The sequence below is a fragment of the Desnuesiella massiliensis genome (assembly GCF_001403615.1).
Lineage (GTDB): Bacteria > Bacillota > Clostridia > Clostridiales > Clostridiaceae > Desnuesiella > Desnuesiella massiliensis.
This window is the reverse complement of the sequence record NZ_LN879456.1, coordinates 920,567-1,035,909: the sequence shown is the minus strand read 5'-3', so window position 1 is coordinate 1,035,909 and position 115,343 is coordinate 920,567. Positions and strand designations below refer to the sequence as shown.

The 115,343-nt window shown below is 31.8% G+C and carries 117 protein-coding genes, 1 other RNA gene and 1 other annotated feature (2 of these 119 running past the window's edge); of the genes, 111 read left to right on the top strand and 7 right to left on the bottom strand.

From position 1 onward, the window contains the following. The 18 genes from dnaJ to ppdK form a co-directional block, all read left to right on the top strand. Positions 1–197: the 3' portion of a molecular chaperone DnaJ gene (gene dnaJ, locus BN2665_RS15800; RefSeq protein WP_055668057.1), read on the top strand. 931 nt of this gene lie to the left of the window's left edge; the window shows 197 of its 1,128 coding nt (coding positions 932–1,128); its start codon lies beyond the left edge, outside the window; the stop codon is at positions 195–197. A 153-nt stretch (positions 198–350) separates the two neighbouring features. Next, positions 351–1,289, top strand: coding sequence for a 50S ribosomal protein L11 methyltransferase (prmA, locus tag BN2665_RS15795; RefSeq protein WP_055668056.1), 939 nt, complete (start codon positions 351–353; stop codon positions 1,287–1,289). Positions 1,290–1,306: 17 nt separating this feature from the next. Further along, positions 1,307–2,059 carry a 16S rRNA (uracil(1498)-N(3))-methyltransferase gene (locus BN2665_RS15790; protein WP_055668055.1) on the top strand — a complete coding sequence of 251 codons (753 nt, stop codon included), beginning with the start codon at positions 1,307–1,309 and terminating at the stop codon, positions 2,057–2,059. After that, complete coding sequence (gene mtaB / locus BN2665_RS15785; protein WP_055668054.1) at positions 2,059–3,366, top strand: tRNA (N(6)-L-threonylcarbamoyladenosine(37)-C(2))-methylthiotransferase MtaB; 1,308 nt, start codon at positions 2,059–2,061, stop codon at positions 3,364–3,366. The genes BN2665_RS15790 and mtaB overlap by 1 nt, the downstream gene beginning before the upstream one ends. Positions 3,367–3,378: 12 nt before the next feature. Further along, positions 3,379–3,723 carry a histidine triad nucleotide-binding protein gene (locus tag BN2665_RS15780; RefSeq protein WP_055668053.1) on the top strand — a complete coding sequence of 115 codons (345 nt, stop codon included), beginning with the start codon at positions 3,379–3,381 and terminating at the stop codon, positions 3,721–3,723. A gap of 166 nt (positions 3,724–3,889) precedes the next feature. Further along, the gene (rpsU, locus tag BN2665_RS15775; protein ID WP_021801013.1) at positions 3,890–4,066 is read left to right on the top strand and encodes a 30S ribosomal protein S21; all 177 of its coding nucleotides are present in this window, start codon (positions 3,890–3,892) and stop codon (positions 4,064–4,066) included. Positions 4,067–4,092: 26 nt separating this feature from the next. Further along, the gene (locus tag BN2665_RS15770) at positions 4,093–4,539 is read left to right on the top strand and encodes a GatB/YqeY domain-containing protein (RefSeq protein ID WP_055668052.1); all 447 of its coding nucleotides are present in this window, start codon (positions 4,093–4,095) and stop codon (positions 4,537–4,539) included. Between the two features lie 113 nt (positions 4,540–4,652). Beyond that, entirely contained in the window at positions 4,653–4,937 is a 285-nt protein-coding gene (gene yqfC / locus BN2665_RS15765; protein WP_055668051.1) for a sporulation protein YqfC, read from the top strand. Continuing rightward, positions 4,930–6,072 (top strand): sporulation protein YqfD, encoded by a 1,143-nt coding sequence (gene yqfD / locus BN2665_RS15760; protein ID WP_195892704.1) that lies wholly within the window; start codon positions 4,930–4,932, stop codon positions 6,070–6,072. Before yqfC ends, yqfD begins: the two co-directional genes overlap by 8 nt. A gap of 19 nt (positions 6,073–6,091) precedes the next feature. Further along, on the top strand, positions 6,092–8,143 hold the full coding sequence (locus BN2665_RS15755) for an HD family phosphohydrolase (RefSeq protein WP_423229860.1): 2,052 nt from the start codon (positions 6,092–6,094) through the stop codon (positions 8,141–8,143). Positions 8,144–8,154: 11 nt separating this feature from the next. Further along, positions 8,155–8,655 (top strand): rRNA maturation RNase YbeY, encoded by a 501-nt coding sequence (ybeY, locus tag BN2665_RS15750; RefSeq protein ID WP_055668049.1) that lies wholly within the window; start codon positions 8,155–8,157, stop codon positions 8,653–8,655. A gap of 166 nt (positions 8,656–8,821) precedes the next feature. Further along, positions 8,822–9,520 carry a diacylglycerol kinase gene (locus BN2665_RS15745; RefSeq protein WP_055668048.1) on the top strand — a complete coding sequence of 233 codons (699 nt, stop codon included), beginning with the start codon at positions 8,822–8,824 and terminating at the stop codon, positions 9,518–9,520. 120 nt (positions 9,521–9,640) lie between these two features. Beyond that, positions 9,641–10,042 carry a cytidine deaminase gene (locus BN2665_RS15740; RefSeq protein WP_055668047.1) on the top strand — a complete coding sequence of 134 codons (402 nt, stop codon included), beginning with the start codon at positions 9,641–9,643 and terminating at the stop codon, positions 10,040–10,042. A gap of 9 nt (positions 10,043–10,051) precedes the next feature. Beyond that, positions 10,052–10,942: a GTPase Era gene (era, locus tag BN2665_RS15735; RefSeq protein WP_055668046.1), complete on the top strand. Its 891-nt coding sequence runs from the start codon at positions 10,052–10,054 to the stop codon at positions 10,940–10,942. A 37-nt stretch (positions 10,943–10,979) separates the two neighbouring features. Beyond that, positions 10,980–11,735: a DNA repair protein RecO gene (recO, locus tag BN2665_RS15730; protein WP_055668045.1), complete on the top strand. Its 756-nt coding sequence runs from the start codon at positions 10,980–10,982 to the stop codon at positions 11,733–11,735. Continuing rightward, complete coding sequence (locus BN2665_RS15725) at positions 11,728–12,333, top strand: DUF4342 domain-containing protein (protein WP_055668044.1); 606 nt, start codon at positions 11,728–11,730, stop codon at positions 12,331–12,333. Before recO ends, BN2665_RS15725 begins: the two co-directional genes overlap by 8 nt. A gap of 152 nt (positions 12,334–12,485) precedes the next feature. After that, positions 12,486–13,127, top strand: a complete 642-nt coding sequence (gene ccpN, locus BN2665_RS15720) for a transcriptional regulator CcpN (protein WP_055668043.1) — start codon at positions 12,486–12,488, stop codon at positions 13,125–13,127. A gap of 74 nt (positions 13,128–13,201) precedes the next feature. After that, complete coding sequence (gene ppdK / locus BN2665_RS15715; RefSeq protein WP_055668042.1) at positions 13,202–15,832, top strand: pyruvate, phosphate dikinase; 2,631 nt, start codon at positions 13,202–13,204, stop codon at positions 15,830–15,832. Between the two features lie 82 nt (positions 15,833–15,914). On the opposite strand, the gene BN2665_RS15710 is transcribed toward ppdK, so the two are convergent. Continuing rightward, the gene (locus BN2665_RS15710) at positions 15,915–16,982 is read right to left on the bottom strand and encodes a CotS family spore coat protein (RefSeq protein ID WP_055668041.1); all 1,068 of its coding nucleotides are present in this window, start codon (positions 16,980–16,982) and stop codon (positions 15,915–15,917) included. A 160-nt stretch (positions 16,983–17,142) separates the two neighbouring features. On the opposite strand from BN2665_RS15710, the gene BN2665_RS15705 reads away from it, so the two are divergent. From BN2665_RS15705 to dcd, 8 genes are all read left to right on the top strand, one after another. Then, positions 17,143–18,171, top strand: coding sequence for a deoxyguanosinetriphosphate triphosphohydrolase (locus BN2665_RS15705; RefSeq protein ID WP_055668040.1), 1,029 nt, complete (start codon positions 17,143–17,145; stop codon positions 18,169–18,171). A gap of 287 nt (positions 18,172–18,458) precedes the next feature. After that, positions 18,459–20,222, top strand: coding sequence for a DNA primase (gene dnaG, locus BN2665_RS15700; protein ID WP_055668039.1), 1,764 nt, complete (start codon positions 18,459–18,461; stop codon positions 20,220–20,222). Positions 20,223–20,227: 5 nt separating this feature from the next. Continuing rightward, positions 20,228–21,316 carry an RNA polymerase sigma factor RpoD gene (gene rpoD / locus BN2665_RS15695; RefSeq protein WP_055668038.1) on the top strand — a complete coding sequence of 363 codons (1,089 nt, stop codon included), beginning with the start codon at positions 20,228–20,230 and terminating at the stop codon, positions 21,314–21,316. 86 nt (positions 21,317–21,402) lie between these two features. Beyond that, positions 21,403–22,290, top strand: a complete 888-nt coding sequence (locus tag BN2665_RS15690) for a PH domain-containing protein (RefSeq protein ID WP_055668037.1) — start codon at positions 21,403–21,405, stop codon at positions 22,288–22,290. Between the two features lie 8 nt (positions 22,291–22,298). Beyond that, positions 22,299–23,003, top strand: a complete 705-nt coding sequence (locus BN2665_RS15685; protein ID WP_055668036.1) for a tRNA (adenine(22)-N(1))-methyltransferase — start codon at positions 22,299–22,301, stop codon at positions 23,001–23,003. Next, on the top strand, positions 22,994–23,806 hold the full coding sequence (locus tag BN2665_RS15680; protein ID WP_055668035.1) for a Nif3-like dinuclear metal center hexameric protein: 813 nt from the start codon (positions 22,994–22,996) through the stop codon (positions 23,804–23,806). The genes BN2665_RS15685 and BN2665_RS15680 overlap by 10 nt, the downstream gene beginning before the upstream one ends. 65 nt (positions 23,807–23,871) lie before the next feature. Continuing rightward, positions 23,872–24,241, top strand: an RNA gene (gene rnpB, locus BN2665_RS17580) — RNase P RNA component class A. 160 nt (positions 24,242–24,401) lie between these two features. Beyond that, positions 24,402–24,920, top strand: a complete 519-nt coding sequence (dcd, locus tag BN2665_RS15675; RefSeq protein ID WP_055668034.1) for a dCTP deaminase — start codon at positions 24,402–24,404, stop codon at positions 24,918–24,920. Between the two features lie 34 nt (positions 24,921–24,954). Here dcd and BN2665_RS15670 read toward each other — a convergent pair whose 3' ends face one another. Beyond that, entirely contained in the window at positions 24,955–27,390 is a 2,436-nt protein-coding gene (locus BN2665_RS15670) for a transglycosylase domain-containing protein (protein WP_055668033.1), read from the bottom strand. A gap of 137 nt (positions 27,391–27,527) precedes the next feature. On the opposite strand from BN2665_RS15670, the gene yunB reads away from it, so the two are divergent. Then, positions 27,528–28,181, top strand: coding sequence for a sporulation protein YunB (yunB, locus tag BN2665_RS15665; protein WP_278335899.1), 654 nt, complete (start codon positions 27,528–27,530; stop codon positions 28,179–28,181). A 58-nt stretch (positions 28,182–28,239) separates the two neighbouring features. Here the strand turns inward: yunB and hpt are convergent, their stop codons facing one another. Further along, entirely contained in the window at positions 28,240–28,764 is a 525-nt protein-coding gene (hpt, locus tag BN2665_RS15660; protein WP_055668031.1) for a hypoxanthine phosphoribosyltransferase, read from the bottom strand. Between the two features lie 131 nt (positions 28,765–28,895). Between hpt and hflX the strand changes: the two genes are divergently transcribed. The 27 genes from hflX to BN2665_RS15525 all read left to right on the top strand — a co-directional run bounded on the left by hflX (position 28,896) and on the right by BN2665_RS15525 (position 55,218). After that, the gene (gene hflX, locus BN2665_RS15655; RefSeq protein ID WP_055668030.1) at positions 28,896–30,680 is read left to right on the top strand and encodes a GTPase HflX; all 1,785 of its coding nucleotides are present in this window, start codon (positions 28,896–28,898) and stop codon (positions 30,678–30,680) included. 212 nt (positions 30,681–30,892) lie between these two features. Continuing rightward, entirely contained in the window at positions 30,893–31,114 is a 222-nt protein-coding gene (locus tag BN2665_RS15650) for a hypothetical protein (RefSeq protein ID WP_055668029.1), read from the top strand. A gap of 168 nt (positions 31,115–31,282) precedes the next feature. Beyond that, the gene (locus BN2665_RS15645) at positions 31,283–32,179 is read left to right on the top strand and encodes a nucleotidyltransferase domain-containing protein (protein WP_055668028.1); all 897 of its coding nucleotides are present in this window, start codon (positions 31,283–31,285) and stop codon (positions 32,177–32,179) included. Positions 32,180–32,227: 48 nt separating this feature from the next. Further along, positions 32,228–33,637 carry a MocR-like pyridoxine biosynthesis transcription factor PdxR gene (gene pdxR / locus BN2665_RS15640; RefSeq protein ID WP_055668027.1) on the top strand — a complete coding sequence of 470 codons (1,410 nt, stop codon included), beginning with the start codon at positions 32,228–32,230 and terminating at the stop codon, positions 33,635–33,637. Positions 33,638–33,665: 28 nt separating this feature from the next. Further along, complete coding sequence (locus BN2665_RS15635) at positions 33,666–34,313, top strand: YigZ family protein (protein ID WP_055668026.1); 648 nt, start codon at positions 33,666–33,668, stop codon at positions 34,311–34,313. Positions 34,314–34,401: 88 nt separating this feature from the next. Next, positions 34,402–35,142: a YebC/PmpR family DNA-binding transcriptional regulator gene (locus tag BN2665_RS15630; protein WP_055668025.1), complete on the top strand. Its 741-nt coding sequence runs from the start codon at positions 34,402–34,404 to the stop codon at positions 35,140–35,142. 212 nt (positions 35,143–35,354) lie between these two features. Then, the gene (locus tag BN2665_RS15625) at positions 35,355–35,660 is read left to right on the top strand and encodes a hypothetical protein (protein ID WP_154674963.1); all 306 of its coding nucleotides are present in this window, start codon (positions 35,355–35,357) and stop codon (positions 35,658–35,660) included. 729 nt (positions 35,661–36,389) lie between these two features. Beyond that, on the top strand, positions 36,390–36,821 hold the full coding sequence (locus tag BN2665_RS15620) for a GNAT family N-acetyltransferase (protein ID WP_055668024.1): 432 nt from the start codon (positions 36,390–36,392) through the stop codon (positions 36,819–36,821). Between the two features lie 308 nt (positions 36,822–37,129). Beyond that, the gene (locus BN2665_RS15615; RefSeq protein WP_055668023.1) at positions 37,130–37,723 is read left to right on the top strand and encodes a hypothetical protein; all 594 of its coding nucleotides are present in this window, start codon (positions 37,130–37,132) and stop codon (positions 37,721–37,723) included. A gap of 139 nt (positions 37,724–37,862) precedes the next feature. After that, on the top strand, positions 37,863–38,462 hold the full coding sequence (gene ruvA / locus BN2665_RS15610; RefSeq protein ID WP_055668022.1) for a Holliday junction branch migration protein RuvA: 600 nt from the start codon (positions 37,863–37,865) through the stop codon (positions 38,460–38,462). A gap of 41 nt (positions 38,463–38,503) precedes the next feature. Next, positions 38,504–39,556 carry a Holliday junction branch migration DNA helicase RuvB gene (gene ruvB, locus BN2665_RS15605; protein ID WP_055668021.1) on the top strand — a complete coding sequence of 351 codons (1,053 nt, stop codon included), beginning with the start codon at positions 38,504–38,506 and terminating at the stop codon, positions 39,554–39,556. 18 nt (positions 39,557–39,574) lie between these two features. Beyond that, positions 39,575–40,600, top strand: coding sequence for a tRNA preQ1(34) S-adenosylmethionine ribosyltransferase-isomerase QueA (queA, locus tag BN2665_RS15600; RefSeq protein ID WP_055668020.1), 1,026 nt, complete (start codon positions 39,575–39,577; stop codon positions 40,598–40,600). 32 nt (positions 40,601–40,632) lie between these two features. Further along, positions 40,633–41,763 carry a tRNA guanosine(34) transglycosylase Tgt gene (tgt, locus tag BN2665_RS15595; protein ID WP_055668019.1) on the top strand — a complete coding sequence of 377 codons (1,131 nt, stop codon included), beginning with the start codon at positions 40,633–40,635 and terminating at the stop codon, positions 41,761–41,763. 21 nt (positions 41,764–41,784) lie between these two features. Next, entirely contained in the window at positions 41,785–42,072 is a 288-nt protein-coding gene (gene yajC / locus BN2665_RS15590; protein ID WP_154674962.1) for a preprotein translocase subunit YajC, read from the top strand. 99 nt (positions 42,073–42,171) lie between these two features. Continuing rightward, the gene (locus BN2665_RS15585; RefSeq protein WP_055668017.1) at positions 42,172–42,543 is read left to right on the top strand and encodes a TIGR04086 family membrane protein; all 372 of its coding nucleotides are present in this window, start codon (positions 42,172–42,174) and stop codon (positions 42,541–42,543) included. 69 nt (positions 42,544–42,612) lie between these two features. Beyond that, the gene (gene scfA, locus BN2665_RS15580; RefSeq protein WP_055668016.1) at positions 42,613–42,750 is read left to right on the top strand and encodes a six-cysteine ranthipeptide SCIFF; all 138 of its coding nucleotides are present in this window, start codon (positions 42,613–42,615) and stop codon (positions 42,748–42,750) included. A 64-nt stretch (positions 42,751–42,814) separates the two neighbouring features. After that, positions 42,815–44,176: a thioether cross-link-forming SCIFF peptide maturase gene (gene scfB, locus BN2665_RS15575; protein ID WP_055668015.1), complete on the top strand. Its 1,362-nt coding sequence runs from the start codon at positions 42,815–42,817 to the stop codon at positions 44,174–44,176. A 79-nt stretch (positions 44,177–44,255) separates the two neighbouring features. Further along, entirely contained in the window at positions 44,256–45,503 is a 1,248-nt protein-coding gene (gene secD / locus BN2665_RS15570; protein ID WP_082435924.1) for a protein translocase subunit SecD, read from the top strand. A gap of 1 nt (position 45,504) precedes the next feature. Continuing rightward, entirely contained in the window at positions 45,505–46,365 is an 861-nt protein-coding gene (gene secF, locus BN2665_RS15565) for a protein translocase subunit SecF (protein WP_055668014.1), read from the top strand. Positions 46,366–46,539: 174 nt separating this feature from the next. Further along, positions 46,540–47,400 (top strand): DHH family phosphoesterase, encoded by an 861-nt coding sequence (locus tag BN2665_RS15560; RefSeq protein ID WP_055668013.1) that lies wholly within the window; start codon positions 46,540–46,542, stop codon positions 47,398–47,400. Between the two features lie 35 nt (positions 47,401–47,435). After that, on the top strand, positions 47,436–47,954 hold the full coding sequence (locus BN2665_RS15555) for an adenine phosphoribosyltransferase (RefSeq protein ID WP_055668012.1): 519 nt from the start codon (positions 47,436–47,438) through the stop codon (positions 47,952–47,954). Between the two features lie 155 nt (positions 47,955–48,109). Next, the gene (locus tag BN2665_RS15550) at positions 48,110–50,281 is read left to right on the top strand and encodes a RelA/SpoT family protein (protein WP_055668011.1); all 2,172 of its coding nucleotides are present in this window, start codon (positions 48,110–48,112) and stop codon (positions 50,279–50,281) included. Between the two features lie 12 nt (positions 50,282–50,293). After that, complete coding sequence (gene dtd, locus BN2665_RS15545; protein ID WP_055668010.1) at positions 50,294–50,743, top strand: D-aminoacyl-tRNA deacylase; 450 nt, start codon at positions 50,294–50,296, stop codon at positions 50,741–50,743. 13 nt (positions 50,744–50,756) lie between these two features. Then, positions 50,757–51,362, top strand: a complete 606-nt coding sequence (locus BN2665_RS15540; RefSeq protein ID WP_055668009.1) for an MBL fold metallo-hydrolase — start codon at positions 50,757–50,759, stop codon at positions 51,360–51,362. 13 nt (positions 51,363–51,375) lie between these two features. Further along, positions 51,376–52,809 carry a coproporphyrinogen III oxidase gene (locus tag BN2665_RS15535; RefSeq protein ID WP_055668008.1) on the top strand — a complete coding sequence of 478 codons (1,434 nt, stop codon included), beginning with the start codon at positions 51,376–51,378 and terminating at the stop codon, positions 52,807–52,809. An 88-nt stretch (positions 52,810–52,897) separates the two neighbouring features. After that, entirely contained in the window at positions 52,898–54,694 is a 1,797-nt protein-coding gene (gene aspS / locus BN2665_RS15530; RefSeq protein ID WP_055668007.1) for an aspartate--tRNA ligase, read from the top strand. A gap of 251 nt (positions 54,695–54,945) precedes the next feature. Next, entirely contained in the window at positions 54,946–55,218 is a 273-nt protein-coding gene (locus BN2665_RS15525; protein WP_055668006.1) for a metal-sensitive transcriptional regulator, read from the top strand. 55 nt (positions 55,219–55,273) lie between these two features. Here BN2665_RS15525 and BN2665_RS15520 read toward each other — a convergent pair whose 3' ends face one another. Together BN2665_RS15520 and BN2665_RS15515 are read right to left on the bottom strand one after the other, a co-directional pair. Continuing rightward, positions 55,274–55,729 (bottom strand): threonine/serine exporter family protein, encoded by a 456-nt coding sequence (locus BN2665_RS15520; RefSeq protein WP_055668005.1) that lies wholly within the window; start codon positions 55,727–55,729, stop codon positions 55,274–55,276. A gap of 1 nt (position 55,730) precedes the next feature. Next, positions 55,731–56,498, bottom strand: a complete 768-nt coding sequence (locus tag BN2665_RS15515; RefSeq protein ID WP_055668004.1) for a threonine/serine exporter family protein — start codon at positions 56,496–56,498, stop codon at positions 55,731–55,733. A gap of 273 nt (positions 56,499–56,771) precedes the next feature. Here BN2665_RS15515 and BN2665_RS15510 point away from each other — a divergent pair, with 273 nt between their 5' ends. From BN2665_RS15510 to BN2665_RS15455, 12 genes are all read left to right on the top strand, one after another. Next, positions 56,772–58,010: a serine hydroxymethyltransferase gene (locus tag BN2665_RS15510; protein WP_055668003.1), complete on the top strand. Its 1,239-nt coding sequence runs from the start codon at positions 56,772–56,774 to the stop codon at positions 58,008–58,010. A 310-nt stretch (positions 58,011–58,320) separates the two neighbouring features. After that, the gene (locus BN2665_RS15505) at positions 58,321–59,697 is read left to right on the top strand and encodes a sigma-54 interaction domain-containing protein (protein WP_055668002.1); all 1,377 of its coding nucleotides are present in this window, start codon (positions 58,321–58,323) and stop codon (positions 59,695–59,697) included. A 280-nt stretch (positions 59,698–59,977) separates the two neighbouring features. Continuing rightward, positions 59,978–61,036, top strand: coding sequence for a 2,4-diaminopentanoate dehydrogenase (gene ord / locus BN2665_RS15500; RefSeq protein WP_055668001.1), 1,059 nt, complete (start codon positions 59,978–59,980; stop codon positions 61,034–61,036). A gap of 12 nt (positions 61,037–61,048) precedes the next feature. Beyond that, positions 61,049–61,345 carry a 2-amino-4-oxopentanoate thiolase subunit OrtA gene (gene ortA / locus BN2665_RS15495; protein WP_055668000.1) on the top strand — a complete coding sequence of 99 codons (297 nt, stop codon included), beginning with the start codon at positions 61,049–61,051 and terminating at the stop codon, positions 61,343–61,345. Positions 61,346–61,354: 9 nt separating this feature from the next. After that, entirely contained in the window at positions 61,355–62,767 is a 1,413-nt protein-coding gene (ortB, locus tag BN2665_RS15490) for a 2-amino-4-oxopentanoate thiolase subunit OrtB (RefSeq protein WP_055667999.1), read from the top strand. Between the two features lie 9 nt (positions 62,768–62,776). Then, positions 62,777–63,139 carry an ornithine aminomutase subunit alpha gene (locus tag BN2665_RS15485; protein ID WP_055667998.1) on the top strand — a complete coding sequence of 121 codons (363 nt, stop codon included), beginning with the start codon at positions 62,777–62,779 and terminating at the stop codon, positions 63,137–63,139. Beyond that, positions 63,136–65,319, top strand: coding sequence for a D-ornithine 4,5-aminomutase subunit OraE (oraE, locus tag BN2665_RS15480; RefSeq protein WP_055667997.1), 2,184 nt, complete (start codon positions 63,136–63,138; stop codon positions 65,317–65,319). The genes BN2665_RS15485 and oraE overlap by 4 nt, the downstream gene beginning before the upstream one ends. Before the next feature lie 12 nt (positions 65,320–65,331). Further along, positions 65,332–66,660: a GlmL-related ornithine degradation protein gene (locus BN2665_RS15475; RefSeq protein WP_055667996.1), complete on the top strand. Its 1,329-nt coding sequence runs from the start codon at positions 65,332–65,334 to the stop codon at positions 66,658–66,660. Between the two features lie 58 nt (positions 66,661–66,718). Further along, a complete protein-coding gene (gene orr / locus BN2665_RS15470) occupies positions 66,719–67,789 on the top strand; it encodes an ornithine racemase Orr (protein WP_055667995.1) in 1,071 nt (356 codons plus the stop codon). Between the two features lie 224 nt (positions 67,790–68,013). Then, positions 68,014–68,415, top strand: a complete 402-nt coding sequence (locus BN2665_RS15465) for a PPC domain-containing DNA-binding protein (RefSeq protein ID WP_055667994.1) — start codon at positions 68,014–68,016, stop codon at positions 68,413–68,415. A gap of 29 nt (positions 68,416–68,444) precedes the next feature. Next, positions 68,445–69,017, top strand: coding sequence for a DNA-3-methyladenine glycosylase I (locus BN2665_RS15460; RefSeq protein ID WP_055667993.1), 573 nt, complete (start codon positions 68,445–68,447; stop codon positions 69,015–69,017). Between the two features lie 73 nt (positions 69,018–69,090). Beyond that, positions 69,091–69,570: a PIN domain-containing protein gene (locus BN2665_RS15455; protein ID WP_055667992.1), complete on the top strand. Its 480-nt coding sequence runs from the start codon at positions 69,091–69,093 to the stop codon at positions 69,568–69,570. A 46-nt stretch (positions 69,571–69,616) separates the two neighbouring features. On the opposite strand, the gene BN2665_RS15450 is transcribed toward BN2665_RS15455, so the two are convergent. Beyond that, a complete protein-coding gene (locus tag BN2665_RS15450) occupies positions 69,617–70,084 on the bottom strand; it encodes a GerW family sporulation protein (RefSeq protein ID WP_055667991.1) in 468 nt (155 codons plus the stop codon). A gap of 52 nt (positions 70,085–70,136) precedes the next feature. Next, positions 70,137–70,619: a hypothetical protein gene (locus tag BN2665_RS15445; protein WP_055667990.1), complete on the bottom strand. Its 483-nt coding sequence runs from the start codon at positions 70,617–70,619 to the stop codon at positions 70,137–70,139. Positions 70,620–70,805: 186 nt separating this feature from the next. On the opposite strand from BN2665_RS15445, the gene BN2665_RS15440 reads away from it, so the two are divergent. From BN2665_RS15440 to sigE, 45 genes are all read left to right on the top strand, one after another. Beyond that, the gene (locus tag BN2665_RS15440) at positions 70,806–71,609 is read left to right on the top strand and encodes a lipid II flippase Amj family protein (RefSeq protein ID WP_055667989.1); all 804 of its coding nucleotides are present in this window, start codon (positions 70,806–70,808) and stop codon (positions 71,607–71,609) included. A gap of 22 nt (positions 71,610–71,631) precedes the next feature. After that, positions 71,632–72,363, top strand: a complete 732-nt coding sequence (locus BN2665_RS15435) for a DUF2161 domain-containing phosphodiesterase (RefSeq protein WP_055667988.1) — start codon at positions 71,632–71,634, stop codon at positions 72,361–72,363. Positions 72,364–72,461: 98 nt separating this feature from the next. Beyond that, positions 72,462–72,968 (top strand): flavin reductase family protein, encoded by a 507-nt coding sequence (locus BN2665_RS15430; protein ID WP_055667987.1) that lies wholly within the window; start codon positions 72,462–72,464, stop codon positions 72,966–72,968. Between the two features lie 358 nt (positions 72,969–73,326). Beyond that, a complete protein-coding gene (locus BN2665_RS15425) occupies positions 73,327–73,788 on the top strand; it encodes a MarR family winged helix-turn-helix transcriptional regulator (RefSeq protein ID WP_055667986.1) in 462 nt (153 codons plus the stop codon). Positions 73,789–73,790: 2 nt separating this feature from the next. Beyond that, the gene (locus tag BN2665_RS15420; RefSeq protein ID WP_055667985.1) at positions 73,791–74,768 is read left to right on the top strand and encodes a beta-ketoacyl-ACP synthase III; all 978 of its coding nucleotides are present in this window, start codon (positions 73,791–73,793) and stop codon (positions 74,766–74,768) included. 78 nt (positions 74,769–74,846) lie between these two features. Then, complete coding sequence (gene acpP / locus BN2665_RS15415; RefSeq protein WP_055667984.1) at positions 74,847–75,068, top strand: acyl carrier protein; 222 nt, start codon at positions 74,847–74,849, stop codon at positions 75,066–75,068. Positions 75,069–75,125: 57 nt separating this feature from the next. Next, positions 75,126–76,067 (top strand): enoyl-[acyl-carrier-protein] reductase FabK, encoded by a 942-nt coding sequence (fabK, locus tag BN2665_RS15410; RefSeq protein ID WP_055667983.1) that lies wholly within the window; start codon positions 75,126–75,128, stop codon positions 76,065–76,067. A gap of 11 nt (positions 76,068–76,078) precedes the next feature. After that, positions 76,079–77,008, top strand: a complete 930-nt coding sequence (gene fabD, locus BN2665_RS15405; RefSeq protein WP_055667982.1) for an ACP S-malonyltransferase — start codon at positions 76,079–76,081, stop codon at positions 77,006–77,008. A 17-nt stretch (positions 77,009–77,025) separates the two neighbouring features. Next, positions 77,026–77,766: a 3-oxoacyl-[acyl-carrier-protein] reductase gene (fabG, locus tag BN2665_RS15400; RefSeq protein WP_055667981.1), complete on the top strand. Its 741-nt coding sequence runs from the start codon at positions 77,026–77,028 to the stop codon at positions 77,764–77,766. Between the two features lie 29 nt (positions 77,767–77,795). Further along, complete coding sequence (fabF, locus tag BN2665_RS15395) at positions 77,796–79,034, top strand: beta-ketoacyl-ACP synthase II (protein ID WP_055667980.1); 1,239 nt, start codon at positions 77,796–77,798, stop codon at positions 79,032–79,034. A 16-nt stretch (positions 79,035–79,050) separates the two neighbouring features. Next, complete coding sequence (gene accB / locus BN2665_RS15390) at positions 79,051–79,530, top strand: acetyl-CoA carboxylase biotin carboxyl carrier protein (RefSeq protein WP_055667979.1); 480 nt, start codon at positions 79,051–79,053, stop codon at positions 79,528–79,530. A gap of 9 nt (positions 79,531–79,539) precedes the next feature. Further along, entirely contained in the window at positions 79,540–79,962 is a 423-nt protein-coding gene (gene fabZ / locus BN2665_RS15385) for a 3-hydroxyacyl-ACP dehydratase FabZ (protein WP_055667978.1), read from the top strand. Positions 79,963–79,973: 11 nt separating this feature from the next. Continuing rightward, positions 79,974–81,326, top strand: a complete 1,353-nt coding sequence (locus tag BN2665_RS15380; protein ID WP_055667977.1) for an acetyl-CoA carboxylase biotin carboxylase subunit — start codon at positions 79,974–79,976, stop codon at positions 81,324–81,326. Beyond that, entirely contained in the window at positions 81,320–82,189 is an 870-nt protein-coding gene (gene accD, locus BN2665_RS15375; RefSeq protein WP_055667976.1) for an acetyl-CoA carboxylase, carboxyltransferase subunit beta, read from the top strand. Before BN2665_RS15380 ends, accD begins: the two co-directional genes overlap by 7 nt. A gap of 2 nt (positions 82,190–82,191) precedes the next feature. Continuing rightward, the gene (locus BN2665_RS15370; protein WP_055667975.1) at positions 82,192–83,010 is read left to right on the top strand and encodes an acetyl-CoA carboxylase carboxyltransferase subunit alpha; all 819 of its coding nucleotides are present in this window, start codon (positions 82,192–82,194) and stop codon (positions 83,008–83,010) included. A gap of 65 nt (positions 83,011–83,075) precedes the next feature. Beyond that, positions 83,076–84,038 carry a 2-hydroxyacid dehydrogenase gene (locus BN2665_RS15365; RefSeq protein WP_055667974.1) on the top strand — a complete coding sequence of 321 codons (963 nt, stop codon included), beginning with the start codon at positions 83,076–83,078 and terminating at the stop codon, positions 84,036–84,038. A gap of 600 nt (positions 84,039–84,638) precedes the next feature. Further along, positions 84,639–85,853 carry an arginine deiminase gene (arcA, locus tag BN2665_RS15360; RefSeq protein ID WP_055668418.1) on the top strand — a complete coding sequence of 405 codons (1,215 nt, stop codon included), beginning with the start codon at positions 84,639–84,641 and terminating at the stop codon, positions 85,851–85,853. A 13-nt stretch (positions 85,854–85,866) separates the two neighbouring features. Next, the gene (argF, locus tag BN2665_RS15355) at positions 85,867–86,850 is read left to right on the top strand and encodes an ornithine carbamoyltransferase (protein WP_055667973.1); all 984 of its coding nucleotides are present in this window, start codon (positions 85,867–85,869) and stop codon (positions 86,848–86,850) included. 19 nt (positions 86,851–86,869) lie between these two features. Further along, positions 86,870–87,817 carry a carbamate kinase gene (gene arcC / locus BN2665_RS15350; protein ID WP_055667972.1) on the top strand — a complete coding sequence of 316 codons (948 nt, stop codon included), beginning with the start codon at positions 86,870–86,872 and terminating at the stop codon, positions 87,815–87,817. Between the two features lie 114 nt (positions 87,818–87,931). Then, the gene (locus BN2665_RS15345; RefSeq protein ID WP_055667971.1) at positions 87,932–89,200 is read left to right on the top strand and encodes a replication-associated recombination protein A; all 1,269 of its coding nucleotides are present in this window, start codon (positions 87,932–87,934) and stop codon (positions 89,198–89,200) included. A gap of 105 nt (positions 89,201–89,305) precedes the next feature. Further along, positions 89,306–89,755, top strand: a complete 450-nt coding sequence (locus BN2665_RS15340) for an RrF2 family transcriptional regulator (RefSeq protein ID WP_055667970.1) — start codon at positions 89,306–89,308, stop codon at positions 89,753–89,755. Between the two features lie 4 nt (positions 89,756–89,759). Continuing rightward, entirely contained in the window at positions 89,760–90,944 is a 1,185-nt protein-coding gene (gene nifS / locus BN2665_RS15335) for a cysteine desulfurase NifS (protein WP_055667969.1), read from the top strand. Continuing rightward, positions 90,944–91,372: a Fe-S cluster assembly scaffold protein NifU gene (gene nifU, locus BN2665_RS15330; protein ID WP_055667968.1), complete on the top strand. Its 429-nt coding sequence runs from the start codon at positions 90,944–90,946 to the stop codon at positions 91,370–91,372. The genes nifS and nifU overlap by 1 nt, the downstream gene beginning before the upstream one ends. 103 nt (positions 91,373–91,475) lie before the next feature. After that, positions 91,476–91,988, top strand: coding sequence for a PRC-barrel domain-containing protein (locus BN2665_RS15325; RefSeq protein ID WP_055667967.1), 513 nt, complete (start codon positions 91,476–91,478; stop codon positions 91,986–91,988). Further along, entirely contained in the window at positions 91,969–92,979 is a 1,011-nt protein-coding gene (locus BN2665_RS15320; RefSeq protein ID WP_055667966.1) for an AI-2E family transporter, read from the top strand. Before BN2665_RS15325 ends, BN2665_RS15320 begins: the two co-directional genes overlap by 20 nt. 54 nt (positions 92,980–93,033) lie before the next feature. Beyond that, positions 93,034–93,203, top strand: a binding site (T-box leader). A gap of 53 nt (positions 93,204–93,256) precedes the next feature. After that, entirely contained in the window at positions 93,257–95,896 is a 2,640-nt protein-coding gene (gene alaS / locus BN2665_RS15315; protein ID WP_055667965.1) for an alanine--tRNA ligase, read from the top strand. Positions 95,897–96,068: 172 nt separating this feature from the next. After that, the gene (locus tag BN2665_RS15310) at positions 96,069–96,326 is read left to right on the top strand and encodes an IreB family regulatory phosphoprotein (protein WP_055667964.1); all 258 of its coding nucleotides are present in this window, start codon (positions 96,069–96,071) and stop codon (positions 96,324–96,326) included. A 64-nt stretch (positions 96,327–96,390) separates the two neighbouring features. Next, entirely contained in the window at positions 96,391–96,804 is a 414-nt protein-coding gene (gene ruvX, locus BN2665_RS15305) for a Holliday junction resolvase RuvX (RefSeq protein ID WP_055667963.1), read from the top strand. 60 nt (positions 96,805–96,864) lie between these two features. Next, on the top strand, positions 96,865–97,128 hold the full coding sequence (locus tag BN2665_RS15300) for a DUF1292 domain-containing protein (protein ID WP_055667962.1): 264 nt from the start codon (positions 96,865–96,867) through the stop codon (positions 97,126–97,128). A 22-nt stretch (positions 97,129–97,150) separates the two neighbouring features. After that, positions 97,151–97,600 carry a Fur family transcriptional regulator gene (locus BN2665_RS15295; protein WP_055667961.1) on the top strand — a complete coding sequence of 150 codons (450 nt, stop codon included), beginning with the start codon at positions 97,151–97,153 and terminating at the stop codon, positions 97,598–97,600. Positions 97,601–97,633: 33 nt separating this feature from the next. Further along, the gene (locus tag BN2665_RS15290; protein ID WP_055667960.1) at positions 97,634–99,301 is read left to right on the top strand and encodes a ribonuclease J; all 1,668 of its coding nucleotides are present in this window, start codon (positions 97,634–97,636) and stop codon (positions 99,299–99,301) included. A gap of 200 nt (positions 99,302–99,501) precedes the next feature. Beyond that, positions 99,502–101,328 (top strand): translational GTPase TypA, encoded by a 1,827-nt coding sequence (typA, locus tag BN2665_RS15285; protein WP_055667959.1) that lies wholly within the window; start codon positions 99,502–99,504, stop codon positions 101,326–101,328. Between the two features lie 57 nt (positions 101,329–101,385). Then, on the top strand, positions 101,386–102,411 hold the full coding sequence (gene mltG / locus BN2665_RS15280) for an endolytic transglycosylase MltG (protein WP_055667958.1): 1,026 nt from the start codon (positions 101,386–101,388) through the stop codon (positions 102,409–102,411). Between the two features lie 14 nt (positions 102,412–102,425). Next, entirely contained in the window at positions 102,426–103,076 is a 651-nt protein-coding gene (locus BN2665_RS15275; protein ID WP_055667957.1) for an O-methyltransferase, read from the top strand. Further along, positions 103,077–104,303 carry a peptidase U32 family protein gene (locus BN2665_RS15270; RefSeq protein WP_055667956.1) on the top strand — a complete coding sequence of 409 codons (1,227 nt, stop codon included), beginning with the start codon at positions 103,077–103,079 and terminating at the stop codon, positions 104,301–104,303. Beyond that, positions 104,303–104,923: a uridine kinase gene (udk, locus tag BN2665_RS15265; RefSeq protein WP_055667955.1), complete on the top strand. Its 621-nt coding sequence runs from the start codon at positions 104,303–104,305 to the stop codon at positions 104,921–104,923. Before BN2665_RS15270 ends, udk begins: the two co-directional genes overlap by 1 nt. Before the next feature lie 163 nt (positions 104,924–105,086). Further along, positions 105,087–106,724 (top strand): penicillin-binding transpeptidase domain-containing protein, encoded by a 1,638-nt coding sequence (locus BN2665_RS15260; RefSeq protein ID WP_055667954.1) that lies wholly within the window; start codon positions 105,087–105,089, stop codon positions 106,722–106,724. A 97-nt stretch (positions 106,725–106,821) separates the two neighbouring features. Beyond that, on the top strand, positions 106,822–107,520 hold the full coding sequence (gene sigK, locus BN2665_RS15255; protein ID WP_423229866.1) for an RNA polymerase sporulation sigma factor SigK: 699 nt from the start codon (positions 106,822–106,824) through the stop codon (positions 107,518–107,520). An 87-nt stretch (positions 107,521–107,607) separates the two neighbouring features. Then, positions 107,608–108,378 (top strand): shikimate dehydrogenase, encoded by a 771-nt coding sequence (aroE, locus tag BN2665_RS15250; protein WP_055667952.1) that lies wholly within the window; start codon positions 107,608–107,610, stop codon positions 108,376–108,378. Between the two features lie 12 nt (positions 108,379–108,390). Continuing rightward, positions 108,391–109,446 carry a type IV pilus twitching motility protein PilT gene (locus BN2665_RS15245; protein WP_055667951.1) on the top strand — a complete coding sequence of 352 codons (1,056 nt, stop codon included), beginning with the start codon at positions 108,391–108,393 and terminating at the stop codon, positions 109,444–109,446. Between the two features lie 559 nt (positions 109,447–110,005). After that, entirely contained in the window at positions 110,006–111,280 is a 1,275-nt protein-coding gene (locus BN2665_RS15240) for a glycosyltransferase family 2 protein (RefSeq protein WP_055667950.1), read from the top strand. A 168-nt stretch (positions 111,281–111,448) separates the two neighbouring features. Next, complete coding sequence (gene ftsA / locus BN2665_RS15235) at positions 111,449–112,666, top strand: cell division protein FtsA (protein WP_055667949.1); 1,218 nt, start codon at positions 111,449–111,451, stop codon at positions 112,664–112,666. Between the two features lie 15 nt (positions 112,667–112,681). Next, complete coding sequence (ftsZ, locus tag BN2665_RS15230) at positions 112,682–113,782, top strand: cell division protein FtsZ (RefSeq protein WP_055667948.1); 1,101 nt, start codon at positions 112,682–112,684, stop codon at positions 113,780–113,782. A gap of 156 nt (positions 113,783–113,938) precedes the next feature. After that, positions 113,939–114,739: a sigma-E processing peptidase SpoIIGA gene (locus BN2665_RS15225; RefSeq protein ID WP_055667947.1), complete on the top strand. Its 801-nt coding sequence runs from the start codon at positions 113,939–113,941 to the stop codon at positions 114,737–114,739. 12 nt (positions 114,740–114,751) lie between these two features. After that, positions 114,752–115,343, top strand: the 5' portion of a protein-coding gene (gene sigE / locus BN2665_RS15220) for an RNA polymerase sporulation sigma factor SigE (RefSeq protein WP_055667946.1). It continues 116 nt past the right edge of the window; the window shows 592 of its 708 coding nt (coding positions 1–592); it begins with the start codon at positions 114,752–114,754; the stop codon falls past the right edge of the window.

Genomic DNA, 115,343 nt, shown 5'->3' with positions numbered 1-115,343 from the left:
TGTTTAGGCTTAAAGGAAAAGGTGTGCCTAGAGTTAATAGTCATGGTAGAGGAGATCAGTATGTTAATGTAATAGTAGACATACCTAAGAATTTAAACGAAAAGCAAAAGGAAGCCTTAAGAATGTTTGCAGAAGCTAGCGGCGAAAAAGGTGACGATAAAAAGAGCTCTATTTTTGACATGTTTAAAAAGAAATAAGTTATTTTAGGTAGGTTCCAATTTTTAATAATAGTTATTAAGATTGGAACCTTTTTATTGAAAAATAAGGGAGATATATTTTGTAATAGACAGATTTTAATGTAAAGTGTAAAATATATAAAAGTACGATAGATTTATGGAAGGATTGATTTTATGCAAGGTACTTGGATAGAGATAAAGATAATAACAAAAAGTGAGGCCATTGAGCCTATTTCTGGTATATTTTATGGATTAGATGTTAAAGGTGTTGCTATAGAAGATCCTAATGATATTTTAAATAGAGAGCAAGGTCCATTAACTTGGGATTTTGCTGATATAAATATTTTAGAACATGGAGCAGAAGCTGCTACGGTAACTGGATATTTTAATAAGGAAGAAGATGTTGAAAGCATTGTTGGATATGTAAATGAAAGGCTTAAGGAATTAAAAGAATTTGGTATAGATATTGGAGAAGCAAAGGTATTATCAAAAGCAGTTAATGAGCAGGACTGGGCCAATAATTGGAAAAAGTATTATAAGCCTACAAAAATTGGAGAAAATATTGTAATAAAACCTATTTGGGAAGAATACAAAGGTAATGAAGAGGAAATTATTGTTGAACTAGATCCTGGTATGGCTTTTGGAACAGGCACTCATGAAACTACAAGAATGTGTGTTCAAGCTTTGGAAAAGTATGTAGATAAGGATAGTATAGTGTTTGATATCGGAACTGGATCGGGAATTTTAGCTATAACTGCTGCTAAATTAGGTGCTTCAAAGGTTATAGGTGTGGATTTAGATCCAGTAGCTGTAGATTCTGCTAAAGAAAATTTAACCTATAATAACTTAAATAATATAGAAATATTACATGGTAACTTAATGGATGTAGTGCAAGGTAAGGCCAATATAGTAGTAGCTAACATAATAGCGGAAATTATAGCTGTTTTAGCTCAGGGTGTTAGAGAATTTATACTACCCGGAGGATATTTTATCACTTCAGGTATTATAAGAGAAAGAAGAGAAATGGTAGAGTCTAAATTGAAGGAATGTGGCTTTAATATAGTAGAAGTTAATGAAGATGGGGAATGGTTATGCATAATTGCTTCTATTTAAGGTGAGGTGAGAGTAAAATGCATAAGTTTTTTGTTGATGAAAATTGTATTTATGAAAATAAAGTTAGGATACAGGGTGAGGATGTTAAACATATCTACAAGGTTTTGAGACTAGAGGTAGAAGACGAAGTAATAATAAATAACTGTTTGGGCAAAGAATTTGTAGCTAAGATAAAAGATATAAATAAAAAGGAAGTACTATTAAGTATCCAAAAGGAGCTTAATAGTAACAATGAAAGTAATGTAAATCTATATCTTTTTCAAGGTTTACCTAAAGCTTCTAAAATGGACTTGATCGTTCAAAAGGCTACAGAGCTTGGGGTAAAAGAAATAGTGCCCATAATAACAGAAAGAGTGATTGTGAAAAATGAAATGGGTGAATTTAAAAAATTAGACAGATGGCAGAGGATCGCTTTGGAAGCATGTAAGCAATGCAAAAGAACTTTTATCCCTGCAATAAAAGAACCTATGGAGTTTGAAGCAATGATTAAGCATTTAAATACCATGGATTTGGTTATTGTGCCTTATGAAAATGCGTCAGGTTATGGTATAAAGAATGTTATGGAGAATATATCAGCACAAGGAATTTTAGACATTGCTATTATAATTGGGCCCGAAGGCGGTTTTGAGGAACAGGAAATAAGTAAGTTAAAAGAGAATAATGCTCATATAGTTACTTTGGGACCAAGAATATTTAGAACTGAGACCGCAGGTTTTGTGTGCACCACCTTGTTACAATATGAACTAGGAGATTTAGGAGGAATAATTTAATGAAGGTTGCATTTGCTACTTTAGGCTGTAGAGTTAATCAATACGAGTCTGAAGCTATGGCTGAAAAGTTTATTAGAGAAGGATATGAAGTTGTTGAATATACAGAGGTGGCAGAGGTTTATGTAATAAATACTTGTACAGTAACAAATATGGGGGACAAGAAATCTAGACAAATTATAGGCAGAGCTAGAAGATTAAATCCAGAGGCAGTAATAGCAGTGGTAGGTTGCTATTCTCAAATTGCACCTAATGAAGTTTCTAATATTGAAGGTGTGGATGTGGTCTTGGGAACAAGAAACAAAGGTGATATAGTATATTGGGTAAATAGAGCTAGAGAAGAAAGAACTCAGTTTGTTAATGTAAATGAAGTATTAAAAAATAATTTGTTTGAGGACTTAAATATAGAAGAATATCAAGATAAAACTAGAGCCTTTTTAAAGATTCAAGATGGTTGCAATAGATTTTGTTCTTATTGCTTGATACCCTATGCAAGAGGAGCAGTTTGCAGCAAGGAACCAGGTAAAGTCCTTGATGAAGTTAAAAAATTAGCTAATCATGGGTTTAAAGAAATCATACTATCTGGTATACATACTGCTTCTTATGGACTAGATTTAAAAGATAAAGTCACATTAGTAGATCTATTAGAGGAAATAGAGAAGGTTAAGGGAATAGAAAGAGTTAGAATTGGATCTATAGACCCAACCTTCTTCACTGAAGATGTGGTAAAAAGAATTATTAATTTGAATAAGCTTTGTGCACATTTCCATTTATCTCTGCAAAGTGGATGCGATGAAACTCTAAAGAGGATGAATAGAAGGTATACTACTAAGGATTATGAAAATATAGTAAATTTATTAAGGAACAATTTTAAAGATGTATCTATAACTACAGATATCATAGTAGGATTTCCAGGAGAAACAGAGGAAGAATTTAATACTACCTATGAGTTTTTAAAGAGTATAAAATTATCTAAAATGCATATATTTAAATTTAGTCCAAGAAAAGGTACCAAAGCTGCTACTATGGAAAATCAAGTAGATGGAAAGATAAAAGAAGAAAGAAGCAATAAAATAATAGAACTCAACAATGCTCTTGAAAAAGAGTTCATGGATAGATTTTTAGGAAAAAACCTTAGGGTACTATATGAAAAAGAAACCTTTGTGAATAGTGGCGAATATGAGGGTTATACAGAAAATTATTTAAGAGTGGTTACAAAGGGGAATGATAACAATATTATAGGAGAGATCTTAGACACAAAAATTATTTGTATTGATAAAGATCAGCTCATAGGAGCGTTTGCTGGATAGGAGGTGAAATTTATGGGAGATTGTATATTTTGTAAAATTATAAGAGGAGAAATACCTTGCAGTAAAGTATATGAGGACGAGAGAATACTAGCTTTTAATGATATTAATCCTGAGGCACCGGTACACGTGCTAATAATTCCCAAAGCTCATATAGATAGTGCTAATTATATTGATGAAGAAAACAGTGAAATTCTAGCGCATATATTTTTAGCTGCTAAAAATATAGCTACACAGTTAGGAGTGGCAGAGTCAGGTTATAGAATAGTAAACAATTGCGGAGAACAGGGTGGTCAAACTGTAAAACATATTCATTTCCATTTGCTTGGAGGTAGAAACCTGAAATGGCCTCCAGGTTAAAAGCCTTGAAGTTTACATGCAAGTTTGTTTGGGAATTAAATTTTATCTCAAATGAAATTCTTGACATTTGAGAAAGTTATATTGTATAATAATCCGTGTGTTGTTTAACCCACAAGCTGCATTTATTCTTAAATTTACATTGTGCTAGCGGAGGGAGGGATATTAGATGTCAGAAATTAGAGTTGGAGAAAATGAAACACTTGAGAGTGCATTAAGAAGATTCAAGAGAAAATGCGCTAGAGCTGGTGTTCTTTCAGAAGTTAGAAAAAGAGAACACTATGAAAAGCCAAGTGTAAAAAGAAAGAAAAAGTCAGAAGCTGCTAGAAAGAGAAAATTTAAATAATATTTCTTTTGAAAGAAGGTACAGTAATGCCAATTAAAGAAAGACTTCAAGAGGACTGGAAGCAAGCTTTGAAAGCCAAAGAAAAATTAAAGGCTGAGACTATAAGCATGGCCAAGTCTGCAATACTTTTAGTTGAAAAAACTGATGGTGTTAAGCTTGAGGATGAACAGATAATAGAAGTGTTAGCAAGAGAAGTAAAGCAAAGAAGAGAAGCTTTGCTTGAATTTGAAAGAGGAAACAGACAAGATCTTATAGATAAGACCAATGCTGAAATTGAGATTTTGTTAGGTTACCTTCCTCAGCAGTTAAGTGAAGAAGAAATTTTACAAATTATTAAAGAAGCAGCATTAGAAGTGGGAGCAAGCAACATAAAGGAAATGGGAAAAATAATGGCATTAGTTAGACCTAGGACCTTAGGTAGAGCAGATGGCAAACTTGTAAGTTCGTTAGTTAAAGATTTCTTAAGTAAATAATCATAAATAAAGAACTCGCTTAGGTGAGTTCTTTTTATTTTTTGTCATTAACCCATATTTTTTTTCATAAAGTATTATATATTTACTATGAAAATATATTAAGAGGTGGTTTAATGAATAATAAAATATATAACACTAAAGAGGTCATAGCTGATAGATTAGACCTGCCTAGAGATATTCTATTAGATATTCCCAAGATAGTTATTACTGGTAATAATGAAATTAACATCGAAAACCATAAAGGAATTATTTTGTTTGAAGATAATCTAGTAAAGATAAACTCTAAGATAGGTTCTATCTCTATATTGGGCAAGGGTTTTGAAATACTTTTTATAGGTGGAAGTACATTAACAATTAGTGGGGTTTTTAAATCGGTGATTTATGAAGGAAATGAATAATAAATTTAGTAAGTATAAAAAAGCAATTATAAAATTACAAATACAGTCCCTAATGCCCGAAAGGTTTATTAATTTGCTATGGAACAGAGGGGTATATGTTCAAAACATATATAGAATAGATATTACCACAGTAAACTTAGAGATAAATTTATCAGATTTTAAAACTGTTGAAGAAGTTGCAAAGATCACAGATTCAAAAATTAAAATTTTACAGAGGAGAGGATTATCTTTTCTTCTGATTAGATTTCGTAAAAAAATAACCTTGATAGGTGGAATCATTATTTTTGCATGTGTTATATATTATTTATCAACTTTTATTTGGAGAATTGAAATAAAAGCTGATAGACATTTATCACCCTATGAAATTAGAGCTCAATTAAGCCTTTTAGGTATAAGCCCAGGTATAAATAAAAGTAAATTAAATGTTTATGCCTTAGAGGAAAAAATAATTAAAAGCAATGACAATGTAATGTGGGTGAGAGCTAGAATTGAGGGATCTAAGCTTAAAGTTAGTATTGCAGAGAGAGTAATCCCCCCAAACTTAGTAACGGATGATAGTATTTGTGATATGGTAGCTAAAATGGATGGTCAAATAGTGAGGGTATATACTATATCAGGTACGCCAGTAGTAAAGGCTGGAGATGTGGTTAAAAAGGGACAAACCTTGATTAAAGGTGAGCAGGGAAAAGAAGGTAACACTTATAAAGTTCACTCAGAGGGGGATGTAATAGCCAAAACCTTTTATGAATTTATTGAAGAGATGCCTCTAAGAGGGGTTAAAAAGGTTAGAACTGGTAAAAGTGCAGAAGCTTTATATATTGAAATACTAGGAGCAAAAATTTATCTAAAAAAACCTAATGTTAATTTTTCTAAATATGATAAAATAGAAGAGAGTGGAAATATAATAAAAAAAGTTATATACTATGAAATAAAAGAAGAAAAATTTCAGGAAAATGAAGAAGTACTAATAAACACTACCTTAAACTCCTTAATTCAAAAGATGGAGCAAGATTTAGAGAAGAAGGCCACCATTATGGATAAAGTAGTTAATAAAGAGTATTCTGGAGATAACATAAAATTAAAGGTAGTATTTATAGTAACTCAAAATATAGCATTAAAGCAGAAAGTAGAATAAAAACAAGAGGTGAAGAGATTTGAGATCTACAAAAGCCTACGGAATTAGAATATATAATTATAAAAAATTTTTTATATTATTAATTACATTTATATTAATCTATTCTATTCTAATTACTTCATTGATTACTAAGAAGTATAATTTATCAGTAGGGGAGATAGCTAGGGTAAATATAAAGGCAAATAAAGAAGTTATAGATAATGTAGCTACTCAAGCAAGGACTAAGCAGGTTTCTGAAGAAGTACCTATTCAATATAATCAAAAACCAGAGGTTAAAAAACAAGCATCAGATAATGTGAAAGGTTTATTTTCAAAGATTGTAACCCTTAAGGATGCTACAGAAGAAGAGAAGGATAAATTACAAAACTTAAAGAATGACTCTCCTATTGCTCTAAGCGATGAAGAATTTTTATTTTTATTAAAGCTTACAAAAGAAGAGTTAAAAAACCTAAATAATTTTACTACAGATTTGCTGGGGCAAATATATGAAGGTATAATTGAAGAGGATAAGCCAGAGGATATAAAAAAAGCACAAGAGACAGCGGGAACTAAATTTAATTCTGCTAAGTTTTCTAAAGCTATAAGAGATATAGGTATTTCTATAACTAATTCTCAAATAAAGCCAAATTTCTTTTATGATAAGGAGAAGACAGAAGAATTAAAGAAGCAGGCTGTAAAAAATGTAGCGCCTGTAGTAATAAAGAAAAATCAAATTGTGGTTAAAGAAGGGGAGCCTGTTACAGAAAATCAACTTGAGATATTAAAAGATTTAGGGCTTTTAAATAATACTGGTTTTGATTGGTATATATACTTAACTATAGGCATTTTGGTTGCATTGATTCTTTTTTTACAGTGGATATATTTATATAAGTTCTATAAGGGTGTATTTAATGATAGCAGTAAGTTATTATTAATAAGCATAATTAATGTGATATCACTTTTGCTTGCTAGAACCTTAACTATAATATCACCGTTTTTAATTCCTTTAGCTTTTGCACCAATGCTTTTAACATTATTAATAAGTTATAAGATATCTGTAACCATGAGTATTATTAATTGTCTTTTAATTAGCAGTATAGTAGGCTTTAATATTGAAGTAACTCTGCTGGCAGTAGTGAATTCTGTGTTAGGAGCTACGCTGCTTAGAAAGATGCAGCAAAGAAATGATATATTATATTCTTCACTATATATGTCAGTGATAAATATGGTATTGACCTTCTGTGTAGGAGTTTTATTAAGTAACAACATAATAGATATTTTAAAGAGAACAGGGTTCACGGGTATAGCAACACTTATTTCTGCGGTGTTAACCATTGGCTTTCTTCCACTATTTGAAAGCACTTTTGATATAGTTACTACAGTGAAGCTTCTAGAGCTTTCTAATCCAAATAATCCGCTACTAAAGAGATTATTAATAGAGGCTCCAGGTACTTACCATCACAGTGTTTTAGTAGCAAACTTAGCAGAAGTGGCAGCAGAACAGGTTGGGGGAAACCCAGTACTGGCAAGGATTGCGGCCTATTATCATGATATAGGAAAAATCAAGAGACCTTATTTTTTCAAGGAGAATCAAATAGGAAAAGAAAACCCTCATGATAAAATTACGCCTAATTTAAGTACATTAATTATAACTTCTCATGTTAAAGATGGACTAGAACTAGCTAGGGAACATAATATTCCAAAGGTAATTCAAGATGTTATTGAACAACATCATGGTAATACCTTAGTAAAATATTTTTATTATACTATGAAAAATAATAGTGATAACCCTGAGGCGGTGAAAGAAGAGGACTTTAGATATCCTGGTCCTATACCGGAATCTAAAGAAGCAGGTATAATAATGCTAGCAGACAGCGTAGAAGCTTCAGTAAGGTCTATAAGTGATCCTACAAAAGGAAAAATTGAAGAGATGGTAAACAATATAATTAAAGATAAGTTGAATGATGGGCAATTAGATCATTGCGATTTAACTTTAAAAGATATAGACACCATTAGAAAATCCTTTTTAAAATCTTTAAGCGGAATATATCATCAAAGAATTGAATATCCAGCAGAAAATAACAAAAGGTAAGGGTGGTAGGTTTGATTTATATAGAAAATATGCAGAGCAAAGTTGAGGCCCCAGAGGAACTAAAAAAGCAAATAGAGGCTGTAATAGATTTTGCATTAAAAGAGGAAGAGGTTAATCAAAGCTATGAGATAAGTGTATTGTTAGTGGATAATGAAGAAATAAAAAGAATAAATAAAGAGCATAGAAATATTGATAAAGAGACGGATGTACTTTCTTTTCCCATGCTAGATTATCCAAAGAGGAATGTTTTTAGAGAAGTTTACAAGGACTTTAGCTTTGGCAAAACCTTTTTAGATGGGGAGAATTTAGTTTTAGGGGATATAGTTTTATCCATGGAAAAAGCCAGAGAGCAAAGTGAGGAATATGGGCATTCTTTCTTTAGAGAAGTCTTCTATCTTATAATTCATTCTGTGTTACATCTTCTAGGTTACGACCATATGACTGAGGAGGAGAAGACTCTAATGAGGCTTAGGGAAGAACAGATATTGGAAAAATTAAATATTATAAGATAATTCAGTTTAGGCATCTTCAAAAAATAACTAGTCAGTATATTAGCTTATTTTCCTAAGACGTCTTAAAATATATTAATTATCAGCATACAAAAGTTTGTGAAAATAAGTCTTTTGTATACTGATTATTTTTTTAAATAGAAAACTAATAACTTAAGGAGGTGCTTCTATGAAGATGAGGAAACTAATCGATAGTTTTAATTATGCCATAGAGGGAATAATATATTCTGTAAGAACCCAAAGAAATATGAAGATACATATGATTGCAACTTTAATAGTGCTAGCAGCTTGCTTTTTCTATGATTTAAGTAAAATTGAATTGCTTATAATAACTATTACTATCACCATGGTTATAGTAGCAGAGCTTATAAATACAGCTATAGAAAGTGCTATTGACGCTACTACAAATTATTATCATCCTTTAGCTAAAATAGCTAAAAATACTGCTGCAGGAGCTGTACTTGTCACTGCTATAAATGCTTTAATAGTAGCCTATATCATCTTTTGGGATAAGCTAACCTCTGCCACCTTTTCCACTATATCAAAAATTAAAAAATCGGATCCTTATATGATATTTATAGTACTTATTATGGTTATAATTGCTACTATAATTGTAAAAGCTATATATGGAGAAGGAACTCCTTTAAAAGGAGGAATGCCTAGTGGTCATAGTGCTATAGCTTTTTCCATAGCTACTACTATTGCGTTAATAACAGAAGAACCTATTTCCATGGTATTAAGCTATTTACTTGCCTTTATAGTGGCACAAAGCAGGGTTGATTCTGAAGTTCATTCAATTTTAGAGGTGATCTTTGGAGGAATATTTGGTACCCTTTTAACTATTTTTATATTTAAAATATTTAGCTGATTTGAATAAGTATTGAAATGCTTATAAATAGTGCTATAATTGTTATACAAGATTTAGGTGTCTTCAAGTTATTTTAGAGAACCTATGCTTGGAATTTTTAGACTTTGGAGGTATATTCCTATGAGTTATGATAAATTAATAGAATGTGCTATTACTGCCAGAGAAAAAGCTTACGTTCCCTATTCTAATTTTAAAGTAGGTGCTGCTGTTTTAACTAAAGAAGGAAAGATTTTTTCAGGATGCAATATTGAAAATGCATCTTTTGGAGCAACAAATTGTGCAGAAAGAACTGCTATATTTAAAGCCGTGTCAGAAGGGCATAATACTATTACTGCTGTAGCAGTGATAGGTGATCCGAGTACACATACTTATCCTTGCGGTATTTGCAGGCAAGTTATTGTAGAATTTGCAGAAGATGAGAATATTGATATAATCTTAATTAAAAACAAAGAAGATTATATAGTTAAGAAATTACATGATATTTTACCTGGCTCTTTCACGAAAAGAGATTTGGGGAAATAAGGAGGATTCATGCATAAATCAGGATTTGTTACAATTATAGGCAGACCTAATGTAGGAAAATCTACGCTTACTAATCATATTATGGGAGAAAAGCTTTCTATAGTATCTAATAAGCCACAGACTACAAGAAATAATATACAAACAATTTTAAATGGAGAAGACTATCAGATAGTTTTCGTGGATACTCCAGGTATGCATAAACCAAGGCATAAGCTGGGAGAATATATGGTAAAGGTAGCTAAGGATTCTATAAGAGATGTAGACTTGATATTATTCCTTACTACTCCAGAGGGAGAGGTAGGAAAAGGAGATGCCTTTATTTTAGAGCAACTTAGAGAGTATGATGTTCCAGTGTTCTTGGTGTTAAATAAAATCGATGAAGTAACAGAAGAGAGAATAGCTAATACTCTTATAAATTATTCAAAACACTTTAATTTTAAGGAGATAATTCCCATATCAGCTTTGAAGGGAAAAAATACTGAAAGACTTATTGATCTTATGATAAATCACATGCCAGAAGGGCCTAAATATTATCCAGAGGATATGATTACAGATGTTCAAGAGAAGTTTATAGTTTCTGAAATAATTCGTGAGAAGGCTTTAAGGACTCTAAGTGAAGAAGTTCCTCATGGAATAGCTGTAGATATAATATTGATGAAAAAAAATGATAACGGCGTTTATAATATAGAAGTAGATATGCTATGTGAAAAAGATTCACATAAAGGCATAATTATCGGCAAAGAAGGAAAAACTTTAAAGAGGATAAATGATTATGCTAAAGCTGACATAGAAAAATTCCTTCAATCCAAAGTCAATTTAAAAATATGGGTAAAGGTTAGGAAAGAATGGAGAGATAATCCATTATTTTTAAAAGAATTAGGATATAAAATAAAAAAGTAAAAGTTTATTAGAGGAATAATATTTAGGGGATGGTCTTCTGTCAACTTTCAAAACTAATGCTGTAGTATTAAAAACTCAAGATTTTAAAGAAAATGATAAACTAGTTTGGCTATATACTGAAAAACTAGGAAAAATAACTACTATTGCTAAAGGTGCTAAGAAAAGTAAGAGTAAGTATCTTTCTATAACTCTTCCTTTATGCTTTGGAGAATATATAGTTTTCAAAGGAAGAAACTTATTTACTTTAAGTGAAGGAAAGATAATAAATTCTCTTCAAGGATTGTTAAATGATTTAGAGAAACTGACTTATTCTACTTATCTTTGTGAATTAATAGATATATGCATACAAGAAGAAGAAAGTAATAGAGAGCTTTTTAAGGATTTTGTTTCTTGTTTATACTTAATGAATACAGATGCAGTAGATTATGAACTTCTTGTAAGAGCCTTTGAATTAAAAGTATTAAGAGCTACTGGTTACGGTTTAGATCTAGATAGCTGCTCTATATGTAAAAAAAGAATAAATACCTCTAACTTTATAAGTTTTAATTATTATGGTGGTATTTGCGATGAATGTGAAAAAAATAGGGGCATTTATATAGATAAAGGTACTTATAACGCCTTGAAGTTTTTAAATTCATTACCTATAGAAAAAGTCTATAGGCTAAATCTTAACCATAGTGTAAAAAGTGAAATGAATAAAATTAATTCATTTATAATAGCTTCTAATTACTCAAGAAAACCTAAAAGTTTGGAAATGCTTGAAATATTTAAAGGAGGAAAAAAAGATGATTGATATTACTCTAGAAAAGGTAGATATCATAAAAGAAAGAACCGGTGTATCTTACGCTAAGGCTAAAGAAGCTTTAGAGGCCTGCGGAGGAGATGTAGTAGATGCTTTGATCTACATTGAGCAGACCTGTGAATGCAGCAAAAAAGGAATTTATACTACTGCAGAGGATTTAATGGGTTGGCTAAAAGAAGTAGTTAAAAAGGGCAATGTAACAAGAATAAGAATAAAGAAAGATGAGAGAGTAATAGTAGATATTCCAGTTAATGCAGGTATTGCTGCTGGAGTGGTTGCTATAGTTTGGCCACCATTAATAGCTTTAGGAATATTAACTGCAGTAGTGACAAGATTAACTATAGAAATAACTAAGAATGACGGTACTGTGGAAGTGGTAAACAAAATTATTAAGAATTCAGTAGAGGTTGCAAAAGACAAATTTGTTGATATCACTAGTGAGATGAAAGAGAAGATAAATGATGTGACCTCGGATGTTAAAAGTAAAATAAAACAAAATGAGATTATAAATAGTGATGAACCTGTTTATAAATATACTGTAAAATTTGACAATATAGACGATGCTTCAGAAGAAAATAAGGAATCTTAAGGAAAGCTGTAATAATAACAAGGAATATTTTATAAAAACAAGCTAATTTTGAATAAATATAGTGTACTAATTTTAAAAATTCGTGTATAATATATTTAGTATTTGGAATGTAAAGTATTCCTTGTACATTTATGCATATATTATGAAAGAGGGTGAGCACGATAAAACTATCACCAAGGCAAGAAGAAATCATACGCTTGGTTAAAGAAGGTCAGCCGATTACTAGTGAAGCATTGGCATCTAAGCTTGGAGTGACTAGGGCAGCCTTAAGACCAGATTTAGCCATTTTGACTATGACAGGAATTTTAGAAGCTAGACCAAAGGTTGGATACATATATTCAAAAAAACCCTCTCACAGTATAGTATATGATTACATTATAGACATTAAAGTAAAGGACATTATGTCAAAGCCCGTAGTAGTAAGTGAAGAGACTACTGTATATGATGCTATTGTGCATCTTTTTTTGAACGATGTAGGAACTCTTTTTGTAGAAAACAAGTCAGTATTAACTGGGGCAGTTTCAAGAAAAGATTTTCTTAAGATTGCAATAGGAGGCACTGATATTCATAAAGTGCCGGTGGGCATAATAATGACTAGAATGCCTAACATTGTTTTTGTTGAAAAGGACGATAGCGCCTATTTAGTAGCTCAAAGAATAATAGACCATGAAGTAGATAGTTTACCTGTAGTTGAAAGAAGTTTTGAAGACAACAAAGAAATATTGAAAATTATAGGGAAAGTATCTAAGACAAACATAACTAAACTATTTGTTGATCTAGGAGAAAACAAATAGGACAAAGTCGCTCTAACCGGGACTTAATTTGTCCCGTTAGCATATACACAAAATACAATCGGAGGAGTGTTAACATGGAGAAGAATAAATATGTATACCTTTTTAGCGAAGGCGATGCATCAATGAAAAACCTTCTTGGTGGAAAAGGCGCTAACCTTGCTGAAATGACAAGTTTAGGTATTCCAGTACCACAAGGTTTTACTGTAACAACAGAAGCTTGCAACAAGTATTATGATGATGGAAAGGTTATAGCTCAAGAAGTTATTGACCAAATATATGGAAAAATGGCTGAATTAGAAACTATTTCAGGCAAAAAATTTGGAAGCACTGAAAGTCCATTATTAGTATCAGTAAGATCAGGTGCTAGAGCTTCTATGCCTGGAATGATGGATACTATATTAAACCTTGGTTTAAATGATGAAACAGTAGAAGCTATGGCTAAGTTAACTGGAAATCCAAGATTTGCTTATGATTCTTATAGAAGATTTATTCAAATGTTTGCTGACGTTGTAATGGACGTTGAAAAGAGAACTTTTGAAGAGATTATGGATAAGATGAAAGAAGAAAAAGGCGTTAAGTTGGATACAGACTTAGATGCTGATGATCTAAAAAAATTAGTTGCTTTATTTAAAGAGCACTATAAAAAGGAAAAGGGAGAAGAATTCCCATCAGATCCAAAGATGCAATTAATCGAATCAGTAACAGCTGTATTTAGATCTTGGGATAATCCAAGAGCTATAGTTTACAGAAGATTAAATGATATACCAAGTAGCTGGGGTACAGCTGTAAATGTTCAAGAAATGGTATTTGGAAATAAAGGAGAAACTTCAGGAACAGGAGTTGCTTTCTCAAGAAATCCTTCTACTGGAGAAAAGAAAATATTTGCTGAATATCTAATGAACGCTCAAGGAGAGGACGTTGTTGCTGGAATAAGAACTCCAGAACCAATAGAAAAACTAGAGCAAGATATGCCGGAAATATACAATCAATTTGTTAATATAGTAAACACATTAGAAAATCATTATAGAGACATGCAAGACATGGAATTTACTATTGAAGAAGGAAAGTTATATTTCTTACAAACAAGAAATGGTAAGAGAACAGCTCAAGCTGCATTAAAAATAGCTGTTAACCTTGTAGAAGAAGAAATGCTTTCAAAAGAAGAAGCAATTTTAAAAGTTGATCCAAAGCAATTAGATTCTTTATTACACCCAGCTTTTGATTCAGCTAAATTAAAAAGTGCTACTCCAATAGCAAAAGGTCTTCCAGCATCTCCAGGAGCCGCATGCGGAAAAATCTGCTTTACTGCTGAAGAAGCTAAAGAAAGACATGAAAAGGGAGAAAAAGTTGTTCTTGTAAGATTAGAAACATCTCCAGAAGATATAGAAGGTATGATAGCTGCTGAAGGAATATTAACAGTTAGAGGCGGAATGACATCTCATGCTGCGGTTGTTGCTAGAGGAATGGGAACTTGCTGCGTAGCTGGTTGTGGAGAATTAAAAGTAAATGAAGAAAAGAAGACAATGGAAGTAGGCGGAAAAGTTTATGGTTCTGAAGACTACATTTCTATCGATGGAACTACTGGTAACATATACGGAGAAGCTATAGGTACAGTAGAACCAGAGATTACTGGATATTTCGGAACATTTATGGCTTGGGCCGATGAAATAAGAGTATTAAAAGTAAGAACAAATGCTGACACACCAAGAGATGCTGCTCAAGCAGTTAAATTTGGTGCTGAAGGTATTGGATTATGCAGAACTGAGCATATGTTCTTTGCTGAAGACAGAATTGCTGCAGTAAGAGAAATGATTCTTGCTAAAAATGAAGAGCAAAGAAGAAAAGCATTAGATAAATTATTACCAATGCAAAGAGAAGACTTTGCTGGTATTTACGAGGCTATGGAAGGTAGACCAGTTACTATAAGATTCTTGGATCCACCACTACATGAGTTCTTACCAACAGAAGTTGAAGATATGGAAGCATTAGCTAAAGAAATGGGATTAACTTTTGAAGAAATAAAAACTACTGTTGAATCTCTACACGAGTTTAACCCAATGATGGGTCATAGAGGATGCCGTCTTGCAGTTTCTTACCCAGAAATAGCAGAAATGCAAACAAGAGCTGTTATCGAAGCTGCTATAGAAGTTAAGCAAAATAAAGGCTTAGATATAGTTCCAGAAATAATGATTCCACTTGTTGGAGAAATAAAAGAGTTAAAATTTGTTAAAGATGTAGTTGTAAAAACTGCAAAAGAAGTAATGGCTGAAAAAGGTGTAGAATTACAATATCAAGTTGGAACAATGATAGAAATTCCAAGAGCAGCTTTAACTGCTGATGAAATAGCTAAAGAAGCTGAATTCTTCTCCTTTGGAACTAACGACTTAACACAAATGACTTTTGGATTCTCAAGAGACGATGCTGCTAAGTTCTTAGCTGACTACTATGAGAAGAAGATTTATGAATTTGATCCATTTGCTAAACTAGACCAAACAGGCGTTGGACAATTAGTAAAAATGGCTGCTGAAAAGGGTAAAGTAACTAGACCAAATATTAAATTAGGTATATGTGGAGAGCATGGTGGAGATCCATCCTCAGTTGAGTTCTGCCATAATGTAGGATTAAACTATGTATCTTGCTCACCATTTAGAGTACCTGTAGCAAGACTTGCAGCTGCTCAAGCTCAAGTAAATAATAAAAGATAATAGCGCTAAATAAAATGAAAGTCACCTTTATGGTGACTTTTATTTTAAATATGCTACCTGGTTAAGCAAGTGACATATTAACTTATAACTGAGCCTTAAACTTATTTTGAATATAGTCTTTAAATGCATTAATAAATTCTTTCTGATAGTCATTTTTTGAAACCGCTTTATCCAAAAGTTTGCAAAAGGAATTCTTATTGCATTTCTTTATGTTGTTATAATAGTCTCTTGAAAGCTTCCAATATTTTTGAGGAAAAGCTAAATAAACTAATATATATTTGTATTCATCTAAAGAAAGTGGATGTATACTATGATATGAATTTAGGGAATTTATAGCGATTTCTAAATCCCATTTTGTATTATCTCTCTTTAACAATCTTCTTAAAAAATAAGAAATATCATGAACGCAGTAATCCATTTTGCATTTATCAAAGTCAATAACCCATAGTTTATTATCTTTTTCAAATATAATATTTTTATTTACATAATCTCCGTGGCAAAGCGACACTTTTAAATTATTCATATTTATGCTAGAAGAAACTTGGAGAGATAGTTTTGCTAAGTATATATTAGTATCAAAATTTTGTAGAAAGGTTTTAGAAAATTTATCTTTGTATATGAAGGCCATATTTGAAGAGGTAAGCAATTGCTCAAAATGCTTTTGCGTTGATGTATGAATATTTTCTAAACCATATCTTTTGGAGCTACCTTCAATAGGAATAAATCTTTTAGTGGAAATATGCATATGGGCTAAGTTAGTAGCAGAATCTATAATATTATTAATATTATCATAATTACATTTTTCTCCATCAATCCAAGGAGTGAGAATAAATAGCATATTATTTATCTCCACAAACCTGCTGCCGCTGACTGTGGGTAGCAATCTTGGTACATTAATATTATTTCTGTATAACCATTCTATGGCAGAATATACAAAGAGCAACTCTTTAGCATTAAAATATACTTTCTTTAAACAAAATGTTCCTTTAGAAGATTCAATCTTATAAACAGCTCTTTGCTTTTCTGTATCTTTAAATTTTATTTGTGTAACACTAGAGTTTTGCAAATTGTAATAGGGTAATATTAATTTTTTTATATTATCTTCTAAAAATAAATCATAATTATCATATTTTTGAGCCACGGAAGGCATAATAACACTCCTTATTAAAGACTTTATTATAGAATATTAAAAATCTTAGATTAATATACATATTTATTGCAAATAATTTAAAAATAAAATGATGTTATTATTGCTCATAGAGGATTTTTTATTATTAATATAGAATTTATATAGCAGAGAGGTGAGTTCCATGAATATAAGAGAGAAGATTGAAAACAATGAAGGTAAAATTCTAATAAGTGGGGCTGCATTATCAAAAAATACTAAGGGAAGAGATAAAGAAGAATTATTAGATGAAGTCAGGACATGTTATATGATTGACAGAGATAGAATAATTCATAGTAAAGCTTTTAGAAGATTAAAGCATAAAACTCAAGTATATATAAAGACTTCTGGAGATCATTATAGAACAAGATTGACTCATACCTTAGAGGTAGCTCAAGTGGCTAAAACCATTGGGAAAGGCATAGGACTCAATGAGGATCTATTAGAAGCTATAGCGCTAGGTCATGATATAGGCCATGTGGCCTTTGCTCATAATGGAGAAGAGGTTTTGAATGAACTCCTACCTGGTGGCTTTAAGCATAATGAACATAGTGTGAGAGTATTAAAATATATAGAAAGAAATGGAGATGGGCTTAATTTAACAAAAGAGGTGTTGGATGGAATACTGCATCATAGTGGTTTTTCTAACAATAATCATAAAGCTATGACCTTAGAAGGTCAAGTGGTTAGATATAGCGATAAAATTGCTTATGTAAATCATGATATTGATGATTCTATAAGGGCAGGATTACTTAGGGAAGAAGATATTCCTATGGAGCTATTATATTCTTTAGGTAAAACTCATGGTGAAAGAATTGATACCTTAGTTAAAGATTGTATATATACAACCTTAGCTAATTTGGAAAAAGGAGTTTTTGAAGTAGCTTTGAGTAAGCATATTGGGGAAGCTATTGGCGATTTAAGAAGTTTTATGTTTAAAAAAATTTATTTAGGGCCTATACTAAGAGTAGAAAGAGACAAGGCTAAATTTGTGCTTTCTCAAGTATATGAATACTTTTTAAAGCATTATGAAGAAATGCCAGATATATATAAGAAAATAGTAGAACAAGAAGGTATTCATAGAGGGGTAACGGATTATATTGCAGGAATGAGTGATGATTATTGTCTTGTTTTATTTAATAAAATATACGTGCCAAAGTTTGTAATATATTAAGATAAAAGGAATAAAACTAAGGGTATTAGGGATAAACTAATACTTGAGAGGCTAAATAAAAAATTAATAAAAATATATTTTATGAAGGAATTTTTCAATTTATAAAGAATATATAGTTTTGAATAGAATTATAGATTTATTTGTTAAAAAATTTTAAAATAAAGAAGGAAAATAATGATTTGTGTCGAATATATTATTTCTTGTTGAAAAAATAACTATAAGTAAGTAAATTTCGATTTTAAACCAAATTTGGATTTATTTATTTAATAGATGGGTGGGAAAGCTCATTGAGAATACCAGAAGAACTAATAGAAAAAATTAAAGATGAAAATGATATAGTTGATGTTATATCAGAAAACATTAAGTTAAAACGTTCTGGGAGAAATTATTTAGGGCTTTGTCCTTTTCACAATGAAAAGTCACCTTCCTTTAGTGTATCAAGCGATAAACAGATATATAAATGCTTTGGATGTGGAGAAACGGGAAATGTAGTAACTTTCATCATGAAGTATAGAAACTTATCCTACATTGAAAGTATTAAGTATCTAGGAGAAAGAATTAATATAAATGTTGATTTAGAAAATAAAGATCCACGAAAAGATAGAAAGAGTCGTCTATATGAAGTCAGTATAGAGAGTGCTCGATATTTCTTTAATAATTTGCAGAAGCAAAAATATGCTAAGGAATATGTTGTTAGAAGAGGCATATCAGAAACTACTATTAGAAAGTTTGGGTTAGGATTTTCTTTAAATAGTTGGGATAGCTTATTAAAATTTCTGAGAATTAGAGGGTATAAAGAGCAAGATATATTTGATGCAGGACTTATAATTAAAAAAGAAAAAGGTGGATTCTATGATAGGTTTAGAAATAGAATTATTTTTCCTGTGTTTGATTATAAAGGCAAGGTAATAGGTTTCGGTGGAAGAGTACTGGATGATTCAAAACCTAAGTATTTAAATTCTCCTGAGACATTGATTTTTTCAAAAGGAACTAATTTATATGGATTAAATTTTGCAATTAAAAACTCAAATACTAGAACTTTTATCATAGTAGAAGGTTATATGGATTGCATATCTCTTCATCAATATGGTATTACTAATGTTGTAGCCTCACTAGGCACAGCACTTACTGTAAACCAAGCAAAGCTTTTAAAGCGATATGCAGATAAGGTCATTATTTCTTATGATGCTGATCTAGCTGGACAAATGGCCACTATAAGAGGATTAGAAATACTTAAAAACACAGGTTTTGATGTGAGAGTTTTAACAGTGCCTCAAGGAAAGGATCCAGATGAATACATAAGAAGCAATGGAAAAGAAGCTTTTATCAATTTAATAGATAAAGCATTACCATTGATTGATTATAGATTAACCAGAGCAAAGCAAGGAATAGACTTTAATAATGGAGAGATGTTAATAAAATATACAAAAGAAGTAACAGAAATACTGAAAAGTTTGGATTCAGTAGAAAAGGATGTTTATATAAAAAAGATATCTGAAGATACAGGGGTAAAAGAACAAGCTCTCTATGATTTGCTAAATAATGAAATTAATAAAATTTCAGTTAATAATGGAATGATAAAAAATGAAGAGAGTTATAATGTGAAATTATATGTGGAACCAGCATATTTGAAATCAGAAAGAAGCATATTAAAATTAATGCTGAGTAAAGAGGATTCTAATCTGGTAAGTAAAAATGTTAATAAAGATGATTTTATATTAGATTCTCATAAGAAAATATATGATTTAATTATAGAATATAGAGATAAGGTCAGTGAAGATATATATAAATATATAGAAGCAAGATGTGATGATGTAGAAAGCTCAAAGGAATGGATTAGTATAATTGAATTAGAACTATTAGATGAAGAAGTTGATAAACAAAAGCTTATAAAGGATTATTTGAATAACATAAAAAAATATAGGTTAGAGGAGTCGAAAAAAGAAATTATGCAGAAAATTAAGGAATATGAAACTAAAGGTATGATTGAAGAATCAGTAAAATGGGCTCAAAGACTAATTGAACTTCAAAAAGAAATAGGGAGGTGTTAAGGGGTATGACAGAAGGAGGAAAGAACATGAAAGATAAGGGAACTAAGATGGCCTTAGTGAAAAGACTTATAGAAAAAGGCAAAAAAAGTGGCACATTGACCTATAAAGAGATAATGGATGAATTAGATGAAATAGATTTGAGTCCAGAGCAGATAGAAAAAATTTATGAAGTATTAGAAACTATGGGCATTGATGTAATTGGTGATATACAAGATGAAATGACTGATGTAGGCGAAGATTTAGATTTATCCATACCTGAAGGAATTGCTATAGATGATCCTGTTAGAATGTATTTAAAGGAAATAGGAAAAGTTCCTCTACTTTCTTCAGATGAAGAAATACAGCTTGCTCAGAAGATAGAAGATGGAGATCAAGCAGCTAAAAAGAAATTAGCAGAAGCCAATTTAAGACTAGTGGTGAGCATAGCCAAAAGATACGTGGGAAGAGGAATGCTATTCTTAGATCTTATTCAAGAAGGTAATCTTGGACTTATTAAAGCTGTAGAAAAATTTGACTACAGGAAGGGATATAAGTTTAGTACCTATGCAACTTGGTGGATTAGGCAGGCAATTACAAGAGCTATTGCAGACCAAGCAAGAACCATAAGAATACCTGTACATATGGTAGAAACCATTAATAAACTAATAAGGGTATCAAGGCAGTTACTTCAAGAACTTGGTAGAGAGCCATTACCAGAAGAAATTGCAAAGATAATGGATATGCCAGAGGATAAGGTAAGAGAGATTATGAAAATAGCTCAAGAACCTGTATCTTTAGAGACTCCTATAGGAGAAGAGGAAGATAGCCATCTTGGAGATTTTATTCCTGATGATGAAGCTCCCGCTCCAGCGGAGGCAGCAGCTTTTACTATGTTAAAAGAGCAATTAATAAATGTACTTGATACATTAACTCCTAGAGAGGAGAAGGTATTAAGGTTAAGATTTGGATTGGATGATGGAAGAGCAAGAACCCTTGAAGAAGTAGGCAAGGAATTTAATGTAACTAGAGAAAGAATAAGACAAATTGAGGCTAAAGCCTTAAGAAAGCTAAGACATCCAAGCAGAAGTAAAAAGTTAAAGGATTATTTAGATTAGCACCTAATCGGTGCTTTTATTTTTAGCATTTCCAATATTTAAAAATTTAAATGGATATGCTATAATTACAGGCAAGAGGTGATTTTATGGAGGTCTATAAGCCAAAGCAGAGTTATGCCTGTTACTACATTTTAGGAGTATTGCTAATAGGAAATTTAACTGCTGCGATTATTGCACCCTTTACTAGTTCCTACATTATAGTAAATTTATTAAGAGTATTTATGATTTGCTATACCATATATTGCGTATACTATTTAATTTTGGCTCTAACAACAAATTACTATATAACAGAAGAGCAAATTAAAATCAAATGTGCTTTAAAATTAAGAAATACAACTATTAATTTTAAAGATATAAAGGCTTATTCAGTAAAACAAGGCATAATCAAAGGTGTAAAGCTTTCAGGTATAGGAAATAACAAGTTTGCCTTTGGGAAAACTATAGTTGATAAGATAGGGCTAACCAGTATGTTTGTAACCAATTCTTCTAGGACATTATATATAAAAACAGAGGAAATTAGCTATGGCATATCCCCTGAGGATTTTGATGCCGTAGAAAATTTACTAAAACAAAAAAATATATCTTTAGGAGACTTTGATTTCAAAATCAATAAAGATATAGAGCTGCATAAAGATAAAAGGTTTTTTATTCCTTTTATTATAGTGACTTTAATAATTTTGTTTATCACTATAAATCCTTTTGCTCTATATTTAACCCAAAAGTTACCTAGCAAGATGCCTTTAAGCTTTAATCAACAATTTTATCCTGTTGAATATGGTACAGGAAGACAATTTGCCTTTAGACAGATGGTTTATGGTGTATTAAATATGGTAATTTTATTTTGCATGTATTATACTTCTTATTTTCATGCTAAATATGATAAGCGATCTGCGTACAAGTATATTTACATTTCATTACTAATTTCTTTTGTTTTTTTACTAATTCAATTTAACATATTAATTCAATTTACATAGGAGATATTATGGAATTAAGTATAAGATTAAGTAAAATTGCAGAACTATTTGACAAATGCGATAAAGCCATAGATGTAGGAACAGATCATGGGTATATTCCTATATATTTAATTAAAAATAATTTATGTAGCTTTGTAATAGCCTCTGACATCAATAAAGGCCCTTTAGATAAAGCTAAACAAAATATACTTTATGAAGGTTTTAAGGACAGGATAGAGTGTAGAAAAGGATCAGGATTATCTGTAGTAAAGTCTAATGAAGTTAATTGTGCTATTATAGCTGGTATGGGAGGGAATTTAATTAGGGATATAATCCTTGATGACAAAGAAATATTTGATAAATTAGAATACTCTATACTGCAGCCAGTGCAAAATCCAGAAGTGCTTAGAAAATTTTTATATGAGCAAGGTTATGCTATTATAGATGAAGAGTTATGTTATGAAGAGGATAAATATTATGAAATAATTAAAGTTAGACATGGCAATTTGAAGCGTGAGGATTTAAAGGAAATAGATAAGGAAATGGATTATGAAATAAGTCCACTGCTTTGCAGAAAAAAACATCCTCTTATTAGAAATTTTATTGAATATAAAATTAATAAATACATGGATATACTGTCCTATATAAAGGAACCTAGTGAGAATGCAAGTATGAGAAAGAGTGAGATAGAAAATAAAATAACTCAGTTAAAGGAGAGATTAAAATGTCTTTAACAGTAAGAGATATAGCTAATTTTATGGAACAATTAGCTCCTTTAGAGTTAAAGGAATCCTATGATAATGTGGGACTTATGGTAGGTAACCCCGAGGATGAAATTAAAGGAATTCTTGTAGCTTTGGATTGTACTTTAGAAGTCATAGAGGAAGCTAAAGATAAGGGATTAAATTTAATTTTAACTCACCATCCTCTGTTATTTAAGAAACCTTCAGTAGTAACTACAGAGAATTTGCAAGGTAAAAAAATAATAGAATTAATAAAAAATAATATTAATTTATATAGTAGCCATACTAATTTAGATTCTGTAGGGGGAGGGATGAATGATACTATATTAAAACTATTGGGCTTTGATAGCTTTAAGATACTAGAGAAAAGCAAATTACCTGCCTTTAAGGAAAATTCAGGTATAGGAAGAATAATAGAATTGGATTATGAGATAAAACTCGAAGAATTATGCCAAAGGATTAAGGAGAAGTTAAATCTTAAGTTTTTAAGAATATCTAAAGGCTCTAAAGAATCTTTTAAAAGTATTGCTATAATTAATGGTAGTGGACAAGATTATTTTGAAATGTGTAAAAAACAAGGAGTAGAATGTGTTATTACAGGAGATACCACTTATCATTATGTCAGCGACTATAGAGAAATGGGAATGACTATTATTGATATAGGGCATTTTAATTCAGAATGGCCAGTATTTAAACTTTTAGCTAGAAATTTAGAAAAGTACTTAGAACAAAAAAAATCTTTAATAAAGCTAGAGTATTCTTTAAAATGTGAGGATCCTTATGAGATAAAGTAAAAATTGGAGTTTATTCCTTAAGTTTTATTTGCATTTAATATATTTATGTGATAATATATATTTTGCGAGTAAGCCAGACAATCGCTGCTGAATTTATTTCAGGAGAGGAAAGTCCGAGCTCCATAGGGCAGGGTGCTGGGTAACCCCCAGTGGAGGTGACTCTAAGGAAAGTGCAACAGAGATATACCGCCAGAAGCTTCTCAGGAAGCTGAGTATAGTTTAACTATCTGGTAAGGATGGAAAGGGGAGGTAAGAGCTCACCAGCGCATTGGCGACTTTGCGGCTATGTAAACCCCACCTGGAGCAAGACCGAATAGGAAGACAAATGGAGCTGCCCGCTCCGTCTTCGGGTGTGTCGCTGGAGTCTATTGGTAACAATAGGCCTAGATAGATGATTGTCAAATACAGAACTCGGCTTACAGACTTGCTCGTACCATAGAATTAAGCACTCACTTTTAGTGGGTGTTTTTTATTTAAAGAATTGTGGCAAAGGGACGTTTCGCTTGCCACATTATTTTTAAAATTTAGTTATAGTTTATTATTAATAGTAGTGATATTATAATTCATATAGAAATCATTATAAGGAGGAGTAGTTATGATATTATCAGGTTTAGAAATAGAAAATAGGTTAGGGAAGGATATATTCATTGAACCTTACAATAAATCTCAGCTAAACCCTAATAGTTATAATTTAAGGTTACACAATGAACTGCTAGTTTACGAAAATACTGAGCTAGACATGAAGAAAGAAAACAAGGCAAGAAAGATTATTATACCTCCTGAAGGAATAGTGTTAGAGCCTAATAAACTGTACTTAGGCAGAACCATGGAATATACTAAGACTGAGAACTTAGTGCCTATGTTAGAAGGACGATCTTCGGTAGGGAGATTAGGGCTTTTTATACATGTTACTGCAGGCTTTGGAGATGTAGGTTTTTCAGGCTATTGGACTCTAGAGATATTTTGTATTCAGCCTATAAGAATTTATGCAGAAGTTGAAATATGCCAAGTATATTATCATAGCATAGAAGGACAGTATGAGAAGTATTCTAGCGGAAAATATCAAAACAATAATGACATTCAACCTAGTCTGTTGTTTAAAGATTTTAAATAATAAAGAGATGTCTCATAAACGAGACATCTCTTTATTATCTTCTTCCAGTAGTATCATTACCGGGATTTTCTAAGTCTTTATCGTCTTCAGGATCTTTATTTCCTCCAGGATTTTTATCGTCTCCAGGTGGTTTGATGTCTGGCTTCTTAACTGGCACTGTATCATCTAAATCCTTAGGTGCTACATATTTTTGATCAGCTAAATTTACGCCAGGAACATAATCCCTTTTAATGAAAACTCTTGTTTCAATAAGCTCTGGAGGAGTATTTTGTGTAGCTATTTTACCATTTGATTTATTTATTTTTACTTCCACATGAGTATCACAAAGCGCTGTAGGAGCAGTGCCATCAATAAACATTTCTTCTCTTACTCTGCTTCCTCTTGGATCCTTAGCACATAATTCCGTAGCTATTTTACCAGAATCTATGCATATAGCGACCTTTTGTATGCCTTGAGGCATAGGAATATCTTTTACAGCTAATCCTTCATGGGCCTTTGCCATAATTTTAGACCATAGTGGGGTAACAGTCATACCACTACCAAGTCTTTCGCCATTTCGTCCTTTTACTTCGGAAGGTAAGTCATTTCCTACCCAAATAGCACAGGATAAATAAGGAGTTAAACCAGAAAACCAAAAATCCTGATTATCATTAGTAGTTCCAGTTTTACCTGCCACAGGCATATCACCAAATTTAGCTGGGGCTGAGCTATACCCAATTACAGGTCCCTTTAAAAGGTCATACATTATATAAGCGCTTTGAGGAGATAATATCTTTTTCTGAGTTACTTTATTTTCAAGAATAACTTTACCAGTTCTATCAACTACCTTGGTATATAGTATAGGATCGGTATACATACCATTATTTCCAAAGGTTCCATAGGCTGCTGCCATATATAAAGGATTTGAACCATCTAAATCCTTTGGATCATTATTGAATTGGCCTAGGGCTAAGGTAGCGATACTAGTTTTGGAATTTTTATTAAACTTTAAACCAAATTTCTCTCCGTAAGCTATGCCGTTTTTTATTCCAATCTGATCTTCAAGCTTTACGGATACAAGGTTTATAGACTTCATTAATGCTTCTCTTAAAGTTACATATCCTTTAAAATCATTAGTCTCATTTTTAGGATTATAACCAGCATACTTTTTAGAAATACCCTCTGGTAGCGGTGAATCTTCTACCACTGTTCCAGCAGTAGCTAATTTTAAGTCTATAGCAGGTCCGTAAACCGTAAGAGGCTTTATAGCAGAACCTGTAGATCTTAAAAAATTGTTTGAGGCAGCTCTATTATAAGAATAGGGCTTTTGATTACCTCTACCTCCTATGATAGCTTTAACTTGTCCTGTATGATAATCCATAACCACTGCAGACATCTGAGGCTGGATTACTCCATCTTTATCTACATATTCTTTAATGTTTATATATTTTGAGGCATTATTTAAAACCTCTTGAGCATTATCTTGCACACTTTTATCCATGGTGGTATATATTTTTAATCCACCATTCATTACTAATCTGGATACTTCACTGTCTGAATATTTATATTGCTTTTTTAAATCCTCCATAACCTTATCTACCACTAGTCTAGAAAACCACTCATAATTATATTTATTGTTTGTCTTCTGAGGTGTAAATTTCAGTTCACCTTTATCTACATCCTCAATAGCCTTATCATATCTGGCCTGATCGATATAGCCATTCTCTAGCATTTTTGATAGAACAGTTTTCGTTCTATTAAGGTAAATGGAAGGATTCTTTTTTGAAATTACAGAATACTGATAATAACTAGATGGACTTTGTGGTGCACCAGCCAAGAAAGCACATTGAATTAAGCTTAACTGCTTTGCTGACACTCCAAAGTACTGATAGGAAGCAGCTTCTACACCGTAGGAATTACCACCTAGGAAAATTGTATTCATATAAGCCTCAAGTATTTGATCCTTATTTAATTTCTTTTCTAATTGCATAGCTAAGTACATCTCTTGAACTTTTCTCTTAATAGAAACTTCCGGAGTAAGCAGTGTATTTTTTAATAATTGCTGAGTTATAGTTGACGCTCCATGGAGTCCATTTTTCTTGGTTATTACATTCTTAACATCTATATATACTGCTCCTAGTATTCTTTTAAAGTCTATACCATTATGGGTAGGGAATCTTTCATCCTCTATGCTTACGAAAGCATTTTGTAAATCCTTTGGTATATCACCATTTTTAATTGAAACAATATATCTTTTTTCTCGAGTTATTACATCGTCTATAAATTCCTTGCTGTCACTGTAAATTGCAGATTGCTGATTAAGGGAAAGTATAGAGTTTACATCTAAATCTGGGGCAGTCTTTATTATAGCTAGTGTAATCCCAGCTAATGTAATCCCTGATATCAAAAATAAAAATAACAAAACAATGAGTATGGTTTTAAAAACCTTAGTTTTCTTCTTCTTTTTACTCTTTTTATTATGTTGAACCATAGATTCCTCCTGTAAGAAAAATAAATATAATAAACAAACTTTTATTTCAAAAGTAATTTAAAAAATATTATATCATATTATAGCATATTATTAAATGATTGCACTATAAATATGTATTTAATGGGGTGAGGAAGATTTTGAGAAAAAAGAACTATAAAAAAAGATTTTTAATAATTCTGGTATTGATCATGATTCTATTAAATATATTTATATATGCTTTTGATAAAATAATTATGCCTACAGTTATAGTGGTTTCTGATGCGGAGATGAGATCGAAGGCTATAGAAATAATTAACCAAAATATAATGGAAATATATTCAAAAGAATTTAATTATGAAGACTTTATAAAGCTTGAGAAGGATGAAGAAGGAAATATAACTTTGCTTAAGGCTGATACTATAAAATTAAACCTTATTGCAGCAAAGGTAGCATTAAAATCTCAACAAGATTTAAAAAATCTGGGTACCATAGGTATAGAAGTTCCCTTAGGCCATATGTTTAAGAATAATATATTAGCAGATATAGGCCCTAGGGTAAAAATTAAAATGCAACCAATTGGACATATTGAAACTATGTATTCATCAGACTTTGAAAGTGCAGGCATAAACCAGATCAGACATAAAATATACATTATGGTAAAGACTAAAATCAGGGTGACTATACCCTTGGATAGTCATGATATTGAGGTTAAAAATGAAATTCCAGTATGCGAGACTATAATAATGGGCAAGGTTCCTAATACTCTAGCAGATTTTAACTTTGATAAAATCAAAAATATAATACCTAATTAAAAATAGTGAAAAATCAAAAAAGGTGCTTGCTAGCACCTTCCTTCAAGTATAAATACTATTAACTTTCCCAATTAAATACATAAGGTATATTTCTGTAATAATCTCCGTAATTCAATCCATATCCTACTACAAATACATCTTCAATTTCAAAACAACAATAATCAGGTTTTAAATCTACTTTTCTTCTTTCAGGTTTATCTAATAATACGCAGGATTTTACTGAATTTGCTCCTAGTTTTTTCACATGATTTATTACAAATTGCATTGTTATTCCGGAATCTACAATATCATCAACTATTAAAACATCATATCCTTTTATATGGTCTGGAATATCATTAATTACTTTAACTATTCCAGAAGTCTCTTCTCCATGACCATAACTTGAAGTTGTCATAAAACCAATTTTTACAGGGGCATCTATTTTTCTAACTAAGTCTGCTGCAAAAATAAAGCTTCCTCTTAAAAGAGATAGCACATATAGATTTTTGCCTTCATAGTCCTTAGAAATCTCAGCACCTACTTTAATTATTCTCTGAACGATTTGTTCTTCACTTATTAGTATATTACGCTTTTTATCCTCCATTGTACGCCTCCAACCTTATTTACAATATTGGTTTTATAGTATAAAATTATATGAAAGTTGTCAAGTATATATAGATAGGGAGTTTAGAATAATAATTAAATATACTTTGATCTTGTAAGGGGTGTATAGATTTGATATATGGTAATATCGAAGGTGTTAAAAAGAACTTTTTAAAGCAATTAGAAGAATTGTATGAAATAAAACTACCTAAGTATTTGATTTTAGATGAAAAAATTCTAGATACTATAGTAAATATAAGCAATTCATTGGAAAGAGAAGTAAGTGTAGCTATAGATAGAAAAGGAAATATAATAAGTGTAGCCATAGGGGATAGTACATCAGTAGAGATGCCAATGGTTGATATTAAAGAAAAGAAACTATCGGGCGTAAGAATTATTCATACTCATCCCAATGGAAATTCAAAGCTTTCAGCTTTAGATAATTCAGCTTTAATTAAATTAAAGCTTGATTGTGTAGTAGCTATAGGGGTGATGGAAGGAAATATTATCGATGTAAGCATGGGTTTTTGTGATATTTATGATAATAACTTAACCTATGAGAACACAAAGCCTATGAATATAGAAGAGATGATGAGCCTTAATTTTTTAGATAAGGTTCATCATATAGAACAGATAATAAGCCAGAACTTTATTGAAGAAGAACAGGGAGAAAAGGCTATTTTAGTTGGAGCAGATACGGAAGAGAGTTTAGATGAGCTAGAAGAGCTTACCAAAGCCTGTGATATTCCCGTATTGTTTAAGGTTTTCCAAAATAGAAACAAAATCGATGCCGCCTATTTTATTGGTAGTGGGAAAGTTGAAGAAATTGCTTCTTTATGTCAAGCCTATAGAGCAGACATAATAATCTTTGATGATGAATTATCTGGTTCTCAGGTAAGAAATTTAGAGGAAGCTACAGGAGTAAAGGTTATAGATAGGACCACATTGATACTTGAAATATTCTCTAGGAGAGCTAAAACTAGAGAAGCTAGGATTCAAGTAGAGTTAGCTCAACTAAAATATAGGCTTAACAGGCTTTCAGGCCTTGGAGCCGTACTTTCAAGAACTGGAGGAGGTATCGGAACGAGAGGGCCAGGAGAAAAGAAATTAGAAACAGACAGAAGGCATATTAAGGAAAGAATATATGATTTGTCAAGTGAGTTAGATAAGATTAAAAGAACCAGAGAAACTCAAAGAGAGAGAAGAACTAAACAAAACATACCTCAAGTATCTTTAGTAGGATATACAAATGCGGGCAAATCAACCTTACGTAACAAGGTATGTGAGGTAGCAGTATCTAGGGATTTAATGCAAAAGGATAAGGTTTTTGAGGCAGATATGCTATTTGCCACCTTAGATACTACCACAAGAGCAGTAACGTTACCGGATAATAGAAATATTACACTTACAGATACTGTAGGGTTTGTTAGGAAGCTCCCTCATGAATTAGTAGAAGCCTTCAAGTCTACTTTAGAAGAGGTTATATATTCTGATATACTTGTTCATGTAGTAGATTCATCTTCACCAAATGTTCACGAACAAATTCAAGCGGTAGAGGAAGTTTTATCTGAACTTGGAGCTAAAGATAAGTATACATTATTGGTATTTAATAAAATAGACAAAATAGATGAGGAAACCTTAAAGAGACTAAATGCAATTTATGAATCAAGCAATATTGTTAATATTTCTGCTAAATTGGGAGAAAATCTAGACGAATTGCTTATGACCATATCAAAAGCACTGCCTAATAAGGTAAGAATTATTGAGGTATTAATACCTTATAATGAACAACAACTAGTAGCTTTCCTCCATAGGAATAGTAATGTTCTAGAAGAGGAATATAGAGATATGGGAACTTTCTTAAAAACAGAAGTAGATGATGAGGTATATAATAAAATTGAAAATTATATATTCTAAGAGGCCTAGTATTTATTTAAAAGGTGTCAATAAATTTTAAAGATATAACTTAAAAAATGCTTAATATAAATTATTAAGCATTTTTTATATACCTGGATAAGTTATTTAAGGCTTTTTAGTTTTCAATAAGAATTATAAGATAAATATATAGAAATAATAAGAAGAAGATCTACTAGCACAGAATAAATATTTTTGAAAGGTGGTAAAAAGCTATGGATAAAGTATGTCCCTTATGCAATGAAATAATTAATAAGGAATTTATTTGTGAAAAATGTCATAGGCACATGGAGGATTTCGGAAGAATTGAGCAATACTTAGATCCTTATAGTGCAGATATGCCCATAGAAAATAGAAATGGGTATTGTTGTCATTTATATAAATGTAGGAATTGCGATTTTACAAAAAAAGTAAATTTTAAAGAGGTTAATATGTAATTTGTAAAGGTTTCCTGTATAATATTTTTAATTAGTCAAAAATATTATTGATTTATGAATAAATTAATAATAATATGTTGTACTAAATGAATATATTATTATATAATATATTTTAAGATTTGTATAAGGCTTATAAATAAATTATTACTTTAGAAGGTGGGGGGTAGAATGGAAAGAACAATTGCTCAATATCAAAAGGCTTTTAATACTATGATTGACAACTTAAAATCTAATGATTCCGTTTTAGCTGTGATGGTTTTTGGAAGTATGGTAACAGGAGATCTCTGGGATGAGTCGGATATAGACCTATTTGTAATAGTAAATAGCAAATCTAATAAAATAAGAAACATATTCACAGAAGAAAAGGATGTACCTGTTCATATAAAACTTATGAATAAGGAGAAATTTCTTCAACTGCACGAAAGCGATTTAAGGGGCGGATTTATACATAGGATTTTTGCTTCTTCGAGATTAGTTTTTTCAAAAGATATGGAAGTGACCAATAGGTATAATAATGGAAGATATTATCCAGATATTGATAAAGAAAGATGGAATATGGTTTATCTTGGAAGCGTTATAAAAAGTATAGGCATATGCAAAAAATATCTATCTAACGACGGTATATACACTGCATATACTATGGTTATTAAAGCACTAGAAGACTATGCAAGACTTTATGTTAATTGCTCTGGTTATATGATAAGTAAGGATGCGGTGCCTATGGCTATGAACTTAAATGATTCCTTTAAAGATGTAGTAGATAACCTATTTTTTGAAAAAGCTAATATAAAGGAAACTATTGAGGCTACTATAGAATTTTTACAAAAGGGCGTTGAGAAACTTATTAAGCTTTCAACTAACGTGCTAATTGAATTTATGAAGGATAAGGATAAATTTCTAAGCGCAGAAGATATAAAAAGCGATAGATTATTTGAAAATTTTGATATAGAAATTGAAGATATATTGAATGAGCTTTGGAAAAGGAATATAATAAAAAAAGAGAGCAGGGAATATAGAATAGAAGAAGGAAAGAGCATAATAAAAGAAAATGTTTATTTTATATAAATAAGATACCCTATTTAGGGTATTTTGTTTTTTAAGGGGTAGTATGCTATGAAAAAATATAGTATAAGTTTTAAAGAAGAAATTCCTAAATATATTCAGCTAGAAAGACATATAAAAAATCTTATTGATGAAGATGTGATTAAGGATGGTGAAAAATTACCTTCTATCAGGGAATTAGCTTCATTTATAGAAGTTAATAATGTTACTATTGTTAATGCATACAAGAAGCTTCAGCAGGAAGGATATGCTTATTTAAAAATGGGCAGCGGTACCTATGCAAAGAGAAAGGAGCCAATAAGAAAGTTTAAAAGAGAATATGCAGATACTTTTAAAAAAGCTTCTGCAGGGAGTTTAAAAGACATAATTGATTTTAGCGGAGAAAGTGCTAGCAGTGTTTATTTCCCTGTAGAACAATTTAAGGCTGTGTTAAATGAAGTCTTGGACAGAGATGGAGCAGAAGCATTAGTATATCAAGATATTCTAGGTTATTCAGGGCTAAGACAATCAATAAATAGTGTATTTTGGAGCGATACCTTAAATGATGAAGATATATTAATAGTTTCTGGGGCACAACAAGGTATTGATATAGTTTCAAAGGCTTTGATAAATGTAAATGATAACGTAATAATAGAAAAACCAACTTATAGCGGAGCTTTAACTGTATTCAATTGGAGAAGAGCAAATATTTTTGAAGTAGAGATGTTAGAAGATGGGGTGGATTTAGAAAAATTTGAAAAAATACTTAAAAAAAATAAAATTAAGTGTTTTTACACTATGAGTTACTTTCAAAACCCTACAGGACTCAGTTACAGTTTAGAAAAAAAAATAAAATTATTAGAACTAGCTAATAAGTATAATTTTTTTATCATAGAAGATGATTATTTATCGGAATTGATTTTTGATGAAAATATAAAATATAGCAGTTTTAGAAGTTTAGATCAAAATAATAGGGTAATCTACATTAAAAGCTTCTCTAAAATATTTTTACCAGGCATAAGAATAGGATATATGATTTACCCTGAAAAATTTAAGGAATCTATCCAAAGTTCTAAAGTAAATACTGATATCTCTACCTCTAGCTTGATGCAAAGAGCTTTAGATCTTTATATTAGAAAAGGCTATTGGGATAAGCATATAGCTCTACTTAATGAGGAATATAAGCACAGATACTTTATTATGGAGAGGTTATTAAAAAACAAATTAAACTATTTTACAAGTTTTAAAAGCCCGGGAGGGGGACTTAATTTTTTTCTAAAGATTAATGATAAGGAAAATTTAAACTGTAGAGAACTTTTTTTAAAGGCTAAAGATAAAAACTTGCTTATAACCCCAGGAACAATTTTTTTCAAGAACCCTTTGGAGGGAGATAAATATTTTAGAATAGGCTTTTCTCAAACTAATGAAATCTATATTGAAAAGGGAATCAAAATATTAGAATCCATATTTATGCATCTTTAAAATTCGTAAGTTTTAGAAAGGAAGAACTATGAGTTACATAACTATTAAAAAAGAAGGAAGAGGAGAATTTGAAGAAAAAAGATCCTTATTCATAGGTAATTGTAAAAGAGTCTCCACAGAGGAGGAGGCAAGAAATTTTATAAATGAAGTTAAATCCATGCATAAAGAAGCTAGGCATAATGTATATGCTTACGTAATAGGAGAAAATTTAGGAATTCAAAGATATAGTGATGATGGGGAACCTCAAGGAACTGGCGGAATTCCAGTATTAGAGGTAATTAAAAAAAATGGCATTACAGATTGTGTGGTAGTGGTAACGAGATATTTTGGAGGCATACTTTTAGGTACAGGTGGCTTAACTAGGGCCTATTCTAAAGGAGCTAGCTTAGCCATAAAAGATGCAGGTATAGTAGAAAAGGTAAAGGGAGTTAAGCTGAAAATAACCCTTGACTATGACTTATTAGGTAAGGTTCAGTATTTGTGTGGACAAAATAATTGGTTCGTTACAGATATGGAATATACTGATAAAGTTACATTATGTATTATCAGTGAAATTTCTATATCACAGGAAGTCATTGCAGAGATTATAGAAAGTACTAACGGTAAAGTGGAATATTTCGTAGAAAAAGAAGGTATTTACTTTAAACAAGGCTATGAGCTTTTTGAAGAGATATAACTATATTGAATATATTTAAATTTGTATGTTATAATATTTTAGAACTTTTTGTAAAGTAAACTTTAATCGAAAGTTAGGAGGAAATTTTATGTCAGGACACTCAAAGTGGCATAATATACAAGCTAAAAAAAGCAAGGTAGATGCTAAAAGAGGAAAGATATTTACTAAAATAGGAAAGGAATTAGCTGTATCAGCAAAAAATGGAGGATCTAATCCAGAAACTAATTCAAAATTAAGAGATGTAATAGCGAAAGCTAAGGCTAATAATATGCCTCAAGATACTATTACGAGAGCTATTAAGAAGGGTGCTGGAGAAATGGACGGAGTAAACTATGAAGAAATAGTTTATGAAGGATATGGTCCAGCAGGAATTGCAGTGATAGTTGAGGTGCTTACAGATAACAAGAACAGAAGCGCAGGTAATGTTAGACATGCGTTTACGAAACATGGTGGAAACATGGGTTCTACAGGTTGCGTTTCTTTTATGTTCCAAGGGAAAGGACAATTAGTAGTAGAAAAAAATGATAACATAGATGAAGATGAATTGATGATGATGGCCCTTGAGTCTGGAGCAGAGGATTTTTTCTCAGAAGATGAAGTTTATGTTATAACTACTTTACCTGAAGATTTTGGTACTGTAAGAGAAGCTTTAGAGTCTAATGGATTGGAATTTCTTGAAGCAGAATTAAAGAGGATACCTGATACATATACTGCAATAGATGAAGAAACAGCTACTAAGTTCCAAAAGATGCTAGATGCCTTAGAAGATGATGACGATGTGCAAGAGGTATACCATAATGCTGAATTCCCAGAAGGTTGGGATGAGTAAGGCGTAGCAACGGTTTAAGAGTTTATGGTTTAGAAATTTATGACGACATTCGTTTTTTGACCATTCCATTACAATATATAACACTTCTAAATGTATGTAAAAATACATTTAGAGGTGTTTTTATTTTATGGAGCTATTTTGCTTGAAACAATGAAACTTGTACTTTATTAAAACAGGACATAAAGGATAGAGTAATTCTATAAAATTAGTATATGGAATACTATCAAATAAGAGAATCGGGTCAAGATATTGATTTTGTTATAGCAGAAGAAGATAATTTTCTAATAATATCATTTGAAAAATTAATGTTTTTAAAGGATAACGGAATAACTATTGATGATTTTGAGTATGTAGGAAAATGTGATTCTGAGTGTCCGGAATGTGATGCGGAAGGATTTAGTGTCTGGCGTAGGGATATAGGATTCATCGAAGATGAAAACATTTTCGCTTTCCACTTGGATGCAGCTGATGAAATATTGGATTTCGCTATATACTGGTGTAATAAATGTGGCAAGTGAACTACTTATATTGAGTAATGCATTATTCATATTAAGTGCCGTAAGTTCAATTTTACGTCGCTTTTGATAATTTTTACGACTTAGCTAAATAAGTTCTAAAGGCGAAATAGAGGAAGGATAAGGCTTTTTTATTTTGCCTAGAATAAAGAAAGTATGTGATACAGTGAAAATATGTTTTTAGAATTAATAAAAATTAGTTCTGTATTATCCTTATTTTGTAGCAGTAAAAGTCTATCTAAGAAATGACAATAAAGGCATATGGATAGAAACACAGTATTTAGATTATGATAAGTGTTTAGAATTAAAGAATAAGTTAGGCAGCTTATCTTGGAGTATTAAGGAAGAGTAGTGAAGGCAGCTTAGGGGCTACCTTCTTTTCTTATTTGTCTTTGGGATACATTCTATTATGCTCATAATCCCTATTATAAACAGAACTAGCATTGCCATAATATCTACCTACCTACCATCATAAATTATTTATTATATTATATGCTGCAGTTAAGGTTTAATTAACTTTAAAGTGTTACATAATATTCTTAGAAAATAAATATAATTCTATCATAAGTAAGAAAGGATATTTTTATCATTATAAGGCAGCTCTTGGGTTAAAACCTAGGGGATGATTTTTTTATTTTTAAGAGGATTTTCACAATAGGTGTTGAATAATTTTGTGGGAATAATTATAAAATATAAAAATAAATAACAAGTTGATTTTGGAGGTAAGTTAATATGCAAGTAAGATTGCTATCAATTGAAGATTATGATGAAGTGTATCAATTATGGACAAACACAAAAGGGATGGGCATGCGTAGTTTAGACGACTCCTATGAGGGAATAGAAAAATTTTTGAGAAGAAATCCTACTACAAATTTCGTTGCTCAAGTTAGAAATAAGATAGTGGGAGTAATATTATGTGGTCATGACGGAAGAAGAGGATATATTTATCATACAGCAGTTAATCCCGATTATCGTAGAAATGGGGTTGGCCAAAATCTAGTAAATGCAGCTTTAAAGGCTTTAAAGGAAGAAGAAATAAATAAAGTTGCACTTGTTGTATTTAGTTCGAATGACTTAGGAAACAAATTTTGGCAGTCACTTAGATTTCAGGAAAGAGATGACTTGATTTATAGAAATTTAAGTATTAATGAAAGCAACGATTAATATATATTAATGTAGAAATTTTTTAAGTTTGAATTACCTCAAATTTGAGGAAGTTGAATTTTTTGAAGTTATTCTAAATGTATTGAAATATAATAATCAATAATGATATATACATTTAGAAAAGTGTTGAAAATACTAGTGGATTTTTACATCATGATATTGAAAATCTTGGGCTCTACGTCCACCATGAGGTATACCATAATGCTGAATTCTCTGAAGGATGAGATGAATAACTCTTATTAATAATTACCTATAATAGGTATAACAGTAAGTTTAAATGGACATAATATCCAATGAGGAGTGATATTATGTTACGTAAAAAAAATATTTTTATATTTATTTGTGGTTTATTATTAGTTTTCAGTACTTTTTTTATTAGCTATAATATTAGTGCTAATTATTTAAATAATTCTCAGAGTAAAGATGAAGAGAAGAACACCTATAATCAGCTTTCTAGTGCTGATATGATAAATGATAATGCAAAGATAGTCTTAAGAACAAAGAATTCTACTAATGGTAAAGTTGAGGAAGTAGGGAAGCTTACTGTTTTTGAGTTGAAGGAAAAGTTAGGTAACAAAATTCAAAAGTCTACCTTAGAGGATTTTTATGCAAAGGAAGGGTATAAGCTTTATTCCTTTGACAAAAATGAAATAATATTTATTAAAGAATCATCTGGTAATTTTGAGGCAAATAAATATTACTTAGGTGTAGAAAATGGATTTATAGCAATTTTTAAGAGCGATAATGATGGTAAGTTGATTATTGAAGATAGAGTTAACGACGTAACTAAAAAATCTATTGAAAGCTTACCTGAGGGAGATAGAAGAATTTTAAGAAACTATGAGTTAAAATTTAATACCAAAGAAGAAGCGGAAGAACAATTAACAGAGTTTCAATCATAAAAAAACCCTTTGAGCTAAGGCTTGAAGGGTTTTTTGCTCTAGTATAGTATACACAAAACTAATGTTCTTGAATTATTTTCTTTTAAATGATAAAGTATTATATAGACTTTTAATATAGATGTGCTGGGGGTGAACTAAAATGTATGAATATATTAAAGGCACTTACGTTGGTATAAATAAAGATTATGTCATAGTGGAGTGCGGTGGAATAGGTTATAGGGTATATACTTCTGGAAGTACTATGTCCGAAATGCCAAAGATTAACGATGGTGTAATTTTGTATTTAGAACAAATAGTAAGAGAAGATTTTATAGGATTATATGGATTTTTAACTAAGGACGAACTTAATATGTTCAAACTCCTTCTCACTATCAATGGAATAGGTGCAAAGGCGGCCCTTTCATTGCTATCTATAGCTACAGCAAATAACCTTAAGTATGCTATACTTCAAGGAGAGGAGAATATTTTAACTAAAGCTCCCGGAGTGGGTAAAAAAACTGCTCAGAGAATAATTTTAGAACTTAAAGACAAGATTAAACCAGAAGAATTGATTAACTTTGCAAATGAGGATGAAAATCCATTAAATAATAGAAGTATTATAAATTTAAATGAGGCTTTGGAAGCTTTAATAGCCTTAGGCTATTCTCCTAAAGAGGCTGAAAAGGCCATAAGTCGTTGTAGTAAAGAAGAATCTTTAGAAGATATAATTAAAGAATCTCTAAAATATTTAATGGGCTAAATTTAAAAATTTTATCTGCATATTTTAAGAGGGGATTTAAGATGGATAATAGAATCATAACAGCTAATGCTGTAGAGGAAGATGTAAATAGCGAATATAGTTTAAGACCACAAAAGCTTGGGGAATATATCGGCCAAGATAAGGTTAAGGAAAGGCTTAATATATTTATCCAAGCCGCTCAAAGTAGAAGAGAAGCTTTAGATCATGTTTTACTTTATGGTCCTCCGGGGCTAGGCAAAACTACTTTAGCTAATATAATTGCAAAGGAAATGAAGGGAAATTTAAAAATCACTTCTGGACCTGCTATAGAAAGAGCTGGGGATTTAGCAGCCATACTTACAAATCTACAGGATAATGATGTTTTATTTATTGATGAAATACATAGATTAAATAGAAGTGTAGAAGAGATACTATATCCTGCTATGGAAGACTATGCTCTAGATATAATAATTGGAAAAGGAGCTTCGGCAAAATCCATAAGATTGGATTTATGCCAATTCACTTTAATAGGTGCAACTACCAGAATTGGACTTCTTACTTCTCCCTTAAGAGATAGATTTGGAGTGCTTTGTTCTATGGAGTTTTATACAGAAGAGCAACTTAAAGAGATTATAGTACGTTCTTCAGATATACTAAATTGTGGTATCAATGAACAGGGTGCCTTAGAAATAGCAAGAAGATCTAGGGGAACCCCTAGAATTGCTAACAGGCTTTTAAAGAGGGTAAGAGATTATTCTCAGGTAAAAGGAAACAATATTATTGATTATGATATAGCTAGATTTGCCTTAGAATTGTTAGAAGTGGATAATGAGGGCTTTGATAGAATAGATAATAAAATTTTAGAAGCCATTATTGATAACTTTAATGGTGGACCTGTAGGTATAGAAACCCTATCCTATTTTATAGGAGAAGAATTAGACACCATAGAAGATGTATACGAACCTTATCTTTTACAAAAAGGCTTTATAATAAGAACTCCAAGAGGAAGAGTAGCTACAGAAAAAGCATATAAGCATTTAAATAGAAAAATAATAAATGTACAGGAAGATAATAAGGATTTAAAACAATATTCAATATTTGATAAAGGATTATAGACGAAGAAGGTGTTATTTTTGAAGGTTCATGATTTTTATTTTGATCTACCAGAAGAGCTTATAGCGCAATATCCTCTTGAGGATAGATCTAATTCTAGGCTGTTAAGATTAAATAAAGATACTGGAGAAATAGATCACGGTGTATTTAAACACATAGTTAAATATTTAGAATCAGGAGATACCATGGTATTGAATGATACTAGAGTGCTACCTGCAAGGTTGATTGGAGAAAAAGAAGGCAGTGGTGGAAAAATAGAGTTTTTGCTATTGAAAAGAATAGAGGGGGATATTTGGGAGACTCTAGCTAAGCCAGGTAAAAAGGCCATACCTGGAAAGCGATTTTCTTTTGGTCACGGAAAACTCACTGCAGAGATACTAGAAGTAAAGGAAGATGGAAACAGAATAATTAAGTTTTATTATGATGGGATTTTTGAACAGGTTCTAGGAGAGCTTGGACAAATGCCTTTACCTCCTTACATAAAAGCTGCCTTAGAGGACAAGGAGAGATATCAAACGGTGTATTCGAAAGAAAGCGGGTCTGCGGCAGCTCCCACAGCAGGACTACATTTTACTAAAGAGTTATTAAAAGAAATAGAGGATAAAGGTGTAAATATAGTGTATTTAACTCTTCATGTAGGACTAGGTACTTTTAGACCAGTAAAGGTAGAAAATATAGAGCAGCATAATATGCATGCTGAGCACTATGAATTAAGTGAGGAAAGCGCAAGAATAATTAATGAAACAAAGAAAAAAGGAGGAAGGATTATTGCTGTAGGAACAACCTCCTGTAGAACTTTAGAGACCATAGGTAATAATGAAGGAGAAGTAAAAGCACAAAGTGGATGGACGGATATTTTCATATATCCTGGATATAAATTTAAGATTGTTGATGCTCTTATTACAAATTTTCATTTGCCTGAATCCACGCTGATAATGCTTGTTAGTGCCTTAGCGGGACAAGAAAATATAATGAAAGCTTATAATATGGCTGTAAAAGAGAAATATAGATTCTTTAGTTTTGGGGATGCTATGTTTATAAACTAGGGAATGAGTTAAGAATTAAAGGAAGTGAATATATGTATAAATTATTGAAAAAAACAGGTAAAGTAAGAAGAGGAGAATTTCATACTCCTCATGGAGTAATACAAACTCCTGTTTTTATGAATGTGGGGACTTTGGCTGCTATTAAAGGAGCTGTTTCCTCTATGGATCTTAAGGATATTGGATGTCAAGTAGAGCTATCTAATACCTATCATTTGCATTTGAGACCAGGGGATAAAGTAGTAAAGCAAATGGGGGGATTACATAAGTTTATGAACTGGGATAGACCCATATTAACAGATTCAGGTGGGTTCCAGGTTTTTTCTCTTTCTGCCATGAGAAAGATTCAAGAAGAGGGAGTCTACTTTAACTCTCATATTGATGGTAAAAGAATATTTATGGGACCTGAGGAAAGCATGCAAATTCAAAGTAATTTAGGGTCTACTATAGCCATGGCTTTCGATGAATGTATACCAAACCCTTCTTCTAGGGATTATGTAGAAAAGTCAGTAGCAAGAACTACAAGATGGTTAGAAAGATGTAAAATTGAGATGGATAGGCTTAATTCCCTAGATGACACTGTTAATAAGAAGCAGATGCTTTTTGGTATAAATCAGGGTGGGGTTTATGAAGATATAAGAATAGAGCATGCTAAGACTATCTCTAAAATGGATTTAGAGGGCTATGCCATAGGAGGATTAGCAGTAGGTGAAACCCATGAGGAGATGTATAGAATAATTGATGCGGTGGTACCATTTCTTCCTCAAGATAAGCCTATATATTTGATGGGAGTAGGACTTCCAAGTAATATACTTGAAGCAGTTTCAAGAGGAGTAGACTTTTTTGATTGTGTTCTGCCTGCGAGAAATGGAAGACATGGTCATGTGTTTACTAAAGAAGGAAAGATAAATTTAATGAATGCTAAGTACGAGCTTGATGGAAGCCCTATTGATGAAGGCTGTGAATGCCCTGCCTGTAAGCACTATACAAGAGCTTATATAAGACATCTTTTTAAAGCAAAAGAAATGCTTGCTATGAGACTTTGTGTATTGCACAATTTATATTTTTATAATAAACTAATGGAAGAAATAAGAAGCGCTATAGATGGCGATTATTTCGAAGATTTTAAGAATGAAAAGCTTTCCCAATGGAATGGAAGAGCTTAAATTATAGGAAGGAGGATAAATATGCAAAATATACTAGTTAATATTCTACCAATAATATTAATGCTTGGACTTTTCTATGCTATTATTTTTATACCAGAAAGCAAGAGAAGAAAGAAGTATAATCAGATGCTTGAAGATTTAAAGGTAAATGATGAAATTCTAACTAGGGGAGGCATAATCGGGAAGGTCATAACTATTAAAGATGATTATGTAATCCTAGAATCTGGTCCAGATAGGGCTAGAGTAAAGCTATCTAAACAAGGAATATCAAATGTTATGGCTCAAAGTACTGATACTGAGTCAAAGTAAGCAATATAAATTTATAACATTGGAAATAGAAATATTATCTGAATAAAGTAATAAAACACTCCCTAGCTACATAAATAATTAAACATAGGGGGTGTTTTTATGAACAATATTGAAAATATTACTAAAATAAGCAAGGGGATTCTTAGAGCAGTAATATTAACTATAATAATGTTAGTGATCTATGCAATCTTTATGAGTTTTGTAGATACTAGTGAGAAAACAAATTCTGTAGTATATCTAGTGATAAGTTGTTTAAGTATCGTATATGGCGCCATGTTTGCTTCTAAATCCATAGGCAAGCGAGGCTATATAGTAGGGATTATTGTGGCCTTTATTTATATGATCATAGTTACTCTCATATTTTTAATTGGAAATGGTAGCAATTCAATACTCAACATGGTTACACTATACAAATTTATGATAGCAATGGCCATAGGTGCTTTATCTGGAATGCTTGGAATTAATATATAGAAACTCTTTATTTGCATAAAATTATATGTTATAATTTAGTAGGAAAAATATGAATGGAGGAATGTAGCAATGAAACATATCAGAACAATAAACAAAACAAATATAAAGAATAGCCTAAGCAAGCCAGGATGCAAAGAGTGTGCTAACTCCTGTCAATCAGCATGTAAGACTTCATGTACAGTAGCTAACTTAGCTTGTGAAAACTAGTTTTAACTATTTGGCAGTAACTTTATAGTTACTGCCTTGTATTTAGTTGGGAGGAAAATAAAAAATGTCATTAATTCATAAATTTATACAAGATAATGAATATTATGTTATAGATGTAAATAGTGGAAGTGTCCACATGGTAGACGAGCTAGTCTATGATCTTTTAGATGAAAATAAATTAAGAGAAGAACAAGAGTTAATAGAAGTTTTTAAAGGTAAATATAAAGAAGAAGAAATAAAAGAGGCTCTTCAAGACGTAAAAGAACTTATTTCTGAAGGTATGCTATATTCCTTAGATTTATATGAAAGTATTGCTATGAATGATAATTCTCCTTCATATATTAAGGCACTATGTTTGAACATAATTCATGACTGCAATTTAAAGTGTAAGTACTGTTTTGCAGAAGAAGGGGAATATAAAGGAAAGAGAAAAATGATGTCTGTGGAGGTTGGTAAGAAAGCCATAGATTTTGTTATAAAGAAATCTGGACCAAGAAGAAATATTGAGGTGGATTTATTTGGAGGAGAGCCAATTATGGCCTTCGAAAATATAAAGGAAATAGTTGACTACGCTAGAGAGCAAGAAAAGCTATTTAATAAAAATATCAGATTTACCATGACTACCAATGCCACTTTATTAAATGATGAAATTATGGAATATATTGATAAAAATATGGGTAATATAGTGTTGTCTATTGATGGTAGAAAGGATGTAAATGACAGCGTTAGAATAAGATATGATGGCAGCGGAACCTATGACTCAATAATGCCTAAAATCAAAAAAATGGTAGATAAGAGAGATAAGTCAAAACAATACTATGTAAGAGGAACCTTCACTAGAAATAACATGGATTTTTTTGAAGACGTTATGGCTCTAGCCAATGAAAATTTTGATGAAATATCAGTAGAACCTGTAGTATTACCAGAGGATCATGAGCTCAGTTTAAGAGAAGAGGATTTACCTACTATTTTTCTTCAATATGATAAGTTATACAGTGAAATGTTGAAGAGGCATAAAGAAGGAGAAGAATTCAAATTCTATCATTTTAATATTGATTTACAAGGTGGACCTTGTGTTTATAAGAGAATAAGCGGTTGTGGTGCAGGTCATGAATATGTAGCTATAACTCCAGATGGCGAAATATATCCTTGTCATCAATTTGTTGGAAATAAAGATTTTCTTTTAGGAAATATTTATGACGAAACTGTAGATGAAAAGCTATCTAAGGAATTTAGAAGCGCTCATATCTATAATAAACCTCTTTGTAAAGAATGCTGGGCGAGATTCTACTGCAGTGGTGGCTGCCAAGCAAACAATTTTAACTTTAATGGAGATATTCATATACCTTATGAAATAGGATGTAAGATGCAGAAAAAGAGAATTGAATGTGCTATTGCCCTAAAGTCTAAAATCATGGAAAAGTAGATAAATTTACCTATTATTGACTATTAATATTTAAAGTAATATAATAAAACCTATCAGTATGTTGCAGAGGGGGATAAAGATGAAAACAAAAGGTAAAAGCACATTAATATTTGTGCTATTATTATCAGCTATTATATTTATAGCTTATGCCGGTGCCTATGGATTAAGGATAGGTGGATATGAAATAAAGTCTTTTGATAGAGTTATAAGTAAAGGTCTAGATCTTCAAGGTGGAGTATCTGTGCTTCAAGAGATTGTATCTGAAGGAAAAGTAAAGAATGAGGATTTAGTAAAAACTAAAGAATTGCTTTCATTAAGGGTTAATAAAATTGGGGTAAGCGAAACTGTGGTAACCACTGAAGGTGATAGGAGAATAAGAGTAGATATTCCAGGAAAGTTTGATTCTAAATCTATAATCGATACTCTTGGAAAAACAGGGGAGTTAAAGTTCGTAGGTCCAGATAATCAAACTATTTTAACTGGTAAGGATGTAAAAAACGCTACAGCTTATTTAAATGAAAAAGCTCAACCTATTATTGGTTTAGAATTGAACGATGAAGGCGCTAAAAAGTTTTCGGAGGCTACAAGTAAGTTTCTGAATCAAAGCATTGCTATCTATATGGATGATGAAATGCTTACAAACCCAGTAGTGAGATCTGTGATTACAGATGGAAAGGCTACTATAGAGGGAAGCAAAAGTTTAGAAGAAGCAAAAAGACAAGCAGGTATAATTCAATCTGGAGCCCTACCTGTTACTATAAAAACTGTTTCTGTAAAAACAGTTGGTCCAACATTAGGAGCTGATGCTATACCAAACAGCTTAAAAGCGGCTAAAGTAGGAATTTTATTAATATTCTTATTTATGATTATATACTATAGAGTACCTGGTATATTAGCTGATATAGCTTTAGTGTTATATATAATACTTGTGCTATTAACTTTTACCTCTGTTAATGTGGTATTAACTTTACCAGGTATAGCCGGATTCTTATTAACTATAGGTATGGCCGTAGACGCTAACGTATTGATCTTTGAAAGAATAAAAGAAGAGTTAAAGACAGGAAAATCTGTTAAGTCAGCTGTAGATTCTGGATTCCATAGAGCTCTTTCCTCCATACTTGATTCTAATATAACTACTATAATAGCAGCTATAGTGCTATATTTCTTAGGTTCTGGGGCAGTAAAAGGCTTTGCTATGACTTTGATGATCGGTATCATCGTAAGTATGTTTACTGCTATTACTGTAACTAGACTTTTAGTTAAGTTAGGTATTAACATGGGAATACTAAGTAAACCATCACTTTTTGGGGTCAAGAGGGGGGAATAATATGCTAAAGATAATTGAAAAAACAAAATTATGGTTTGGAATCTCCTTATTAATCATTGTGATAGGATTAGGATTTCTGGTAACTAAGGGACTTAATTTTGGAATAGATTTTAGAGGCGGTACCCAATTAGTTATAGATATGGGCAAAGACTTTGAAAAAGCAGAAATAGATAGCATTGTTACTAAATATGCTAATGATGCTGTTACTAATAAAGTTGAAAATACTCAGTTAGAGATAAAAAGCAATAATCTTGATAGTGAAAAAATAAGTTCAATGTTTAAAGAGATAAAAGAAAAATATAATCTGGAAGATAAGGCTTTAGTTTCTCAAGATGAAATTGGGCAATCTGTTGGAAGAGATCTCACTAATAAAGCTATTATAGCTCTATTAGTTGCTAATGTGGCAATGCTTATATATGTAGCCATAAGATTTGAATTTAAATTTGGATTAGCTGCAATTTTGGCATTAGTCCATGACATATTAATAACTATTAGTATTTATGCTATATTTAATGTACCAGTTAACTCTCCTTTTATAGCAGCTATATTAACTATAGTAGGATATTCTATTAATGATACCATAGTTATTTTTGATAGAATAAGAGAAAATGGAAAGACTATGAGAAGGGTTAATGTTACTGAATTAGCTAACATCAGTATAACACAGACTATGTCAAGATCTATAAATACTGTACTTACTACACTTATCACTATAACTGCGGTTTATGTTTTTGTTCCTACAGTTAGAGAATTTGCCTTTCCATTGATAATTGGTATATTATCAGGAGCTTATTCCTCCATATTCATAGCGAGCCCATTATGGGTAATATTTAAGAATAGAACAAGTAAGTCTAGAGCTTAAAATTTAAATAATTTTAGTAACATAAATCTTCAGAAAATAAGCGGATTTTACGATGATTAGTATATCTACTACAAAAATATGAAGATTTATGTTATTTTTATTGAAAAATATTTGTCAAATTAGGGATTTTCAATTATAATATAGTTGTTTTCTATAAAGTTGGAGGAGTTAATTATGCATAAGTTTTGGGAGAATATATATCGCCCTAAAGGTTTAACAGAATATAATCCCTTTTTGTTAAAGAACATGGAAAATGCTCTAGATAGAATGGTAAAGGCCATAAATGAAAGAGAAAAAATAGTGGTATATGGATGCTGCAATGTGGATGGAATTTGCGGCATTTCATTGCTTTTGCTTGTTCTTAAATATTTAAATGCTGATGTGGAATATTATATTTCTGATAATATAAATGATGGAGATAAATTAAATACAGAAGCCATTAGAAATCATATTAAATTTCTTGGCGCAAATTTAATAATAACTGTAGGCTGTGAATTTGAGTCTTTGGAGCAGAAAAATTTATGTGCTGATTTAGGTATAGATGTACTTATTACTCATAACAAAGAGCATATATTAAGTTATGGTTCCATTGCTATAAGTCCTAGGAATAAAAAGGATGATTACAATGATAAATACCTTTCTTATACGGGAGTGGTCTTTAAACTGACCCAAGCTATAGCTACATATTATAACATGAAGAGCATAAATAAATATATAGATTTGGTTATGCTAGGAACCTTTGCTTCAGAGCTACCTGTGGAGGGGGAAAATGAAGTTATCTTTAAGGAAGGCATGAGATTTTTACCTTGCACTAATAATTATGGATTAAGAGCATTAATGCGTCATATTAATGCTTTAGAGATAACTGAAATGGATATTAAAAATATAGTGTTGACTATAACACCTACCATTAATGCTATAGGAAGAATGGATAATGCTAGGATCGCTGTAGAGTTATTAACCACTACCAATGAATATAGGGCAGAGCAGATTGCGAAATACTTAGATAAAGAAGTAAAAAACAGCATGCTTTAAAAGTTATAAAATAAATTTTCGATGGAGGAATTAAAATGGATTTAAAGGATAAAATAAGGATAATTGAAAACTTTCCAAAAGACGGAATAAGCTTTAAGGATGTTACAACTTTAGTTCAAGATGGAGAGGGCTTGAAAATAGCAGTAGATAAAATAGTGCAGCATTTAAAAGATAAAAATATTGATGTTATAGTAGGGCCGGAAGCTAGAGGTTTTATATTTGGAGTACCAGTAGCTTACGCTTTAGGGGTAGGATTCGTACCTGTTAGAAAAAAGGGAAAGTTACCTTATGATACCATTGCAGTAGAATATGATTTAGAATATGGTAGCGATATTTTAGAAATTCATAAGGATGCAATAAAACCAGGGCAGAGAGTTGCCATAATAGATGATTTATTAGCCACCGGTGGGACTATTGCATCTGTAGCTAAATTAGTTGAGACAGTAGGTGGAAATGTATCTGCTATGGATTTTGTAATTGAGCTAACTGAATTAAATGGAAGAGATAAGCTTCAAGGATATGAAATTCTCTCTTTAGTTCAATATGATATATAGTTTTCATAACAATTTACGTATTTTTTATATAGATAAAACATGAATTTGCAATTGCAAAATTCTACAAAATAATATATAATTAAAAAAAAGATGGCTGGTTGAATAACCAGCCTTTGACTTTAAAAAAGTAATTTAATTAAGGAGAGTAATTCCACATGCTTCAGAAACTTATAGAGAAAATAGAAAATAACTGTTCTAATTTTAATAAAGAGTTGATACAAAAAGCATATAATTTAGCTGACCAAGCTCATAAGCAACAAAGGAGAGAGTCTGGTGAGCCTTATATTATTCATCCCATTGAGGTTGCTTGTATTTTAGCAGAAATGGGAATGGATACAAACACTATTATTGCGGGATTACTCCATGATGTTATAGAAGATACGGATTATAATTACGAAGATATTAAAAGAGAGTTCAATGAAGAAGTGGCTAATTTAGTAGAGGGTGTAACTAAGTTAGGAAAAATTCAATATAAAACAAAGGAAGAACAGCAAGCAGATAATGTAAGAAAAATGCTATTAGCTATGACCAAAGATATAAGAGTAATTCTTATTAAGCTTGCAGATAGACTACATAACATGAGAACGTTAAAATATATGCCTGTAGAGAAGCAGAAGGAAAAAGCTAAAGAAACCTTTGATATTTATGCTCCTTTAGCACACCGTTTAGGAATGTCAAAGATAAAATGGGAATTAGAAGATCTAGCTTTTAGATATATGAATCCCAATGAATACTATGATTTGGTACAAAAGATTGCAGAAAAAAGAGCAGAGAGAGAGGTTTATATATCTGAAATAATAACAGATTTGCATAGAAGGTTATTAAATTCTACTATAGATTCTGATATAGAGGGAAGGCCAAAGCACTTTTATAGCATATATAGAAAAATGTTAAATAAAAGTAAAAGTATTGATCAAATTTTTGATCTAACTGCTATAAGAATTTTAGTTAATACCATAAAGGATTGCTATGCAGCTTTAGGCATAGTGCATACAGTTTATAAACCTATCCCAGGCAGATTTAAAGATTATATAGCTATGCCTAAGCCTAATATGTATCAATCTCTTCACACCACTGTTATTGGACCTCAAGGAAAGACCTTTGAAATACAGATAAGAACCTTCGAAATGCATAAAACCGCTGAGTATGGTATCGCTGCTCACTGGAAATATAAGGAAGGTGAAGGCGGGGGAAATGATTTTGATGCAAAGCTATCTTGGTTAAGAGATATGCTTGAGTGGCAAAGGGAAACCTCTGATGCAGAGGAATTCATGGAGGCTTTCAAAATAGACTTATTCTCTGATGAAGTTTTTGTTTTTACACCAAAGGGAGTTGTAATAAATTTGCCTCATGATGCTACACCTATCGACTTTGCCTATAGAATACACACAGATGTAGGAAATAGATGTATTGGTGCAAAAGTGAATGGAAAGATGGTAACCTTAGATTATCATCTAAAGACCGGAGAAATAGTGGAAATATTAACCTCTTCTACACCTAAAGGACCAAGTATAGATTGGCTTAATATTGCAAAGAGCAATCAAGCTAAGAGCAAAATCAGGGCATGGTTTAAAAAGGTTAAAAGAGATGAAAATATATCAAAAGGTAAAGAACTTTTAGAAAAGGAAGCTAAGAGACAAGGTGGAAACTTTGGAGAGATTGCTAAAGGTGAGCCCATAGAAAAATTATTAAAGAAATATAATATGAATACTATTGATGATTTATATTCCTCTGTGGGAATGGGAATGCCAATGGCTTCAATTGTAGTAAGTAAGTTAAGAGAAGCTCATGGATTAGATAAGGCTAATGAAGAAAGTGTAAGGAATTCTCTAGAAGAGCAGATGAATAAAAATTCTAAGATAAATAAGAGGGACGGAAGTTTTGGAATATCAGTAAAGGGGCTAAATAACGTCTTAGTTAGGTTTGCCAAATGTTGTAATCCTGTGCCAGGAGATGATATAATAGGATTTATTACTAAGGGTAGAGGGATTTCCATTCATAGAAAAGATTGCAGTAATATTCATAGTATAAGAGTCGATGAGGACAACAAGTTTGTAGAAGTAGATTGGGGAAATGCTAAAGGCTCTGGCTACGTTACTGAGATTCAAGTTAAAGCTGAGGATAGGAGCGGATTATTATCTGAAATAATGATAGTTATAACAGAATTGAAGATAAATCTGCATGCCTTAAATGCTAAGACGGCTAAAGGCAATACTGCTACCATTAATATAAAAATAAGAATCAATGATATTGAAGAATTAAAAGAATTGATGAAGAAGATTAAGAAGCTAAAGGGTGTCATGGAAGTATTTAGAATGAAATATTAGAGAGGTAACAAAATGAGAGCTGTAGTACAAAGAGTAAATGCATCCTCTGTTATAGTAGAGGATAAGATAGTTGGAAGCATTAATAAAGGGTTAAATGTTTTATTGGGTATATCCAAAGATGATACTATGGAGGATTTAAAATACTTAAAGGATAAGATTTTAAACCTTAGAATATTTGAGGACGAAGAAGAAAAAATGAACCATTCTTTATTGGATGTAAAGGGGGAACTTCTCATAGTTTCCCAATTTACTTTGTATGGAGATTGTAGAAAGGGTAGAAGACCTAATTTTATGGATGCACTCTCTGGAGAACAGGCAAAAGAATTATATGAAACTTTTGTAGATATGTGCAAAGAAGAAGGAATAAAAGTAGAAACTGGAGTCTTTGGAGCTAATATGAAAGTAAATATTGAAAATGATGGGCCTGTAACACTGATGCTAGACAGTAAAAAGATATTTTAAAGGAGGTAATTGTATGGAACTAAAAAGGATTCCTGCAGGAGTATATGCTGCTAACTGTTATATAGTTATGGATGAAGAAACAAAGGAAGCTCTTATTATGGATCCAGGTGGAGACGAAGAGGATATTATAGAGGCTGCTGATAATTTAGGGGCAAGAGTAAAATATATTGTTTTGACTCATGGTCATATAGATCATACTGGAGCGGTAATAACTCTAAAAAAGAGATATAATGTACCTGTGTACATTCATGCTAAAGATGAAGAGCTTATATTAAAAAGAACCTTTATGTTTGGTGTACTAGATAGCTCTAAAGGTGCTGACGGCAATTTAAAGGATGGAGATATTTTAACCTTAGGAAACATGGAAGTGAAATGCATTGAAACTCCGGGGCATACTCCAGGAGGGGTATGCTTTTTAGTGGAGAATAATCTATTCACTGGTGATACTCTGTTTAGTGGTTCCATAGGAAGAACAGATTTAACCGGAGGAGATTTTGAAACCATTATAAGGAGTATAAAAGAAAAGCTTATGGTATTAGACAGTGGTGTAGTGGTATACCCAGGACATGGACCAAGTAGCACCATTGGCAGAGAAAAACAAAGTAATCCATTCTTATAAATTAGGAGTAATCATGGAAATAAAGATTAAGTTAAATGACATGAAATATAGATATGAAATTTTTCAAATTGCAAATCTATTTTTTTCATTTAAAGATATTAAATTTATAGAAGAAGAGTATGATTTTAAGATAGACGTAAAAAATTATGCTATTGTAATATGTTCTTCAAATAATAAAAATTTAAAAGAATTTTGTATAGAGGATGAGATTTCTATAAAAGAACAGATAAAAAAATATTTTTATTTATACTTGTCTGAAACTACTAGTACTATTCATCCTTGGGGAACTCTTCTAGGTATAAGACCAAGTAAAATAGCATTAAATCTTATTGAAAAGGGATTTACAGAGGAATATATAACTGATTACTTTAAAACTCATTTTCTTACCAGCAGTGAAAAGGCAAAGCTTTGTATTGACGTAGCAAGATATGAGAAGGCTTTTGTTAATAACGAAAAACATAATATAAGCTTATACATAGGTATGCCTTTTTGCCCAACTAGATGCTTGTATTGTTCTTTTGCGTCAAATCCTATTAAAGCCAATAAAAAGCTAGTAGAGCCTTATTTGAATGCTTTAAAGAAGGAAATAGAGGAACTTTCAAAATATATAAAGGGAAAAGATATTAATGTTGAAAATATATATTTTGGCGGTGGAACACCTACAGCTATTGAGGATGAAGACTTTAAAGCTTTGATGGAAGTTATAAATGATAACTTTGTAAAGCGTAGCAATTTTAAAGAATTTACGGTAGAATGCGGAAGGCCAGATAGCATTACAGAAGGTAAATTACTTGCCATGAAGGAAGCTGGTGTTACTAGAATAAGTATAAATCCACAAACTATGAATGAGGATACGCTTTTATCTATAGGAAGAATGCACAAGGTGCAAGAGGTAGTAGAAAAATTTAATTTGGCAAGATCCTTAGGTTTTGATAATATTAATATGGATATAATTGTGGGACTACCAGGAGAAAATACAAGTTATTTAGAAAATACCTGTAATGAGATTTCAGCTTTAAAGCCAGACAGCCTTACTGTACATGGGCTTTCCATAAAAAGAGCCTCTAGGCTTTATGAAGATATATGCTTAGAAAAAAAATATTCTATGCCTAATCAGATAGTTTTAAATTCAATGTATGAAAAAACTAAGGAATTAGCTAAGGAATTAGATATGGTACCATATTATATGTATAGACAAAAAAATATGGTAGGTAATATGGAGAATGTAGGATATGCTAAAGTAGGTAAGGAATGTATCTATAATATACAAATAATAGAGGAGAAACAAACTATAGTAGCTTTAGGTGCTGATGCTATATCGAAGGTGGTTTTCTTAGAAGAGAATAGGATTGAAAGATATGCTAATGTTAAGGATGTAAGAGAGTATATTAATAGAATTGATGAAATGATTTATAAAAAAATTCAGCTGTTAAATACTTTATATTAGTATTTTATATTTATAAAATAGGGATATCTTATTTATTAATGACACCATAGATATTCCTTGAAATTATTATGATCAGGAGGAAAGATTAATGGGTGAATCACTAAGTGGTTTAAAAAGAACAATAAAATGTGGCGATTTGCGTGAAGAACACATTGGAATGCAATTTACCGTTATGGGTTGGGTTCAAAGAAAGAGAAATCTAGGTGGATTGATTTTTGTGGATTTAAGAGACTTAAACGGAATTTTACAGGTAGTTTTTGGAGAAGAAATTAATAAAGAAGCCTTTGAAAAGGCAGATGGTGTTAGATCAGAGTATTGTATTGCAGTAACAGGGGAATTAGTAAAAAGAGAAGCAGTAAATCCTAATATGCCAACAGGTATGGTAGAGCTAAAAGGAATCAGTATAAAAATACTTTCAGAATCAGAGACTCCACCTATATACATAAAGGAAAATTTAGATGCTGCAGAAGCCATCAGATTAAAATATAGATATTTGGATTTAAGAAGACCTGATATGCAGAATATATTTAAAATAAGGCACAAGGCTGCAAAGGCACTAAGAGACTTTTTGGATAAGGAAAGTTTCCTAGAGGTTGAAACACCCATGCTTACAAAAAGTACTCCAGAGGGAGCAAGGGATTATTTAGTTCCTAGTAGAAATTATCCAGGAATGTTCTACGCCTTGCCACAATCTCCACAATTATTTAAGCAATTATTGATGGTGTCTGGATTTGATAGGTACTTCCAAATTGTAAAGTGCTTTAGAGATGAAGATTTAAGAGCAAATAGACAGCCAGAATTTACTCAAGTGGATTTAGAAATGTCTTTCGTAGAAGCTGATGATGTAATAAGTTTAAATGAAAGATTAATATCCTATGTTTTTAAACAAGTTTTAGATGTAGATGTGGAAATACCTTTTAGAAGAATGCCCTATAAAGAAGCTATGGAGAAGTATGGTAGCGATAAACCAGACATAAGATTTGGTATGGAAATAATCGATTTAACTGAAAGTGTTAAAAATGTAGATTTTAAAGTTTTTGCAGATGCCCTAAATATAGGAGGTTCTGTTAGAGCTATCTGTGTAAAAAACGGAGCTTCTATGGGAAGAAAAGATATTGACCGCTTAGGCGAATTTGTTAAAACCTATAAGGCTAAGGGTCTTGCATGGATTGCTTATAAAGAGGATGAAGTTAAATCTCCAATTTCTAAATTCTTAAAAGAGCATGAACTTAAAGAGATTTTAAATAAATGTGATGCTAGTGTCGGAGACTTAATACTAATAGTAGCTGATAAAAATAGTGTAGTTTTTCAATCCTTAGGAGCGTTAAGACTTGAATTAGCAAAGAAACTAGAGCTTTTAAAGGACAATAAAAAATTTAAATTCTTATGGGTTACAGAATTCCCACTAGTAGAGTTTAATGAAGAGGAAAATAGGTACCAAGCAGCTCACCATCCATTTACAAGTCCAATGGATGAAGATATTCAGTATTTAGAAACAGATCCAGGAAGAGTTAGAGCTAAAGCCTATGATATGGTGCTGAATGGAGAAGAACTTGGAGGAGGAAGTATAAGAATACATGATTCTAGCCTTCAAGAAAAGATGTTTAATGTGCTAGGGTTCACTAAGGAAAAAGCTTGGGAAAGGTTCGGATTCTTGCTAGAAGCCTTTAAATATGGACCACCACCACATGGAGGATTAGCCTTTGGATTTGATAGAATGGTAATGTTCCTTTCTGGTACAGATAATATAAAGGATGTAATTGCATTCCCTAAAAATCAAAATGCTTTCTGTCCAATGACAGAAGCACCAAATACTGTAGATGAAGCTCAGTTAACTGAGCTAGGCATAGGAATACTTGAGCCTAAGGAACAAAAGGAAAATTAATATAAAAAAATATAGCAATGCATCTTCCGTTATCTAAGTATTTAGCAGGTAGTAGAAAATGCATTATCTAAAGGGAAATAAGGGTAAGGCTTAACTTAGTGCATGTTCCTAAATGGTATCTTTAAGCCATTATGGTGCATGTATGAGTTAACCATTGAACTTATTTCCCTGTATTATTTGTTGAAATACGCATAGAAAGATGTTATAATGGGTATAATACATACGGGGTATAGGTATAAGGAGTGAAATTCATGGATGAAAAAAGTGAAGCCTTAAAAAAGGATATGTTAGTTAGGCTAAGAAGGATAGAAGGACAAGTAAAAGGCATTCAAAATATGGTTGATAAAGAAGTGTGCTGTAAGGATATGCTAGTCCAGATTGCTGCAGTGAGAGCAGCAATAAATAAAGTAGGAGGACTAATGCTAGAGAACTATGCCAGAAATTGCATGGGCATTGAGGATACGGATGAAAATAATAAAAAAATTGAACAGCTTGTAGATACTTTGCTTATGTTTCTAAAATAGTTAAGAGGAATAAGGCATGGGACTATATATAAAAGCATAAAAACACATTATAGAATTATAATGTGTTTTTATTTTCTCTAAATTTGTAATTCTTAGCTACGCTTATCAGTCTTGAAATAGAAGAAACAAAGATGATTCCCACAGCTAAGGAACCAGCACTGCTTAAAGTATTTAAGCCTGTATCCATAGCTTTAGCAGGATTTCCTTGAATGATTTCTAGCATAGTATAGTACATTCCACCTCCTGGCACTAAGGGTATTAAGGCACAAATAACAAAAGTAGTCACAGGAGTCTTTAACACTCTAGCCATTATTTCAGAGTAACTGCTAAAGGCTACGGAGGAAAGAAATAATGCAGTAACTTCAGAGCAATTTAACTTTAGAAATAAGGCATAGAAAAACCAACCAATAGATCCTCCAATAGATGCAAAAATTAAATTTCGACCTTTTATATTAAACAAAATTCCAAATCCTAAAGTAGCAAAAAAGGCATAAAGAGAATTAAGTATCATTTTACATACCTCCAGAGTAGCTTATCCATAACCTTAATATAATACCTGTACCAATTGCAATGCCACTAGCGATTAAAAAAGCCTCAAGGGTTCTAGCTAAACCTGCTACTAAGTCTCCAGAGATTGTATCTCTTATAGCATTAGTTATAGCAATACCAGGAACTAGTAGCATTATAGAGCCTATAATTATCTTGTCAATGCTATGAGATAAACCTAATCTAACAGATAATATAGCAAGGGAAGCTGCAATTATTCCGCCTAGTATATTTACAAAAAAGTCGTTAATATCAAATTTGGATGCATAAATAGTCATGAGTTTTATTATACCGCCTATAAAAAAGGAAGAAATAAAATCTGGCCAAGAACCACCAAATAAAACAGTAAAAAAGGAGGCTACTATAGATGCAAAGAAAAGTGTAGTCTTAATATCATATCTTTCAGCACTACTAATAACTCTTAACTCTTCAATAACTTCATCAGTAGTTAATCCTTTTGTTTTTATGCTTCTTGATAAATCATTTACTTTAGATATTTTTTCTAAGTCTACGGTTCTTTTTCTCACCCTTTTAACTAAAGAAATAGTGTTACCGTAAACATCTGATACAGAAACCATAATTCCTGTGGTAGTTACATAACTTTCAGCAGCCTTAATATTGTAAGCGGAGCAAATTCTTAAAATAGTTTCCTCAACCCTATAAGTTTCTCCGCCATTTTCCAGTATAATTTTACCTGCCTCTGTGGCCATATGAAGAACCTTATTAATATCCATTTTTAACCTCACTATATTTTATAAAAAAATTAATATATAACCATAGTAAATTTAAACACTATGGATTTTATATGAAAGTTTTAGTATTTTGTATTTCATAGGGTATTATATCATATATTTTATTCTCAAATATCCATTCTGAAAATTAAAATAATTTTGATTTTTTATCTAATTTTGTTGATTATAAATTATAAGGTATTTATAATTTATAGTGTATGTTATAATTTATATTATAACAACATAGGATTAATTTTAATTTAGGAGGGGTATTTTATGAATTTTGATCATATTAAAAAGGTTGATCATCAGGTATTAGATATAATTAATGAAGAGATTAATAGGCAAGAGTATAATATAGAGTTAATCGCTTCAGAAAACTTTACCAGTATAGCTGTAATGGAGGCTATGGGTTCACCACTAACAAATAAATATGCTGAAGGATACCCTCATAAGAGATATTATGGCGGTTGTGAGGTAGTAGATAAAGTTGAGGATTTAGCTAGAGAAAGACTAAAAAAACTATTTAATGCAGAGCATGCTAATGTACAACCTCACTCTGGTTCACAAGCTAATATGGGAGTTTACTTTGCAGTGCTTAATCCAGGGGATACTGTGTTAGGAATGAATTTGAGTCATGGAGGACATTTGACTCATGGAAGTCCAGTAAACTTCTCAGGAAAATTATTCAACTTTGTATCTTATGGAGTAGATGAAAGCACTGAGACTATTGATTATGAAGAAGTTAGAAGATTAGCTTTAGAACATAAGCCAAGAATGATTGTAGCTGGTGCTAGTGCTTATTCAAGAGTAATAGACTTTAAAAAGTTTAAGGATATAGCAGAAGAGGTAGGAGCTTATTTCATGGTAGACATGGCTCACATTGCTGGATTAGTAGCTGCAGGAGTTCATCCATCTCCAGTACCTTATGCTGATTTTGTAACTACAACTACTCATAAAACCCTAAGAGGGCCAAGAGGCGGGGCAATATTATGCAAAGAAAAATATGCAAAGGATATTGATAAGACAATATTCCCTGGAATGCAAGGAGGACCTTTAATGCATGTTATTGCGGCTAAGGCAGTATGTTTTGAAGAAGCACTTCAAGAAAACTACAAAGAATACATGCATGCAGTGGTAAACAATGCAAGAGTATTAGGTGAGGAATTACAAAAGTATGGATTTAAATTAGTTTCTGGCGGTACTGATAATCACTTAATATTAGTTGATTTATCAAATAAAAATATAACTGGAAAGGATGCTGAAAAATTACTTGATAGTGTAGGAATTACTGTTAATAAAAATACAGTTCCTTTCGAAAAATTAAGTCCTTTTGTAACCAGTGGAATAAGAATAGGAACACCAGCTGTTACTACCAGGGGCTTTAATGAAGAGGACATGAAGGAAGTTGCTTCTTTAATTAATTATGTTATTGAGAATAGAGAAAGTGATTTATCCTCAGTAAGAGCTAAGGTAATAGAAATATGTAAGAAGTATCCTTTGTATAATAAATAAAAATTACGAAGATAATTTTTATTAAAAGGCTATAGGCATTCTGTAGACTTTTTAAATGAACAATGCACATAGCATAATTCACAATGAAGGAAATTTTTTCTCAGCTGGCGCTATGAAAAAATTAGGAATTTATAAAGCGTGGCTAAATGCTTAGCCACGACTTTTTTATGGTTAAAGCCATTAAAATTATAAATTTAGATTTTTCGTAGAGTAAGGTAGAAAAATCCTCCTCAATTGTGCATTGTGCATTGTGAACTGTGAATTCAAAAAAAGCGACGGAAGTCGCTTTTTTCTTATAGGGGGTAAGTTTATGAGCGGAGAAGAGGAGATTTTAAAGCAACTAATCAATCATTTAGAAGTGGGTATTCATGTAGTAGACAAGGATGGAAAAACCATATATTATAATGAGGCTATGGGACGTATTGAGGGATTAAAACCTGAAAAAGTACTGGGGAAAAAGGTAGTTGATGTGGTGAAAGGGCTAGATGAAAATAATTCTACTTTGATGAATGCCTTAAAAAATAAAAAAAGTTATGAGGATGTTATTCAAAAATATAAAGGTGAAATTAGGAAAGACATCATCACCATAAATACCACAGTACCAGTAATGGTTAGGGATAGCATTGTGGCCGCCATTGAGATTTCCAAGGATATGACTCAATTAAAAGAACTTAGTGAGAAAATATGTAAATTAGAAAATTTAAATAAAACTAAAAAAGAGCATTATAGATTTAAGGATATAATAACTGAAAATGACAGTATGAAAAAAGAAATAAATAAAGCTATGAAAGCAGCATTAACTAATTCCTCTGTGTTGATTTATGGAGAAACAGGCTGTGGCAAGGAGCTTTTTGCACAAAGTATGCATTACAATGGTACAAGAAGCAAAGGGCCTTTTATAGCTATTAATTGCGCCGCAATACCCAGTGAGCTGCTAGAAGGTATACTTTTTGGAACTGTAAAGGGGAGTTTTACTGGAGCAGAAAATAGAAAAGGACTATTTGAAGAGGCTCATAGAGGCACTATATTGTTAGATGAAATAAATTCTATGAACCCCTCTCTGCAATCAAAACTTTTAAGAGTTTTACAGGAAGGGTATATAAGACCCTTAGGAAGTAATAAGGATATAGAAATAGATGTAAGAGTAATAGCTACCTTAAATGAAAGGCCAGATAAGCTTATAAAAGAAGGAAATTTAAGAAAAGATTTTTATTATAGACTTAGCGTAGTAAAAATAAATATTCCTCCTTTAAGAGATAGAAAAGATGATATATCAGTGCTTATAAGTCATTTTATTGACTATTATAATAGAATATTAGGAAAAAATATTCTTAATATTGATGAAGGGGTTTTAAAGCAATTTATAGATTATAATTGGCCTGGAAATGTAAGGGAGCTTAAAAATATGATAGAGTCAGCCATAAACATGGTGGATGATAATATACCCATGTTAAAGAAAGAACATTTTGAAATTCATATACTAAAAAAAGAAGAAAAATTATATGTGCAAGACAGGGGGTTTCTAGAAAGCAGGCTAGCTTTGCAGGATTATTTAGAAAATGTAGAATACAAAATAATTAAAGAAGTACTGAAGAACACAAAGGGAAATATAACTAAAGCTTCTGAAATATTAAAAATATCAAGACAAAATCTTCAGTATAAAATTAAAAAATACAAACTGCTATAAATTAGGCTGTAGATGCAAAAAAATTTGCACATAAAATATAGATGCAATATTAAGAATATTCTAAAATAGATAATAAGAAGAATTTTAGTTAAAGCTTACCGCAAAAAAATTTGCAGTAAGCTTTTTTACTTTTTTTGTATGAAAATATTTGTATAGATATAAGTAATACTCAACTATTCTGCATAATAATAAATGTTCTCTTTGGCATGGTAGTTGCTATATATATTTTCAAGAAAATGTAAATAATTTCATCTATGATTTATATAAAAGGGGGATATTTATGAAAAATATTAAGGTTATTTTATGTGGATTAGGAGCTATGGGAAGCGGTATGGCTAGGATGCTACTAGAAAAAAAGGGAGTAGAAATTGTAGCCGCTATTGACAGTAATAATGAAAAAGTAGGTAAGGATTTAGGGGAGGTTATCAGTTTTAATGAAGGCACTGGAATTATAGTAACATCAGATTTTAAGAATACAATAAAAGAAAAAGAAGCCGATATAGTACTCCTAGCTATAGATTCCTTTGTGAGAAATGTTTACCCTTACATTAAAACTATAGTAGAGAGTGGTAAAAATTGTATTACTATAGCCGAGGAGATGGCTTATCCATATATTATAGAAAAAGAGTTATCTGAAGAAATGGAAAAAATAGCAAAGGAAAATGAAGTAACAATTTTAGGCACAGGGGTAAATCCAGGCTTTGTATTAGATACTTTAGTGGTGGTCTTGTCAGCGGCTTGTAGGAGGATTAAAAGCATTAAAGCTACAAGAATAAATGATTTGTCACCTTTTGGAGCTACCGTTATGAGAACTCAGGGGGTAGGAACTACTGTAGAGGAATTTAATAGAGGATTAGAAGAAGGAACTATTGTAGGGCATGTGGGATTCCAACAATCTATTCCTATGGTAGCTAAAGCTTTAGGTATTGAAATAGATGAAGTGGTAGAAACACGAGAACCTATTATTTCAAAAACTCATAGAGAGACTTCTTGTGTAATAGTAGAACCAGGTATGGTAGCTGGTTGTAAGCATATAGGTTATGGAATGAAGGATGGAAAAGCAGTAATAACCATGGAACATCCTCAACAAATCCATCCTCAGCTAGAAAGTGTAAACACTGGTGATTATATAGAGATTGAAGGAGAACCAAATTTGAGTCTATGCATTAAGCCTGAAACTCCAGGAGGTATAGGCACCATGGCTTTAGCTGTAAATATGATACCTCAGGTTATTGCTAGTAGTCCAGGATTAAAGACTATGGTAGATTTACCACTTCCTCATGCTATAGAAAATAGTTTCCAGGAGCAGGTTGAATATTATAAGAACTTATTAAAATAGGAGATGATTTAATTGATTACTAAAGGTAGTTGGGTTGAAATTGTTACCACTGTGCTTGAGGCAGAAGATAGAGCAGTTAATATTCCTGAAGAAACAAAAAAAACTCCTCTTAAGATGTGGGCGAAAGGCTTTGCTTTGAAGGGTTGCGATGTTGGAGATGAAATAGAAATAGAAACCATAGTAGGAAGAAAAATCATTGGAGTTGTTACAGAACTAAATCCTAAATACTCTCATGACTTTGGAGATTTCATTCCAGAGCTTTTGTATATAGGTAAACAGGCTAAGGAAATTCTCAGAAGAGTGGACTAGGGGGATAGTATGAATAAATATGAAGAGCTAATGGATAGAAAAAGAGAGATAATCTTAAAATCTGTAGGCATTGATTATGATAAATATGAAAGAGGAAAATTATCCTTTGATTATGAACAGATGATGAGAGATACAGGATATAGCTTAAATGACGTAAGAGAGATACAAAGGGAGGTTGGGGTAGGAAATACACCTTTACTTGAACTAAAAAATTTGACTAATTTAGCTAGAAAGCTATCTAATACTGGTAAGGCTGCTAGGATAATAGTTAAGGATGAGAGCTGCAATCCATCAGGAAGTTTTAAAGATAGAAGAGCCTCTGTATCTTTATTTCATGCAAAAGAGAGTGGATTTAAGGGAGTAGCCTCTGCTACCTCAGGAAATTATGGTGCTGCGGTAGCTTCTCAAGCGGCTATTAGAGGATTAGATTGCATCATAGTTCAGGAATGTTATGATTCTAAGAAGATTGGCCAACCGGAGATACTAGAAAAAAATAGAAAGTGTGAGAATTTAGGAGCAGAAGTTTTAAGATTAACCTTGGGACCAGAGTTGTTTTATGCTTTCTTAAAAATATTAGAAGACACAGGATATTATAATGCTTCATTATATTCAATATATGGTATAGCTGGAGTAGAAACTTTGGGTTATGAGATTGCTGAACAATGTAGAGAGATTTTTGGAAAAGATCCTGCAGCTGTAATCAGTACCCATGCTGGAGGAGGTAATACTACAGGGACTGCAAGAGGACTAAGGAAGGCTGGAGCTAAGGATACCCAGATAATAGCTGCTTCAGTAGATTTAACAGGGCTTCATATGGCCTCAGATATTGATTTTAATAGAAAATCCTTTACTACTGGACATACAGGTTTCGGCATTCCATTTATGACAATGCCAGACCGGTCTGATGTTCCAAGAAGCGCTGCTAGACCTTTAAGGTATTTGGACAGATATGTTACAGTAAGTCAAGGTGAGGTATTTTATATGACGGAACTATTAGCTCAAATAGAAGGCTTAGAAAGAGGACCAGCAGGAAATACTTCCTTAGCGGCAGCTTTTGTTTTAGCACAGCAGCTAGAGGATGAGGATATTATAGTGGTTCAGGAAACAGAATATACTGGTGCAGGAAAACATGTGCTTCCTCAGCTTAGTTTTGCTAGGAAGAATAATATAGAAATAAAGATAGGAGATCCTAGGGAGGAAGTGCCAGGTAAAAATATAATATTGCCTTCACATCCTTCAAAACTCTTTGTGAAAGAAATGGATTTAGATCATTACAGAAAATCCTATATAGTAAATGCATTAAAATCATTGAAAACAAGTATTATAGAGCATAAGGATGTGGATTTTTTATGTGAAGAAACTAAATTAGATAAACAGAAGATTCTGGCTATATTATCAGAATTAAAAATATTAGTAGAGTAGGGGTATAATATGAAAAGAATTGATGATTTTGAAAAAAGAAGAGAACACTTAGCTAATTTAAGTGATGAAGAATTATTTAATGAGTTTTGGAGTCTTACAGAAGAAATAGTAAAACCTTTAGTAGAACTAGCAGAAACTCATACTTCTCCTTCTATTGAGCGATCTGTGTTATTAAGAATGGGGTTCTCTAGTATGGAAGCCGAAAGTATAGTTAAAGAAGGGATTAAATGGGGGCTGATGGGTAAAGGCATGGGCAATGTAGTGATTACCTATGCTAACATGGAAAATTTACATTATTTAAAAGCTGGTGAGGCTTTGGCTAATGGTGATGGTTGGGGAAAAGTAAAGGGGAAGATGAGAGGTGAAATATGATGCTAGAGCAAAACAAAAAACTTGATATAAGAGAAATACTAAAGGATTTAGATAAATATTCACCAAAAAGAAGAGGATGGCATTGGAGAGAGCCTTATAGTGGTGAATTAGGGGAATTTCAATATAGTGAATTATCCGCACCATTATTAAAAAGTGAATCACTGCCAGCAGCTCGTAGCTTTAATAAAATAGATCCTCAACCTGTTCCGGTGATAACCACAGAGATAGCCTCAGGAAGGTTTGAAGATGATATAAGAAGAATGAGAATGGCTGCCTGGCATGGTGCAGACCATATAATGGTCATAAGAACTGCAGGGCAGAGTCATTTCGATGGACTTATTGAAGGCACCCCAGAGGGAGTAGGAGGGGTTCCTATTACAAGAAAGCAAGTTAGAGCCTCAAGAAAAGCCTTAGACTTAATTGAAGAGGAAGTAGGAAGGCCTATAAATTTTCATTCCTATGTGTCTGGGGTAGCAGGTCCTGATATAGCTGTTATGTTTGCAGAAGAAGGAGTTAATGGTGCACATCAAGACCCCCAATATAATGTGCTTTATAGAAATATAAATATGATAAGATCCTTTGTGGATGCCGCTGTTGCAAAAAAAATAATGGCTTCAGCGGATATGCTACAAATAGATGGAGCTCATAATGCCAATGCCACTGCTATGAAAGGCTATAAAGTAATGCCAGAACTTATGGTACAACATGCTATAAACTCTAAATTCTCAGAGAAGGTAGGAATGAGAAAGGAAAATATAGCTTTATCTACTGTGCCACCAACCTCTTCACCAGCACCGTGCCTAAAAATAGATTTACCTTATGCAGTGGCCTTAAGAGAGCTTTTTAAAGATTATAAAATGAGAGCTCAGATGAATACAAAGTATATTGAATCTTGTACAAGAGAGGCAACAGTAGGACATACCTTGAATCTACTAATATCAAAATTGACCTCTGCAGATATTCAAAGTACTATAACACCAGACGAGGGGAGAAATGTACCTTGGCATTATAACAACATTCATGCTATAAACACAGCTAAGCAAGCGTTAATAGGCATGGATGGATTAATGGACATGATAGAGTTAAAGGAAGAAGGATATTTAAGGGATAAAGTTAGAGAGTTAAAAGAAAGGGCAGTTTTGTTTTTAGAGGAAATATTAGAGGCTGGAGGGTATTTTAAAGCAGTGGAGTCTGGATTTTTTGTGGACTCTGGGGAATATCCTGAAAGAAATGGAGATGGAATTGCAAGGAAGATAAATGGAGGAATTGCTTCAGATTCAATATTTGAGAGAGAAGAAGATTATTTTGCTCCAGTATGTGCTCATTTTGGATATAATAATCTTCCAAAAGGAGTTGAAAAAGCCTGTGATGCTATAAACGGATGTACCTTGTGTCATCATGAAAAGGTAAAATATATTAATGAACTTGATGAAGAAGATAATGTAAATGTAAGAATGGAGAAAGTAAAGGAAGAAGATGCTATATTACCAGAAGTACAGTGGAAGAAGGATGGCTTTGTTTCTGTTACTTTGTTCATACCTGAAAATCAATATATAAGCGAGGCAGCGGCCCTAGAAATAGGCAAAAACATGAACTTGAAGGATGTGGAAGTAATCCATAAGCAAGTTATGCAGGAAAGCGAGGGCACTTTAATAGAAATAAAAGGAAGAATAGATTTTCCTGTAGATAAAACCTCCTTAAAAATTCCAGAGCCTAAAAAGGTGATTAAAGATGAGGTCATTAAAGAGTTTATAAATAATAATCCTGTAAAAGTGGTAGCAGCCACTGTAGGAGAAGATGAGCATTCAGTAGGCTTAAGAGAAACTATAGATATAAAGCACGGAGGTATAGAAAAGTATGGTATAGAGTGTATTTATTTAGGAACCTCTTGTCCTGTAGAAAAATTAATAGACGCTGCTATTGAAACTAAAGCTCAGGCTATATTAGCAAGTACTATAATAACTCATAATGATATTCATATCAAAAATATGAAAAAGTTGAGCGAATTGTGTATTGAAAAGGGTGTAAGGGATAAATTAATACTCATAAGCGGGGGAACGCAGGTTACTGATGAAATAGCTAAAGCAAATGGTATGGATGCAGGTTTTGGTAGAGGTTCTAAAGGACATCATGTAGCTACCTTTATAGTGGAAGAACTTGAAAAAAGAATGAATATATAATAGGTGATTATGATGAAAGTAGATTACTTAATTGCTGAAATTGGCAGTACTACTACAGTAGTCACAGCCTTTAATATAGATGAAAACCCATCCATTGTGGCGCAAGGGAAACATTGCACTACTGTATCAGAGGGAGATGTAAATATAGGACTTAAAGGAGCTATAGACGAAATAGAAAATAATTTAGGGGAAAGCATAACCTGGGATAAAATGCTTGCCACCAGTAGTGCCGCAGGAGGACTTAGAATTACTGTACATGGATTAGTGGAGTCCATGACAGTTAAGGCTGCCAAGGAAGCTGCTCTAGGAGCAGGTGGAATAATTAAGATGGTGACAGCAGGACGACTAAGGGAAAGTGATGTTAAAAAAATAAAGGAAATAGATCCAAACCTCATAATGATATCTGGAGGTACAGACTACGGCGAAAGAGATACAGCTTTATTTAATGCTAAGCTTTTAAGAGATGAAAAGCTTAAAAAGCCCTTTGTTTACTGCGGTAATATTGCTAATGTAGAAGAAATAAGAGAAATACTAAAAGAAGAACAACTATATATTATTGATAATGTATATCCAAGAGTAGATGAACTAAATGTGGAGCCAGCTAGAAAGGTCATTCAAGAAGCTTTTGAGGTAAACATTGTGAAAGCTCCTGGAATGTCAAAAATAAAAAGCTTAGTAAAAGGGGCTATAATGACTACACCAGGAGCTGTAATGGAGGCTACAAAGCTTATTTATGAAATCCTAGGAGATGTAGTGACCTTGGATGTAGGTGGGGCCACTACAGATGTACATTCTGTCACAGAAGGCAATAGTGAAATCTTGGACATACTAGTAAGCCCTGAGCCTAAGGCAAAACGTACAGTAGAAGGTGATTTAGGGGTATATATAAACTATGAGAATATTCTTAAAATAATACCAGACTGGGAGCTTAAAGAAATAACTAAGGATGAAATAAAAGACAATATAAAGGCCATACCTTTAAGCGAAAAGGAGTTTAAGTGCAGCAATATACTTACAGAAAAAGCAGTAAACCTAGCTATAAACAGACATATAGGCTATATAAAAAGAATTTATGGAGGTACAAATAAGTTCATTGCCTATGGAAAGGATCTTTCAAAGGTTAAATATATCATAGGAACTGGAGGAGCATTAACCAGACTAGGTTCTGGGGAAGAGATTCTAAAGGGTATCAGGTATATGAAAGAAGATATTTCTATGCTTCCCCCAAAAGGAGCTAAAGTACTTTTAGATGGTATGTATATAATGGCTTGTGCTGGAGTGCTAAGCCGAGAAAATAAAGAAGCAGCTATTTCTTTATTAAAGAAGAGTTTAGGAATCTAGGGAAAGATAATTAGCCCAAAGATGCCTAAAATATTAGATGCTATAAAGGGGAATTGAAATGAAAAGAGATTATCCTTGTATAGAAATAAACTTAGGTAAAATTAAACATAATACAGAAGAAATAGTTAAGCTTTGTAATGAAAAAGGAATTCATGTGGTGGGAGTATCAAAGGTTTTCTGTGCTAAGAAACCCATAGTAAGAGTTATGCTAGAAGGTGGAGTAGCTATGATCGGGGATTCTAGGTTAGAAAATTTAAAAAGATTAGAGGACATAAATTGTAAAAAAATGCTTTTAAGAATTCCTATGGGCAGCCATGCTAAAGATGTGGTTAAATACTCTGACATCAGCTTAAATTCTGAGCTTGAAACCATTAAACGGCTTTCATTAGCTGCAAGAAGATTAAGAAAAGTTCATAGCATAATTCTTATGGTAGATGTAGGGGATCTAAGAGAAGGCGTCTTAGAGAAGGATGTAATAGAGACTGTAAAAGAGATAATAAAATTAAATAATATTAGGCTAGAAGGACTAGGTACTAACCTTACTTGTTATGGCGGAGTTATTCCAGATGAGAATAATTTAGGCAAGCTTATAATGTTAAGGGATACTATAAAAGAGCTTATAGGCTTAGAACTTCCTATAATTTCAGGAGGAAATTCCAGCAGTATTCATTTAATCCTTGACCATATTATACCTAAGGGTATTAATGAATTAAGGATAGGGGAGGCTATAGTACTAGGAAGAGAAACTGCCTATGGGAATCCAATTCCTAATTGTCATAAGGACTGTTTCATATTAAAAGGAGAAATAATAGAAATAAAATCAAAACCATCTATCCCCACAGGAAATATAGGTATGGATGCTTTTGGTCAGAAACCTATTTTTCAAGATAGAGGAATCATAAAAAGAGCTATAGTAGCTATGGGGAAACAGGACGTGAGTATAAGTGGATTGCAGCCTGTAGATAAGTGCATCAGTATACTTGGGGGAAGCAGTGATCATTTAATATTAGATATTACACAATGCAAAAATAAGTACGAAGTGGGAGATATCATTGATTTCAATATGGATTATGGCTGTCTATTGATGTCTATGACTTCGCCTTATGTGAAAAAATATTATGTAGATTAGTATAAGATATGCTCAAGAAATAACTAGTTAGTTTTTTTGATAAACTGACTAGTTATTTCTCATGATATACCTTAAAATGTTATAACTTACATATGTGCCAGGTTAAAAAGGATAAAGAATTTTTATAGCAATATTATTACAAAAGTATGAAAATATATTGTATAATGCTTAGAGATAGGTAATTATAACTTAAAAATATTTTTATTAGAAAAGGACTAGTTAATATGAAGTACTACGCTTTTAGACTTAAGCCAGGACGGGATTTGAAAAAAGAAAAAATGGACTTTACATTAAAAAATGATATTAAGGCTGGAGTTATTATTACATGTGTAGGAAGCTTAAAATGCGCTAATATAAGGTTAGCAGAGGAAAGCATTACAAAAAGGCTGAAGGGAAAATTTGAAATTGTATCTTTAGTAGGAACCTTATCGCAAGAAGGGTGCCATTTGCATATATCCATAGCTGATTCCGAAGGTAGGGTGGTGGGTGGACACTTGCAAGAAGAAAGCTATATTTATACCACCGCAGAGGTAGTTATAGGTGAAGTCTGCAGTTTAGCTTTTACTAGAGTATACAGTGATGAAACAGGTTTTAAAGAGCTTTGCATAAGTGATAGAGATACTTAAACATTAAAAGGGTTAAGGAGGAATAATAGTTGATAAGATGTAGTTGGTGTGGAAAAGATGAACTATATGTAAAATACCATGATGAAGAGTGGGGAGTGCCGGTTTTTGATGATAAAAAGCATTTTGAGTTCATGGTTTTAGAATCTGCTCAGGCAGGACTAAGCTGGATAACTATTTTGAGAAAGAGAGAAGGTTATAGAAAAGCCTATGAAAACTTTGACGTTAATTTAGTGGCTGAATTTGATGAAGAAAAAGTAAAAGAGTTGATGAGTTTTGACGGTATTATTAAAAATGAGAAAAAGATTAGAGCTTCTATAAATAATGCTAAAAGATTTATTGAGGTTCAAAAGGAATTTGGAAGTTTTACTAAATATATTTGGAGCTTTGTAAACTTTGAACCAGTAGTGAATAAATGGAACAGTGAAGCAGAAGCACCAGCTAAAAGTGAGCTATCAGAAAGGATAAGCAAGGATTTAAAAAAGAGAGGGTTTAAATTCTTAGGTCCTGTAATAATTTATTCACATCTGCAAGCTACAGGACTCATTAATGATCATATAATGGATTGTTTTAGATATACACAAATTGAAAAAAAGTCAATATAGAGGAATAGATATCCCTATTAATAAGGAAAAATATAAGCATAAACTTTAAGTATAATATAAAGGGAGAAAACTTATGCTTATTAAAGAATATTTACTTGATGCAAATATAGTTATTAGAATATGGGATACTTATCCTAAATTATTTGACTCTATGGAAAAAACTAAAGAAGTTGATTTTAAAATTACTCGAAATATAGCCATAGAAGTCTCTAAGAAAGAATTTAAAGATTATAATGGCGTTCCTGTATTATCAAATAGATTTTTAAAACTATTAGAACATATAGTTGATGATATAGAGATTAACTTAGAAGAAAAAACCAATAATTCTTCTATCAAATACGACTCTATTAAAAACTTATATTATATAAATGAGAATAAGATTTCAGCAAATGATTATAACCTTATTTGTTTCTGCAAAAGCAATGACAAATATTTATTAGTAACAGAAGATAAATTCCTATTGCAAAGTGCAAGGATAGTTATTGAATCCTCTAGAATATTAAGTTTTAAAGAGTTTATAGAGCAATTAGAAAAGTTAAATATCCCATATTAAGAATGTATAAAAGAAAAGCTGGTTTATCAATAACCAGCTTTTTGAATTATTTTTTAGGTTGTTGATTTGGAGTCTGGGGCTGATTATTACTAGCTCCTTGCTGCGCGTTTTGTTGGTTTTGCATTTGATTCTGTTGTTGTCCTTGATTGGCGCCTTGAGACATCATATTTTGACCTAAGCTAGTCAAGGCTTGAGGAAGTTTATCCATTAATTGACCCATATTATTTTTTCCGTTAACTGGAAGCATAGATACGGAGTCTTTATCTATTACTACTACTGCACTTGTAGAGATTTTAGCTCCTAGTCCAACACCATTTGAGGCATTAGTATTATCACTTTGTTGTTTTTTAGCCATTCCTGTGCTTCCATAACCTAAGGTAACGGACATAACAGGAACTAGGGTTTTATCACCAACAGTTACAGGGGAACCAATAACACTATCAGTTTTTACAAAATTTTGAAGATCTGAAAACAATGTATCCATGTTTTGTGTAAAATTTGTATTTTCGTTCATGATTAAATCCTCCTCTATTTCTTGAATCTAAATAGGAAATAAAATGTGTTTTTTACTTTAATAAATTTATAAGTGAAGATAGTGCATTAAAATCAGCCAGTGCATTAATATGGATATAGTCATAATCTGAAGAGAAATTTGCATTGTTATAAAGCTGTTCTACCTGAAAATACTCAGTTAATAGATTTAAAGCCCCGCAAAAAACTCCTGTAACAGATGGATCTTGAAATCCATATGAAGTATTCAGCTTTATATTATAGGGCTTTAGCTTTTTTATATTACTGAGATTGTTAATCTTATCTGATTTAATAGCGAGCTCTCTTGAAAAAATCTTTTTGTCAAATAGATATGTTTTAAGAGTTACATTTCTTTCTGTTTTTATTGCATCTATTTTAACTATAGAGCTCAGCCAAGTAATAATTACATGAAAACTCTCTATGTTGTCAGTATTGTAGTTTATAGCAGCTTTTATAGGAACAATATATAGGGCTATAACCAGTGCTAATAAAAATATAAAAATAATTGATAGAATCATATTAATGCATCTCCACTTTCTAAAATATTAAGCACAATCTTTCAATATTAGTCTACCAATTAATATATTCAAATATTAGATGAAAATAATAGAATTTTCACCATAAAACATCAAGTCTTTTCTTGTGCTCACTTATTGTTTATAATAAATTATAATGTAATAGAATTTGTAGATGGGGGAATAAGGATGACAAATGAAGTGTTACTAGTGCTTTTCCTGACTTTTATAATTTATGTAATAGGTACTTTGGCTTATTCTGTAAGAGTTGTAGGAGTTAAGACAGGAAGAATAGCAGTTTCTTTCGCAGTTTTTAATGTATTTGTTTTAATATCTAGAACTGCTAATTCTATACAAGCTCCTTTCTTAAGTAAAACTGTAGAATTAGCAATTAATGATGGAACCTCTAAGGAATTAATTTATGTATTTAGATGGATTCTATTTTCTGTTACTTTGGCTAGTATTGTGGGAGCACTATTAATGCCCACCTTTATTAAGCTATTTAGTAAGGCAGTAGAGTCTTTTAGCGTTCATAGATCCATACCTAGATTATTAATGCACGGATTCTCCAAGGCCGGAATTAAGCAGTTTAAAAGTAGTGTTACTAAACCCAATAAGGAGAATCTGTCTTATTTAAAGAATTTTAAAAAGTTGCCTAAAAAAATATTATTATTAAATACAGTGGCTTTTTCAATAAGTACTGTAGGAATACTTTCATCAATTTATGCAGGTTGTTTAATGCCAGAACTAAGATCCACTTGTAACAGCTTATCCTCGGTAATTAATGGATTAGCTACCATACTTATGTTTGTTTTTATAGATCCATTTATATCCATGTTAACAGATGATGTATTAAATGGAGAGTGTGACATAGTATATTTCAATAAATGCATAACTTTTATAGTGGCTAGTTTAATTTTAGGAAGTATCCTAGCTCAATTTATACTAGTACCTGCTTCTAATATAATAGCTTTTATAGCCCAAGTTATTTAGATTATTTTAAGGGGGCTTAAGGATGAAGAAAATTGAGAAAAATATTAAAGAAGTAGATCTATGGAAACCAGTAAATGATTATTTAATTAATGAAGGTTATAAGGTTCGTAGTGAAGTTAATTATTGCGATATATCAGCAATAAAAGAGGATGAGTTAGTTATTGTAGAACTTAAGAAAAATCTTAGTGTAGACTTATTGCTGCAGGGAGTAAAACGTCAGAAACTAGCAGATTCTGTATATATAGCCATTCCTAAACCTAAAAAATTGACTTTTACTTCAAAATGGAAGGATATTTGTTACCTAATAAGACGATTAGAACTAGGGTTAATATTGGTATCCTTTAAAGGAGAGAAAAGTTTTATTGAAATACCTATTCATCCAAAGGAGTTTGACATATCAAAGAGTAAAGCCATGAATAAAAAGAAACGGGCAAATTTGATAAAAGAAGTAAATAGTAGACAATATGATTTAAATGTAGGAGGAAGTACAGGGAAAAAATTAGTTACCTCCTATAGAGAAAGTGCAATTTTTATAGCTTGCTGTTTAAATAAATATGGGGCTATGTCACCTAAAAACCTAAGGGCCTATGGAACTGATGAAAAGAAAACCTTATCTATACTTTCTGATAATTACTATGGATGGTTTAATAAAGTGAGTAGAGGAGTTTATGATTTAAGTGATGAGGGAAGAAAAATTTTAGGAGAATATATTGAATTAGTAAAATACTACGATAATTTGCTTTCTCAAAAATAATAAAGATATTGGATTCATCATTTTATGAGTTATGATTAGAATTCTAATATTTACATATGATATAATAGAATAAAAATAGCGAACATGGAGGATTTTATATGGGTGCTGAATACATTAAATATTTAGATAAAACTATGAAATATCTACACAAGCAAGGGGCTTTTCTTACTACAAAGGATGGAGAAAGAGTTAATACTATGACCATCAGTTGGGGAAATATGGGATTTGAATGGGGAAGACCTACTTTTACTATATTTGTGAGAAAGTCAAGATATACTCACGAAATATTAAGAAATAGTAACGAATTTACCATAAGCATACCTTTAGACCCAAGAATGAAAAAGGCTCTAGGTATATGCGGCTCAAAATCTGGACGAGATTTAGATAAATTTAAGTTAGCAGGTATAGAAACAAAGAAAAGTAATTCTATTGAAACTCCTGTGATAGATGGTTGTCAAATATTTTATGAATGCAAAATTATATATAAGCATGATTTAACTACAGATATGCTTAATGAAGATATAAAAAAATCTACTTATATTGAAGGAGATTACCATACAGTTTATTATGGAGAAATAGTAGATTGCTATATGGAAGAAAAATAGTAGATATATTAATTTACATATTAACTTTTTTATAGGAATCAATTAATTTAAAGGTGTAGGTAAAATTCTATGTTATAATGAGTTTTATTTACACCTTAATATATGAGTAACTTATAAATAACTATAGTACAGGAAGTTTTTTAAAAAAATTCAAGTTGTGAATTAAGTATCTATATAAAGGTACACTAAGAATTTTTTAAATATTTTAGTGTAATTTTGCATAAAACGATAATATAACGGATTTTAGATTTATTTTAGACTGTTGACAGTTCTTTTTAATTATAATATACTTTGACTATCAAAATATTTGACAGTCAAAAATAAACCTTATAAATATATTAAGAGGTGTATAAATTTCATGAGTAAAGCAGTTAATGTATTAAATGAGCTTTTAGTTAATTTATTTAATGATATTCTTCAGATTGAACAAAATGCTTTACAGAGCGGAGACTTTAAAGATCTTTCAGTTACGGAAATCCACACTATTGAAGCTATTGGTATGTATGAACCAAGAAGCATGTCAGAGGTAGCTGGAGATTTAGGAATAACAGTAGGAACCTTAACCACAGCTATAAATAAGCTTATCAAAAAAGGTTATGTGGAGAGAAAAAGAATCGAAGAGGATAGAAGAGTTGTTCTCATCCAATTGACTAAGAGAGGTAAGTTAGCTTATAGAATACATGAAAAGTTTCACTCTGATATGATAAAAGCAACTATTGGAGGATTATCTAAAGAAGAGGAAGAAGTGCTTACTAATTCTTTAGAAAAACTAAATATCTTCTTTAAAGATAAATATAACTTGAAGCATAAAGGAGAATAAAAATGATTAACTCTAAAATAATTGCCACAGGCAATTACACGCCTTCCTTTATATTGACCAATGAAGATATATCAAAATTTGTGGACACAAATGATGAATGGATAGTTTCTAGAACTGGTATTAAAGAGAGAAGGATAGCTACAGATGAGGACACTTCAGACATAGGAACAAAAGCAGCTCTTGAGGCATTAAAAAGCTCCGGGTTAGAAGCTGAGGATATAGATTTAATAATTTTTGCTTCAATTACGGGAGAAATGCTTACTCCTTCTATGGCGTGTATTGTTCAAAAGAATATAGGCGCTATTAATGCTACCGCTTTTGATATTAATGCAGCTTGTTCAGGATTTATTTATGGATTAACCATAGCTCATAGCTTAATCAGTATAAAACAAGCGAAGAACGCATTGGTTATTGGAGCGGAGGTTTTATCTAAGATTGTAAATTGGGAGGATAGAAACACCTGCGTCTTGTTCGGAGATGGAGCTGGAGCAGCCCTGTTATCTGCCTCGGAAGAAAAGGGAATAATATCTCTATATACAAAGTCAGTGGGTGAAAAAGGAGATAGCTTAGAATGTGGAGCTCTTTCCCTTAGAAATCCCTTTGCTAAGAAAGAAGAAATACAATCAAAAGATAATCATGTGATAATGGATGGGAGAGAAGTATTTAAGTTTGCAACCAGCGCTATTATAGAAGCTATAGAGAAAGTCATAAGTGATGGCAATTGTAGCTTAGAAGAGGTGAAATACATAATACCTCATCAGGCTAATTATAGAATAATAGATTTTGCAAGCAGAAAATTAAATATACCCCTAAATAAGTTTTACATCAATGTAGATAAATATGGAAATACTTCAGCAGCTAGTATTCCTATAGCCTTACATGAAATGAACAATAATGCAATGCTTCAAAAGGGAGATAAGGTTATAATAGTAGGTTTTGGCGGAGGCCTAACCTATGGTGCTGCTCTTATTGAATGGTAATAATTAGAATATAATATATAAACTTCATATAACTTGGCAACAATTAAAATATAATATATAAATTTGGAGGTTTAAATCATGATATTTGAAAAAATTAAGGAAATTATAGTTAATCAATTAGGTGTAGAAGAAGAAGAAGTAAAATTAGAAACATCTTTTCAAGATTTAGGAGTGGATTCTTTAGATTTATTCCAAATAATAATTGAATTAGAAGAAGCTTTTAATATCCAAATAGAAGATGCAGAAAGCATAAAAACTGTTGAAGATGCAGTAAAGTATATTGAACAAAAGACAGCATAATAAATTTATTATAGGTCAGATATGTATATATCTGACCTATTAAATAGGAGGATTAATATGTTTGATTGTAAATTATCAAGTATGCTTAATATAGAGTATCCTATAATTCAAGGTGGCATGGCTTGGATAGCTGATAGTTCATTAGCTGCAGCAGTTAGTAATGCAGGAGGCTTAGGACTTATTGCAGGTGCTAATGCGCCAGTGGAATGGGTAAGAGAACAAATAAGGAAAACAAAGGAACTTACAGACAAGCCTTTTGGAGTGAATATAATGCTTTTAAGCAGCAATGCCGATGAGCTAGCTAAATTAGTCTGTGAAGAGGGAGTTAAAGTAGTTACTACAGGGGCTGGAAATCCTGGTAAGTATATTGATATGTGGAAATCCCATGGTATTAAAGTCATACCAGTAGTACCTTCTGTAGCTCTAGCTATTAGAATGGAGAGATGCGGTGCAGACGCTGTAGTAGTGGAGGGCTGTGAAGCTGGAGGACATATAGGGGAGTTAACCACCATGGCTTTAGTACCTCAGGTAGTGGATGCGGTGAATATACCTGTTATTGCTGCAGGAGGTATAGGAGATGGAAGAGGAGTGGCTGCGGCCCTTATGCTTGGAGCAGAAGGAATTCAAGTAGGTACAAGATTTTTGGTGGCAAAAGAATGTACTGTTCACCAAAATTATAAGGATAAGGTAATAAAATCTAAGGATATAGATTCAGTAGTTACAGGTAGAGCCACAGGCCATCCTGTAAGAGTCATTAGGAACAAATTAGCAAGACAATTTCAACTTTTAGAAAAAGAAAATGCACCAGCAGAAAAATACGAAGAATTAGGAAAAGGTGCTTTACCTAAGGCAGTGGTAAATGGAGATGTAGAATATGGCTCTGTGATGGCTGGGCAAATAGCGGGTTTAATAAATAAAGAACAAAGCTGTAAAGATATAATAGAAGAAATGTTTACAGAAGCTCAAGCAATCATAAAGAATTTCCAAAACAGGATTTAATGGAGGAATAAATGAGTAAAATAGCTTTTATATTCCCGGGTCAAGGATCGCAATATGTGGGTATGGGATTAGACTTATACAATAATTTAGAGGAAGCTAAGTCAGTATTTGAAGAGGCCAATGAGGCTTTAGGATTTAGCCTTTCAACTTTGTGCTTTGAAGGATTAAAAGAGGATTTAGATAAGACTGAGAATACTCAGCCCGCCATATTAACTACTAGTATAGCAGCTTTAAAGGCATTAGATAAATATAATATAAAACCAGAAGTAGTAGCTGGTCTAAGTTTAGGTGAATATGGCGCTTTAGTATGCAGCGGTGCCATAAGCTTTAAAGAGGCTGTGAAGTTGGTGAAAAAGAGAGGCAGATTTATGCAAGAGGCTGTACCACAAGGTATTGGAGGTATGGTGGCTGTACTAGGTCTTAAAGAAGATAAAGTGAGGGAGTTATGTGAAGCTTCCGCTAAAAAAGGAATATTAGAAGTAGCAAATTATAATTGCCCAGGTCAAATAGTAATAGCTGGCGACACCTCTGCATTAGACTTTGCTATGGAAATAGCTAAGGACATGGGAGCTTTAAAAACTATAAAATTATCAGTGAGCGCTCCTTTCCATAGCTCTATGTTAAAACCTGCAGCTTTAAATTTAGCAGAACAATTAAAGAAAATAACCTTTAATAAAATCAGTATACCTGTTATTTCTAATGTAACTGCAGAGTATATAGAAGAGGAAAATTTAAAGGATTTAATGAAACTTCAAGTAATGTCTTCTGTTCAATGGGAGAAAACCATAATAAATATGCTCAATAAAGGCGTTGATACCTTTATTGAAATAGGTCCTGGAAAGACTTTAAGCACTTTCGTTAAAAAGATTGATAGAAAAGCAAAAACTTATAATGTAGAAGATATGAAAAGCTTAGAAAAGACCTTAGAGATTATATCGTAAAATTAAGGAGGTATTTCATGTTAAAAAATAAATGTGCTATTGTCACTGGAAGTGCTAAAGGCATTGGTAAAGCCATTGCTTTAAAACTGGCAAGTCTTGGTGCAAATATAGTATTAAATTATAGAAGCAATGAAGAAGAAGCTTTAAAGACTTTGGAAGAGTTAAACGCCTTTGGTGGAGATCATATGCTATTTAAAGCAGATGTAAGTAAATTTGATGAAGCTCAGAGACTTATGGAAGCAACTGTTAATAAATACGCTTCCATTGATATACTTGTAAATAATGCAGGAGTTACTAGGGATACTCTTTTATTAAGAATGAAGGAAGAAGATTTTGATAAGGTAATAGAAATAAATTTAAAAGGCACTTTTAATTGCATAAAACATGTTACACCTGTTATGTTAAAACAAAAATGTGGAAAAATAATAAATATATCTTCTGTTATTGGCTTGGTAGGTAATGCTGGCCAATTGAATTATGCAGCTTCTAAAGCTGGGATTATAGGTATCACTAAATCTCTGGCTAAGGAGTTAGGTTCAAGAGGCATAAATGTAAATGCAGTAGCCCCTGGCTTTATCCAAACGGATATGACAGAGGTATTATCAGATAAAGTTAAAGAAGAATTAAAAGGATCAATTCCGCTAAAAAGATTAGGAACTCCTGAGGATGTAGCTAAGTTAGTAGCATTTCTATCCAGTGATGAGGCTAGCTATATAACAGGGCAGGTTATAAATGTAGATGGCGGTATGGTAATGTAAATATAAAAAATGATAAGGTGGTAAATTCTATGAAAAATAGAGTAGTAATAACAGGTATGGGAGCTATAACTCCTATAGGAAATGATGTAAATAGTTTTTGGAACAACTCCAAACAAGGAAAATGCGGTATAGACTTTATAAAAGCTTTTAATACTGATGATTATAAAGTTAAAATAGCAGCAGAAGTAAAAGATTTTGTTCCAGAAAACTATATTGACAAAAGAGACGCAAGAAGAATGGATAGATTTTGTCAATTTGCAATGGCTGCATGCCATCAAGCTATGGAAGATTCAGCCATAGATGTAAACTCTTTAGAGGAAGATAGATTTGGGGTATTAGTAGGTTCAGGTATAGGTGGCTTTAGTACTATCGAAAAAGAGCACCAAAAACTCCTTGAAAAAGGTCCTAGTAGAGTTTCACCCTTATTAATACCAATGATAATAGGAAATATGGCTTCAGGAAACATAGCTATAAAATATGGAGCCAAGGGTATGTGCACTTCTGTGGTAACAGCTTGTGCTACAGGGACTAATGCTATAGGAGATGCCTTTAAGCTTATTAAAAATGGTGAACTAGATGTGATTATTGCTGGAGGTACAGAAGCGTCTATAACACCTTTAAGCTTAGCAGGCTTTGCCTCATTAACAGCTCTAAGTACCAGTGAAAATATAAAAAGAGCTTCTATTCCTTTTGACAAGGAAAGAGATGGTTTTGTTATGGGAGAGGGAGCAGGGATACTAATTCTAGAAAGTTTAGAACACGCTTTAAAAAGAGGGGCAAAAATTTATGCTGAAATAGTAGGATATGGTGCTACCTGTGATGCTTATCATATGACTTCACCAGACCCTGAAGGCTTAGGAGCAAGCAAAGCTATGACTATGGCTATAAAGGAAGCTGGCATTGAAGCTAATGAGATGAGTTATATAAATGCTCATGGTACATCAACCCCTTACAATGATAAGTTTGAGACTATTGCAATAAAAAATGTATTTGGAAAAGATGCTTATAATATACCAGTAAGCTCCACAAAATCTATGACAGGGCATTTATTAGGTGCTGCAGGAGCTATAGAAGCCATTATATGTGTAAAGGCTTTGCAAGAAAACTTTGTACCTCCAACTATTGGATACGAGGTTAAGGATGAAGAGTGCGATTTAGATTATGTACCTAATGTGGGTAGAGAAATTTCAATGAAGTATGCACTAACTAATTCCCTAGGCTTTGGTGGACACAATGCTACTTTAATAATTAAAAAGTGGAATGAATAAGGAGAAGGAGTAGATTATGGACTGTAAAGAAATTTATGAGCTTATTAAGCTTATTGATAGCTCACAGTTAGCTTATTTTGAATTAAAAGATAAGGATTTTTATGTTAAGATGGATAAATCCTACCATCGAGAAAATGTTGAAAGGGTTGAGAAGGAGCATAAGGCTTATGTTACAGAAAACAATTCAAAGCCTTGTGATGTTAAGCTAGAGGAAGCTTTGGATCTTAATCAAAAGGCTTCTGATTCAGAGCAAGGAAACTTTGAATGCATAGTGTCTCCAATGGTTGGAACCTTCTATATCACGCCAGGTCCAGATAAGGAACCTTTTGTTAGTATTGGTGATAAAGTAAAAAAAGGTAAGGTTATATGCATAATAGAAGCTATGAAATTGATGAATGAAATAGAGAGCGAAGTTGATGGTGAAATTATAGAAATACTTGTGCAAAACGGCAATATGGTAGAGTATGGTGAGCCTCTATTTAAAATAAGAAAGTAGGTTATATATATGGATATAAAAGAAATTCAAAGTATTATACCTCACAGATACCCATTTCTTTTAGTGGATAAAATAGAAGAGATGGAGCCAGGGAAGAGAGCAGTAGGTTATAAAAATGTTACGATCAATGAACCCTTCTTTCAAGGTCACTTTCCCGAAGAGCCAGTGATGCCTGGAGTTTTAATCATAGAAGCTCTAGCTCAGGTTGGCGCTGTAGCTATGCTTTGTCTAGAAGAGAATAAAGGTAAAATAGGCTATTTAGCTGGTATGGATAAGGTTAGAATTAAAAGAAAAGTAGTGCCAGGGGATGTTTTAAAATTAGAGGTGGAAATAATAAAGACAAAAGGAAAAATTGGTATAGGTAAAGCTGTGGCAACTGTAGAAGGAGTCAAAGCTTGTGAAGCAGAAATAATATTTGCCATTGGTAGTTAGGGGAGAATAATATGCTTAGAAAAATCTTAATTGCTAATAGAGGTGAAATTGCAGTAAGAATAATCAGAGCTTGCAGAGAGATGGGCATTGCTACAGTAGCTGTATACTCAGAAGCCGATAAGGAAGCCCTTCACACTCAATTGGCGGATGAAGCAGTGTGCATAGGGCCTGCTTTAGGGAAAGATTCTTACTTAAATATGCAGAATATATTAAGTGCTACCATATTAACCGGAGCAGAAGCAATACATCCTGGATTTGGATTCCTATCTGAGAATAGCAAATTTGCGAAGATATGCAAAGAATGCAATGTAAAATTTATAGGTCCAGATAGCGAAAGTATAGATATGATGGGGAACAAAGCCAAAGCAAGAGAAGTGATGAAGGCTGCAGGAGTACCTGTAGTGCCGGGCTATGAAGGCATTATAAAGGATGAGCAGGAAGCCTTAATCATCGCTAAGGAAATTGGTTATCCGATCATGATCAAGGCTGCTGCAGGTGGCGGTGGAAGAGGTATTAGAATTGTCACTAAGGATGAGGAATTTATTTCAGCTTATAATACTGCCAAGGCGGAGGCAAAAGCTTGCTTTAATGATGATACTTTATATATTGAAAAGTTTATTGAGAATCCTCATCATATTGAGTTTCAGATATTAGCCGATGAGTTTGGCAATGTGATACATTTAGGTGAAAGAGATTGTTCCATTCAGAGGAAAAATCAAAAGGTATTAGAAGAGGCACCTTCTGTTCTTTTAAGTAAAAGCTTAAGACAAGAAATGGGAGAAGTGGCTGTAAGAGCTGCAAAGGCAGTAAATTATAAAAATGCTGGAACCATAGAATTTTTAGTTGATAGCAAGGGTAATTATTATTTTATGGAAATGAACACTAGAATTCAAGTGGAGCATCCTATTACTGAAATGATAACTGGTATTGATCTTATAAAAGAACAGATATATGTAGCTTCAGGAATCCCTTTAAAGTATAAACAGCAGGATATTAAAATTAGTGGGCATGCTATAGAATGCAGAATAAATGCTGAAAATCCTGATTTAAACTTTAAGCCTTGTCCAGGAAAAATTGAGCAGCTTAATATCCCAGGAGGGCCAGGGGTAAGGCTAGACAGTGCTGTTTATCAAGGATATACTATTCCCCCTTATTATGATTCCATGATAGCTAAATTGATTGTTCATGGGAAGACTAGAGAAGAGGCTATAATGAAAATGAGGAGAGCTCTAGGGGAATTTATAATTGAAGGTATAGATAATAATATCGATTTTCAGTTTAACATAATATGTAATGAGAATTTTGAGAAAGGTATTTATGACACTGGATTCTTAAAAGATAAGTTGGTGAAGGATAAATGTTAAAAGATTTTTTTAAGAAAAATAAGTACATTACAGTTAGCACCACAAACCTGCAAAATAAAGATGAGGAAGGTGATAAGCCCTTTATCCCTGATAATCTTTGGAAAAAATGCGATGGATGTGGAAGGATACTTTATAATGAAGATATTGAAAGCAATTTAAAGGTATGTACCTATTGCCATCATCATTTTAGACTATCTTCTAAAGAAAGAATTAATATGATATTAGATGAAGGTACCTTTAAGGAATTTAATGCAAATATGAAGAGTGTGAATCCTCTTCACTTTGATGGTTACGAAGAGAAAGTATATAGCAGTATGGAGAAAATGGGTATTAATGAGGCTGTAATTACGGTTGAAGGCAAGATTTATGGAGAAAAAGCCATAGTATGTGTTATGGATAGTTATTTTATGATGGGAAGTATGGGAAGTGTAGTGGGTGAAAAAATAACTAGAGCTATTGAGAGAGCTATAGAAAAAAAGTTACCTATAATCATATTTACTACTTCTGGTGGAGCGAGAATGCAAGAGGGAATTTTATCTTTAATGCAAATGGCTAAGGTTAGTGGAGCTTTGACTAAATTGTCAGAAGCTGGTCAGTTATATATTACAGTACTCACAGACCCCACCACTGGTGGTGTTACTGCAAGCTTTGCAATGTTAGGAGATATAATACTTAGTGAGCCTGGAGCTTTAGTGGGTTTTGCAGGAAGAAGAGTTATCGAAAAGACCATCGGAGAGGCGCTACCAGAAGATTTTCAAAAGGCAGAATTCTTACTTCAAAAAGGATTTATAGATAAAATTGTCCATAGAAAAGAATTAAAAAATACCTTAAGTAAGATAATTTTACTTCATAAGGAGATTTAATTATGAGCAATAATAGTAGTAATTTATCTGCATGGGATAGAGTGAATTTGGCCAGAGCAAGCGATAGACCTAATGCACAAAGATATATAAAAGATATTTTTGAAGATTTTATAGAATTGCATGGAGATAGACTATATGGTGACGATCCTTCTATAATAGGAGGAATAGCACTTTTTGACGGAAGACCTGTCACCGTAATAGCTCAGGCTAAGGGAGAAAATACAAAAGAGAATATAAGGAGAAACTTTGGTATGCCTCATCCTGAGGGCTATAGAAAAGCCTTAAGGCTTATGAAGCAGGCTGAAAAGTTTAAAAGACCAGTGATATGTTTCGTGGATACTCAAGGGGCCTTTTGTGGTAAGGCTGCAGAAGAACGAGGTCAAGGGGAAGCTATTGCCAAAAATCTTTATGAGATGATGACTTTAAGGGTGCCAGTGCTATCTATAGTTATAAGTGAGGGCGGAAGTGGTGGAGCCTTGGCTTTAGCTGTAGCTAATGAAGTTTGGATGCTGGAGAATGCAATTTACTCTATTTTATCTCCAGAGGGTTTTGCAAGTATATTATGGAAGGATGCAACAAAAGCTAAAGAAGCTTCTGAAGTTATGAAAATAACAGCTCTTGATTTAAAAGAGTTTAAAATTATAGATGAAATAATCAATGAACCTGAAGGTGGGGCTCAGAAGTCACCAGATAGGGTAACTAAGGAATTAAAGTATAAAATTAAAGAATTTATTCAAAAATATAATTCTTTTAAGGATGAAGCATTAATAGAACATAGATATAATAGGTTTAGAAAAATTGGTAGATATTTAGAGATATAACAATGAGAATCCTTTTAATTAAAGGATTCTTTTTTATGCTATAATAAAAATAGGGGGCGATTACTTTGAGAAAAAAGATATTTGTAACCAGAGAAATTCCAGGAGATGCTATAAACTTTTTAAGCAAACATTTTGATGTAAAAGTTAATGCAGAAGATAGAGTTTTATTAAGAGAAGAATTAATAGAAAATATTAAAGATATGGATGCTGTATTATGCTTATTACAGGATATTATTGATGAGGAGATAATAGATAATGCAAACAAGGCAAAAATCTTTGCTAACTATGCTGTAGGCTATAACAATATAGATGTTAAATATGCAAAGGAAAAGGGGATAATTGTAACTAACACCCCTGGAGTTTTAACAGATACTACTGCAGAGTTAGCTTGGGCATTACTATTAAGTGTTGCTAGAAGAGTTGTGGAATCAGATAAGTATGTAAGGGAAGGCAAATTTACAGAATGGAAGCCAAATTTATATCTAGGTCAGGATATAACGGGTAAAACCTTAGGTATAATTGGAGCTGGAAGTATAGGAAAAGCCTTTGCCAAAAGAAGTCGAGGCTATGATATGAAAATAATTTACCATAATAGAAAACGAGACTTAGCTTTTGAAGAGGAATTTAAGGCTCATTGGGTGGATAAAGAAACTCTATGCAAAGATAGTGATATAATATCAATTCACGTACCATTGACCGAAGAGACAAGATATTTAATTACCAAAAAAGAATTAGATATTATGAAAGAAACCACTATAATAATAAATACGGCAAGAGGACCAGTCATAGAGGAAAAAGCTTTATATGAAGCGTTAAAGAATAAAAAAATATGGGGAGCTGGATTGGATGTTTACGAAAAAGAGCCAGAAATTTACCCAGGGCTTAAAGAATTAGATAACGTAGTTTTAGCACCTCATATTGGAAGTGCTACTGTAGAAACAAGAGAGAGAATGGCCATGATGGCTGCTATGAATATTGAAGCAGTGCTCAATGGAAGGGAACCCATTACTCCTGTAAAACTAAAGTGACCATAAATGCATATAATTTATAATATGGATTTTATATTTAAGAGCAAAGCTGCATAGAAAGCTTTGCTCTTAATTTTTAACATAATAATAACTTTCTGTTAATTAAATGTAACAAAAAGAATAAAGTATAAAAAAATATGTATAAAAAGTATTGGTGTTTTTTTAACTTACATAAATATAAATTTGTTTTCTTTTTATTTTAACCTTTCGCGGTTGGTATTTAAGCAATTTCTAGAAAATATAACTTTTTTATAAACTATTTACTAAATATTATACAATTGCTCATTTGAGCCTAATGAATAAGTATTCAAAGTAAATAAAAATACTATATATATTCAATATATAGTATTTTTATTTATAAGCCTAGCAAGTTCTAGTGATATTATGCATTAATATTTAACAATATACATTTTTTAACTGTATTGAAAGCAAAATACTAAGCATACTAGAGTATACTAGAAGCATTGAAAGTATAAAAGAGCAAAGTTCAAAATTTACTGAAAATTAGATCAATTCAAGCAAATATTAAATTTTAGCAATATTTACATATAAAGGTATAATGGGGTTATAAAATATAAGGGGGTGAGATAATTGTGCTCTATGATTAATATTACTTCTGAAATAGGAGTGCTTAAAAAAGTTCTCTTGCATAGACCAGGAAAAGAAATAGAAAATTTAATTCCAGAATACCTGGGAAGACTATTATTTGACGATATCCCTTATCTTGAAGCGGCTAGGATAGAGCATGATGGGTTTGCCAATATTTTAAAGGAAAATGGCGTTGAGGTTCTTTACCTACAAGATTTATTAGTTCAATCTTTAAGTCATAAGAATATAACAGAAGGGTTTTTAGAAAAGTTTATTAGAGAGAGCCATATTACATCAAAATCCCTAACCTATTCCTTAATGGATTACCTTTTGAGTATGGATGTCCAAGCCATGATAGAGCAGCTTATGGCAGGAGTTAGGAGAGATGAAATTCATGTTAAAGAGCCTTCCTCTCTCATAGACATATTGGATAATAAGTATCCTTTTTACCTTGATCCTATGCCAAATCTATATTTTACAAGAGATCCTGCGGCGGCTATAGGTAATGGATTAAGCATTAATTCTATGCATAGAACTGCAAGAAAAAGAGAGACCCTTTTTATAGAGTGTATATACAATAATCATGATCTGTTTAGTAGTGAAGAAATACCTCTATGGTACAGAAGAGACATACCCTATAGTGTAGAAGGTGGGGATCAATTAGTTTTATCAAATGATGTGGTGGCTATAGGATGTAGCGAAAGAACCTCCGCAGAGGCTATAGAAATTATGACTCAAAAGCTATTTAAATATAATGAAAATTTTAACAGAGTGTTGGTATTTGCTATACCTTCTTGTAGAGCCTTTATGCACTTAGACACTGTATTTACTATGGTAGACTATGATAAGTTCACAATACATCCAGGAATTGAGGGACCTCTTAATGTGTATGAAATTGCTCGAGGGGCTAGAGAAAAATTAATCTTTAAAAGTCATACAGAAACATTGCACAATATACTAAAGAATGCATTAAATTTGGATTACGTAGAGCTAATAAGATGTGGCGGGGGAGATGCTATAACTGCTGGAAGAGAGCAATGGAATGATGGCTCAAATACTTTAGCTATAGCACCTGGAGTAGTGGTAACCTACAACAGAAATTATGTAACTAATGAGATATTATCAAAGCATGGGATAAAAGTCTTAGCTATTCCTAGCTCAGAACTATCTAGAGGTAGGGGTGGACCAAGATGTATGAGTATGCCGCTATATAGAAAAGATATATAAAGGGGGAGTATTTATGTCTGTTAATTTAAAAGGAAGAAGTTTTTTAACATTGTTGGATTTTACTCCAGAAGAAATTAGGTATTTATTAGATTTATCTCATAATTTGAAAGCTAAAAAAAGACTAGGTATTAAAGAAAAAGCATTAGAGGGAAAAAATATTGTGCTTTTATTTGAAAAAACTTCTACTAGGACTAGATGTGCCTTTGAGGTGGCTGCTTTTGATGAAGGTGCTCATGTTACCTATTTAAGTAATTCACAGATGGGAAAAAAGGAATCTTTAGAAGATACTGCTAAAGTTTTAGGAAGATATTATGATGGAATAGAATTTAGAGGCTATGAGCAAGAAACTGTAGACCAATTATCAAAATATTCAGGAGTTCCTGTATGGAATGGACTGACAGATGTAGACCATCCTACTCAAGTATTAGCAGATTTAATGACTATAGAGGAACATGTAAAAAAACCTTTAAATAAAATAAAGCTAGTTTTTGTAGGAGATGCTAGAAATAATATGGGATACGCCCTTATGTATGGCTGTGCTAAGATGGGCATGAGCTTTATGGCTTTAGCTCCAAAGGAATTATGGCCACAGGAAACAGTAATTGAAAAAACTAATAAAATTGCAGAGAAAACTGGAGCAATTATAGAAGTTACAGACAATATAGAACATGTTAAAGGAGCAGATGTTATTTATACAGATATCTGGGCTTCCATGGGAGAAGAAGATAAATTACCAGAAAGAGTTAAGTTATTGAACCCATATAGGGTAAACATGGATATGATGGAAAGGACAGAAAATAAAGATGTTATATTCATGCATTGTTTGCCTTCCTTCCACGATTTTGAAACCTCTAATGCCAGAGAGGCTAAAAATAATTTGAATTTAGATATTAGAGAGGTTACTGATGAGGTTTTTAGAAGTAGGCATTCTGTAGTTTTTGATGAAGCCGAAAATAGGATGCACACCATAAAAGCAGTAATGATAGCTACACTTTAATTATTAGGAGGAAACAAGTATGTCTAGAATCGTCATCGCTTTAGGGGGAAATGCACTTCAAGCTAATCCAAAAGATATATCTTCAGAAGCACAGTTATTAACTGCCCATAATACTTCTAAGGCCATAGTAGATTTAATCGAAGAAGGTCATGAGGTTATAGTGGCTCATGGCAATGGTCCTCAGGTGGGACAAATTGTAGCTACTTATGAAGGGGCAGCTTCAATTAACAATAGTAATTTCATTATGCCCTTTCCAGAATGTGGAGCTATGAGCCAAGGATATATAGGATACCATCTTCAGCAGGTAATAAGAGAGGAACTGAAAAAGAGAGCATTAGAAAAGGATGTAGCCACAATTATAACCCAAGTAGTAGTAGATAAAGAGGATATAGGTTTTAAAAATCCTACAAAACCTGTGGGTTCTTTTTATACAGAGGAACAAGCAAAGGTATTAATGAAAGAAAAGGGTTATTCAATGAAGGAAGATTCAAATAGGGGTTGGAGAAGAGTGATAGCTTCCCCAATGCCCATAGCGGTAGTAGAAGAGAATATTATTAAAACCTTAGTTGAAGCAGGACATATAGTTATAACTGTAGGTGGCGGCGGTATACCTGTCATAGATAAAGGCCAAGGCAAGCTTCAAGGTGTGGCTGCTGTTATTGATAAAGATTTTGCTTCTGAAAAAATTGCTGAAATCTTGGATGCAGATAGGTTAATAATATTAACTGCCGTAGACAAGGTATCTATAAATTATGGTAAAGAAGATCAAAAGGATTTAGATAAGCTAACTATTCAGGAAGCAATAAAATATATAGAAGAAGGACACTTTGCGCCAGGCTCTATGCTTCCTAAGGTTAAAGCTGCCATTAAATTTGTTCAATCAAAGCAGGGGAGAAAAACTATAATTACCTCCTTAGAAAAAGCTAAAGAAGCTTTAAAAGGGGAAAATGGAACTCTAATAGAGTAAGCTATATTTAAAATTTGCATATAATATAAAAAATAAGTTATCTTTATCTATAAAGGTAACTTATTTTTTGGTAAAATAGGTTAAGACTCTTAAGTATTACAAGGAGGTGTTTATATGAGAAAACCTTTAGCAGATAGGATTAGGCCTACAGCCATTGATGAGGTTATAGGACAAGAACATATTTTAGGAAGTAATAAAATTTTAAATAGAATTATAAAAAGTGGAAGTCTAAGCAACATGATTTTTTATGGTCCGCCAGGAGTTGGTAAAACCACTGTAGCTAATATAATTGCTAAGGAGTCAAATAAAAAATTTTATAAGCTTAATGCTACCAATTGCAGTATTAAGGATATTCAGGATATAATAGATAATCTTAACACCTTTGAAGGGATAAATGGTGTAGTACTATATTTAGACGAGATTCAGAATTTTAATAAAAAGCAGCAGCAATCTCTATTAGAATTTATTGAGGATGGCAGGATAATTCTCATCTCTAGTACTACAGAAAATCCTTATCACTACATATTCAAGGCTATATTAAGCAGATCTACTATATTTGAATTTAAACTTCTTGCAAAGGATAACATAAAAGATGGCATAAATAGAGCCTTAGACATACTTAAAAAGGATAATAATGAGACAGAAATAATAATGCAGGAAGAGGCTTTAGGTTATATTTGTGAAGTGGCAAACGGAGATTTAAGAAAGGCTTTAAATACCTTAGAAATAGCTTATTATTCTACTATGCCAAATAAAGAAAATAAAATAGTAATAGATCTAGAGGTAGCTAAAGACTCTTCACAATCAAAAATATTGAATTATGACATCAGTGGAGATAGTCATTATGACATATTAAGCGCTTTTCAAAAGTCTATAAGAGGAAGTGATGCTGATGCCTCTATACATTATTTAGCAAGACTTATTAAGGCAGGAGATTTAATTTCTATTTGCAGAAGACTTTTGGTCATAGCTGCAGAGGACATAGGACTTGCTTATCCTAATGCCATAAGTATTGTAAAAAGTTGTGTAGATGCGGCTATGCAATTAGGACTGCCTGAGGGGAGAATTCCTTTAGCGGAGGCAACTATTTTACTAGCTACTTCTCCAAAATCTAACTCTGTAATTAAAGCTATTGATAAGGCCTTAATTGAGATAGATACTAAGGACGTTGGGGATATACCACTTCATTTAAAAGATGCTCATTACTCCGGTGCAAAGAATCTAGGAAGAGGGATAGAGTATAAATATCCTCATAACTATAAAAATAATTTTATCAAACAACAGTATCTTCCAGATAATATAAAGAGCTCAAAATACTATGAATTTGGTGAAAATAAGTTAGAGCAAGCTAGTTTTGAATATTGGAATAAAATAAAACAATAGTGTTTTATTATAGCTTTGTCTAATTGTTGACAATTATAGTCGGGTTTGATACAATTAGCATGAAAACATAGTAAAACACTCAACATTATATAGGAGTGAAAGAAAATGAAATTATCAACAAAAGGAAGATACGGTGTGAAGGCTATGCTGGACTTAGCTATTAATTATGGAGGTACACCAGTATCTATAAAAAGCATATCAGAAAGGCAGATTATATCTGAATATTATTTAGAGCAATTATTTGCCCCTTTAAGGAAGGCAAATTTAATTAAGAGTGTTCGTGGTGCTCAGGGAGGATATGTTTTAAACAGGTCACCAAAAGAAATTACCGTAAAAGATATTATGGAAGTTTTAGAAGGACCTATAGAAATCTCTGAATGTGTTGAAGGCACACCTTGTAATAACATGGATTGTTGTGCTACTAGATTACTATGGGCAAAAATAAAAAATAGCATTGACAGTGTCATGGAGTCTGTAACGCTCCAAGATATGCTAGATGACTATAATAGAATAAATTTATCATCAAAAATCATTAAAGGTATAGATAAGGAGTGATAACATGGAAAAAAGAGTATATATGGATTATGCAGCAACTACCTATACAAAGCCTGAGGTGTTAGAAGAGATGCTTCCTTATTTCACTGAGCATTTTGGAAACCCCTCTTCAATATATTCTTTATCAAGAGAAACGAGAAAAGCTATTGATATCAGCAGAGATAGAGTAGCTAAAGCTCTTAACTGTGACAGAAGTGAGGTGTTCTTTACGGGGGGAGGCTCCGAAGCAGATAACTGGGCAATTAAAGGTATTGCTTTCTCACATATAAGTAAGGGAAATCATATTATAACTACTAAAATCGAACATCACGCTGTATTACATGCCTGTGAGTATTTAGAAAAGCACGGTTTTGAAGTTACATATTTACCTGTAAATGAGGAAGGATTTATAAACTTAGAAGACTTAAGAAGCGCTATTACAGATAAAACTATATTAGTTTCCATAATGTTTGCTAACAATGAAATTGGAACTATACAACCCATAAAAGAAATTGGGGCTATATGCAAGGAAAGAGGAGTACTTTTCCATACTGACGCAGTTCAAGCTCTTGGAAACGTTTGTATAGACGTGAAGGATATGAATATAGATTTGTTATCCTTGGCAGCACATAAGATATATGGACCAAAAGGCGTGGGAGCTCTTTACATAAGAAGAGGGGTAAAAATAGATAATCTAGTACATGGCGGAGCTCAAGAGAGAGCAAAAAGAGCAGGTACTGAAAATGTAGCAGGTATAGTGGGTTTAGGAAAAGCTGTAGAATTAGCTCTTACGAATATGGAAGATCATAATAACAGATTAGTAAGTTTTAGAGAAAAGCTAATAGAGGGTTTAATGAAAATACCTTATACCAGGTTAAATGGCCCTAAGGGAGAAAAGAGGCTTTCTGGAAACATAAATGTATGTTTTAGGTTTATTGAGGGAGAAGGAATACTTTTATCTCTTGATGACTTAGGAATTTGCGCATCCAGTGGAAGTGCCTGTACATCAGGAGCACTTGACCCTTCACATGTATTATTAGCTATCGGCCTTACCCACGAAATAGCTCATGGCTCCTTAAGGTTATCCATAGGAGATGGAACTACTGAAGAGGATGTTAATTATGTATTAGAAGTATTACCAGGAATAATTGAAAGATTGAGAAGTATGTCACCTTTATGGGATGATTTCGTTAAGAAAGGGGAAAATTAATAATGTATAGCGATAAGGTAATGGAGCATTTTAGAAACCCAAGGAATGTAGGGGAAATTTCCGATGCAAATGGAGTTGGCGAAGTTGGAAACGCTAAATGTGGAGATATAATGAAGATATATTTAAAGGTTGAAGATAATGTTATAAAAGACGTTAAATTTAAAACCTTTGGTTGTGGTTCTGCTATAGCATCTTCAAGCATGGCTACTGAACTTATAAAAGGAAGAACTTTAGATGAAGCTTGGTCCTTAACAAATAAAGCTGTAGCTGAGGCTTTAGATGGCCTTCCACCAGTAAAAATGCACTGTTCAGTTTTGGCGGAAGAAGCTATTCATAAAGCTATTAATAACTATAGAGAATCTATAGGGTTAGAACCTTGGGACTACAAAGAACATGATGATATTCATGATCAGGTACATGGGGAATAAAGACATAGTTTTAAATTAGTAATAATACCTAAAATTTTATTTTAGGTATTATTTTTTTGTTTATGTAGATAATAAAAATAAAAATATTTTTATTGGTGATTTTATGAATAGAACTAAGGATTTCATTTTTGTAGATGTGTTAAATCAAAAAGGAAGAAAGCTAGGCTTTATAAAGGATATATTATTAGATTTTTCTGAAGGATATGTAAAAGGCTTTTCTATTTCCTCCTATAATATGTTTTCTAAAAACTTAATAATACTTATTGAAGATATATTAGTACTTAATGATAATATATTAGTTAAAAAACTAGAAAAACAATGTTCTTATGTGAAATTTAGTAGTATAAAGCACATGGATATAGTTAATAAAAAAGGAGATATGATAGGAGTGTTAGAAGACCTCATAATAGATATAAAGGATTTTTCTATTAAGGGTCTAATAATTTGTCCGGGAGTAATAAGCAAATTATTAAGGGGAAAAGAAGTTATTCTTATCAAGAACTGTATTTTAGGAGAAAAGGATATTTTATTCTGTGAAGATAACAAGGTTTTAAACTTTAGAACCATTCCTCGAAAGTTGATAGGTGTTGATAAACATGAAGAATATAAAGATTAAAATAATATTTATAATAACTATTGCAATCGCCTTTATAGCTTTTTTAAAATTTGAATTTTTAAGAGAGGTAATTTATTTAATTATAATATCTTTTATACTTTCCTATGCTCTTAAACCTTTAGTTCGTTTAGTTGTAAATAAAGGATATAATATTAAAATGGTGTCATTAATTTTGATCTTAGGTACTATTGGTATATTTCTTTTATGTTTTTCTGTATTGATTCCCACTTTGGTTAGAGAAAGTATGAATATAAGCAAAGCCTTTGAAGATATAGAAAATATAATAAACAATATATATGAAAAAGTTAATGTATCTAATAACAAGATATATATATTTATTTATGAATCAATAAATGAAAAGCTAAATAGACTTGTCATGGATATCTCTACAAACTTTTTTGACAATATAATAAGCTTAGGAGAAAATATTATGTCTTTGGCAGTGATTCCAGTAATAACTTATTATTTTCTTAGTGAAGGGAGTCTCATCAGTAATAAGTTGCTACTATTTCTTCCTGTTGAAAAGCGAAAAATAATAAAAAAAGTAGGAAAAAACATAGATAAAATACTGGGTAGATATATATTAAGTCAATTTATATTATGTCTGCTTATAGGAGTACTTACATTTGTTATATTATCAATATTTAAGGTTAATTTTCCATTTTTATTATCCTTAGTAAATGCAGTATTTAATATTATACCTTATTTCGGACCTTTGTTTGGAGCAATACCTTCAATTTTTCTTGCTTTGACCCAATCCTATGAAAAAGCTATATGGGTTACTCTATTTTTATATTTAATTCAGCAGATAGAAGGAGATATTATATCCCCTAAAATCATTGGCGATAGCATATCCATGCATCCTCTTATAATAATTTTACTTTTAATACTAGGAGGAAAAATAGGGGGATTTATAGGGATGGTATTAGCAGTACCTGTGGGGGTAGTTATAAAAGTTATTTATGAGGATATTAACTACTATCTATTCTAATTTATATATTGACATGAAAATAATAATAACATATAATTTCCTATATATATTAATATGAAAGCAATGATAAGAAGGAGTAGGTTTATTAGGCCATAAAGAGAGGAAGTGGAAGGTGAAAACTTCTTGGCAGATATTCTGAAGCTGTCTTGGAGCTATATTACGAGAGTGGTGTATATTTATACATAACTAGGGTGGTACCGCGGAAGTTTGCTTTCGTCCCTTTTAGGGATGAGGGCTTTTTATTTTTCAGATAATTATATTGAGGAGGAATAGATTTATGAATCATATGGGATTAAATGAAATAAGAGAAGCTTATTTGAAATTTTTTGAATCAAAAGCACATTTGAGATTAGAGAGCTTTCCTTTAGTACCTAAGGATGATAAAAGCTTATTACTAATAAATGCTGGAATGGCACCTTTAAAGCCTTACTTTACAGGATTAAAGACGCCGCCTAGTAAAAGGATTACTACTTGTCAAAAATGTATAAGAACAGGAGATATTGAGAATGTAGGTAAAACCTCAAGGCATGCAACTTTTTTCGAAATGCTAGGAAACTTTTCTTTCGGAGACTATTTTAAAAATGAAATTATTCCTTGGGCATGGGAGTTTGTAACAGAGGTTTTAAAAATATCAAAGGATAAACTATATGTTACTATTTATCTAGAAGATGATGAGGCTTATGATATCTGGGTTAAAACTACAGATATAGACTCAAGCAGAATATTTAGACTAGGTAAGGATGATAATTTCTGGGAAATAGGTCAAGGACCTTGCGGACCATGTTCAGAAATACATTTTGACAGGGGAGAAGGTAAAATAACTTCTTCAGAAGAGTTTGTTAAAGCTTCAGAAGAAGATAGAGTAGTAGAATTTTGGAACTTAGTTTTTACTCAGTTTGATAAGGATGAGAATGGAAATTATAACAGGCTTCAGTTTCCTAATATAGATACAGGTATGGGACTTGAGAGAATATCTACAATAATGCAAGGAACAAAAAATATATTTGAAATAGATACCATAAAAAGCATATTAGATAGTGTAGCAGTATTAGCTAATATAAAGTATGGTGAAGACAATAAAACAGATGTATCTCTAAGAATTATAGCAGATCATGTTAAGAGTGTTACCTTTTTAATATGTGATGGTGTATTACCTTCTAATGAAGGAAGAGGATATGTGTTAAGAAGACTATTAAGAAGAGCTGCTAGGCACGGGAGATTATTAGGTATTAAGGAAATCTTCCTAAGTAAAATTGTAGACGTGGTAGTAAAAAACTATGGTGAAGCCTATACAGAGCTAAAAGAAAGAATAGATTATATCAAAAAAGTTGTAGCTTTAGAAGAAGAGAGATTTAATGAAACTATAGATTCAGGTATAGAAATATTAAAGCAATTTATTGAGGAAGTGGAAGAAAAAGGCGAAAAAGTATTATCCGGTGAAAAAGCCTTTAAGCTATATGATACTTATGGATTCCCTTTAGAATTAACTGAAGAGATATTAGAGGAAAAAGGGTTAAAAATTCATATTGAAAGCTTTAAGGAGGAAATGGAAAAGCAAAGAAAAAGAGCAAGAGAAGCAAGAGGAGAAAGTAACTACATGGGCAGCGATGACAGCATCCTCAACAAAATCTCTAAAGATATAGGCACTGAATTTATTGGATACAATAAACTAGAGTGTGAAGGAATCGTTAAAGCATTAACGAAAGAGGAAGATTTTGTTTCTGTATTAGGAGAGGGAGAAGAAGGTATTATAGTTACCGATATAACTCCTTTCTATGCAGAAATGGGAGGTCAAGTAGGAGATACTGGAGCAATTCTAGGAGAAAGCTTTGAAGCTCAGGTAATGGATTGTAAAAAGAACATAAATGGAAAAATAATACACTTCGTTAAGGTTTTAAAAGGCAAGGTTTTAATAGATCAAAAGGTAACATTAAAGGTAGATAAAGAAAGAAGAAGCAACATAGCCAAAAATCATACGGCTACTCATATGCTTCATGAAGCTTTGAAAGATATATTAGGAGATCACGTAAATCAATCTGGTTCTTATGTGGATAGCGAAAGATTAAGATTTGACTTTACTCATTTCGCTGCTTTAACCCAGGAGGAATTAGAGAACATTGAAAAGCTTGTAAATGAAAAAGTTATGGAAGTATATGAAGTTCATACAGAGGTTATGAGTATTGAGGAAGCTAAAAACAGTGGTGCTATAGCCTTATTTGATGATAAATATAAGGATGAAGTAAGAGTGGTTTCAGTTGGAGAATTCAGCAAGGAACTATGTGGAGGAACTCATGTTAAGAGCTCAGGACAGATTGGACTCTTTAAAATAGTTTCTGAATCAGGTGTGGCTGCTGGTATAAGAAGAATTGAAGCTGTTACAGGTTTTAATGCTATTAAATATTTTGAAAACAAAAACAAGGTTATAAAAGATAGCGCAGCTTTATTAAAATGTAATGAAAAAGAGTTGTTAAACAAAATTCAAAGCAATATGTTAGAATTAAAAGAAAAAGATAAGGAAATATCAGAGTTAAAGTCAAAATTAGTTCAAGGCATTGAAGAAGAAATATTAAATAGTGTAAAAGAAATAAAAGGAGTTAAGGTTATTACTTTTAATGTAAAAGAGCTAGATGCAAATGCTTTAAGGGATTTAGCTGATAAGATTAGAGACAAAATGACAGAAGGAGTAGTAGTTTTATCAAGTACTTCTAATGAGAAGGTTAATTTTGTGGCTATGGCTACAAAAGATGCTGTAGAAAAAGGGGTACACTGCGGAAAGATTATTAAAGAAGCTGCATCTATTGCTGGCGGCGGCGGCGGTGGAAGACCAGATATGGCTCAAGCTGGAGGAAAATTGCCAGAAAAAGTACAGGATTCTTTAAAGGCCGTATATGTTGTGGTGGAAAACTTAGTTAAATAGTGTACTTTTTTATGAATATGATTTATAATTAAAGAGACATATAATATTTTATTTGCATAACTCTTCTTATATTAGTGTATAATACAAATATATGACTATTACTCACAATAATATATAGGATACTGTGTAAGGGGGTGAAGCTGCTTAGCTTTAAAAGCTTAGGCAGCATAACATGGGTATTAATAATGAAAATACTATGCAATTTGATTTTAGTAGGGATAAAAAAGATCTAACTAAAGCCATATTAACAGAAGTTTATGACTCACTTCAGGAAAAGGGTTATAATCCTGTTAATCAATTAGTTGGCTATCTTATTTCAGGTGACCCTACGTATATTACAAACTATAATGGCGCAAGGGCTTTAGTAAGAAAACTTGAAAGAGATGAAATACTTGAAGAAGTTTTAAAATCTTATTTAGGTATAAAATAAAAAGTGCCCTAAGGGGCACTTTTTATTTAAGACATCTTCAAAAATTAATATTAGGAGAAGATAGATGAGAATACTTGGTTTAGATGTAGGAGACAGAACCATAGGAGTTGCTATTAGTGATCCATTAGGATTTACAGCTCAAGGAGTTACAACTATAAAGAGAAAAAATGAAGAAATAGATTTGTCAGAACTTAAAAAAATATGTGAACAATATGGTGTAGATACTATATTAGTAGGATTACCTAAAAATATGAATGGAACTTTGGGGCCACAAGGAGAGAAGGCTATAGAATTTTCCAAGAAAATTGAAGAGTTTATAAATATAAAAGTAGAAATGTGGGATGAGAGGCTTACTACGGTAGCAGCTCATAAGGCTATGCTAGAGGCGGATTTATCTAGAGCAAAAAGAAAAAAAATAGTTGATAAAATAGCGGCTACATATATCCTTCAAGGGTATTTAGATAGAATTTCCAAGTAATCATTGACAAAGGAAATAACAAATTTTAAAATTACAATAAAAAAAGGAGTGTATTAATGAATGGATAATGATGTAAAAACAATTGTATTAAAAGACGAAGATGGTGAAGAGGTAGAGTTTGAAGTAATAACTAAGCTCGACATAGAGGATAATGAATATTTAATTGTAGCTTCTATGGATGAAGATGAGGAAGAAGCTATTGCTCTTAAAATCCTTCAAGATGAAGATGGAAATGATGTTTTGGTTACGGTAGAGGATGAAGAAGAGTTTGAAATGGTATCAGAAGCATATAATACTATATTTTCCGATGAGCCGTTAAATTAAAAAATGAAATGAGGTTTTATGCATGCCGAGATTATCTGCGGAAGAAGTAAGTAAATTGAAAGAAACCCTAAAAGAAAAGGGTTATAAATTAACTCCTCAAAGAAGATCCATTGTAGATACTATTATATGCAATGAGGGGTCCCACTTGACCGTAGAGGAGATATATGATCAGGTTAAAAAGGATTGTCCGGAGATCGGTCTTGCTACAGTTTACAGAACAATCCTTTTATTGGAAGAAATGGGAATAGTATATAAACTTGATTTAAACGATGGATGCAGTCGCTATGAGCTAGTTCATGAAGATGAAACTCATAGACATCATCATTTAATATGCACTAAGTGTGGCAAGGTTATAGAGGTGGAAGGAGACCTTCTTGAAACCTTAGAGGACGAAATAGAGAAAAAATATAGTTTTAAAATTGAGGATCATAGCGTTAAGTTTTTTGGTTTATGCGATGAATGCTCAACATAAGATATCTTTTAAATAACAAAAGGAGGGCAGTTAATGAAAAAAGAAAAGGAAAAGGTCAAAATTATACCCTTAGGTGGTGTAAATGAGATCGGTAAAAATCTAACGGTTATAGAATATAAAGACGATATAATCGTTATAGATTGCGGTTTAAAGTTTCCAGATGAGGATATGTTCGGAATAGATATAGTAATACCTGATGTTACTTATTTATTAAAAAATAGGGAGAGAGTGAAAGGAATATTTTTAACTCATGGTCATGAAGATCATATAGGAGCTCTTCCCTACATTTTAAAGCAAATAAACATACCTGTTTATGGAACAAAATTAACTTTAGGAATTGTGGAAACAAAATTGAAAGAGCACGGATTGTTAAGTGTTACGGAGCTAATTAGAGTGAATCCAAAGGACATAATTAAGCTTCAAAGTATTTCTGTAGAATTTATAAAAACTAATCATAGCATAGCGGATTCTGTGGCTATAGCTATTCATACTCCCTTAGGTGCAGTATTGCATACAGGAGATTTTAAAATTGACTATACGCCTATTGATGGAGATATAGCGGATTTAGGAAGATTTGCAGAACTTGGTCGCAAAGGTGTTTTGGCGATGATGGCAGATAGTACCAATGTAGAAAGACCGGGATACACTATGTCAGAAAGCACTGTGGGAGAAACCTTTGAGAATATTTTTGCAAACGCAAAGGGTAGGATAATAGTTGCTACTTTTGCTTCAAATATCCATAGAATACAGCAGGTATTAACTGCTGCTAGTAAATTTGAAAGGAAAGTAGCGGTTTCTGGAAGGAGTATGGAAAATATCGTAGGAGTGGCAATGGAACTTGGATATCTCAATGTAGAGAAAGATATTCTAATAAATATAGATGCTATAAATAAGTACACTTCCGACAAGATTGTTATCATAACTACTGGTAGCCAAGGAGAGCCTATGTCTGCTCTAGCGAGGATGGCATCTTCAGAACATAAAAAGGTAAATATATCAGAGGGAGATATGGTAATAATATCAGCTACTCCTATTCCAGGAAATGAAAAGCTTGTTTCCAAAGTAATAAATCAATTATTCAAAAAGGGTGCTGATGTTATCTATGAGGCTTTAGCTGATGTGCACGTATCTGGTCACGCTTGCCAAGAAGAATTGAAATTGATGCATGCTCTTGTAAAGCCTAGATTTTTTATTCCAGTACATGGTGAGTTTAGACATTTAAAGCAACATGCGGAGTTAGCTATTAAGCTAGGTATGGCTCCAAATCATATAGTCATAGCGGATAATGGAGACGTAGTTGAAATAGGTAGAGACATGATTAGAAAGAATGGTAGTGTTACCTCAGGACAAGTTTTTGTAGATGGTCTTGGGGTTGGAGATGTAGGTAATATTGTGTTAAGAGATAGAAAACATTTATCTCAAGATGGAATACTTACCGTAGTGGTAACTATTGAAAAAGAATCTGGAACAGTAATTGCAGGACCAGATATAATTTCAAGAGGATTTGTATATGTCAGGGAGTCAGAAGATCTAATGGAAGAGGCAAGAGAAATGGTGAAAAATGCCTTGAAAGATTGCGAAGAAAAACATATAACTGATTGGGCCACAATGAAATCTTCCATTAAAGATGCTTTGAGAATTTTCTTATATGAAAAAACAAAGAGAAAACCTATGATTCTTCCTATAATAATGGAAATCTAAATTTTTTTCAACAAATTACGCTTATATATTTTAAAATATTCTTTATCTAACGTTGACTTTTATAAAACATAATATTAGAATTAATATGGTTAAAAAATAAAATTGGATACTACAGTATCCAATTTTTTTATAAAAAGCAATTGTAAATCATAGTTTTCTATATACAAAAGCTAATCTTAAAACTTTGGAGGAAAAATTTAATGAATTTATTTACAAGAAATGATATTAGAAATATAGCAATAATTGCCCACGTAGACCATGGTAAAACTACTTTGGTAGATGCCTTATTAAGACAGAGTAATGTTTTTAGAACCAATGAGAAAGTTCAAGAGAGAATAATGGATTCTAATGATCTAGAAAAAGAAAGAGGAATTACTATTTTATCTAAAAATACTGCTGTTAATTATAACGGCATAAAGATAAATATAGTAGACACTCCAGGACATGCTGACTTTGGTGGAGAAGTAGAAAGAGTACTTAAGATGGTAGACAGCGTTTTATTAGTAGTAGACTCTTATGAAGGAGCAATGCCCCAAACAAAGTTTGTTCTTAAAAAAGCTCTAGAGCTTAAATTAAATCCTATAGTAGTTATAAATAAGATTGATAGAGCGGATGCTAGACCAACTGAAGTAATAGATGAAGTTTTTGATCTATTTGTTGAATTAGGAGCCAATGATGAACAACTTGATTTCCCAATAGTATATTGCTCTGCAAGAGAAGGATATGCCGTGTTAGATCCACAAGAGAAAAATGACAATATGGAGCCACTATTTGATGCAATAATTAAAAATGTAAAAGCTCCAGAAGGATATTTAGATGAACCTCTTCAAATGTTAGTAACTACCATAGATTCTAATGAGTATGTAGGGAGAATAGCTATTGGTAAAATAGAGAGAGGAATCATTCGAAGAAATCAATCTGTAGTTCTAATTTCTTCAAAGGACCAATCCGTTGTAAACGCAAAAATATCAACTTTATATGTTTATAATGGGTTAAAGAGAGAAGAAACTGAAGAAGCAAAGATAGGGGACATAGTGGCCATCAGCGGTATTTTGAATACTAATATTGGAGATACTATAGCAGATGTAAGCTGCCCGGAAGCTTTACCCTTTGTTCAAATAGACGAGCCTACCATAAGTATGAATTTCATGGTAAATGATTCACCTTTTGCAGGAAGAGAAGGGGAATATGTAACATCAAGACATTTAAGAGATAGACTTCTAAAAGAGCTAGAGACTAATGTGAGCTTAAAATTAGAAGAGTTATCACCAGATTGCTTTAAGGTAAGTGGTAGAGGTGAACTTCATCTGTCTATATTAATAGAAACCATGAGACGTGAAGGGTATGAGTTCCAAGTATCTAAGCCTTCCGTAATATTTAAGGAAAAGAATGGTAAGATGCAGGAGCCTATAGAATATTTAACTATAGATGTACCAGAGGAATTCATGGGAGCTGTAATGGAAAAATTAGGACCTAGAAAAGCTGAAATGGTAAATATGACTTCTGCAGTAAACGGATATGTAAGATTAGAGTTTTTAATTCCAGCAAGAGGACTAATAGGATTTAGAAATGACTTTATGACAGACACTAAAGGTAACGGAATTATGAATCATATTTTTGAAGGCTATGATGATTATAAAGGAGATATCCCTGAAAGAAGCAGAGGTTCCTTAGTAGTTTTCGAAACTGGAGAAGCGATTACCTATGGACTATATAACGCTCAAGAAAGAGGAAGTTTATTTATTTCACCAGGAACTGAAGTATATAGCGGTATGATAGCTGGAGAGTGCTCTCGTGCTGAGGATATAGAGGTAAATGTATGTAAAAAGAAACATTTATCTAATACAAGATCCTCAGGTTCTGATGATGCTCTAAAGTTAATCCCAATAAAACCTATGACTCTTGAGCAGAGTTTAGAATTTATAAGAGCTGATGAATTAGTAGAGGTTACTCCAAAAAATATTAGAATGAGAAAAAAATTATTAGATAGCAACGAAAGAAAAAGAGCTGCAAATAGAAATAAGTAATAATTAAGTGAATAGCCTTAAATATTTTGGCTATTTACTTTTATATGGGGGGAAATTATGAAGAAAAAATTAATTGTGGGGATGTTAATTTTAATAATACTATTGACTTCGACTTTTTTGTTTATTAAATCTAGTTATGGCAAAGTTGTACAAAGCCCTTTCAAATTTAATGCAGAAACCATAAATTTAAAAGTAGCTAATGGAGATAACCTAAATAATATATTATCTAAACTAAAGCAACAGAATTTAATAAGAAGCTCCTATTTAATAAAGTATTATATGAAGAGCAATAATATTGATGTAACCATAAAACCAGGATTATATGTGATTAATAAAGACATGACATTAGAAAAATTTCTTCATAATTTGAATAATGGTGTCCTTGATGAGAATTCTATAAAGGTAACTATTCCAGAAGGCTTTAATATTGAGCAAATTGCTGGAAGATTAGAAGAAAAACAAATTGTGAAGAAGGAAGATTTCTTAAAAGCTTTACAGGAATATATTTTACCATCCTATATTAAGAAGAACTCAGGAAGAAAATATGCTTTAGAAGGATTTTTATTTCCTGACACTTATAATTTTAGAAAAGACATAACTGCTAAAGAAGTTATCGATGAAATGTTAGAAAGATTTGAATTTGTAATCAGAGATATTGAAAAAGGCACTGGTAAAACCATTGAAGAAAAAAAATTAGATGATTTGATAACAATGGCGTCTATAGTGGAAAGAGAAGTAGAAAAAAATGAGGAGAGAGGAAAGGCGGCTTCTGTATTTTATAATAGATTGAATATCAATATGAAATTAGAATCCTGTGCAACAGTATTATACTCTTTAGGATATCATAAAGAAGAACTTTCTTTAAATGACTTAAAAGTAAATTCTCCTTTTAATACCTATAAAGTAACCGCCTTGCCTGTAGGTCCAATATGTTCTCCAAGTAGAGCATCTATTGAAGCGGCCTTAAACCCTCCAAAAACTGATTATCTGTATTTCATATTGAATGATGATGGAACTCATTTCTTTACTAAGGATTATAAGGAATTTGAGAAGAAAAAAGCAATAAGAGACGGCAAGAAGTAAATTAGGAGGATATAATGAGTGGTATAACTTATGATTATATGGAATCCTATATAAGGGATTTAATACCTGAAAAACAAGGTGTACTAAAAGGACTGAAAGATTTTGCGGAAAGTAACTCGGTGCCTATTGTGCAAAAGGAAACTGCAAACTTATTGGAATTCTTTATGAGTTTAAAGAAACCTGAAAGAGTATTAGAACTTGGAACAGCTATTGGATATTCAGCTATTTTAATGGCTGAGGCTTCAAATAGAAAAGCTATTATTGATACTGTAGAAAGAGATCCAAATATGATTTTAATGGCTAGGGAGAATGTGAAAAAACATGATTATGATAAAAATATAAATATAATAGAAGGTGATTGTCTTGAAGTTTTAGAAAAGCTTCAGGGCCAGTATGATATTATATTTATGGATGCAGGAAAGGGACATTATAATCATTTCTTACCACATTGCTTAAGATTACTAAAAGCAGATGGAATTATTATAGCTGATAATGTGCTGTTTAGAGGAATGGTAGCTTCTAAGGATCTAGTTAAAAGAAGAAAGATAACTATTGTTAAAAGAATGAGAAGTTATTTAGAGCTAGTTTCCAAGGATGAAACATTGATAACTTCAGTTTTACCTATGGGAGATGGTATTGCATTAACAAAGAGGAGGAATGAGTAGATGAAAAAACCAGAAATTTTAGCTCCAGCAGGTAGCTTAGAGAAACTTAAAACTGCCATAGATTTTGGAGCTGATGCGGTTTATTTAGGCGGTAGCAAGCTAAATCTAAGAGCTTTTGCTGATAATTTTACCACAGAGGAAATAAAAGAAGGAGTAGAATATGCTCATTCTAGAGGGAAAAAAGTATATGTAACATTAAATGTTTTTCCACACAATGCTGATTTACAAGGATTAGAAGAATATTTAAAAGATTTATACAATCTAAAGGTAGATGCTATCCTAGTATCTGATCCTGGAATAATAATGACAGCTAAAGAAGTAGTGCCTAATTTAGAATTGCACCTAAGCACTCAGGCAAACAACGTAAATTGGAAGTCTGCAATGTTTTGGTATAAACAAGGGGTTAAAAGAATAGTACTTGCTAGAGAATTAAGCTTGAATGAAATTAAAGAAGTAAGAAAAAATTTACCAGAAGAATGCGAGCTGGAGGCTTTTGTTCATGGTTCAATGTGCATGTCTTATTCCGGAAGATGTTTAATGTCAAACTATATGACTGGAAGAGATGCAAACAGAGGAGCTTGTGCTCAACCTTGCAGGTATAAGTATTATTTAATGGAAGAAAAGAGACCAGGAGAATATTTCCCCGTTTACGAGGATGAAAAAGGTACATACATAATGAATTCAAAGGATTTATGCATGATAGAGCATATACCTGAATTGTGCCAAAGTGGAATAGTTTCCCTTAAAATTGAGGGAAGGATGAAAAGTCCTTATTATGTTGCGGCTATAGTAAAAGTATATAGGCAGGCATTGGATGCATATTATGAGAATCCTGATAAATACGAGTTTAAAAGGCAATGGCTAGAAGACTTAATGAAAGTAAGCCATAGACAATATCATACAGGATTTTATTTTGGAGAAACAAATAAGCAGATCTATGATACTTCAGCCTATGTTAGAGACTATGATATAGTAGGAGTAGTTAAAGATTATGATAAAGAAAATAAAATTGCTACTATAGAGCAGAGAAATAAAGTGTTTGAAGGGGATATGGTTGAAGTTTTAAGACCTGTAGGAGAAAGCTTTGAAGTAGAGCTAAGGGACATGAAGAACGGAAAAGGGGAAAAAATAGATTCTGCTCCAAATGCTCAGATGATTTTTAGAGTTTATGTTGAAACAGAACTACAACCTAAAGATATGCTTATAAAAAGTAAGGGGGAAAATTAATGAGTAGACCGATATTAATAGGCATTGCGGGGGGAACAGGCTCTGGTAAGAGCACTATAGCCAAAGAAATATATAGTAAGTTTCAAGAAAATTGCATAGCTATGATAGAGCAAGATTCTTATTATAAGGATCAAAGTAATATTCCATATGAAGAAAGAACCAAGATAAATTATGACCATCCAAAGGCCTTTGATACTGAATTATTAATAAGCCATCTAAAGTCACTTATGCAGAGGGAAAGCATAGAAAAACCTGTATATGATTTTGAAATACATAATAGAAAAAAAGAGAGCATAGCTGTAGAAGCAAAAGACATTATTATTGTTGAAGGAATATTAATTTTAGAAGATCCAGGAATTAGAGAGCTTTTAGATATAAAGATTTATGTGGATACGGATGCTGACGTTAGAATAATCAGGAGACTTGTAAGAGATATAAATGAAAGAGGAAGAACTGTTGATTCAGTTATAAATCAATATTTAAATGTAGTTAGACCTATGCATATGCAATTTATTGAGCCAACAAAGAGATATGCAGATATAATTATTCCAGAAGGTGGGCACAATAAAGTAGCTATTGACATAATAGTAGCGAAGATAAAACAAATATTGCAAAAATAATATGGATTTTAAACATCAAGGAAAAAGTTTTACCTTGGTGTTTTTTATTTTACAATAAACTCTCACTAAGGTGTTACAAATAGGTTTCTTATGTATAAAACTTTTAGGCACAGAATAAAACAGCCTATAAAAGGCTAGAATTTAGCAGAAGGGGTGTTTTATTATGTGTTCATTAAAGAAGAGAAATCATATAGTTTTCATCTTTTATATTTGTATATTTTTGTTACTGATATATAGAATTGTAACAATCCAGTATGTAAATTCAGAAAAATTAACGTCCATAGCTAATTCTCAATACAGAATTGAAAGAAATATAAGTGAATTAAACTATTTAATTTTAGATTCAACGGGAAAAGACTTAATGAAATACAAAAATAGGTTTATTGTTGAAATAGATCCTTATATTTTTAAACGATACAATTCTAATACTCCATTAGATAAAATATTTGCACTGACCTATATACTAAGAAACTATAGCAGAGACTATGATATAACTAATGTGATTAGTAGCACAGTCAGTGAAAAAATAAAATGGAATGTAGATGAAGAAACTTTTAATAAGCTGATGGAAATAAAAAATGTGAATGGTATATATCTATATATCTATTCAGAAACTAATAAAAGCGAAGCCTGGAAAATACAAAATATCATATCAAACTTAGATAATTTAGACTCCACAAACACTTCTGCAAATTTGATTTTAGAGACCTTAAAGAAGAATAAACCCACAAACATAGTCTTTGAAAGGGATGAGGATGGAAATATTAAGAATAAAAACTATGCCATACCTGAAAAGAATGTGAACTTAAGATTGACTTTAGATCAAGATTTACAGGAAAAAGTAAACAATATATTAAATGAAGAAAAATATAAATTATTAAGTGAAATTGGAGTAGTTATATTAGAATCTGATACAGGAAAAATAAAAGTTTTAACTCAAAGAGACCATAAAAATCCAAATATAATTTTAGGGTCTGGTACGGCTAATGGTTATGTTCCTGGTTCAATTTTTAAATTGTTAGTTGAGACAGCAGCCTTGGATACAAAAAAAGTTTCTTTAAATGAAAAGTTTCTTTGCGAAGTCCATAAGGACTCTTTATGCAAGGAGCCTCACGGTAACATTACTATAGAGGAAGCATTAAAGGTTTCCTGCAATAATGTCTTTGCACAAGTGGGTAAAAAAGTTGGGTGGGACAATATACTAAGTTATGCAAAGGCAGAGGGATTATTTGATAAGGTTCTTAATTTTAAAGGAGATAAGGAGGTAAAAGGAGAGTATAGGGAGCCAGCTATCTATGAGGATGGCCCTAGGTTCTTATCCATGGGACAAAATATGCTTATATCGCCTCTACAGGCCATAAATATTGTAAATACAATAGTAAATGGCGGTACCTATGTAAAGCCTTATATTACTGATGCCTTAGTAGATATAAATAATAAAGAAATAAAAGTATTTAATACAGAAAAAAAACAGATTATGAAAAAAACTACCGCTAGTACTATGAAAGATCAAATGATAAAGGTTGTAAATGAGGGTACTGGAAAAAATGCCTCCATCCCTGGTGTAGAAATAGGCGGGAAGACTGGAACTACTGAGAGGATAGATTATATAAAAGATAAAGATGGTAAAGAAAAGAGAGAAAAGCATTCTGATGGATGGTTTATAGGATTTTTTAAGATAAAAGATAAGTATTATTCCATGGTTATCTTTGTAAAAGATATCGATGCCCAAGGAATGTATGGAGGAAATACGGCAGCACCAATTTTTAAAGACATAGTTACAATACTCCTAAAAAAATAATAATATATAATCAAAAAAAATTTATGTGTACATGCAATTTTTTTATAGCCAATCATATTATATTAATAAGCACTATTAGGAGGAACATCTTGTGTTTATTTTTAATCATATTTTTGATGTGATTGGTTCTATAACATTATTGGCAGGATATATAACCGGAAATAATTCTTTCCCTCAGCCTTTAGATGAAAAAGAAGAAGAGTGTTATCTTATTAAATTAAAAAATGGGGATTTAAATGCAAAAAACATATTGGTAGAAAGAAACTTGAGATTAGTTGCACATATAGTAAAGAAATATTCCTATCCTGGAAAAGATATAGATGATCTTATATCTATAGGTACTGTGGGATTAATAAAAGCTATAGATTCCTTTGATTATACCAAAGGTACAAGATTAGCAACCTATGCAGCAAGATGCATTGAAAATGAGATATTAATGCTAATCAGAAACAATAAAAAGTCAAAAGGGGAAGTTTATCTTCAAGATCCTATAGGAATTGATAAAGAAGGAAATGAAATTTCTCTTTTGGATGTTTTGAGTAGTGAAGAAGATTCTATATTAGAAATTGTGGAAAGTAAAATACAAATAAAAAAATTATATAATAAGATTAACAGCAGCCTACATGAAAGAGAACGTTTAATAATTGAGATGCGTTATGGGCTAATTGATGGAAAAGCAAAAACGCAAAGAGAAATAGCAAAGCTATTAGGAATTTCACGTTCCTACGTATCTAGGATTGAAAAAAGAGCACTAAAAAAGTTATTTAAGGAGTTAAATGGGAAAAATAGATTTTAAAAAAGGTGCTAAATTTCTTTTATAATTTATAATTATAAGAGGAATTTAGCATATTTTTGTAGAATAGTAATATGGGAGTTGAGTTTAATGAAAAATTGCGGGTTAATAGGTAGAAATATACGCTATTCCAGATCTCCTGAAATACATAATAAATATTACAAAGATAATGATATCCAATTTAATTATAAGATATTTAATATTGATAATGAAAAAGAGCTGGAATATTTTATGCAAAATGTTAAGAATAATAATATTATAGGCTTTAATGTAACGATACCTTACAAGGAAAAGATATTACAATATTTAGATGAGATAATTTATCCTGCTAGTATTATTGGAGCAGTAAACACGATACTGGTTGATGATAAAAAATTTATAGGGTATAATACAGATTATTACGGATTTATAGACAGTTTAAAAGAACACCAAATTCAAAATATAGATAAAAAACATATTTTAATTCTTGGAAATGGAGGATCAGCAAAAGCTGTATACACAGCGCTAATTGATCTTGGAGTAAAATACATAGATGTGGCAGGTAGAAATTTAAAAAATATTGAGCAGGACTTTTTATATGCTAAAAATATATTAAATATAAAAAGTAAAATAGATCTACATCAATATGATATGCTTATTAATTGTACACCACTTGGAAATACAAATAATAATATATTACCAATGGAACTAGAAAATTACAAAGAAGACTTAGTGATTTATGACCTTAATTATAGCCCTCCAAAATCAAAATTGCTTTGTCTAGGGGAAAGTAAAGGATTAAAAGTAGTTAATGGGGAAGCTATGTTAATAGCGCAGGCGATTCATTCCATAGATATATGGAAATCTAAGGTGAAAGAATAGGAGGAACAAAGATTGATATCATTAAATGAATTACTAGAGATTACCACTAGGGAAAATGCTTCAGATTTACATTTAACAGTAGGTATATCTCCAATTATTAGAGTAAACGGAAAGTTAACCAGTATTCAAGAAAATAAATTAACTCCAAGCGATACTGAGAAATACACTAAAGAGATTTTAGGAGACCTTTATTCAGAATATATATCAAAGGGAGAAATAGACACAAGCTATTCAACTCCAGGGTTAGGTAGATTTAGAGTAAATGTTTTCAAACAAAGGGATAGTGATGCCATTGCTATTAGAGTGATTTCTCTTAAGGTACCTACTTTAAATGACTTAAATCATCCAGCTATTATAAAGGATCTAGTTAATAAGCAAAGAGGATTAGTGTTGGTTACTGGTCCTACAGGTAGTGGAAAGAGTACTACTTTAGCAGCGATGATTAACGAGATAAACAATACTCGAGAAGCCCATATAATTACTTTAGAGGACCCTATAGAATATTTACATAGACATAATAAATCAATTATTAATCAAAGAGAGATAGGAAAGGATAGCAAAAGTTATCAAAGTGCATTAAAGGCTATTTTAAGAGAAGATCCTGATGTGATATTAGTAGGAGAGATGAGAGATTTAGAAACTATAGCTATTGCCATAACAGCTGCAGAAACAGGACATTTAGTTTTATCTACCTTACATACCATAGGAGCTGCAAAAACCATTGATAGAATAGTAGATGTTTTTCCTCCTTATCAACAACAGCAAATAAAAATACAATTAGCTGCAGTATTACAGGGAATTGTTTCTCAGCAATTAGTGCCTAAAAACGATGGCACAGGAAGAATAGCTGCACTAGAGATAATGGTCACTACTCCAGCTATTCAAAATCTTGTTAGAGAAGGTAAAACTCATCAAATAGAATCCTCAGTTCAGACTGGAAGTAAATATGGAATGAAAACTATGGATATGGCTTTAGTAGAGCTTTATAAGAAAGGGCTAATATCTAGCGAAGTAGCTTTAACTTATTGCGTAGATAGAGAGATGATAAGCAGAATGATGCTACTGTAAAAAGAAAAAGCAGTTTCATAAAGAAACTGCTTTTATATTTTATCAGATTAATTATACTAAAAAGCCAAATAATCTAACATTTTAATACAAACACTATTATCATCATTACTAGTATTATTATTTATAGTTTTAATAATGTTTTCGATTTTATCTCTATTCATAAAACAACCTCCTAAATTTTGTTTTTTAAAATAGAGATACTTTATCCGAAGGACTCGTCTTTTCTATGAAATATAGCCTCCTTAAAAATAAGTACAGCTTCTTTTCACTTCATAAGGAAACCTCCTTAATATATTATTTATGCATTTCAATTTTATGTAAATATTATACCATTAAGTATAGTTTAGCTCAACAGTGGGGAATAATAGCTTAGAGGCATAATAAACCTTATAATAGTGTTACCCACTATTAATCTGTATAAAGTCTATTAATCTATGGACTTTATAGTGTTTAATCCCTTTTCCTCCTAAATCTAAAAAAAATCTTAATTTGTACAAATACATATAGTATTTAATAGATATTTGTGCTAAAATAACTTTGAACTAGGGGGGATTTTTAGATGGATATTTTTAAATCGGTAGTTCAGTCAATAATTGCTGTATTTACCAATGTAGTATTTATAATTTCCATGTATTATTTGTTTCTATCTTTCTTTGGGATAATAAGATTTAGACCAAAAACAAAAGTAGAACCAAAAAACAGCTTTGCACTAATTGTAGCTGCTCATAACGAAGAAATGGTTATTCAAGATATAGTAAATAGTTTAAATATCGTAGATTATCCAAAGGAATTATATGATATATTTGTTATAGCAGATAATTGTAATGATAAAACCGCTTTAAAAGCTAGGCAAGCAGGGGCTATAGTTTGTGAAAGATTCAACAAAGAACAAAGAGGTAAGGGATATGCCCTTGAATGGATGTTTGATAAAATTTTTAAAATGGAAAAAAAATATGATTCTGTAGTGGTTTTTGATGCAGATAACCTTGTTTCAAAGGATTTCTTAAATGAAATGAATAGAATGCTTTGCAAGGGGTATAAAGTTGTCCAGGGATACTTAGATAGTAAGAATCCGAAAGATACATGGATTACAGGTAGTTATTCAATTGCTTTCTGGACCTCAAACAGAATGTTTCAATTATCAAGAAGTAATTTAGGATTATCTAATCAGTTAGGTGGAACAGGGTTCTGCATTGATACGGAAACTCTAAAAGAATTAGGATGGGGAGCTACTTGTCTTACAGAGGATTTAGAGTTTACTTGTAAACTAGTTTTAAATGGGCATAAGGTAGGTTGGGCTCATGATGCAGTAATATATGATGAAAAGCCTTTAACACTAGTGCAATCTTGGTCCCAAAGGAAAAGGTGGATGCAAGGTTTTGCTGATGTTTCAAGCAGATATTTTTTCAAGTTACTAAAGAAATCTATAAAAGAATTAAATTTTGTTGCTTTAGATTGTGCTTTATATAGTATACAACCTATTGTTATAATATTAGTAGGTATAGCAGCAATTTTAAATGCAGTAAATTATATAGAAAAAGCTCCACAAATTATTTCAAATGTTGTTAATGCTCTGCATTCAACAAGCTCCTTTTTAGTTATGCTAAGTGGTGCCTTAATAATAATTATGCAATTTATATATACTCCTTTTATATTAGTACTAGAAAAAAAGTTAAATTTTAAAATATTTATATATTATATATTATACCCTATATATGCCATAACTTGGTTACCTATTTCAATACAAGGTATTATCGATAAAGATAAAAAAGAGTGGTCTCACACTCTTCATACAAGAAGTGTAAATATTAAAGAATTGGAAAAAGCTAATTGAAAGGATGAGATGTAATTCTCATCCTTTTTAATATAAATTTAAACATAAAAAATATAATTTTAAATAAATTTTTAATTAAATTGTATAAATTAAGAGGAAATTTAAAATCAACGTGGAATATATATAACAGTTAAAGGGAGACTACGGAAGGAGGTTAGGCTGAAAAGTATGATCAACGAATATATAGTAGGTGTTGAAGTAGGATCTTCAAAAGTTTCTGCAACTATTGGGAAATTAGATAAATTTGGAGGCCTAAAGATATTAGGTAGTTGTTTTGAAAAGTGTACTGGGGTAAAAAAGGGTATAATAATTAATATAGATAGTGTAGCGGAAGTTGCTAAAGCCTGCTTAGATAATTTACAGAAGATGATCGATGTTCCCATTAATAAGGTATATTTATCTATACCAAGCGGTATGTGCAGAATTATCTCTAGCAAGGGTGTTATAGCTATTTCTGATGATAAACAGGAGATAAAAAAAGAGGATATAAAGAGGGTAATGGAAGTAGCTAAGATTGTACAAATTTCAAAAGATGAAGAAATAGTGGACTCGCTTTCAGAGCAATACATAGTGGATGATTATACTAATATTGATGATCCTGTAGGAATGAAAGGTAGCAGATTAGAAGTTGATGCAAAAATAATAACTTGTAAGTCGTTATTCTTAAATAACTTAAATAAAAGTATAGATAGCATTGATTTACAGGTTGCTGGAACCATAATTCAGGCTTTAGCTGATTATTCTCATATCACAGAAAATGCAGATAAATCTGATATTGCTTTAGTAGATGTAGGAGCGGATGTTACAAATATCTCATTTTTTAAAAAGGGTGTTTTAACATATACTTCAATACTACCTCTGGGTGGAAGCAATATTACTAGTGATATAGCTATTTGTTCCGGTATGCCTTTAGAAGAGGCGGAAGAAGTTAAAATTAAATACGGGGCTCTAAACAAAAATTATGAAGATGTAATATTAAAAGCTTCCAATGGAGCTCAAATACAAAGATATACCTTAGAGGATATTATTGAGGCTAGAGTAGAAGAAATTTTAAAATTTATATTAAAAGAATTAAATAAAACTGGTTACTATAACGATATTAAAAATATATATGTATATGGTGGTGGTATAGCTTTATTCGATGGAATAAAAGAATTAAGTGAAGAAGTATTAGAAAAACCAGTTTTAATTTCAATTAATTCTGAAAATCATCACACATTTACCTCTTTAGGTATTGTTAAAAGTGTATTTAATGAGGTAAAATTAGAATATGAAACATTGAGTAACAGATTTGAAAAAACAAATAGTTATGAGAATGAGGAAGATGTAGATACAAAAAATAACTTTTTTAGCAAAGTTAAGAGAATTATAGGTGAATTTTTCTAAAGAGGAGGAATTATTTTGTTAGATTTTGATGTTGATGTTCAGCAATTTGCGCAAATAAAAGTAGTTGGTTGCGGCGGTGGAGGAAATAACGCTGTTAATAGAATGATAATAGAAGGTTTAAAAAATGTTGAATTTATTGCTATTAATACGGACAAGCAAGCTTTAATGCTATCCCATGCAACGCAAAAGATACAAATCGGAGATAAATTAACAAAAGGCTTAGGTGCTGGAGCTAATCCTGAAATTGGACAAAAAGCTGCAGAGGAAAGCAAAGATGAAATAGCTGAGGCAATAAAGGGCGCTGATATGGTATTTATAACTGCAGGCATGGGAGGAGGAACTGGTACAGGAGCTGCACCAGTAGTAGCTGAAATAGCTAAATCCATGGGAATATTAACTGTTGGAGTAGTTACAAAGCCCTTCCCTTTTGAAGGTAGAAAAAGAATGCTTCATGCTGAAATGGGTATAAATAATCTAAAGCAGAGAGTGGACACTCTTGTTACTATTCCAAATGAAAGATTGTTGTCCATGGTAGATAAAAAGACTACATTGCTTGATTCTTTTAAAAAGGCTGATGATATATTGAGACAAGGTGTACAAGGTATATCTGATTTGATTACTATACCAGGATTGGTTAATCTAGACTTTGCTGACGTAAGAACAGTAATGTTAGATAAAGGTTTAGCTCATATGGGTGTAGGTAAAGGCACTGGAGATAATAGAGCTCAAGAAGCAGCGAAACAGGCTATATCAAGTCCGCTTTTAGAGACTTCCATAGTAGGAGCAACTGGAGTATTACTTAATGTTACTGGAGGAGCAGACCTAGGCTTATTAGAAATTAATGAAGCTGCTGAGATTGTTCAACAAGCAGCAGATCCAGACGCTAATATAATTTTTGGTGCTGTTATAGATGAAAGCTTGAAAGACGAAATTAGAATCACTGTAATAGCTACTGGTTTTGAAAGTGATAGAAAGCAAAAAGAAAAGCAAAATTTGAATATGGAAACAATAAACATTTCTCAAAATAAGGCTCCATTAGAAGAGGTAGCATCAGCGAAGGAATATAATGATGGAGATTTAGAAATCCCTGCCTTTTTGAGAAAGCAGAGAAGATAAGAATTTAAGACCATTTCCTTTTAAGGAGATGGTCTTTTTTTACTATGATTTGGAATAAAATGTAATAAAACATAAAATAAAAAAGTATATATTGAATAAGAAAATGACAAAATTTTGAAATGGTTAGATATATAATAGTTTTATGGAGGGGTGGCCATGGTAATAAACATAGATGTATTTATTTTAGAAAATTTTATAGTAGATTTTTTTTTAATGTATATAACTTTTCAAGCAGTAAAAATAAAGGTTAAATTAAGAAAAATAATTCTTCCATCCATAATAGGGGCTATGTATGCTTTAACGCCATTTTTACCGAACAGTGCTATTTTTATATCTTTGCCTTTTAAATTATCCATTGTTTTGCTTTTTATGTTTTTACCCTTAGGTAAGAAGAATATTTCTTTACTTTTTAAGTGCAGTTTTATATATATTCTTTTCTCTATGATTTTAAGTGGTATATGTTACTTTTTAGGAATCAGAGGATTCCATATGGACGGTGCTTTAGATATAGGAAATTTCAATTATAAGTATTTACTTTTGGCTATGATGATAGTATATGTGATTTTAACTAGACTCATAGATTTTATAAAAGATAGAAATATTATGAATAGTTTTATTTATTATATAGAAATAGTTAATGGTAATAAAGCTACTAGAGTAAAGGCTTTTCTTGATACAGGAAATGAATTAAGAGAACCTGCAACTAACTTACCTGTTATTATAGTTGAAAAACAGTATATTAAAGATATAGCTTTTAAAAATGACGAACTATTCTATATTCCGTATAAGGTTGTAAATGGTGAAAAAGGTAAACTAGTGGGATTTAAGCCTACTGGAGTAAAAATATATTATGATTCCAACAATATAAAATTTAAAGATGCGATAATATGCAGTTGTGAGGAAAAATTAAGCTCTACAAATGAGTATGAAGCGTTATTATCAAGAGGAATAATGTAAAGGTGGGATAAGATGTTAAAAATAAAAATTTTATTAAACAGACTTTTATCTAAGATAAGCATATTCTTTAAGAGGATTTATTACATTGGTGGCAATGATGCTCTCCCTCCACCTTTATCTAAGGACGAAGAGGATGATCTTGTATCGCAACTTCTATCTGGTGCTGAGAATGTAAGGAGTACTTTAATTGAAAGAAATTTAAGGCTAGTGGTATATATAGCAAGAAAATTTGAAAATACTGGAGTAGGTGTGGAAGATTTAATTTCTGTGGGAACCATAGGTTTAATAAAGGCGGTAAACACTTTTAATCCTGATAAAAAAATAAAGCTAGCTACCTATGCTTCTAGATGTATAGAGAATGAGATATTGATGTATCTAAGAAGAAATAGCAAGGTAAAAGCAGAAATTTCCTTCTATGAACCTTTAAACATAGATTGGGATGGTAATGAGTTATTATTGTCAGATATCCTAGGTACAGATAATGATATGGTTTATAATTTTATAGAAGATGAAGTGGATAAGAATTTGTTATTTCTAGCAATGAAGAAATTAAATGAGAGAGAAAAAGAGATAGTAAAGCTTAGATTTGGATTGTGTGGCATAA

Coding starts and splice junctions, on each gene's coding strand:
- prmA (WP_055668056.1), top strand. CDS start 351: ATGCAAGGTACTTGGATAGAGATAAAGATAATAACAAAAAGTGAGGCC.
- BN2665_RS15790 (WP_055668055.1), top strand. CDS start 1,307: ATGCATAAGTTTTTTGTTGATGAAAATTGTATTTATGAAAATAAAGTT.
- mtaB (WP_055668054.1), top strand. CDS start 2,059: ATGAAGGTTGCATTTGCTACTTTAGGCTGTAGAGTTAATCAATACGAG.
- BN2665_RS15780 (WP_055668053.1), top strand. CDS start 3,379: ATGGGAGATTGTATATTTTGTAAAATTATAAGAGGAGAAATACCTTGC.
- rpsU (WP_021801013.1), top strand. CDS start 3,890: ATGTCAGAAATTAGAGTTGGAGAAAATGAAACACTTGAGAGTGCATTA.
- BN2665_RS15770 (WP_055668052.1), top strand. CDS start 4,093: ATGCCAATTAAAGAAAGACTTCAAGAGGACTGGAAGCAAGCTTTGAAA.
- yqfC (WP_055668051.1), top strand. CDS start 4,653: ATGAATAATAAAATATATAACACTAAAGAGGTCATAGCTGATAGATTA.
- yqfD (WP_195892704.1), top strand. CDS start 4,930: ATGAATAATAAATTTAGTAAGTATAAAAAAGCAATTATAAAATTACAA.
- BN2665_RS15745 (WP_055668048.1), top strand. CDS start 8,822: ATGAAGATGAGGAAACTAATCGATAGTTTTAATTATGCCATAGAGGGA.
- BN2665_RS15740 (WP_055668047.1), top strand. CDS start 9,641: ATGAGTTATGATAAATTAATAGAATGTGCTATTACTGCCAGAGAAAAA.
- era (WP_055668046.1), top strand. CDS start 10,052: ATGCATAAATCAGGATTTGTTACAATTATAGGCAGACCTAATGTAGGA.
- BN2665_RS15725 (WP_055668044.1), top strand. CDS start 11,728: ATGATTGATATTACTCTAGAAAAGGTAGATATCATAAAAGAAAGAACC.
- ppdK (WP_055668042.1), top strand. CDS start 13,202: ATGGAGAAGAATAAATATGTATACCTTTTTAGCGAAGGCGATGCATCA.
- BN2665_RS15710 (WP_055668041.1), bottom strand. CDS start 16,982: ATGCCTTCCGTGGCTCAAAAATATGATAATTATGATTTATTTTTAGAA.
- BN2665_RS15705 (WP_055668040.1), top strand. CDS start 17,143: ATGAATATAAGAGAGAAGATTGAAAACAATGAAGGTAAAATTCTAATA.
- rpoD (WP_055668038.1), top strand. CDS start 20,228: ATGACAGAAGGAGGAAAGAACATGAAAGATAAGGGAACTAAGATGGCC.
- BN2665_RS15690 (WP_055668037.1), top strand. CDS start 21,403: ATGGAGGTCTATAAGCCAAAGCAGAGTTATGCCTGTTACTACATTTTA.
- BN2665_RS15685 (WP_055668036.1), top strand. CDS start 22,299: ATGGAATTAAGTATAAGATTAAGTAAAATTGCAGAACTATTTGACAAA.
- BN2665_RS15680 (WP_055668035.1), top strand. CDS start 22,994: ATGTCTTTAACAGTAAGAGATATAGCTAATTTTATGGAACAATTAGCT.
- dcd (WP_055668034.1), top strand. CDS start 24,402: ATGATATTATCAGGTTTAGAAATAGAAAATAGGTTAGGGAAGGATATA.
- BN2665_RS15670 (WP_055668033.1), bottom strand. CDS start 27,390: ATGGTTCAACATAATAAAAAGAGTAAAAAGAAGAAGAAAACTAAGGTT.
- hpt (WP_055668031.1), bottom strand. CDS start 28,764: ATGGAGGATAAAAAGCGTAATATACTAATAAGTGAAGAACAAATCGTT.
- BN2665_RS15650 (WP_055668029.1), top strand. CDS start 30,893: ATGGATAAAGTATGTCCCTTATGCAATGAAATAATTAATAAGGAATTT.
- BN2665_RS15645 (WP_055668028.1), top strand. CDS start 31,283: ATGGAAAGAACAATTGCTCAATATCAAAAGGCTTTTAATACTATGATT.
- pdxR (WP_055668027.1), top strand. CDS start 32,228: ATGAAAAAATATAGTATAAGTTTTAAAGAAGAAATTCCTAAATATATT.
- BN2665_RS15635 (WP_055668026.1), top strand. CDS start 33,666: ATGAGTTACATAACTATTAAAAAAGAAGGAAGAGGAGAATTTGAAGAA.
- BN2665_RS15630 (WP_055668025.1), top strand. CDS start 34,402: ATGTCAGGACACTCAAAGTGGCATAATATACAAGCTAAAAAAAGCAAG.
- BN2665_RS15625 (WP_154674963.1), top strand. CDS start 35,355: ATGGAATACTATCAAATAAGAGAATCGGGTCAAGATATTGATTTTGTT.
- BN2665_RS15620 (WP_055668024.1), top strand. CDS start 36,390: ATGCAAGTAAGATTGCTATCAATTGAAGATTATGATGAAGTGTATCAA.
- BN2665_RS15615 (WP_055668023.1), top strand. CDS start 37,130: ATGTTACGTAAAAAAAATATTTTTATATTTATTTGTGGTTTATTATTA.
- ruvA (WP_055668022.1), top strand. CDS start 37,863: ATGTATGAATATATTAAAGGCACTTACGTTGGTATAAATAAAGATTAT.
- ruvB (WP_055668021.1), top strand. CDS start 38,504: ATGGATAATAGAATCATAACAGCTAATGCTGTAGAGGAAGATGTAAAT.
- tgt (WP_055668019.1), top strand. CDS start 40,633: ATGTATAAATTATTGAAAAAAACAGGTAAAGTAAGAAGAGGAGAATTT.
- yajC (WP_154674962.1), top strand. CDS start 41,785: ATGCAAAATATACTAGTTAATATTCTACCAATAATATTAATGCTTGGA.
- BN2665_RS15585 (WP_055668017.1), top strand. CDS start 42,172: ATGAACAATATTGAAAATATTACTAAAATAAGCAAGGGGATTCTTAGA.
- scfA (WP_055668016.1), top strand. CDS start 42,613: ATGAAACATATCAGAACAATAAACAAAACAAATATAAAGAATAGCCTA.
- scfB (WP_055668015.1), top strand. CDS start 42,815: ATGTCATTAATTCATAAATTTATACAAGATAATGAATATTATGTTATA.
- secD (WP_082435924.1), top strand. CDS start 44,256: ATGAAAACAAAAGGTAAAAGCACATTAATATTTGTGCTATTATTATCA.
- secF (WP_055668014.1), top strand. CDS start 45,505: ATGCTAAAGATAATTGAAAAAACAAAATTATGGTTTGGAATCTCCTTA.
- BN2665_RS15560 (WP_055668013.1), top strand. CDS start 46,540: ATGCATAAGTTTTGGGAGAATATATATCGCCCTAAAGGTTTAACAGAA.
- BN2665_RS15555 (WP_055668012.1), top strand. CDS start 47,436: ATGGATTTAAAGGATAAAATAAGGATAATTGAAAACTTTCCAAAAGAC.
- BN2665_RS15550 (WP_055668011.1), top strand. CDS start 48,110: ATGCTTCAGAAACTTATAGAGAAAATAGAAAATAACTGTTCTAATTTT.
- dtd (WP_055668010.1), top strand. CDS start 50,294: ATGAGAGCTGTAGTACAAAGAGTAAATGCATCCTCTGTTATAGTAGAG.
- BN2665_RS15540 (WP_055668009.1), top strand. CDS start 50,757: ATGGAACTAAAAAGGATTCCTGCAGGAGTATATGCTGCTAACTGTTAT.
- BN2665_RS15535 (WP_055668008.1), top strand. CDS start 51,376: ATGGAAATAAAGATTAAGTTAAATGACATGAAATATAGATATGAAATT.
- aspS (WP_055668007.1), top strand. CDS start 52,898: ATGGGTGAATCACTAAGTGGTTTAAAAAGAACAATAAAATGTGGCGAT.
- BN2665_RS15525 (WP_055668006.1), top strand. CDS start 54,946: ATGGATGAAAAAAGTGAAGCCTTAAAAAAGGATATGTTAGTTAGGCTA.
- BN2665_RS15520 (WP_055668005.1), bottom strand. CDS start 55,729: ATGATACTTAATTCTCTTTATGCCTTTTTTGCTACTTTAGGATTTGGA.
- BN2665_RS15515 (WP_055668004.1), bottom strand. CDS start 56,498: ATGGATATTAATAAGGTTCTTCATATGGCCACAGAGGCAGGTAAAATT.
- BN2665_RS15510 (WP_055668003.1), top strand. CDS start 56,772: ATGAATTTTGATCATATTAAAAAGGTTGATCATCAGGTATTAGATATA.
- BN2665_RS15505 (WP_055668002.1), top strand. CDS start 58,321: ATGAGCGGAGAAGAGGAGATTTTAAAGCAACTAATCAATCATTTAGAA.
- ord (WP_055668001.1), top strand. CDS start 59,978: ATGAAAAATATTAAGGTTATTTTATGTGGATTAGGAGCTATGGGAAGC.
- ortB (WP_055667999.1), top strand. CDS start 61,355: ATGAATAAATATGAAGAGCTAATGGATAGAAAAAGAGAGATAATCTTA.
- BN2665_RS15485 (WP_055667998.1), top strand. CDS start 62,777: ATGAAAAGAATTGATGATTTTGAAAAAAGAAGAGAACACTTAGCTAAT.
- oraE (WP_055667997.1), top strand. CDS start 63,136: ATGATGCTAGAGCAAAACAAAAAACTTGATATAAGAGAAATACTAAAG.
- BN2665_RS15475 (WP_055667996.1), top strand. CDS start 65,332: ATGAAAGTAGATTACTTAATTGCTGAAATTGGCAGTACTACTACAGTA.
- orr (WP_055667995.1), top strand. CDS start 66,719: ATGAAAAGAGATTATCCTTGTATAGAAATAAACTTAGGTAAAATTAAA.
- BN2665_RS15465 (WP_055667994.1), top strand. CDS start 68,014: ATGAAGTACTACGCTTTTAGACTTAAGCCAGGACGGGATTTGAAAAAA.
- BN2665_RS15455 (WP_055667992.1), top strand. CDS start 69,091: ATGCTTATTAAAGAATATTTACTTGATGCAAATATAGTTATTAGAATA.
- BN2665_RS15450 (WP_055667991.1), bottom strand. CDS start 70,084: ATGAACGAAAATACAAATTTTACACAAAACATGGATACATTGTTTTCA.
- BN2665_RS15445 (WP_055667990.1), bottom strand. CDS start 70,619: ATGATTCTATCAATTATTTTTATATTTTTATTAGCACTGGTTATAGCC.
- BN2665_RS15440 (WP_055667989.1), top strand. CDS start 70,806: ATGACAAATGAAGTGTTACTAGTGCTTTTCCTGACTTTTATAATTTAT.
- BN2665_RS15435 (WP_055667988.1), top strand. CDS start 71,632: ATGAAGAAAATTGAGAAAAATATTAAAGAAGTAGATCTATGGAAACCA.
- BN2665_RS15430 (WP_055667987.1), top strand. CDS start 72,462: ATGGGTGCTGAATACATTAAATATTTAGATAAAACTATGAAATATCTA.
- BN2665_RS15425 (WP_055667986.1), top strand. CDS start 73,327: ATGAGTAAAGCAGTTAATGTATTAAATGAGCTTTTAGTTAATTTATTT.
- BN2665_RS15420 (WP_055667985.1), top strand. CDS start 73,791: ATGATTAACTCTAAAATAATTGCCACAGGCAATTACACGCCTTCCTTT.
- acpP (WP_055667984.1), top strand. CDS start 74,847: ATGATATTTGAAAAAATTAAGGAAATTATAGTTAATCAATTAGGTGTA.
- fabK (WP_055667983.1), top strand. CDS start 75,126: ATGTTTGATTGTAAATTATCAAGTATGCTTAATATAGAGTATCCTATA.
- fabD (WP_055667982.1), top strand. CDS start 76,079: ATGAGTAAAATAGCTTTTATATTCCCGGGTCAAGGATCGCAATATGTG.
- fabG (WP_055667981.1), top strand. CDS start 77,026: ATGTTAAAAAATAAATGTGCTATTGTCACTGGAAGTGCTAAAGGCATT.
- fabF (WP_055667980.1), top strand. CDS start 77,796: ATGAAAAATAGAGTAGTAATAACAGGTATGGGAGCTATAACTCCTATA.
- accB (WP_055667979.1), top strand. CDS start 79,051: ATGGACTGTAAAGAAATTTATGAGCTTATTAAGCTTATTGATAGCTCA.
- fabZ (WP_055667978.1), top strand. CDS start 79,540: ATGGATATAAAAGAAATTCAAAGTATTATACCTCACAGATACCCATTT.
- BN2665_RS15380 (WP_055667977.1), top strand. CDS start 79,974: ATGCTTAGAAAAATCTTAATTGCTAATAGAGGTGAAATTGCAGTAAGA.
- accD (WP_055667976.1), top strand. CDS start 81,320: ATGTTAAAAGATTTTTTTAAGAAAAATAAGTACATTACAGTTAGCACC.
- BN2665_RS15370 (WP_055667975.1), top strand. CDS start 82,192: ATGAGCAATAATAGTAGTAATTTATCTGCATGGGATAGAGTGAATTTG.
- arcA (WP_055668418.1), top strand. CDS start 84,639: ATGATTAATATTACTTCTGAAATAGGAGTGCTTAAAAAAGTTCTCTTG.
- argF (WP_055667973.1), top strand. CDS start 85,867: ATGTCTGTTAATTTAAAAGGAAGAAGTTTTTTAACATTGTTGGATTTT.
- arcC (WP_055667972.1), top strand. CDS start 86,870: ATGTCTAGAATCGTCATCGCTTTAGGGGGAAATGCACTTCAAGCTAAT.
- BN2665_RS15345 (WP_055667971.1), top strand. CDS start 87,932: ATGAGAAAACCTTTAGCAGATAGGATTAGGCCTACAGCCATTGATGAG.
- BN2665_RS15340 (WP_055667970.1), top strand. CDS start 89,306: ATGAAATTATCAACAAAAGGAAGATACGGTGTGAAGGCTATGCTGGAC.
- nifS (WP_055667969.1), top strand. CDS start 89,760: ATGGAAAAAAGAGTATATATGGATTATGCAGCAACTACCTATACAAAG.
- BN2665_RS15325 (WP_055667967.1), top strand. CDS start 91,476: ATGAATAGAACTAAGGATTTCATTTTTGTAGATGTGTTAAATCAAAAA.
- BN2665_RS15320 (WP_055667966.1), top strand. CDS start 91,969: ATGAAGAATATAAAGATTAAAATAATATTTATAATAACTATTGCAATC.
- alaS (WP_055667965.1), top strand. CDS start 93,257: ATGAATCATATGGGATTAAATGAAATAAGAGAAGCTTATTTGAAATTT.
- BN2665_RS15310 (WP_055667964.1), top strand. CDS start 96,069: ATGGGTATTAATAATGAAAATACTATGCAATTTGATTTTAGTAGGGAT.
- ruvX (WP_055667963.1), top strand. CDS start 96,391: ATGAGAATACTTGGTTTAGATGTAGGAGACAGAACCATAGGAGTTGCT.
- BN2665_RS15300 (WP_055667962.1), top strand. CDS start 96,865: ATGGATAATGATGTAAAAACAATTGTATTAAAAGACGAAGATGGTGAA.
- BN2665_RS15295 (WP_055667961.1), top strand. CDS start 97,151: ATGCCGAGATTATCTGCGGAAGAAGTAAGTAAATTGAAAGAAACCCTA.
- BN2665_RS15290 (WP_055667960.1), top strand. CDS start 97,634: ATGAAAAAAGAAAAGGAAAAGGTCAAAATTATACCCTTAGGTGGTGTA.
- typA (WP_055667959.1), top strand. CDS start 99,502: ATGAATTTATTTACAAGAAATGATATTAGAAATATAGCAATAATTGCC.
- mltG (WP_055667958.1), top strand. CDS start 101,386: ATGAAGAAAAAATTAATTGTGGGGATGTTAATTTTAATAATACTATTG.
- BN2665_RS15275 (WP_055667957.1), top strand. CDS start 102,426: ATGAGTGGTATAACTTATGATTATATGGAATCCTATATAAGGGATTTA.
- BN2665_RS15270 (WP_055667956.1), top strand. CDS start 103,077: ATGAAAAAACCAGAAATTTTAGCTCCAGCAGGTAGCTTAGAGAAACTT.
- udk (WP_055667955.1), top strand. CDS start 104,303: ATGAGTAGACCGATATTAATAGGCATTGCGGGGGGAACAGGCTCTGGT.
- BN2665_RS15260 (WP_055667954.1), top strand. CDS start 105,087: ATGTGTTCATTAAAGAAGAGAAATCATATAGTTTTCATCTTTTATATT.
- aroE (WP_055667952.1), top strand. CDS start 107,608: ATGAAAAATTGCGGGTTAATAGGTAGAAATATACGCTATTCCAGATCT.
- BN2665_RS15240 (WP_055667950.1), top strand. CDS start 110,006: ATGGATATTTTTAAATCGGTAGTTCAGTCAATAATTGCTGTATTTACC.
- ftsA (WP_055667949.1), top strand. CDS start 111,449: ATGATCAACGAATATATAGTAGGTGTTGAAGTAGGATCTTCAAAAGTT.
- BN2665_RS15225 (WP_055667947.1), top strand. CDS start 113,939: ATGGTAATAAACATAGATGTATTTATTTTAGAAAATTTTATAGTAGAT.